The following is a 112979-nucleotide window of genomic DNA, read 5'->3' on the forward strand; positions in this document are numbered from 1 at the left end:
TCCTACTTCGCCGACACGCCGTTCCGCGTCTTCCAGGCGCCGTACGTCGGCGCCGTCGTGATGCCCGGCGGCGGGTCGCAGCCCCGCCGGGCGTTCGACGCCTGGCAGGACTGGGCCAAGTCCCGCGGTGCACGCGGGCTGGCCTACGTGACGATCGCCGAGGACGGCACGCTCGGCGGCCCGGTGGCCAAGAACATCTCCGACGCCGAGCGGGCCGGGCTGGTCGAGGCCGTCGGTGCCAAGCCGGGCGACTGCGTCTTCTTCGCCGCCGGGGCCCGGCGCTCATCCCAGGAGCTGCTCGGCGCCGCGCGCAACGAGATCGCCAAGCGCCTCGACCTGATCGAGCCCGGCACCTGGTCGTTCCTCTTCGTCGTCGACTTCCCGATGTTCGAGGAGACCGAGGACGGCGACTGGACGTTCATGCACCACCCCTTCACCTCGCCCACCCCCGAGTGGCGGGACCGGTTCGCCGAGGACAAGGGCGCGGCGCTGTCCGACGCCTACGACATGGTGATCAACGGCAACGAGGTCATGAGCGGGTCGGTGCGTATCCACGACGCCGAGCTGCAGGAGCGGGTGTTCGAGACCCTGGGGATGTCGCGCGAGGAGGCCCGCGAGCGGTTCGGGTTCTTCCTCGAGGCGTTCGCCTACGGCCCGCCGCCGCACGCCGGTGCCGCGCTGGGGTGGGACCGGCTGTCGGCGCTGCTGTCGGGGGTGGAGTCGATCCGCGAGGTCATCGCCTTCCCGAAGACCGGCGCCGGTTTCGACCCCCTGACCGGCGCGCCGACGCCGATCACCGAGGCGCAGCGCAAGGAGGCCGGCATCGACGCGAAGCCGGAGGAGCCGCCGCTGCCCGGTGAGCCCGGGGCGCCGGGGCCCTCCGACCCGACGAAGTAGGGCCCGGTGGTGGTTCCGGTCGTGGTGGACGAGGGGCGACCGGACGGGGCGCGCCGGCCGCTGGCCGGTTCGCAGCCGGGCCCCGGGCGCGGGTTCCCCGACCGGACCGCTGCCCCGGCCGTCTGGGTCGACGGTGGCGCCGGTCTGGCGATCACCACCTGGGGGAGCAGCAGCGTTCCGGGCGTGCCGGTCGACGTCGAGGTCGAGGGCGGCTGCCTCACCGTGTCCGTGGCGGTGCGCGAGGGCGGGGCCGGGGTGGTGAGCGCCGACCTCGCCGCCTACGTCACCGTCATCGAGACGCCGGCGGGACTCGACCCGCAGGGCTGGACGGTGCTCCGGATCCACGGCCGCGACCACGACCTGCCCCCGGTCGCGCCGCGCCACCGCCCCGTCTGACCCTCCGGCCCGCCGGCCCGGACCCGGTGGCCGGGCCCGACCCTGGGTAGGTTGCCCCGTATGCCGTTGCGTGCCCGCACCCTGCTCGGACCCGGCCCGTCGAACCCCTACCCGGAGGCGCAGGTCGCGCTGGCGCAGCCGCTGCTCGGCCACCTCGACCCGGAGTTCCTGCGGATCCTGGACGAGACATCCGACCGGCTGCGCCAGGTGTTCGGCACGGCGAACCGGCGCACGCTGCCGCTGTCGGCCACCGGGTCGGCGGGCATGGAGGCGGCGTTCGTCAACACCGTGGGGCCCGGAGACGTCGTCGTCGTCGCGGTGAACGGCCTGTTCGGGCAGCGGATGACCGACGTCGCCGCCCGCTGCGGCGCCGAGGTGATCGCGGTGGAGCACGAGTGGGGGCAGCCGGTCGACGCCGAGCGCGTGCTGGCCGCCCACCCGTCGCCGAAGCTCATCGCCGCCGTGCACGCCGAGACCTCCACGGGGGTGTGCTCCGACCTCCAGCCGCTGGCTGCCGGCAAGGGTGACGCGCTGCTGCTGGCCGACTGCGTCACCTCGCTCGGCGGCATCCCGGTGCAGCTCGACGAGTGGGGGGTGGACCTCGCCTACTCCGGGTCGCAGAAGTGCCTGGGCGTCGCGCCGGGGCTCGCGCCGTTCACGATCAACGACCGCGCGTGGGAGCGGCGGATCGAGAAGCCGCAGAGCTGGTACCTCGACCTGGGCATGCTCGGCGGGTACGCGGGCGAGGCGGCCGGGTCCGGTGGCCGCACGTACCACCACACCGCGCCGACCGGGATGGTCGTGTCGCTGCACGCGGGGCTCGGGCGCATCCTCGACGAGGGGCTGGACGCCGTCCACGCCCGGCACGCGGAGGCCGGGCGGCTGCTGCACGAGGGGCTGGCCGGGCTGGGCCTGGAGCTGTTCGCGGCGGAGGGCTCCCGGCTGCCGGAGCTGACCACGGTGAAGGTTCCCGACGGCGTGGACTCGGCCGCCGTCCGCCGCGAGCTGCTGGAGCGCTTCGACCTGGAGATCGGCGGGGGAGTGGGCGCGTACGCCTCGACGGTCTGGCGGATCGGCCTGATGGGCCCGAACGCGGCCCCCGCGAAGGTGGCGCTCGTGCTGTCGGCGCTGAAGGCGGTCCTCGGGCGCTAGGGTCCTGGGGCGTTCCGCAACCAGGAGGTGCCCGTGGCCCAGGTCGTCCCCGCGAACCGGGCCAGGCGGCGGTTGCCCTGGTGGGCGCTGGTCCCGCTCGCGGCCGCCGTCTGGTGGGTCGGCGGCTACCTGTCCTGGTTGCTCGACGGCCTGCGGATGGTGCCGGTCGGGGCCCGGACCGCGCTCCCGCTGCTGCCCTCGATGATCGGTGCCCTCGTGCTGGGGGCCCTGGTCGGGGGCGTGGCCGCGGGGCTGCTCGCCCGGGCCGCGGAGCGCCGTGCGGCCGGGGTGCCGGCCACTGCGGCGGGGATGGCGCTGGCCGTCGGTCTCGCCCTGGTGAGCACCGCGTCGACGCTCCGGACGAACGCGCCGGACACGTTCGAGACGGACCCGGCGGTCGTCGGAGGCCTGAGCGTGGTCGTCGTGCTGGTCTCGGCGGCGGGCTGGGCGCTGGGCGCGCCGGCCGCCCTCGGTGCCGCCGGTGCTCGCCGGTGCCGCCTCCTGGTGGGTGTCGCAGGTCGTGCTCGCCCTCGTCGGTGTCGGCGGTGCGGGCTCCCTGGGGCGCCTCGGGTCGTGGCTGGGTGCCGCGCTGCTCGGAACGGCCCTGGTGGTGGTGGGTGCCCGGCCGGTCGCCCGGCTCGCGTGGTGGCCGGCCGTGGTGCTCCTCGCGTGGTTCGTCGCCCCGGCCCTGACCGCGGTGAGCTACCTCGAGCAGCTGCTGCGGCCAGGCGCCGGGTTGCCGGCCACGCTGCCCGACGCGCTCGACGCGGCCTGGCATGTGTTCGGCCTCGCGTCGCTGCCGGCGAACCGGGACCTGGTGCCGTGGCTGGCCGCCATCGCGGGAGCGGCGGCGGTGGCCGTCGTCCTCCCGCGGCCGCGACCGCCGGCCGGCTCGCGGGCCGATCAGCCGCAGGAGCTCTCTGCCCGGCCCGGCTGACGCCTCGCCGAGTGTGCGATTCGTGTCGCCGTCAGCGGCGTGTGGACGCGTGTCGGCGGCAGCAACTGCGCACTCGGGGCTCACCACTGGGCGCCACGGCTCCGCAGTGCGCCGGCTGCACGGTCGACGACGGTGTCCAGGCGGCCCAGGTGGCGGCCGGCGAACCGGAGGACCAGCCACCCGCCGGCTGCCATGAGCGAGTACCGGTCGATGTCGCGGCCGAACTGCTCGCGTTCGGCGTGCTGCCGGCCTTCGTACTCCAGCGCCACCCTCCAGCGCTCCCACCCGAGGTCGGCGTGCGCCACCACGCGGCCCGCCCGGTCGAGGATGGGGACCTGCACGCGGGGGTGGGGGAGTCCGGCGCTGACCAACGCATACCGGACCAGGCTCTCCGGGCGGGAGGCGGCGAACGGCGAGAGCAGCGGCGCCAGCTCCCGGGCGAGGACGATGCCCCGCGTGCCACCGGCCCGCTCGAGCCGGGCGGTGAGCGCCGCGGGGCGGAGGTGGCCCGCGTGCATCAGCGCGTCACCGACCGCGACCACTTCGCCAGGAGGCAGCGCCGCGACGAGGTCGAGCCAGGTCTGGGCGCCGCTGGTCACCGGGATGCCGCGGTGCCGCACCACGTCGGCGGCTTCGAGTCGGCGTACGTGCGTGCGGATGCGCTCCCGTCTGGGTCGTGTCGACCCGGGCGGCACGCTGACAGACAGGGGCCACTCGTGCGGCACGGGTGCGCCGAGCAGGCCGGCAGCGGTCCGGTGGGAGAACGTCACGTCGGGTGGCAGCACCGGTAGGGCCGCCGCGCAGGCCGTTCGGAGCGACAGCGGTACGGCCCGGGAGACGTAGGCGCCGCGAGTCACCCGCACGCCGTCGTCCCGGAGCTGCGCGCGGGTCAGCCCGGCGGCCAGCGCCTGGCCCCGGGTGTAGGCCGGGGGGAGCTCGGTCCGGTCCACCGGCGGAGCGTCGGGCGTGGTGCGCCCGTCGCGATCGTCGCGGCGCCATCCGTGGACGGCGCCCAGCCTGTGGACGGCGCCGAGTGCGTGGTCCTGGTCGCCGCCGCCGGAGTGTCGGCGCGTGTCGGCGGCAGCAACTGCGCACTCGGCGGTCGGGATACCGCCGGCCGGCCCGTCAGGCGGCGTTCAGGCGGGCGAGCTGGTCAGGGGAGAGGGTGAGGTCGGCGGCGGCCGCGGAGTCGACGATCGTCGCCGCCCGGGACGCCCCCGGGATGGGGACGACGGCCTCGCTCTGCGCCAGGTGCCAGGCCAGCGTCACCTGGTAGACCGACACCCCGAGCTCCCGGGCCACCTCCGCGAACGCCGGTGCCGACGAGCCGAGGGAGGCCGCGGCGCTCACCCCGCCGAACGGGCTCCACGGGAGGAACGCCAGCCCGTGCGCCGCGCAGTGCTCGAGCTCGCCGTGCGAGGAGCGGTAGCCCGGCGAGAACTGGTTCTGCACGCTCACCAGCGCGTCGCCCACGATCGACCGGGCGACGTCGATCTGCCCCACGTCGGCGTTGGAGATGCCGACCATCCGCACCAGCCCGTCGTCGGCGAGCTGTCGCAGCGCCCCCATCGACTCCTCCCACGGGGTCGCGGGATCGGGCCGGTGGAACTGGTACAGCCCGATGGCGTCGACCCCGAGCCGGCGCAGCGATGCCTCGCACGCCCGCCGCAGGTAGGCCGGCGACCCGTCGAGCTCCCAGTCGGTGCCGCGGCGGGTGTGCCCGCCCTTGGTCGCCACCAGGACGTCGCCGCCGCCGATGGAGCGCAGCGCCTCCGAGACCAGCTCCTCGTTGTGCCCGAACTCGGCCTCGTCGCGGGCGTAGGCGTCGGCGGTGTCGATCAGGGTCACGCCCGCGTCCAGGGCGGCGCGCACGACGCCGACCGCCTCCTCGCGGGAGGGCCGGTCCTGCTTGGTGGACAGGGGCATCGCCCCCAGCCCGATCGCGCTGACCGTCGCGTCCCCGATGCGTCGCTGCTGCATGGGAGCGTCGTGCCCCGCGGGTAGCGTCCTCACCCGTGAGTTCGCTGTTCGACCCCGCTCCCGAGGAGGACGGCGCGCCGGTCGTCGACCCGGGGGCGCCGCTGGCGGTGCGGATGCGCCCGCGCGCGCTCGACGAGGTGGTCGGGCAGCAGCACCTCCTGGGTGACCGCGCCCCGCTGCGCCGGCTGGTCGAGTCCGACGAGCCGATGTCGCTGGTGCTCTACGGCCCGCCCGGTACCGGCAAGACGACCCTGGCCCACGTGATCTCGCTGGCCACCAAGCGCCAGTTCGTGCAGCTGTCGGCCCTCGACTCGGGGGTGAAGGAGGTGCGGGCGGTCATCTCCAGCGCAAAGCGCGAGCTCACCTACGCCGGCCGGCGCACCGTGCTGTTCATCGACGAGGTGCACCGGTTCTCCAAGACCCAGCAGGACAGCCTGCTCTCCGCGGTCGAGGACCGGATCGTCAGCCTCATCGCCGCCACCACCGAGAACCCGTTCTTCTCCGTGGTCAGCCCGCTGCTGAGCCGCAGCCTCGTCCTGGCGCTGCAGCCGCTCACCGACGACGACGTCCGCGCGCTGCTGCACCGCGCGCTCACCAGCGAGCGCGGGCTGAACGGGGAGGTCACGCTCACCGACGAGGCGCAGGAGCACCTCGTCCGGATCGCCGGCGGCGACGGGCGCAAGGCGCTCACCGCGCTGGAGTCCGGCGCCGGGGCGGCGCGGGCCGTCGGCGCGACGGAGATCGACCTCGCCACCCTGGAGACGGCGGTGGCGCAGGCGGCGGTGCGCTACGACCGGCAGGGCGACATGCACTACGACGTCGCCAGCGCGTTGATCAAGTCGATCCGCGGCAGCGACGTGGACGCCGCGCTGCACTACCTGGCCCGCATGGTGGAGGCCGGGGAGGATCCGCGCTTCATCGCCCGCAGGCTGGTAATCAGCGCCAGCGAGGACATCGGCATGGCCGACCCGACGGCCCTGCAGGTCGCGGTGGCCGCGATGCAGGCGGTGCAGTTCATCGGCATGCCCGAGGGGCACTTCCCGCTGGCCCAGGCCGTCGTGCACCTGGCGACCGCCCCGAAGTCCAACGCGGTCACAGTGGCCATGGGCGAGTCGGTGGCCGACGTCCGCGCGGGCCTGGCCGGCCCGGTGCCGCCGGGGCTGCGCGACGCGCACTACGCGGGGGCCAAGAAGCTCGGCCACGGGAAGACCTACCAGTACCCGCACGACCACCCCGACGGGATCGTGCCGCAGCAGTACCCGCCCGACGCGCTCGTGGGCAGGGACTACTACCGCCCGACGAACCGCGGCGTGGAGGCGCGGCTGGCGGAACGGCTGGGCAAGCTGCGGGCGATCCTCCGCCGAACCCGCTGACGCTCCGGCGGGGGACGGACGGCGGGGCGGGCCCGCGACTAGTGTGGCGTGGCCGGAACGTCGCTTCCCGGCGCCGATTCCCCTCAGAACAGGAGCACGCGTGTCCGTAGGAGAGATCGCCGGGCTGATCGCAGCCGGGGCCCTGGTGCTGCTGGTGGTCCTGGTGGCCGTCCCGCTGCTCAAGCTCGGCCGGACGCTCGACGAGACCACCCTGACCATCCGCCAGGTCCGCGAGCAGAGCGCGCCGATCCTCGGCCAGGCCAGCACCACGGTCGCGCACGTGAACAGCAACCTGGAGCGGGTCGACGACATCACCGGCAACGCCGCCAACGTCTCCAGCAACGTCGCCGCGCTCACCAGCGTCGTCGCCGCCACCCTGGGCAGCCCGCTGATCAAGGTCGCCGCATTCAGCTACGGCGTGCGCAGCGCCGCGAAGAAGAAGCGGGAGGGCCAGGCCATCGCCGACGCCGCCCGTCGCGACAAGGAGGCGCGCCGCGCGCGCCGGGCCGCCCGGCGGGCCGCCTGATGCGCCGGCTGTTCTGGCTCGCCATGGGGATCACCATCGGGGCGCTCGTCGTCCGCAAGCTCTCCGCCGCGGCGGAGAAGATGACACCGGCGGGGATCGGGGCCTCCATCGCCGAGGGGCTGCGCGACCTCGCCGACGCGATCGGCGACTTCGGCGCCGACGTCCGCGAGGCGATGAGCGAGCGGGAGCTGGAGCTGCGTGCCGGCACCGGCCTGGACGCGCCCCTGCCCGACGCAGGTGACGCCGCGGCCCTGCGCCGCGGATCGCACGCCGCCGACCTCTGACCCCCCGGCCCGCCGCACCCGTGGCGGGCCCCGCAGAACTGAGTAGACGATGCAGACCGCCGAGATCCGCCGCCGCTTCCTGGAGCACTTCGCCCAGCGCGGGCACACCGTCGTGCCCAGCGCCTCGCTGGTGTCCCCCGACCCGTCGCTGCTGTTCACCGTCGCCGGCATGGTGCCGTTCATCCCGTACCTGACCGGCCGCGAACCCGCGCCGTTCCCGCGGGCCACCAGCGTGCAGAAGTGCGTGCGCACCCTCGACATCGAGGAGGTGGGCAAGACGACCCGCCACGGCACGTTCTTCCAGATGAACGGCAACTTCTCCTTCGGCGACTACTTCAAGGAGGGGGCGATCCAGCACGCCTGGGAGCTGATCACCGGGCGGCTGGAGGACGGCGGGCTGGGCTTCGACCCCGACCGGATCTGGGTGACCGTCTACCTCGACGACGACGAGGCTGCCGACGCCTGGCGCCGCATCGCCGGCCTCCCGGTCGAGCGGATCCAGCGGCTGGGGAAGAAGGACAACTACTGGCACACCGGGGCGGCCGGCCCCGGGGGCCCGTGCTCGGAGATCTACTTCGACCGCGGTCCGCAGTTCGGTCCCGACGGCGGCCCGCTGGTGGACACCGCCGGTGACCGGTTCCTGGAGATCTGGAACCTCGTCTTCATGCAGTACGAGCTCACCGACGTCCGTGGCAAGGAGGAGTTCACGGTCGTCGGCGAGCTGCCGAAGAAGAACATCGACACGGGGATGGGCCTGGAACGGGTCGCGTACCTGCTGCAGGGCGTCGACAACATGTACGAGATCGACGAGGTCGCCCCGGTGCTGCGCCGGGCCGCCGACCTCGCCGGGGTCACCTACGGCAAGGACGTCGACGCCGACGTCCGGCTGCGGGTGGTGGCCGACCACGTGCGCAGCGGGCTGATGCTGATCGGCGACGGCGTGACCCCGGGCAACGAGGGGCGCGGCTACATCCTGCGCCGGCTGCTGCGCCGCGCCGTGCGCTCCATGAAGCTGCTGGGCGTCGACGAGTCGACGCTGCCGGAGCTGCTCCCGGTGTCGAAGGACGCCATGCAGGCCAGCTACCCCGAGCTGGACACCGACTTCGCCCGCATCTCGTCGGTGGCCTACGCCGAGGAGGAGGCGTTCCGCCGCACCCTCACGTCGGGGACGGCGCTGTTCGACACCGCGGTCAAGCAGGCCAAGCAGGCCGGCGCCCCGACCCTCTCCGGCGAGCAGGCGTTCTCGCTGCACGACACCTACGGCTTCCCGATCGACGTCACCCTGGAGATGGCCGCCGAGCAGGGCGTGACCGTCGACGAGGAGGGCTTCCGGGCCCTGATGAAGGAGCAGCGCGACCGCGCCCGCGCCGACGCCCGGGCCAAGCGCACCGGCTCGGTCGACGTCCTGGCCTACCGCCGGCTGCTGGCCGAGCACGGGCCCACCGACTGGCGGGCCTACGAGACGCTGCGCACCGACTCGCGGGTGCTGGGCATCGTGGCCGAGGGCGACGACGAGGGCGAGCGGCCGGCCGGCCCCGGGGAGATCACCCGGGTGGTGCTGGACCGGACGCCGTTCTACGCGGAGTCCGGCGGCCAGGTGGCCGACGCCGGACTCCTCACCTGGGACGGCGGCCGGGCCGAGGTCATCGACGTCCAGCGCCCGGTGAAGGGTCTGGTCGCCCACCAGGTGCGGGTGCTCGAGGGCGAGCTCTCCCGTGGTGCGGAGCTCACCGCCGAGGTGGACCGGGAGTGGCGCCTGTCCGCCTGCCAGGCCCACTCGGGGACGCACGTGGTGCACGCGGCGCTGCGGCAGGTGCTCGGCCCGCAGGCCCTGCAGTCCGGCTCCTACAACCGGCCGGGCTACCTGCGGCTGGACTTCGCCTGGCAGGGCGCGCTGACCCAGCAGCAGCGCACCGACATCGAGGACGTCGCCAACGCCGCCGTCCGGGCCGACCACACGGTCACCGCCTCGTGGATGACGCTGCCGGAGGCGCAGGCGTTCGGCGCCCTGGCGCTGTTCGGCGAGACCTACGGCGAGCAGGTGCGCGTCGTGGAGATCGGCGGCCCGTGGTCGCGCGAGCTTTGCGGCGGCACACACGTGCGGGGGAGCGCGCAGATCGGCACCCTCGCCCTGACCGGTGAGTCGTCGGTGGGCTCGGGCTCCCGCCGGGTCGAGGCCGTCGTCGGGCTCGAGGGGTTCCGGTACCTCGCGCGCGAGCGCGACCTGGTGCGCCAGCTGGCGGACATCCTCAAGGCGCCGCAGGACGGCCTGGTGGAGCGGGTCAGCGGCATGGTCGCCCGGCTGCGCGACCTGGACCGCGAGCTGGCCGACCTGCGGGCGCAGCAGACCCTCGCCGCCGCCGGCGAGCTGGCCGCCTCGGCCCGCGACGTCGGAGGCGTCGCCGTCGTCACCGGGTCCCCGGCCGGCCTCGGCGGCGGCGATCTGCGCACGCTGGCCCTCGACGTCCGCGGGCGGCTGGGGTCCGACCGGCCGGCCGTCGTGCTGCTGGCATCGGAGTCCGGTGGCAAGGTAGCTCTGGTGGCCGCACTCAACCCGGCCGCGGTCTCGCAGGGGCTGTCGGCCAACGACGTCCTGAAGGCGGCCTCGGCCCCCGTCGGGGGCCGCGGTGGCGGCAAGTCCGACGTCGCCCAGGGAGGCGGAACCGATCCCGCGGGTATCCCCGCGGCGTTGCAGGCCGGCGAGCAGGCGGTCGCGGCCGTCACTGGGAGGTAGAGCATCGTGTCCGGATCCGAGCACAGCCCCGAGGACACCGGGCCGGTCGGCGGCCGGCGGCGGGAGCTGCCCGCCGTCCCGCCGGCGCGTCCGCGCCCGGCCACGGGGGAGCAGCCGACGCACCACCCGACCACCGAGATCGACCTGACCCAGGGGTTCCCGCCGGTCAAGCACGAGACCACGGAGATCGACCTGTCCGGTGGCTGGCCGCAGCACCTCAAGATCCCGCCGCGCCGCCCCGGCGCGCCGCGCGCCCGCGGCCGGGTCCTCGGCGTCGACGTCGGGACCGTCCGGGTGGGCCTGGCGCTGTCGGACGCCACGGGCACGCTCGCCAGCCCGCTGGAGACCCTCCGCCGGGCCAAGGACAAGGCAGACCTCGACCGGCTCGCCGCGCTGGTGGTGGAACACGAGGTGACAGAGGTGGTCGTGGGAGAGCCGGTGCACCTGTCGGGCGCGGCCGGTGTCTCCGCGCAGGATGCTGCCGATTACGCACAGGAACTGGCCGACCGCATCCCGGACGTGCCGGTGAACCTGATCGACGAGAGGCTCTCGACCGTGACCGCAGCCAGCCACCTCCGGGAGGGCGGCATCGACAGCCGTCGCCAGCGGGCGGTGATCGACCAGGCCGCGGCCGTGGTGATCCTGCAGCAGTACCTGGACAGCCGGAAGGCGCCCTCGTGACGGCGCCCGGCGGACGGCCGCCGCGGGGGAGGCACGCGTTCGACGACGGGACCGGTGGCATGCCGTTCCCGTTCCCGACCGGCTCCGGTTCCCCTGTCGGCGGCTTCCCGCCGGGCCGCACCGCGTACCCGCGGCACGCCGGCGACCAGACCGGGCCGCTGGGCGCGTCCGGCTGGGCGTCGCCGGGGTTCCCGATGACCTCCCGGCACGGGGACGGGGACGGGCACGGCTACGGCGCCCAGCACCCGTCCGCCCCGCTGCCGCCGCTGCCGACCGGTGCGTGGGGTCGGCTGCGGCCGCGCGAGGACGCCGTGGGCGACGACGCCACCGTCGCCGCGCCCCGGCTGTCCACCGGACCCGACGACACCCCGGACGAGACGCCGGCCGCACCCGGCCCCGCCTCGGCGGACGACCCGACCGGCGGGCTGGACGTGATCGGCGCGAACGTCGACGACGACCGGACGGGCTGGCAGGACGACGACGCCGCCCACGGGGCCAGCGCGGTCGACGGGGACCACCTCGACGACGGCGCCCTGCTGCACGACGACGAGATCCCGATCGCGCCCTACGACTCGCGCAGCGACCGGGACCGGCGGCGCCGGCGCCGCCGCCCGCTGGCGATCGCGCTGGTCGTCCTGGTGCTCGGCGGCATCGTCGCCGGCATCGTCGTCGGCGGCCAGCAGCTGTTCTCCATGCTCGACCCGGCCGCGCGCGACTACACCGGCACGGGCAGCGGCAGCGTGGACGTGCGGGTGCAGCAGGGGGACACGCTCACCGACATCGCCCGCACCCTGGCCGACGCCGACGTCATCGCCTCCACCGGGCCGTTCGTGAGCGCCGCCCAGGAGAACCCGGCGGCCACCTCGATCCAGCCCGGTGTGTACACCCTCCGGGAGCAGATGAGCGGCGAGGCCGCACTGGAGCTGCTGCTGGACCCGGCCTCCCGGCAGATCTCCCGCGTGACGGTGCCCGAGGGGTTCACGGTCGACCAGATCCTCGCCCGGCTCGCGGAGCAGACCGGCACACCGCTCGCGGAGCTGGAGGCGGCGGCCGATCCGGCGGCGTTGCCGCTGCCCGTGTACGCGGGTGGGCAGCTGGAGGGCTACCTCTTCCCGGCCACCTACGACTTCGAGCCCGGCACCACGCCGCAGCAGATGCTGCAGCGCATGGTCGAGACCTTCAACCAGACGGCCGCCCGGCTGCGGCTGGAGGAGCGGGCCGCCGCCCTCGGGCGGACCCCGGGCGAGATCGTGACGGTCGCCTCCATGGTCCAGTCGGAGACCCGGCTGGACGAGGAGCGGCCCGACGTCGCCCAGGTGATCTACAACCGGCTCGATGCCGGCATCGCGCTCGGCATCGACGCGACGCTGGCCTACGGGCTGGACAAGAGCGGCAACGAGCTCACCGTCACCGATCTCCAGACCGACAGCCCGTACAACACGCGCACGCGCCAGGGGCTGCCGCCCACCCCCATCAGCTCGCCGGGGGAGGCCAGCCTGGAGGCGGCGCTGGCCCCGAGCAGCGGCGACCTCCTGTACTACGTGCTCGAGTCGGAGGACGGGTCGCACTTCTTCACCAGCGACTACGCCGAGTTCCAGCAGGCCCGCCAGCGGTGTGCCGACGCCGGTCTCGGGTGCGGTGGCTGAGCGGCCGCAGCGGGCAGCGGTCCTCGGGCGGCCGGTCGGCCACTCGCTCTCGCCGCTGCTGCACCGCGCCGCCTACGCGGCGCTCGGGCTCGCCGACTGGTCCTACGACGCGCTCGACGTGGGCGCCGGGGACCTGCCCGACCTGCTGGCCGGGCTGGGCGAGGAGTGGCGCGGCTTCTCGGTGACCATGCCGTGCAAGCAGGCCGCGGTCGAGGTCGCCGACGAGGTGGAGCCGCTCCCGCGGCTGCTGGGCGCGGCGAACACCCTGGTCCGCACCGGGGCCGGCTGGCAGGCCGAGAACACCGACGTCACCGGCGTGGGCACCGCCCTGCAGGTGGCCGGGGTCGACCAGGTGGGGCACGCCGCGATCCTCGGCGCCGGCGGGACCGCGGCTGCCGCGGCGGTGGCGCTGGCCTCGCTGGGGGCCGACCGGGTCGACGTCGTCGTGCGCGAGCCCGCCCGCGCCGGTGAGGTGGTGCGGGTCCTCGACACCCTGGGCGTGCCCACGCGGGTGCTCCCCCTGGCCGGGGTGCGCGTCGAGGCCCCGGTCGTCGTCAGCACCGTTCCGGTCGACGGTCAGCCTGCCGTCGCCGCGTTGGAGTGGCGCGGAGGGCAGACGGTGCTCGACGTCCTCTACGCACCCTGGCCCACGCCGCTGGCCGAGCGCGTCTCCGCCGCCGGCGGCGCGGTGATCAGCGGGCTGGAGGTGCTGTTCTGGCAGGCCACCGTGCAGGTGGAGCTCATGACCGGCCGGCCGGCCCCCATCGGCGCGATGCGCGCGGCGCTCGACGCGCGCTGACCTCCCCGCCGTGGACGTCTCCCGCCCCGTCCTCGCCGGGGTCGCCGTGCTGGCCGGGCTCCTCGTCGGGCCGGCGCTGGCGCGCAGCACCGTCCGGCTGGCCACCCGCGACGACGCGGCGGCGCCGTCCGGCACCCGCACGGCGCTGACCGCTGCGCTGACCGCGGGCCTGCTCGCCGCCGCCATCCTGCTCGGGGGCGGCCGCCCGGCCGCCGCCGCGCTGGTGTGGGCCGCGGGCGCGGCGGTGGTGCTGGCCGGCGTCGACCTCGCCGCCCACCGGCTGCCCGACCGCGTCCTCCTCCCGGCGGCCGTCGTCTGCGGCGCGGCCCTGCTCGTCGACGCCGCCGTCCTCGGCACGTGGGGGGCGCTGGTCCGGGGCGTCGCGGCGGGGGCCGCCGCGCTGGCCGTCTCCGGTGCGGCACGGCTGGCTGCCCCGGCCGCCCTCGGTCTCGGTGACGTCAAGCTGCTCGGCCTGCTGGGGCTGGTGCTCGGGTGGGCCGGCTGGGGGGTGCTGCTCGCCGGGCTGTTCCTCGGCCTGGTCACCGGCGCCGCGGTGTCGGTGGTCCTGGTGGCCACCGGGCGGGCGGGGTGGCGCAGCACCGTGCCGTTCGGCCCGCCGCTGCTGGTCGGTGCCGTCCTGGCGCTGGCGGTCGGCGGCGTCCCAGCCCCCTGACGGCCACCCTTCCGGGGCCCGCCCGAGCCCGCGAGGGAAGGGGGGAAGGGTGGTCCTTCTAGAATTGCCGGCATGTTGCGCTGGCTGACCGCCGGTGAGTCGCACGGCCAGCAGCTCACCGCCATCCTCGAGGGGCTCCCGGCCGGGGTCGAGGTGGCGACCGCCGACCTCGACCTGCAGCTCGCCCGCCGCCGGCTCGGGCACGGGCGGGGCGCCCGCATGTCCTTCGAGCAGGACGTCGTCACCCTCACCGGCGGGGTGCGCCACGGCCGCACCCAGGGCGGCCCGATCGCGGTGCAGGTGGGCAACACCGAGTGGCCCAAGTGGCAGACGGTCATGTCCGCCGACCCGGTCGACCCCGAGATCCTCGCCGGCCAGGCGCGCAACGCGCCGCTCACCCGGCCCCGCCCCGGTCACGCCGACCTCGCCGGCATGCAGAAGTACGGCTTCGACGACGCCCGCCCGGTGCTGGAGCGCGCCAGCGCCCGCGAGACGGCCGCCCGGGTGGCGCTCGGCGCGATCGCCCAGGCGTTCCTGCGCCAGGCGCTCGGCGTCTCGGTGGTCAGCCACGTCGTCGGCATCGGCCCGGTCGTCGCGCCCGACGGCATCGTGCCCGGGCCCGACGACAACCCGCGTCTCGACGAGGACCCGGTGCGCTGCGCCGACCCGGGCACCAGCGCACGCATGACCGCCGAGATCGACGACGCCCGGAAGAACGGTGACACCCTCGGCGGGGTCATCGAGGTCGTCGTCCACGGGCTCCCGCCGGGCCTGGGCAGCCACGTGCACTGGGACCGCCGCCTGGACGCCCGGCTGGCCGCGGCGCTGATGGGCGTGCAGTCGGTCAAGGCCGTCGAGGTCGGCGACGGGCTGGAGACCGCCCGCCGCCGCGGCTCGGTCGCCCACGACGAGATCGTGCTCGCCGACGCGGACGCCGGCGCCGGCGTGCAGCGGGTGCAGCGGCTCACCGACCGGGCCGGTGGCATCGAGGGCGGGATGACCAACGGCGAGGTGCTGCGCGTGCGCGCCGCGATGAAGCCGATCAGCACCGTGCCGCGCGCGCTGCAGACCGTCGACGTCGCCACCGGGGAGGCCGCGGTCGCGATCAACCAGCGCAGCGACGCCTGCGCGGTGCCCCGCGGCAGCGTGGTGATGGAGGCGATGGTGGCGCTGGTGCTGGCCGACGCGGCGCTGGAGAAGTTCGGCGGGGACTCGGTGGCCGAGACCCGGCGCAACGCGCGGGCCTACCTCGACTCCCTGCCGTACCGGTGAGCGGGCCGGCCCTGGTCCTCGTCGGCCCGCCCGCGTCGGGGAAGACGACGGTCGGCACGGCCGTCGCCGATGCGCGGGGGCTGGCGTTCCGGGACACCGACCGCGACGTCGAGGAGGCGACCGGGTCGACCGTCGCCGACCTGTTCGTCCAGCACGGTGAACCGCACTTCCGCGCGCTGGAGGAGCAGGCGGTCGCGCGGGCGCTCGCCGACCACACCGGGGTGCTGGCGCTCGGCGGCGGGGCGGTGACCAGCGCCGCCACCCGCGAGCTGCTGGTCACCCACGGCAGCGCCGGCGGGGCCGTGGTCTGGCTCGACGTCGACGTCGCCTCCGCCGCGCGGCGCGTGGGGCTCTCCCGGGACCGGCCGCTGCTCGCGGTCAACCCGCGCGCCATGCTGCGCACCATGCTCGAACAGCGTGCGCCGCTCTACACGGAGGTGGCCACGCACCGGGTCGCCACCGCGGGGCGGTCGCCGGAGGAGGTCGTCGCCGAGGTGCTCGCCGTCCTGACCCCGGAGGAGGCCCGGTGAGCCGTCGCGTCGCGGTCGCGGGGGAGCAGCCCTACGAGGTCGTCATCGGTGCCGGCGCCCAGACCGAGCTGGCGCTCGTGCTGGCCGGCACGGCGAAGGTCGCCGTCGTCCACGCGCCACCGCTGGCCGCCGCGGCCGGCGCCGCGGTCGAGACGCTGCAGACCGCCGGTGTGGCCGCCGAGGCGGTCGTCGTCCCCGACGGCGAGGCCGCGAAGACCGCGCAGGTCGCCGCCGAGGTGTGGGAGGAGTTCGGCCGGCTCGGGCTGACCCGCTCCGACGCCGTCGTCGGGGTGGGTGGGGGCGCGGTCACCGACCTGGCCGGTTTCCTGGCCGCCACGTGGACCCGCGGCATCCGCGTCGTGCAGGTGCCCACCAGCCTGCTCGGCATGGTCGACGCGGCCGTGGGCGGCAAGACGGGCATCAACACCGCCGCCGGGAAGAACCTCGTCGGCGCCTTCCACCCGCCGGCCGCCGTGCTGGCCGACACCGACCTCCTGGCCGGGTTGCCCGAGGCGGAGTTCCGCGCCGGGCTGGCCGAGGTGGTCAAGTGCGGGTTCATCGCCGACGGCCGCATCCTCGAGCTGCTGGACGCCGATCCGACCGGCCGCCGGGACACCGAGGAGCTCATCGAGCGTGCGGTGCGGGTGAAGGCCGCGGCGGTGGGGGAGGACCTGCTCGACACCGGGGTGCGCGAGTTCCTCAACTACGGCCACACCCTCGGCCACGCGATCGAGCGGGTCGAGGACTTCGGCTGGCGGCACGGCGAGGCCGTCGCCGTCGGCCTCGTCTTCGCCGCCGAGCTGGCCGGGCAGGCGGGCCTCCTGACCCCGGCGGAGGTCGCGCGGCACCGCACGCTGATCGCGGCGATGGGGCTGCCGACCAGTTACGCCGGGGACTGGGCGCGCCTGCAGCAGGTGATGCGGGTGGACAAGAAGGCGCGAGGCGCGTCGCTGCGGTTCGTCGTCCTCGACGGGCTCGGCCATCCCAGGATCCTGACCGACCCGCAGCAGGCCTGGCTCGATGCGGCGTGGGCCGCAGTATCGGAGACGCCATGACCATCCAGGTGCTCAACGGCGCCAACCTCGGCCGGCTCGGCACGCGCGAGCCCGAGGTGTACGGCACGACGACCTACGCGCAGCTGGTCGAGCTGGTGGAGACCGCGGCGCGGGAGCTCGGCGTCGACGTGCTGGTGCGCCAGACCGACGACGAGGGCCAGCTGCTGCGCTGGATCCACGAGGCGACCGACGCCGGTGACCCCATCGTGGTGAACCCCGGCGGCTGGACGCACACCTCGGTGGTGCTGCACGACGCGCTGGCCGCGGTGGGCGCACCGGTGATCGAGGTGCACATCAGCAACATCCACCGCCGCGAGGAGTTCCGCCAGCACTCCTACGTCTCCCGGGTCGCCGACGGGGTGATCGCCGGGCTCGGCGTGCACGGCTACGTGCTGGCGCTGCAGTGGATGACCCTGCGAGGCGTGTCGTGAGCCGGGACACCGCGCGGGAGGCCGCCCGGCGTGACGCGCTGCGGACCGCCGCGGCCGGGCGCGGCCTGGACGCGGTGCTGGTCACCAACCTGCTCAACGTCCGGTACCTGACCGGCTTCACCGGCTCCAACGGCGCCCTGCTGCTGCGGGTGGACTTCGGGGACGTGTTCGGCACGGACGGGCGGTACACCACCCAGGCCGGCGCGCAGGTGCCCGACGTCGAGCTGCTCGTCGACCGGGCCACGGTGCCGGCCCTGGCCCGGGAGGCGGTGCGGCGCGGCGCGGGGCGGATCGGTTACGAGTCCCACGACCTCACCGTCGACGGGCTGCACGGCCTGGAGCGGGTGCTGGCGGACGCCGCCGCGGGTGGCACGGTCCCGGAGCTGGCCTCCGTGCGGCGGGCGGTCGAGGGGCAGCGGGCGATCAAGGACGACACCGAGGTCGAGTACCTGCGCCGCGCGTGCGCCGTCGCCGACCAGGCGCTGGCCGAGCTCGCCGCCGAGGGGTCGCTGCGGCCGGGCCGCACCGAGCTGGAGGTCGGCCGCGAGCTCGACGCGCGCATGCTGGCGCTCGGCGCCGAGGCGCCGTCGTTCGAGACGATCGTCGCCACCGGCGCCAACTCGGCGATCCCGCACCACCGCCCGGACTCGACCGTCCTGCGTGAGGGCGACTTCCTCAAGCTCGACTTCGGCGCCACCGTGGACGGCTACCACTCCGACATGACCCGCACCCTGGTGCTGGGCCACGCGGCCGACTGGCAGCGGGAGATCTACGAGCTCGTCGCCGCCGCCCAGGCCGCCGGCCGGGCCGCGCTGGCGGTGGGCGCCGACGTCGTCGCGGTGGACGCCGCCGCCCGCGACGTGATCGTCGCCGCGGGCCACGGGGAGCACTTCACCCACGGCCTCGGCCACGGGGTGGGGCTGGAGATCCACGAGGCGCCCGGCATCGGCCCCCAGGGCGCGGGTAGGCTTGCCGCCGGTATGGCCGTCACCGTGGAGCCAGGCGTGTACCTGCCCGGCCACGGCGGTGTCCGGATCGAGGACACCCTGATCGTCACCGACGACGCGCCCGAGTTGTTGACCCTCACGAGCAAGGAACTGCTGGTCCTCTAGATGGCTACCACCAACGACCTGAAGAACGGCATCGTCCTCAACCTGGACGGCCAGCTCTGGACCGTCACCGACTTCCAGCACGTCAAGCCCGGCAAGGGCGGGGCCTTCGTGCGCACGACGCTGAAGAACGTGCTGTCGGGCAAGGTCGTGGACAAGACCTTCAACGCCGGCACCAAGGTCGAGACGGCCAACGTGGACAAGCGGTCGATGACGTACCTGTACAAGGACGGCACCGACTTCGTCTTCATGGACGGCGACACGTTCGACCAGATCTACGTGCCGGCGGAGACGGTCGGCGGGGGCGCGGACTACCTGCTCGAGAACACCGAGGTCATCGTGGCGGTGCACGACGGCACCCCGCTGTACGTCGAGCTCCCCGTCACCATGGAGCTCGTCGTCGAGCACACCGACCCGGGGCTGCAGGGCGACCGCTCCACCGGCGGCACCAAGCCCGCCACGTTGGAGACCGGCGCGCAGATCCAGGTGCCGTTGTTCATCACGACCGGCGAGAAGCTGAAGGTCGACACCCGCGACGGCCGGTACCTCGGCCGCGTCAACTGAGCGCGGGCCAGACGCGTGGCTGCACGGTCCAAGGCCCGCAAGCGCGCCGTGGACGTCCTGTACGAGGCCGACGTCCGGGGGCGGGACCGGCTGGAGCTGCTCCGAGAGCGGGTCGCTGACGGCAACCCGCCGGTCCCGGAGCACACCATCCGGCTGGTCGAGGGCGTCGAGGAGCAGGGCGCGCGCATCGACGCGCTGATCGAGGCGCACACCTCCGGCTGGTCGCTGGAGCGGCTGCCCGACGTCGACCGCGCGATCCTGCGGATGGCCACCTTCGAGCTGCTCTGGGTCGACGACGTGCCCGACGCCGTCGTCATCGACGAGGCGGTGGAGCTGGCCAAGGCGCTCTCCACCGACGAGTCGCCGAAGTACGTGAACGGCGTCCTCGGCGCCATCCTCGCCGCCGAGGTCCCCACGGCCTAGCGAGGGCGCACGGCCGACGAGGTGGGCCCGGAGGGTCCGGCGAGGAGCGCGCGGACACACTCGTCGCCGGTCGGGAACGGCCATTGGCCGCGGTGTCGTCCGGAGGACGACGATGTCATTGCAGGTCGCGGCGGGCGAAGAGCCAGATGCCGGCGCCGAGGATCACCGTGGCGAACGCGCCGACGACCAGGCCGCCCTGCAGGTTCGTGACCAGGTAGGTCGGCGGTCCCTCGGGCCCGGTGCTCATGACGCTGTAGTCGACGACCGGGACGCCGCCGGGGACGACGAGGGCGACCGCGTTGGTCGACAGCAGCCAGCGCTCGAGCATGGGGTCGTAGATCCGCAGCGCGGTCTCGACGATCGCGAAGTAGACGAACCCGATGCCGAGCGCCGCCCCGGTGTTGCGCACCAGGTTGGCCAGCCCGAAGCCGATCAGCGCGACGAGGACGCCGAGCACGACCCCGCGCCCCTGCGCGGCCAGCAGCTCTCCCCAGAACCCTTCCGGCAGAGCCTGGTCGGTGCCCACGAAGGTCCGCAGGACCCAGGCCATGACCAGCCAGGCGACCTGGGCCGCCACGCCGATGACCAGCGCGGCCAGGACCAGGACGCCGATCTTCGTGCCGATGACCCGCAGCCGGTTCGGCACCCAGAACAGCAGCGCCACGATGGTCCGGGTGGACCACTCCGCGCCGATCCAGGTGGCGCCCACGAGGAAGGCGAGCACCGCGGCGGCGGCCGCGAAGCCGATCGCGCCGGGCTCCCCGAGCGCGCCGAGGTCGAAGGGGGCCTTGTCGAGGAAGTCCTCGACGCGCCAGGCGGAGGCATCCAGCGGTGGGCCGCAGAACTGGTCGACCGGCTCGCCGACGTTCTCGGCCTCGATCGCGCAGTCCGCGCGCCAGGCCTCCTCGCTGGCGATGATCTCGTCCATGCGCTCGCGGGCGGCGGCGTAGTCGGCGTCGGTCGGCTCGCCGAACTGGAGCAACCCGATGACGATCGCAGCCAGCCAGCCGAGGACGGCCAGCCCCAGCAGGACCTGGATGAACCGGCGGGCGGTGAACCGGTGCAGCTCAGCCCGGAACAGGCTGCCGCCCCGCCGGGCCGACGTCGGCTCGGGCGAGGCAGTTGGCTGCTCGGTCACTGCGCTCATGCCTGGCCCCCGGTGATGGCGAGGAACGCGCTCTCCAGGTCGGGGGTCACGCGGACCAGCTCCTCGACGTAGTGGCCGTGCTCGGCGAGCACGCGGGTGATCTCGCCGGTGGCGGGCGCGCCGTGCACCAGCACCTGGCCGTCGGGCGCGGGAGAGAGGCTGAACCCGGCGGCGCCGAGCACCGCGGCCGCGGCCGCCGGGTCGGGGACCGCCACGCGGACGTCGCCCGTGCCGGCCTGGGAGAGCACCGAGGCGACCGGTCCGGAGGCCACCCGCCGGCCGCGGGCCAGGATCGTCACGGAGTCGCACACCTGCTGGATCTCGGCGAGCAGGTGGGAGGAGACGAGCACCGTCGTGCGGCCGTCGGACCCCAGGCGTCGGATCAGCTCGCGGACGTCGCGGATGCCGGCGGGGTCCAGCCCGTTGCTCGGCTCGTCGAGGATCAGCAGCCGGGGCGCCTTGAGCAGCGCGGCGGCGATGCCGAGGCGCTGCTTCATGCCGAGTGAGTAGCCCTTGAACCGGTCGTCGGCCCGGTCGCGCAGGTCGACCAGCTCCAGGCACTCCTCGACGCGGGCCCGCGCGACGCCGGCGGTCTCGGCCAGCAGGCGCAGGTTGCGCCGGCCGGAGAAGCCGGGGAAGAACAGCGGTGTCTCGACCAGGGCGCCGACGTCGCCGATCACGCCGGACAGGCCGGCGGGCACCGGGCGGTCGAGCAGTTGCATGTCACCGGCGTCGACGCGCACCAGCCCGAGCAGCGCCCGGATCGACGTCGTCTTGCCCGAGCCGTTCGGGCCGAGCAGGCCGTGGACGCCGCCGGTGTCGACGGTCATGTCCAGCCCGTCGAGCGCCTTGTGCGGCTGCCCGCCCTTCCCGCGGTAGGTCTTGGTGACCCCCGCCATCTGCACCGCCGGCATGCGGCCTCCCTGCTCGTCCGGGCCGGGCACCCGGCTGGCAGCACAGTGGCACACGTGGTGCTGCGGGAACAGTGTCCCGACCTGCGTGTCGAGACCGGGCCGGGCCGTAAACGACGAGGGCCCCCGCCGATCGGCGGGGGCCTTCGTGACTCGCTGGGTGGAGCCGGTCGTCAGCGGGGTGCGCGCCGGCGGTCGCCCCAGGCGGACTCGTCGACGTCCTCCTCGAGGTCGTCGTCGCCACCGGAGCTGACGATGCCCTCCATGCCGGGGGAGAGCACCCCCCACTCGATGAGCCGGGAGGTGAGCTCGTCGGGGCTCATGTCGTAGATGATGGCCAGCGACTTCAGGTCCTCGGCGCGGATCGAGAGGACCTTGCCGTTGTAGTCGTGCCGCTGGGCCTGGATGGTCGAGGCGTAGCGGGCCAGCGGGCCGGCCTCGTCCGCGGGCAGGGAGCCCAGCGACTCCAGGTTCAGGACGATCTTGTTCGTCGAGGTGACCGCGGAGCTGGGCCGCGGGTCGGGCAGCAGCTCGGAGACCGGGACGCCGTAGAAGACGGCGAGCTCGGAGAGGCGCTGCACGGTCACGGCGCGGTCCCCGCGCTCGTAGGAGCCGACCACGACCGCCTTCCAGCGGCCGTGCGACTTGTCCTCCACACCCTGCAGGGAGAGGCCCTGCTGGTTGCGGATCGCGCGAAGCCGGGCGCCGAGGGCCCGTGAGTAGTCGGTGCTCATCGCTGTCTGCTCACTGTCCGTCGTCTCGGATCGAGGTTGTTCGTCACGCAGCGTACGTGCGAAGCGGGGATCACAACAGGCGGGTGGACGCGAAAGCGCAGGTTGGTGCCGGGGCAGGCGCTGCCCCGGGCGCCGCGCCGGGCGACCACCCCGGGCGCAGGGCCGGGCACCGGGCCGGGCGCCGGCGGGACGCGAGCGGACGTGCAGTACCGTCGACCGCGGTCCGACCACTCCTTTAACGACCCGTCCAGTGAGGCGGGGAAGGAGGCCTCATGGCCCGCTCACCCGAGCCTGCCCGCAGCCCGTCTCCCGGCAGCGCCCCCGGCACCCTGCTCTCCTCCGCCGACGTCGCCCGCGTCGTCGACCGCATGGCCCACCAGCTCATCGAGCGGGCGGCGAGCCTCCGGGCCGACGACGGCGCCGACCACGCCGACGGCGGGCTCTCCGACCTGGTCCTCGTCGGCATCCCGACCCGCGGGGCCCCGCTCGCCCGCCGCCTCGGCGCGCGCATCGAGGCGTTCACCGGCACCGCGGTGGACGTCGGCACCGCCGACATCACCCTGTACCGCGACGACCTGCGGCTGCGCGGCGTCCGGGCCCTCGAGCCCACCGTGCTCCCGGACGCCGGCATCGACGGCCGGCTCGTCGTCCTCGTCGACGACGTGCTCTTCTCCGGGCGCTCGGTCCGGGCGGCGCTCGACGCGCTGCGCGACCTGGGCCGCCCGCGCGGCGTCCAGCTGGCGGTGCTGGTCGACCGCGGGCACCGCGAGCTGCCGATCCGGGCCGACTTCGTCGGCAAGAACGTGCCGACCGCACGCAGCCAGCAGGTCAAGGTGCACCTGCAGGAGGTCGACGGCATCGACGAGGTTCTGCTGACCGAGGGGGAGGGCGCGTGAAGCGGCACCTGCTGGAGGCCGCGGACCTCGACCGGGACGACGCGACGCTGGTGCTGGACACCGCGGCCCAGATCGACGCGGCCCTGGCCGGCCGCGAGGTGAAGAAGCTCCCGACGCTGCGCGGGCGCACGGTGGTCAACCTCTTCTACGAGGACTCCACCCGGACCCGGATCAGCTTCGAGCTCGCCGCCAAGCGCCTCTCCGCCGACGTCATCAACTTCTCGGCCAAGGGCAGCAGCGTCTCCAAGGGGGAGAGCCTCAAGGACACCGCGCTCACCCTGGAGGCGATGGGCGCCGACGCCGTCGTCGTCCGGCACTCGGCCTCCGGTGCGCCGCACCGGCTGGCGAACTGGGTGCGCGGCAGCGTGGTCAACGCCGGCGACGGCACCCACGAGCACCCCACCCAGGCGCTGCTGGACGCCTACACGATCCGGCAGCGGCTGGGGCGGCTCGACGGCGTCCGCGTGACGATCGTCGGCGACGTCCTGCACAGCCGGGTGGCCCGCTCCAACGTGGGGCTGCTGCACACGCTGGGAGCGCAGGTCACGCTGGTCGCGCCGCCGACGCTGCTGCCGGTGGGCGTGGGCAGCTGGCCGGCGGAGGTGGGCTACGACCTCGACGCCGTGCTCCCCAAGAGCGACGTGGTGATGATGCTGCGGGTCCAGGCCGAGCGGATGAACGCCTCGTTCTTCCCCAGCGCCCGCGAGTACAGCCGCCGCTACGGCCTCGACGCGCCGCGGATGGCCGCGCTGCCCGACGAGGCGATCGTCATGCACCCCGGCCCGATGAACCGCGGCATGGAGATCGCCGCCGAGGTGGCCGACTCCGTCCGCTCCACGATCGTCGAGCAGGTCGCCAACGGGGTCTCCACCCGCATGGCCGTGCTCTACCTGCTGCTCGGAGGGAACACGTGAGCACCTACCTGATCACGGGGGCCAGGCCGCTGGGCGGCGACCCTGCCGACATCCTGGTGACCGACGGCCGGATCGCCGCGGTCGGCGCGTCGCTCGACGTCCCCGGCGCCGAGGTGGTCGAGGCCGCCGGTCTGATCGCGCTGCCCGGCCTGGTCGACCTGCACACCCACCTGCGCGAGCCCGGCCGGGAGGACGCCGAGACCGTGGAGACCGGCAGCCGCGCCGCCGCGCTCGGCGGGTTCACCGCAGTGCACGCGATGGCCAACACCGATCCGGTCGCCGACACCGCCGGCGTCGTCGAGCAGGTGTGGCGGCTGGGGCAGGAGGCCGGGCTCGTGGACGTCGTCCCGGTCGGCGCCGTCACGGTCGGGCTGGCGGGGGAGCGGCTGGCCGAGCTCGGCGCGATGGCCGACTCCGCCGCCCGGGTGCGGGTGTTCTCCGACGACGGGCACTGCGTCGCCGACCCGGCGCTCATGCGGCGGGCGCTGGAGTACGTGAAGGCGTTCGACGGTGTGGTCGCCCAGCACGCGGAGGAGCCGCGGCTGACCGCCGGCGCGCAGATGCACGAGGGCGACCGCTCGGCCCGGCTCGGCCTGACCGGCTGGCCGGCCGCCGCGGAGGAGGCGATCATCGCCCGCGACGTGCTGCTGGCCGAGCACGTCGGCGCGCGGCTGCACGTCTGCCACGTCTCGACCGCCGGGTCGGTGGAGATCCTGCGCTGGGCGAAGTCCCGCGGCGTGCAGGTGACCGCCGAGGTCACGCCGCACCACCTGCTGCTCACCGACGCCTGCGCCGAGTCCTACGACCCGGTCTTCAAGGTCAACCCGCCGCTGCGCACCGACGCCGACGTCGAGGCACTCCGGGCGGGCCTGGCCGACGGCACCATCGACGCCGTCGGCACCGACCACGCCCCGCACGCGGTGGAGGACAAGGAGAGCGAGTGGGCGCAGGCCCGGCCCGGCATGCTCGGGCTGGAGCAGGCGCTCTCGGTGGTGATCGAGACGATGGTCGAGCCCGGTCGCCTGGACTGGGCCGGCGTCGCCGACCGCATGTCGGTCCGGCCCGCCGCCATCGGCCGCCTCGGTGAGCACGGCCGGCCGATCGCCCCCGGCGAGCCGGCCAACCTGGTGCTCGTCGACCCGGCCGCCCGCGCGGTGGTCGACCCCGCGGCGCTGGCCAGCCGCAGCCGCAACAGCCCCTATGCCGGCCGGGAACTCCCCGGCCGGGTGGTCGCGACGTTCCTGCGGGGGACGCCGACCGTTCTGGACGGAAAGGCAGTCAAGTGACAGAAGCGCTCCTCGTGCTCGAGGACGGGCGCACGTTCCGGGGCGAGGCCTACGGAGCGACGGGGACGACGGTCGGCGAGGCGGTGTTCGCCACCGGCATGACCGGCTACCAGGAGACGCTGACCGACCCCAGCTACGCGGGCCAGATCGTCGCAATGACCGCCCCGCACATCGGCAACACCGGGGTCAACGGCGAGGACGACGAGAGCAGCCGCATGTGGGTGGCCGGCTTCGTCGTGCGCGACCCCGCCCGCCGCCCGGCCAACTGGCGGGCCACCGGCACCCTCGACGACGAGCTGGTCGCGCAGGGGGTCGTGGGCATCAGCGGGATCGACACCCGCGCGCTCACCCGCCACCTGCGCGAGCGCGGCGCGATGCGCGCCGGCATCAGCACCGAGCTGACCGCCGAGGAGCTGCTGGCCCGCGTCACCGCGGCCGAGGGCATGACCGGCGCCGACCTCGCACCGACGGTGAGCACCGGCGAGCCCTACGTCGTCCCGGCGGTGGGGGAGAAGCGGTTCACCATCGCCGCGCTCGACCTGGGAATCAAGACGGCGACCCCGCGGCACCTGGCGGCGCTCGGCGTCGAGACCCACGTACTGCCCTCGACGGCGACCGCCGAGGAGCTGCTCGCGGCCGGCCCGGACGGGGTGTTCCTCTCCAACGGCCCCGGCGACCCGGCCGCCGCCGACTACGCCGTGGAAGCGGTGCGCGGGGTGCTCGACGCCCGCCGGCCGCTGTTCGGGATCTGCTTCGGCAACCAGATCCTCGGCCGCGCGCTGGGCCTGGGCACCTACAAGCTGCGCTTCGGGCACCGCGGGCTCAACCAGCCGGTGCTCGACCGGGTCAGCGGGACCGTCCGGGTGACCAGCCACAACCACGGGTTCGCCGTGGACGCCCCGCTGGACCGGCCCACCGACACCCCCTACGGGCAGGTCGAGGTCAGCCACGTGGGCCTCAACGACGACGTCGTCGAGGGCCTGCGGCTGCTCGAGACGCCGGCCTTCAGCGTGCAGTTCCACCCGGAGTCGGCGGCCGGCCCGCACGACGCCGCACCCCTGTTCCAGCGCTTCGTCGACCTCATGCAGTCCGCCCGCGACGGCGAGGCCCGCGCCGGCGGGCCGGCACCGCAGGTCCAGTCCAGCACGGGGGAGAAGAACTGATGCCCAAGCGCACCGACATCGAGCACGTGCTGGTGATCGGCTCGGGGCCGATCCTGATCGGGCAGGCCGCGGAGTTCGACTACTCCGGCACCCAGGCCTGCCGGGTGCTCCGGGCCGAGGGGCTGCGGGTCAGCCTGGTGAACAGCAACCCGGCGACGATCATGACCGACCCGGAGATCGCCGACGCCACCTACATCGAGCCGCTGACGCCGGAGTTCGTCGAGAAGGTCATCGCCAAGGAGCGGCCCGACGCGCTCCTGGCCACCCTCGGCGGCCAGACCGCGCTCAACATCGCCATCGGCCTGTACGAGAACGGCGTGCTGGAGAAGTACGGCGTCCGGCTCATCGGGGCCGACGTCGCCGCGATCAACCGCGGTGAGGACCGGCAGCTGTTCAAGGACATCGTCCGCTCGATCGGCGCCGATGCCCCGCGGTCGCGGGTCTGCGGCACCGTCGAGGAGGCGCTGGAGACCGCCGAGGAGGTCGGCTACCCGGTCGTCATCCGGCCGAGCTTCACCATGGGCGGCCTCGGCTCGGGCTTCGCCACCGACGAGCCGATGCTGCGCCGCATGGCCGCCCACGGGCTGGCCGACTCCCCGGTGCACACGGTGCTGATCGAGGAGTCGGTGCTGGGCTGGAAGGAGTACGAGCTGGAGCTGATGCGCGACCGCAGCGACAACGTGGTCGTCATCTGCTCGATCGAGAACATCGACGCGATGGGCGTGCACACCGGCGACTCGGTGACCGTCGCCCCGGCGATGACCCTCACCGACGTCGAGTACCAACGGATGCGCGACGTCGGCATCGCGGTGCTGCGCGAGGTCGGCGTCGACACCGGCGGCTGCAACATCCAGTTCGCCGTCAACCCGGCCGACGGCCGGATGGTCGCCATCGAGATGAACCCGCGGGTCTCCCGCTCCAGCGCGCTGGCGTCCAAGGCGACCGGCTTCCCGATCGCGAAGATCGCGGCGAAGCTCGCCATCGGCTACACGCTCGACGAGATCACCAACGACATCACCGGCGTCACCCCGGCGGCGTTCGAGCCGACGCTGGACTACGTCGTGGTGAAGATCCCGCGGTTCGCCTTCGAGAAGTTCCCCGGCGCCGACCCCCGGCTGACCACGACGATGAAGAGCGTCGGCGAGGTCATGGCGATGGGGCGGAACTTCCCGGAGGCGCTGGGCAAGGCGATGCGCTCCACCGAGACGAAGGTGGCCGGCTTCTGGACGGGGACGCCGGATCCCCGTTCGGCCGAGGAGCTGCTGGAGGTCCTGCGCACCCCGGTCGACGGCCGGCTCTACACCGCGGAGCGGGCGCTGGCCGCCGGTGCGACGGTCGAGCAGGTCGCCGAGGCCAGCGGGTTCGATCCGTGGTTCGTCGACCAGATCGTGCTGGTGCAGGAGGTGGCGGCCGAGGTCCGCGACGCACCGGCCCTGACGCCGCAGCTGCTCCGGCGGGCCAAGCGGCACGGCCTCTCCGACCGGCAGATCGCCGCGCTGCGGCCGGAGCTCGCCGGCGAGGACGGCGTCCGGGTGCTGCGCTGGCGGCTGGGCGTGCGGCCGGTCTACAAGACCGTGGACACCTGCGCCGCGGAGTTCGCCGCCCGCACGCCGTACCACTACTCGTCCTACGACGAGGAGACCGAGGTGCAGCCGCGGGAGAAGCCGGCGGTGCTGATCCTCGGCTCGGGCCCCAACCGGATCGGGCAGGGCATCGAGTTCGACTACTCGTGCGTGCACGCGGTCATGGCGCTGCAGGACGCCGGCTACGAGGCGGTGATGGTCAACTGCAACCCGGAGACCGTCTCCACCGACTACGACACCGCCGACCGGCTGTACTTCGAACCGCTGACGTTCGAGGACGTCCTCGAGGTGGTCGAGGCCGAGCGCGCGGCCGGCCCGGTGGCCGGGGTCATCTGCACCCTCGGCGGGCAGACCCCGCTGGGGCTGGCGCAGCGGCTCAAGGACGCCGGGGTGCCGGTGCTGGGCACGTCGCCGGAGGCGATCGACGACGCCGAGCACCGCGGGGCGTTCTCCCGGGTGCTGGCCGACACCGGCCTGCTCGCCCCGAAGCACGGCACGGCGACGACGTTCGCCGAGGCGCACGAGGTCGCCTCCGGCATCGGGTACCCGGTGCTGGTGCGACCCTCCTACGTGCTGGGCGGGCGCGGCATGGAGATCGTGTACGACGACGCCACGCTCGAGGCGTACATCGCCAAGGCCACCGAGGTCAGCGCCGACCACCCGGTGCTGGTCGACCGGTTCCTGGAGGACGCGGTCGAGATCGACGTCGACGCGCTCTACGACGGCACCGACCTCTACCTGGGCGGGGTCATGGAGCACATCGAGGAGGCCGGCATCCACTCCGGTGACTCGGCCTGCGCCCTGCCGCCGATCACCCTCGGCTCCGCGGACCTGCTGAAGATCCGCGCGGCGACAGGGAAGCTGGCCGAGCGGATCGGCGTCCGCGGGCTGATGAACGTCCAGTACGCGATCAAGGACGACATCCTCTACGTCATCGAGGCCAACCCGCGGGCCAGCCGCACGGTGCCCTTCGTCTCCAAGGCGACGGCGGTGCAGCTGGCCAAGGCGGCCGCGCGGATCGCCGTCGGCGAGTCCATCGCCGACCTGCGCGCCGCCGGCGTGCTCCCGGCCACCGGCGACGGCACCGACCTGCCCGACGACGCGCCGATCGCAGTCAAGGAGGCGGTGCTGCCCTTCCACCGTTTCCGCACCGTCGAGGGGTTCGGGGTGGACACCGTGCTGTCCCCGGAGATGAAGTCCACCGGCGAGGTCATGGGCCTGGACGCGCAGTTCGGAACGGCGTTCGCCAAGTCGCAGGCCGCCGCCTACGGCTCGCTGCCGACCGAGGGCACGGTGTTCGTGTCGCTGGCCAACCGGGACAAGCGCTCCGCGGTCTTCCCGATCAAGCGGCTGGCCGACCTGGGCTTCCGCCTGCTGGCCACCACCGGCACGGCGCAGGTGCTGCGCCGCCACGGGGTGGCCGCCGAGGTGGTCGGCAAGTTCAGCGAGGGCCCGGGCAACATCGTGGAGCTCATCCAGGCCGGCGACGTCGACCTGGTGTTCAACACGCCGTTCGGTGCGCCGGGCAACAGCGGCCCCCGCCTGGACGGCTACGAGATCCGCACGGCCGCGGTGAGCGCCGGCATCCCGTGCATCACGACGGTGCAGGGCATGGCGGCCGCGGTCCAGGGCATCGAGGCGCTGCGGCAGGGCGGCATCGGCGTGCGCAGCCTGCAGGAGGTGCACGCGGCGCTGGCCGGCGGCACGCACGGCGGGCCGAGCAGCTTCGCCGGGACGGGGGCGTGACGACGCCGTCGCCGGGTGCGGTCCAGGGGCTGCGCGACGACCTCGTCGCGCGCGGCCTCCTGGAGGGGCTGCCGGCGGCGTTCGCCGCGGGGGTCACCCGGTTCGGGCGGCCCCCGCGGCCGGAGCTCGACGCGCTGACCGGCGCGGCCACCGACCTGGCCGCCCGGCTGGCCTCCGGGGCGGCCGGCGAGGACGACCTGCCGCTGTTGACCCGGGTGCTCTTCTTCGCCCGGCAGCCCGAGCTGCTGGCCGCCCACGGGCTGCCCACGCCGGCGTACGACGTCCTCGGGTCCTTCCGGGAGAACCTCGACCGGCCGCTCGGCCCGCGGCTGCCCGAGCGGCCGACGGCAGGCGGCCGGCGCTGGCAGCTGCTGGGGCGCACCGTGGGCTTCCCGATCGGCGTGCCCGCCTGCGTGCTCAACGGCAGCGAGGCGTGGGTGCGGCACAACGCGGCCAACGGCTGGAACGTGCTGACCTACAAGACCGTCCGCGGCCGCGCCCACCCGCCCAACGAGCAGCCGAACTGGGTGTTCGCCGCCCGGGAGACCGCCGGCCTCCCGCCGGGAGCGGACGCCGACGTGGTCGCCGACCCCTGGGACTGGGTCGCGCCGGGCTCGCCGGCGGTCAGCAGCGTCAACTCCTTCGGCGTCCCCTCCCCGGCGCCGGAGGAGTGGATGCCCGACCTGGCGCGCGCCGTCGACGCGGTCGGCGACGAGCAGCTGCTGCTGGTGAGCGTCATGGGGGAGGGGAACGGGCTCGACCTGGTCGAGGACTTCGCCCGGACCGCACGCCTGGCGCAGGAGGCCGGGGCGTCGGTCGTCGAGCTGAACCTGTCGTGCCCGAACACGCTGTCGGCCTCCGGGAGCGGCGTGAAGCCGCCGCTGTGCCTGGACCCCGACGCGACCGTCGCCGTGGTGGAGGCGGTGCGCCGGGCGCTGGACGACCGCACCGGGCTGGTGGCGAAGCTGTCCTGGCTCGACGAGGCCCGGCTCGCGGCCCTGGTGCCGCGGCTCGCCCCGCTGGTCGACGGCATCGCCGGGATCAACACGCTGCAGAGCCGGGTGCGCCGCAGCGACGGCAGGCCCACCTTCCCCGGCCGCGAGCTGGCCGGGCTCTCGGGCATCGCGGTCCGCGACTCCGCGCTGGACTTCACCCGGCGGCTCGTCGCGCTGCGGGAGGCCGGCGGGGTGCCCTTCGACGTCCTCGCCATGGGCGGGGTCACCGACCCGGCGTCCTTCGAGGCGATCTTCACCGCCGGCGCCGACGCGGTGCAGTCCGCGGCCGGCGCGTTCGCCGACCCGTTCCTCGCCCAGCGGTGCGTCGCCACCCTGGGCGAGACCCTGCCCCGAGCCGTGGAGGCCCCGTGACCGACCCCTTCGGGCAGCGCCTGTCGGCCGCCGTCGCCGAGCGCGGCCCGCTCTGCGTCGGCATCGACCCGCACGAGCAGCTGCTGCTCGACTGGGGGGTGGGGAACTCGCTGGACGGGCTCCGCCGCTTCACCGACGCGGTGGTCGAGGCGCTCGCCGGCACGGTGTCCGTGCTGAAGCCGCAGCTGGCCTTCTACGAGCGCTTCGGCTCCCGGGGGATCGCGGTGCTGGAGGAGGCGGTCACCGCCAGCCGTGCTGCCGGCGCCCTGGTGCTGCTCGACGCCAAGCGCGGCGACATCGGCTCGACGATGGCCGCCTACGCCGACTACCTGAGCGACCGCCACCCGCTGCAGGTCGACGCGATGACCGTCAGCCCCTACCTCGGGCCGGAGTCGCTGGCGCCCGCGGTCGCCACGGCGAGCGCCGCCGGCGGCGGGCTGTTCGTCCTCGCCCGCACGTCCAACCCCGACGCGGCCGCCCTGCAGCACGCCGTGGTGGGGGAGCGGTCGGTCGCCCAGGTCGTCGTCGACACCGTCCGCGGCTGGAACGTCTCCGGCGGGACGGCGGACAGCGGATTCGGCCCGGCCCTGGGGTCCTTCGGCGTCGTCGTCGGCGCCACGCTCGAGCAGCTCGACGTGGACCTCGACGGGCTCGGCGGGCCGATCCTGGCGCCCGGCCTCGGCGCCCAGGGGGGCACAGCGGCCGACCTGCGCCGGCTCTTCGGCGCCGGGCGCGCCGCCGTGCCGACGGTCTCCCGCGACGTGCTCGGCGCCGGTCCGGACCCGGCCGCACTGCGCGCCGCCGCGGAGCGCTGGACAGAGGCGCTGGCCGCGTGAGGCGGGTGCGGCCGTGGGCCTCCGTCGGGTGAACGCCCTGCTCCCGGCCGCCTCGACCGCGCAGCGGTCCGCCTATCCTCGGCGATCGTGACCACGACCCCGACCAGCGTGGCGGACGCCGTCGCCCGCGCGGAGGAGGTGGCGCGGACCGTCGCGCTGCCCCTGGTAGAGCGGACCGACTCCGGGGTCTGGCCGGCCGAAGCGGTGCGCGCGCTGCAGGCCGCCGGGCTGGGTGGGCTGGCCGCGCCCCGGTCGGTGGGCGGCTCCGGGCTGGGCCTGCGCGGGGTGGAGGCGGTCTGCGAGGCGCTGGGCCGGGTGTGCGCGTCGACGGCGCTGTGCTTCGGCATGCACTGCGTGGCCACCGCCGTGCTGTCGGCCAAGCACACCGACCGGCAGCGGAGCGAGTTCCTCGACGCGATCGTGGCCGGTGAGCACCTCACCACCCTGGCCCTGTCCGAGCCGGGCACCGGAGCCCAGTTCTGGTTGCCGCAGACCCGGATGACCCGGGACGGCGAGGGCCTGCTGGTCGCGGGGGAGAAGTCGTTCGTGACCAACGGGGGCAGGGCCGACTCCTACGTCGTGAGCACCGTGGCGGCCGACCCCGGGGCCCCGGTGGGCGAGTTCTCCTGCGTCCTGGTGCCGGCGGACGCCGAGGGCGTGGCCTGGGGGCACGAGTGGACCGGCATCGGGATGCGCGGCAACTCCTCCCGGGGCATGCGGCTCGACGACGTCCGGCTGGCCCCCCAGCACCTGCTCGGCACCGAGGGCGACCAGATCTGGTACGTCTTCGAGGTCGTGGCGCCGTACTTCCTGATGGCCATGGCGGGCACCTACGTCGGCGTGGCCCAGGCGTCGCTCGACGAGGCCACCGCGCACCTGTCCCGCCGGGCGCACGCGCACACCGGCCGCCGGCTGGCGGGCGAGCCGCTGCTGCAGCACCGGCTCGGCGTCCTCTGGGCGCAGGTGGAGCGCACCCGCCGGCTGGTCCACTGGGCGGCCGAGGAGGCCGACGCCGGCGGACCCGCGGCGCTGCCGGGCCTGACGTCGGCGAAGGCCGAGGTGGCCCGGTGCGCCGTCGACGTGACCAACGAGGCCATGACCCTGGTCGGTGGCATCGGCTACCGGGACCGGTCCCCGCTGGAGCGTCACCTGCGCGACGCCCGGGCGGCCGACGTGATGAGCCCGACGACCGACATCCTGCGCACCTGGACCGGCCGGGCGGCGCTCGGCCTGCCGCTGCTGGGCGAGTGACCGGCCCCCCGGACGGCGCGGGCCGCTGGGTCCTGGTCGAGCCCTCCACCACCGACGTCGAGCTGCTCCGGGCGCTGCCCGGCATGGACCACGTCGCCCCCGGGGAGCTGGAGGTCCGCCTCGTCGACCCGCCCGAACCGGTCGACCTGGTGGTGATCGGCTCGCTGGCCGCCGCTCCGGTGGCGCTGGTGCAGCGCGCGCACCGGCTGGCGCCCGGGGCGGCCGTGGCCGTGCTGTCGACCACCCCGACGACGCTGCGGCGCGAGACGTCGTACGCCCCGGGGGTGCCGCTCGAGCTGCTGGTCGCTTCGCCCGGCGAGCCGGACCTGCCCGAGCGCCTGCGCGCCATCCGCCGGGCGGCCGTCGACCGGCGCCGGCACAGCGCCGTGCTGGCCGCAGTGGCCCGCCGGGCGGCCGGTGCGATCGAGGACGCCCCGCGCGGCCCGGCGGAGGTGGGCGGGGTGCTCGAGCACGCCCCCATCGCGGTGCTCGTCGTGGACCCCGCCGGGGCGCTGGTGGGCTGGAACCGCCGTGCCGAGGTCCTGTTCGAGCTCGTCCGCACGCCCACCGGCCGGCCGGTGGACACCGTGCTCCCGGGCGCCGCCGCCTTCCTGGCGCCGGTCCTCGCCGGGGCAACCTCGGGCAGCGAGCTCCCGGAGGCGACCCCGACGGCGGCCCACGTCCTCGTCGGCGGCCGCGTGGACGTGGAGCTGACCGCGGTCCGCAGCCAGACCGACGACGGCCGGCCCGTGGCGCTCCTCCTGGCGGTCGACGTGACCGCCCGTCGGGAGGCGGAGCGGGAGCGGGACCGGCTCGCCGGTCAGGTCAGCCTGCTCGCGCGGGTCTCGGAGTCGCTCGCCGGCTCCCTGGACGTCTCCGAATCGATCGCCCGGCTGGCCGAGGCGGTGGTCCCCGCGATGGCGGACTGGGCGAGCGTCCAGGTGCGCGAGGAGCACGACCGGCTCGCCGCCCACGTCGTCCGGCAGCGCGACCCGGCGCTGGCGCCCGTGGCCCGCCGGATCGAGGCGCTCGTGGCCGCGCGGGGTACGGGGAGCGGGCTCGGCCGGCGGGCGGCGGCCGGGGAGGCGGTCCTGCTGCCGGTCGTCGACGCCGGCACCCTGGTCGAGGAAGTGCCCGACGTCGAGCTGCGCGGTCTCGTGGAGCGCCTGGGTACGGCGAGCGCGCTGGCGGTGCCGGTGCCCGGGCGGTCCGGCATCCTGGGCTCGCTGCTGCTGGCCCGCGGGGCCGGTGCCGCGCCCTTCGGGGAGCGCGACCTGTCCCTGGCGAGGGAGATCGGCCGGCGGGCGGGCATCGCGCTCGACAACGCCCGGCTCTACGCCGGCCAGCGGCACCTGGCCACCGAGCTGCAGAACAGCCTGCTCACCGCCCCGCCGGACCTGCCCTTCGCCCGCGTCGCGGTGCGCTACGTCGCCGCGGCGCGGGAGGCCCAGGTGGGTGGCGACTGGTACGACGCCTTCCGCCGGCGCACCGGCGACCTGACGGTGGTCATCGGCGACGTCGTGGGACACGACACGCGGGCAGCGGCGGCCATGGGCCAGCTGCGGTCGCTCGTGCGCGGCATCGCCTACACCACCGCGGGCGCGCCCGACCAGGTGCTGACCGCGGTCGACGAGGCCGCCGAGGGGCTGGAGCTCGCGACGATGGCGACGGCGATCCTCGCCGAGCTGTCGCCGACGGGTGCCGGTGGCGGGGGCGGCGCACGGCTGCGCTGGTCCAACGCCGGGCACCCCCCACCGGTCCTCCTCGAACCCGACGGCACCGCCCGGCTGCTCACGTACCGCGCCGGGCGACCCGATCTGCTGCTGGGCGTCGACCCGGCCGCGCACCGGCGCACCGAGGAGACGACCCTGCCGCCCGGGTCGACACTCCTGCTGTTCACCGACGGTCTCGTCGAGGACCGCGGGCACACGCTCGACGACGGACTGGAGCTGCTGCTCGCGACCGTCGGCCACCACGCCGGGGAGGAGCTGGAGGACCTGTGCGATGCCGTCCTCGCGCGGATGGTGCCCCGCGGTGGTCAGGACGACGTGGCCATCGTCGCCGTCCAGCCGGGCCCCTGAGCAGCGCCGCATCCCTGCCGGGCGTGTCGTGTCGTCGGCGTGTCGGGGGCGGGCGCGCCACCTGCGCCGGGAGCCGCCCCGGCGAAACCAGACCGTCCGGATACCGGGGCTGACCAGGCATGATCACACCGAGTGACCCAATGGGCGGCTATCGTGCGGACCCGGGGTCGTACGGCTCCGCGACCGCCCTGCTCGTTCGTGCGTGACCAGCGGATTTGCCGGGAACCAACGCGACGGTGAGGCTCGCAGCGGGGGCGCGGTGCGTCCCCGCGAACCGAACGACCGCCGGCCGGAGCACGGTCGACGAACGAGACGATTGGGTTGCACCATGCCCCTGCCTGACCTGTCCCCGGAACAGCGGGCCGCCGCTCTCGAGAAGGCGGCCGCCGCCCGCAAGGCGCGCGCCGAGCTGCGCGAGCGACTCAAGAGCAAGGGCGCCACGGTCGGCGACGTCCTCAAGCAGGGCGAGACCGACGAAGTGATCGGCAAGATGCGGGTCTCCGCCGTCCTGGAATCCCTGCCCGGGGTCGGCAAGGCCCGGGCTGCGAAGATCATGGAACGCCTGGAGATCTCCCCCACGCGACGCGTGCGGGGGCTGGGCGCCAACCAGCGGCGGGCGCTGGAGGCCGAGTTCGGCGGCGAGAAGGTCGACGCCGAGCAGGTTCCCGCTGACGGCTCCGTCTGAGGAGGGGCCGCCGGCACCGCCGACGACCCCGGGCGAGGACGACGAGTGGCTGCAGCGACACCGGCACGGCTGACCGTGCTCTCCGGACCCTCCGGGGTCGGCAAGGGCACCGTGATAGCCGAGGTCCGGCGGCGGCACCCCGACGTGTGGGTGTCGGTGTCGGCCACCACTCGTCGTCCCCGGCCGGGTGAGGTCGACGGCGTGCACTACCACTTCGTCTCCGACGCGGAGTTCGACCGGCTGATCGCCGAGGACGGGCTGCTGGAGTGGGCCGAGTACGCGGGCAACCGCTACGGCACCCCGGTGGCGCCGGTCCGGGCCCAGCTGGCCACCGGGCGGCCGGCGTTGCTGGAGATCGAGCTGCAGGGTGCCCGGCAGGTGCGGGCGCGGGCGCCGGAGGCGCAGCTGGTCTTCCTGGCCCCGCCGTCCTGGGCCGAGCTGGTCAGCCGGCTGGCCGGCCGGGGGTCGGAGCCGGTCGCCGTGCAGGAGCGGCGGCTGGCGATCGCGCAGGCCGAGCTCGACTCGTCCGGGGAGTTCGACGTGGTGGTCGTCAACGACGACGTGTCCCGCGCCGCGGACGAGTTGGTAGGCTTGCTGACTGCGCCGTCACCCGGTCTCGTTCCGGGCAGCGGCGCCCACGAGTGAGCCCGCCGGTCAGCCGGCCCGCCCGCTCCCACGAAAACGATCGAGGAGACCCGTCCGACCGTGTCCGGAGTCGCACCCGCCCCCGAGGGCATCACCAACCCGCCGATCGACGAGCTGCTCGAGCGCACCAGCAGCAAGTACGGCCTGGTCATCTTCGCCGCCAAGCGCGCGCGCCAGATCAACGCCTACTACAGCCAGCTCTCCGAGGGCCTGCTGGAGTACGTCGGCCCGCTGGTCGACACCGCGCCGCAGGAGAAGCCGCTGTCGATCGCCCTCCGCGAGATCAACGAGGGGCTCCTGGCGCACACCGCCGGCGAGAACTGAGGCAGGATCTCGCCCGCCCGCCTGGGTGGGCACCCCAGAACTGATGAGAACGCACCCGGCAGGCGCTGCCGGGTGCGTTCTCGTGTCGGGAGGATGACCGCGTGAGTCGGATCGTGCTGGGTGTCAGCGGTGGCGTCGCCGCCTACAAGTCCGCGCTGCTGCTGCGCGCCCTCACCGAGGCCGGGCACGACGTGCGCGTCGTCCCCACCCCCGGCGCGCTGCACTTCGTCGGCGCCGCCACGTTCGAGGCGCTGTCGGGCAACCCGGTCACCACCGACGTCTGGTCCGACGTCCCCGAGGTGGCGCACGTGCGGATCGGGCAGACCGCCGACCTCGTCGTCGTCGCCCCGGCCACCGCCGACCTGCTGGCCCGCGCCGCGGCGGGGCGGGCGGACGACCTCCTGACCGCGACCCTGCTCACCGCGCACTGCCCGGTGGTGTTCGTCCCGGCCATGCACACCGAGATGTGGCTGCACCCCGCCACGCAGGACAACGTGGCCACGCTGCGCCGCCGCGGCGCGGTGGTCCTGCCGCCCGCCGTCGGCCGGCTCACCGGACCCGACTCCGGCCCCGGCCGGCTGCCCGAGCCCGCCGACATCGCCGCGCTGGCCGCGGTCGTGCTCGACGGGGGCGCCGACGCGCTGCCGCAGGACCTCGCCGGCCGCCGGGTCGTCATCAGCGCCGGCGGCACCCGCGAGCCCCTGGACCCGGTGCGCTACCTGGGCAACCGGTCGTCGGGCAAGCAGGGCTGGGCCCTGGCGCGGGTCGCCGCGGCCCGCGGCGCGGAGGTCGTCCTGGTGGCCGCCAACGTGGAGCTGCCCGCCCCCTTCGGCGTCCGCGTGGTGCCGGTCGGGACGGCCGAGGAGCTACGGACGGCGATGCACGCCGAGGCTGCGGATGCCGACGTGGTCGTGATGAGCGCCGCGGTCGCCGACTTCCGGCCGGCCGGCGTCGCCGCCACCAAGCTCAAGAAGGACGCGGCCAGCGAGCCGAGCGCCGTCGAGCTCGTCCGGAACCCCGACGTCCTGGCCGAGCTGGTCGCCGAACGCGCGCCGGGCCGGCTCGTGGTCGGCTTCGCCGCCGAGACCGGTGACGACGACGGCGACGTGCTCACCCACGCCCGCGCGAAGCTCGCCCGCAAGGGCTGCGACCTGCTCGTGGTCAACGACGTGTCGGCCGGCCAGGTCTTCGGCCGGTCCGAGAACGCCGTCGTGGTGCTCGCGGCCGACGGTTCCGCGACCGAGGTGCCGCGGGGCAGCAAGGACGCCGTGGCCGCCGGCATCTGGACCGTGGCGGCAGCCCGGCTGACGGGCCGCTGACCCGTCCGGTGGGCCCAGCACGGCCCGGAGCTCGCCCTGGGGGCCCATCGCGGCCCGGCGACGAGGCTCAGCCCACGAACCAGGGAGCGGCCCCCAGGGCGAGGTAGCAGACCGGGACCAGCGCTGTCGGCACGAGCGCGTTCCAGCGACGCCGGACCTGCTGCGCCCCGTCGCCCGCAGCGGGGGGCAGCGGTGAGGTGACCAGGTCGTCGGTCGCCAGCTCCCGGTACTCGAGCCAGGCCAGGACCACGACCACGCCGAACAACCCGACGGCCACCACGGCCGCCGGCACGGGCAGGACCGACGACGTCACGAACCGGCCGGACACCGCCGAGCCCAGCGAGGCCAGCACGACGAGGGCAACCACGGCGGGGCCGACCACCCACGTGTGGGTGATCAGCGGACGGACCAGTCGGGGGACGGCCAGCACCACGAGCAGGACCAGGGCGAGGCAGCCGACCTGGACGCCGTTCCAGGTCAGGACGCCACCCTCGGCCCAGGTCCGCGTGGCTGCCGTGCCCACGATCAGGGCGACGGCCTGCGCCGCGCCCAGCGCCGCGACCGTCCAGACCCCGGACACCCGCTCGGGCGAGCTCTCCGTGTCGATCTGCCGGGCGTAGGACGTCGGATCGCCGAACGCTTCGGCTGGCGTCTCGCCGCTCTCCGCGCAGTGCCGCTCCACCTCCGCCAGGCGTTCCCCGATCACCGGACCGGGGACGTCGCGCAGCCGCAGCTCGAGCACGAACGCGCCGCACCACTCCTGCTGAGCGAGGACGAAGGGACGCTGCCAGACCTCCTGGTGCGGCTCCTGGACGCGCGGGGTCTCGTTCACGATCTGCTCCTCGGGGTGATGGCGTCGGCGGCCGACAGGTGGTCGGTGACCCGGGCGGAGAAGCTCTGCCACCGGTCCTGGCCGTGCTCGAGCTCGCGGCGCCCGGCGTCGGTGAGCGTGAAGTACTTGCGTTCCGGCCCCCCGTCTCCCGTCCGCCAGGCCACGGTGACCAGCGAGTTCTTCTCCAGCCGGGCCAGCAGTGGGTACAGCGTGCCGCCCTTGACGTCCCCGAAACCGGCGGCCGCCAGCTCGCTGGCGATGGCGTAGCCGTAGGTCGGTCCGTCGGCCATGACGCGCAGCACGCACAGTTCCAGGACCCCGCGCAGCCACTCACTGGGCTGGGCGGGGCCGGTCATGACTCGATAGTGCCTCTACTCAGACGCTCTGTCTAGACACCGTGCCGGGCGCGTTCTCCCGCCACCGCGCGTTCCCGTGCCCGACCCCACCCGTCCACGGGCGGGGCCGTCGGCACGTACGGTCGGGTCCAGGTCCTCCGCCCACTCGCCATGAGCGGCGGGCCCAGGCCCCGCCCCCGGTGGTTTCACGCGACCGGGGCGGGGCCGCCTCCTCGGCGGGGTCCGGCGCGGACCGGGTCGGGCTCCCGCACGGACGCGGGCGCACTGCGGCGCGGAGGCGCCGGCGCCGAGGCCCTGGCACGGGTCCACCCGCGCCGAGGGGCGCCCGGTCTCGCCCGGGTAACGTCCCTCCACGAGTCGTGGCACCGAGCGGCTCGCCGAATCGTGTCCCGCGACCCAGGAGTACCGACATGCCACGCCGTCTCTTCACGTCCGAGTCGGTGACCGAGGGCCACCCGGACAAGATCGCCGACCAGATCAGCGACTCGATCCTGGACGCGATGCTGGCGCAGGACCCGCGCAGCAGGGTCGCCGTCGAGACCCTCATCACCACCGGCCAGGTGCACATCGCCGGTGAGGTCACCACCGCCGGCTACGTCGACATCCCGGCCATCGTCCGCGAGACGGTCCTCCGCATCGGCTACGACTCCTCCCGCAAGGGCTTCGACGGCGCGTCGTGCGGCGTCAGCGTGTCGATCGGCGCCCAGTCGCCGGACATCGCCCAGGGTGTCGACACCGGGTACGAGTCGCGCACGGGTGGCAGCTCCGAGGACGACGCGATCGAGCGCCAGGGCGCCGGTGACCAGGGCCTGATGTTCGGCTACGCCACCGACGAGACCCCCGAGCTGATGCCGCTGCCGATCGCGCTGGCCCACCGGCTCTCCCGTCGGCTGTCCGCGGTGCGCAAGGACGGCTCGGTGCCCTACCTGCGGCCCGACGGCAAGACCCAGGTCACCGTCGTCTACGAGGACGACCGGCCGGTGGCGGTCGACACCGTGGTCGTCTCCTCGCAGCACGCCGAGGACATCTCGATCGAGACGCTGCTGACCCCCGACATCGAGGAGCTCGTCGTCGAGCCGGAGCTGGCCGCCCTCGGCCTGCCCACCACCGGCCACCGGCTGCTGGTGAACCCGACCGGCAAGTTCGTCATCGGCGGCCCGATGGGCGACGCCGGCCTGACCGGCCGCAAGATCATCGTCGACACCTACGGCGGCATGGCCCGCCACGGCGGCGGCGCCTTCTCCGGCAAGGACCCGTCGAAGGTGGACCGCTCGGCGGCCTACGCGATGCGCTGGGTGGCGAAGAACGTCGTCGCCGCCGGGCTCGCCCGCCGCTGCGAGGTGCAGGTCGCCTACGCCATCGGCGCCGCGCACCCGGTCGGCCTGTTCGTCGACACGCACGGCACCGGCACGGTCGCCGACGAGGTGCTGGAGAAGGCGATCACCTCGGTGTTCGATCTGCGCCCCGGCGCCATCGTCCGCGACCTGGACCTGCTGCGCCCCATCTACGGGCCGACCGCCGCCTACGGCCACTTCGGCCGCACCGACCTGGACCTGCCGTGGGAGCGGCTGGACCGCGTCGAGGCGCTGCGCTCGGCCGTGGGGGCCTGAGGCCCGAGCCCGCCCCCCGGCCCCGCCCGCCCGCCGCGGGGCCGGGGGAGGAGCGCGGTCCTGTCGGTGGGGCCGGGGACACTGGTCCGGTGCAGGTCGCCCGGGTCGTCGTCGACGTCCCGCTGGCCCACCTGGACCGGCCGTTCGACTACGCGGTCCCGGAGAAGTACGCCGACACGGTGCGGCCCGGCTGCCGGGTGCGGGTCCGGTTCCACGGCCGGCTGGTCGACGGCGTGGTGTGGGAGCTGGCGGGCACCACCGAGTTCGCGGGTCGGTTGCAGCCGCTGTCGCACGTGCCCTCCGGGGAGCCGGTGCTCACCCCGCAGGTCGCCCGCCTGGTCCGCGCCGTCGCCGACCGGTACGCGGGCACCGCCAGCGACGTGCTGCGCCTGGCCCTGCCGCCGCGCCGGGGGGCCGCCGAGAAGCGCCCCTCGCCCACCCCCGAGGAGCTGCCCGCCCCGCCGGATGCGGTCGGCTTCGCCCGGTACCAGGCCGGCCCCGCGCTGCTGGGTGCCCTGGCCGAGGGGCGCCCGGCGCGCGCCGTCTGGACGGCGCTGCCCGGTGAGGACTGGCCCACCCGGATGGTCGAGCTCTGCCGCGCCGCGCTGTCGGGCCGACGCGGCGCCCTGGTCGTCGTGCCCGACGGCAAGGACCTGGACCGGCTGACGGCGGCGGCGGAGCGGCTGCTGCCGGAGCACTCGTTCACGGTGCTGCGGGCCGACGACGCGCCGGAGAAGCGCTACCGCCGCTTCCTCGCGGCCTCCCGCGGCGCCGCCCAGGTGGTGCTGGGCACCCGGGCGGCGATGTTCGCCCCCGTCCGCGACCTCGGTCTGGTGGTCGTGTGGGACGACGGCGACGACCTGCACTCCGAGGAGCGTGCCCCCTACCCGCACGCCCGCGACGTGCTGGTGCAGCGGGCCTGGCTGGACTCCTGCGCCGCGGTCGTCGCGGGGACCTCGCGCACCGCCGAGGCCGCGCTGCTGGTGGAGTCCGGCTGGGCGCACGAGCTGGTCGCCGACCGCGCGGTGCTGCGCGCCGCGGCTCCCCGGGTGCAGGCGCTCGGGGACGACTTCGAGCTGGCGCGCGACGCAGCGGCCCGCACCGCCCGGCTGCCCTCGCTGGCCTACGACGCGGCGCGCAGGGCGCTGGCCGCCGGCGCCCCGGTGCTGGTGCAGGTGCCCCGCCGCGGCTACGTCCCGTCGCTGTCCTGCGCGCGCTGCCGGGCGCCGGCACGGTGCGCCCACTGCGCCGGTCCGCTGGGCATCTCCCCGCGGCCGGGCCCCGGCGGCACCCGGATCCCGGCCTGCCGCTGGTGCGCCCGCCCGGCCGCCACCTTCGACTGCCCGCACTGCCACGGCACGAAGCTGCGGGCCGCGGTGGTGGGGGAGTCGCGCACCGCCGAGGAGCTCGCGCGGGCGTTCGCGGGCACGACCGTGCGCACCTCCGGCAGCACCTCGGGCGTGCTCGCCACGGTGCCGGCCGGTCCGGCGCTGGTCGTGGCCACGCCCGGCGCCGAACCGGTGGCCCAGGACGGCTACGGCGCCGCGCTGCTGCTGGACTCGTGGGCGTTGCTCGGCCGGGCCGATCTGCGGGCGGGGGAGGAGACGCTGCGCCGCTGGATGAACGCCGCGGCGCTGGTGCGCCCGGCGCCGGCGGGCGGGCAGGTCGTCGTCGCCGCCGACGCCGCCCATCCGGTCGTGCAGGCGCTGGTGCGCTGGGACCCGGCGTGGCTGGCCGAACGCGAGCTCGCCGACCGCCGCGAGCTGGGCTTCCCCCCGGTGACCCGCATGGCATCGCTGTCCGCCTCGCCCGCGGCCCTCGCCGAGTTCCTCGCGGCGCTGCGGCTGCCCGAGGACGCCGACCTGCTGGGGCCCGTCCCCGAACGTCCCCGGCCCGGGCAGGAGGGCGAGCGGGAGCGCTACCTGGTGCGGGTGCCCCGCAGCTCCGGGGCGGCGCTGGCCTCCGCGCTGGCCGAGGTGCAGGGCGTCCGCAGCGCGAAGAAGGTGCCCGAGCACGTCCGCGTCCACCTGGACCCGCTCGACCTGGTGTGAGGTGCTGGGGACCGTCCTGGAGTAGTCCGGCGGCCCTACGACGTCGCCGTGCCCACCTTCCCGACGACGGCGCTGCACGTGGCCGCCGCCGTCCGGGCCGCGCTGGCCGAGGACCGTGCCGGGCTCCCGCCTACGATCGTCGGGTGAGCGTCACCCCCATCCGGTTGTTCGGCGACCCGGTGCTGCACCGGCCGGCCGCGCCGGTCGTCGACTTCGACGCCGAGCTCCGGCAGCTCGTCACCGACCTGACCGAGACCATGCAGGCGGCCGGGGGTGCCGGGCTCGCGGCGCCGCAGATCGGCGTCGGGCTGCGCGTGTTCACCTGGTACGTCGACGGCGAGGTGGGTCACCTGGTCAACCCGGACGTCGCTGCCGTGGGCGAGGAGGTGCAGGACGGCCCCGAGGGCTGCCTGTCCATCCCCGACCTGCGCTACGACTGCCGCCGGCACCTGCACGTGGTCGCCTCCGGCTGGAACATGCACGGCGACCCGGTGCGCGTCGAGGGCTCGGAGCTGCTGGCCCGGGCCATCCAGCACGAGACCGACCACCTCGACGGCGTCCTGTTCGTCGACCGGCTGTCCGAGGTCGACCGCGCCGCCGCGCTCGCCGAGATCCAGGCCGCCGAGTGGGCCGGCTACGGCAGCTACCTCCCCGTCGTGAAGGTGAGTCCGCACTGAAGCTCCTGTTCGCCGGCACCCCGGCACCCGCCGTCCCGTCCCTGGAGGCGCTGCTCGCCTCCGACCACGAGGTCGTCGCCGTCCTCACCCGCCCGGACGCCCGCTCGGGGCGAGGCCGCAAGGTCAGCCGCTCGCCGGTCGCCGAGCGGGCCGATGCCGCCGGCGTCCCGGTGCTCCAGCCACGGACCCCCCGGGACCCGGAGTTCCTCGAGCAGCTCGTGGAGCTCGGCGTCGACTGTGTGCCCGTCGTCGCCTACGGCGCCCTCGTGCCCCAGGCGGCGCTCGACGTGCCGCGGCACGGCTGGGTCAACCTGCACTTCTCGCTGCTCCCCGCGTGGCGGGGCGCCGCGCCGGTGCAGCACGCGATCATGGCCGGCGACGAGGTGACCGGGGCATCGACGTTCCTCCTGGAGGCGGGGCTGGACACCGGCCCGGTGTACGGCACCCTCACCGAGACGATCAGGCCGCGGGACACCGCCGGTGACCTGCTCGAGCGCCTGGCGGTCAGCGGCGCGGAGCTGCTCCTGGCGACCCTCGACGGCATCGCCGCCGGAGCACTGGAGGCCCGTCCGCAGCCGGCCGACGGCGTCAGCCTGGCCCCGAAGGTCGAGACCGCGGACGCCCGGGTCGACTGGGCGCTGCCCGCGCACGTGGTGGACCGGCGGATCCGGGGGGTGACGCCGGCGCCCGGTGCCTGGACGACGTGGCGCGGCGAGCGGCTGCGGCTCGGGCCCGTCACGCCGCTGCCCGACGGAGCCGCACTGGATCCCGGCGAGGTGCATGCCGAGGGCCGGGAGGTGCTCGTGGGTACCGGGAGCGGCCCGGTGCGGCTGGGCGACGTGCAGCCGGCGGGCAAGCGGATGTTCCCGGCGGCCGACTGGGCCCGCGGCGCCCGGCCGGCCCCCGGCGAGCGGCTGGGCGGCGAGTGACCCGCCCGGCGCGCGGCGGCGGTCAGGGGCGACGGCGGCACCCGGCCACCCGCCGCCCGGTGCTGGACGGCGCCCGGCTGACCGCCTACGACGTCCTGGACGCCGTCTCCTCGCGGAAGGCGTTCGCCAACCTGCTGCTGCCGCAGCTGCTGCGCGAGCGGCAGCTCGACCCGCGGGACGCCGGCTTCGCCACCCAGCTGGCCTACGGGACGCTGCGCGCGCAGGGGACGCTCGATGCGATCCTCTCCGGCCTCGTCTCCCGCCCGCTGGGCGAGCTGGACCCGCGGGTGCTGGACCTGCTCCGGCTGGGCGCCTACCAGCTGGTCGACCTCCGGGTGCCCTCGCACGCGGCCGTGGACACCACCGTCGACCTCACCCGGGCGATCGTGGGCGCGGGCGCCTCCGGGCTGGTCAACGCCGTGCTGCGGAAGGTCGCCGCGGGCGGTGATCGGGCCGCGTGGTTGGCGAGGCTGGCCCCCGAGGGCGACGAGCGACTGGCGCTGACGACCGACCACCCGCGGTGGATCGTCGACGCCTGGCGGGACGCGCTCGGCGACGAGGCGGAGCTGGAGCAGGCGCTGCTGGCCGACGACGCCGCCCCGGAGGTGCACCTGGTCGCCCGGCGCATGGCGCGGGAGGACCTCGCCGAGGAGTCCGGCGGCGAGCCGGGGCCGTGGTCGCCGTACGCGGTACGGCTGGGCGGGGGAGACCCCGGCCGCCTGGCGTCGGTGCGCTCGGGCCGCGCCGCGGTGCAGGACGAGGGCAGCCAGCTGGCCGCGCTGCTGCTCACCCGGGCACCGAGCGAGGGGCCGGAGAGCGCCTGGCTGGACATGTGCGCCGGGCCGGGCGGCAAGGCCGGGCTGCTCGCCGTCACCCGGCCGGAGGGCGTGCGGCTCACCGCGGCCGACCGCGCCCCGCACCGGGCCGAGCTGGTGCGCCAGGCGCTCTCCGGCGAGGACGACGTCGAGGTGGTGGCCGCCGACGGCCGCGAGCCGCCGTGGGCGCCGGGGAGCTTCGACCGGGTGCTGCTGGACGCGCCCTGCACCGGGCTCGGCGCGCTGCGCCGCCGGCCGGAGGTCCGCTGGCGGCGGACACCGGAGGACGTCCCGTCGCTGGTGGAGCTGCAGACCGAGTTGCTCGCCGCCGCGCTGGCGTCGGTGCGCCCGGGCGGCGTGCTGGCCTACGTGACGTGCTCGCCGCACACCGAGGAGACGGTGGCCGTCGTCGACACCGCCGCCGCCCGGGACGACGTCGAGGTGCTGCCGGTGGCGCCGCTGTTCCCCGAGATCCCCGGCATCGCACGCGGCGACTACGCGCAGCTGTGGCCGCACCGGCACGGCACGGACGCCATGTTCATGGCGCTGCTCCGCCGGACGCGCTGACGCCGGTGGCGCTAGGTTCCGGCGCGTGCCCTGGTTGCCGGAGACCTTCACCCACCCCCTGCGTGCCGAGCTGCCCACGGGGGAGCACCTGCGCCCGATGGGGGCGGCGGACACCGAGATCGACCACCCGGCGGTCATGGGATCGCGGGAGCGGCTGTGGTCGATCTACGGCGAGGCGTGGGGCTGGCCCCCGGCGCACATGACGGTCGAGGCCGATCGCGAGGACCTCGCGCACCACGAGCGCGAGATCGCCGCGCACGAGAGCTTTCTCTACGGGGTCTTCCCCGAGGACGAGGCCGAGCTGCTCGGCTGTGTCTACATCGACCCGCCCACCAAGACCGGCGACGTCGGGGCCGAGGTGTCGTGGTGGGTCGTCGACCGGCTCGTGGGCAGCGACGTCGAGCGCGCGCTGGACGAGTTCGTGCCCCGGTGGCTGGCCGAGGAGTGGCCGCTGCCCGCCCCTGCCCGGCTCGTCGGCCGGGACCTCACCTGGGCGGAGTGGAACGCGCTCCCTGCCCGCGACTGACGGCGGCCGGCGCCCGCGGCGGGGCCTCAGAAGGGTGGTGGGTCCTCCGCCGGTGGTGGCGGTGGTGGTTGCGGTGGTGCGGTGAGGACGCGATAGCCGGGTGGTCGGCTGGTGCGGCTGACCCCGGTGGGGGTGATGACGGTGAGGACGCCGTCGTCGCTGAGCGTGTGGGTCCAGCCGGGGGCGAAGGTCTTGAGCCGGTGGTGGTGGCGGCACAGGCAGCACAGGTTCTCGCAGGCCGTGGCGCCGCCGTCGGCGTGCGGGATGACGTGGTCGAGGTCGGCCCAGCCGGCGGGCACGGTGCAGCCGGGGTGCCGGCAGGTGCGATCCCGCGTTGCGAGGAAGCGTTGCTGGGCGGCCGAGGGCCGGTAGCGGTCGATCGGCCCGGGAACGCCGAGCAGCGGGCAGCCGCAGGACCGGTCGGGGTCTTTGGGGTCGGCGGGGTGGTCGGCGCAGCCGCGGGTGGCCAGCTTCTCCAGCTCGGCGCGGCCGGTGACCGCCCGCAGCTTGCCGGTGGCGTCGGTGAGCGCGATCTGCAGGCTGCCGGCGGGTGGGGCCTGCACGCCTGCGGCATCCAGGGCGGCGAGTAGTTCGCGCAGGTGGGCGGCGGTGATCGGCTCCCCGTCCACCTCCCCCACCGGCGCGGGCGTGCCGGGCCGGGTGAACGCGGCCGGCAGTGATGCACCAGAGGCGAGGAAACCCGCCGGGGTCAGCGCGGACAGCGGCGCCACCACCGTCAGGTGCGCGGTCACCGATGGCTGCTGCTGCCAGGGGCGCAGCAGCAGATCGGTGAGGGCTCCGGTGCGCAGCATGCCGATCGGCCGAGCATCGCCGGCGTCCTTCGCCGCCCGGGCGTGGGCATCGACCGCCTGGCGGCAGGCCCGGGCCTCGGGATGGGGCAGCAGGGCGCGCAGCTCGCTCATCCCGTCCCCGACCGGGCGCACCGTCACATCCGCTGCCCGCTGCCGGGCCCGTCGGCGGCGGTCGGCCGCGGCGGCGTCGCGGGCGATCAGCTCGGCGCGCACCGCCTCCCGCAGCTTCCCCACCCCCAACTCGGTGGCGGTGGGCAGGACGGCGGTCTCCATGGCGGCGATCACGCCCGGGTCGGTGTCCCGCCCGGTCGCAGCGACCTCGGCGGCCATCGCCCGGGCACGGGGCCAGTCCAACCGCCCCAGCCGCAGCCGTGTGTACGTCGCGGGCAGCAGCGTGGTGAGCACCTCGGCGTGCTCCAGCTGCGTCACCGCCGCCGTGCGGCTGCAGTTCTGCACCGCGGCCAGCTCATCGGGCACGAACTCACTGACCTCTGGCGGCCCCACGGTGCCAGCGCGCTCGCCGCCGGGCAGCGGATCGGCCGGAGCCGGGCGCGCCGCGGCCAGATCCATCACCAGCTCCACCCGCAACGCCGCCAACTGCGCCTCCGCGGCCACGATCTGACCCAGCAGCTCCGCCGCCTCCGCCGCACCCCGCCGGGCCGGCAACCACGCGCTCAACGGTTCACCCAACCGCGGCAACGGATCAGGGTCGGCCAGCTCCCACTCCGACGGCGAGCTCACCGGCATCACGGTCACCCCGACCGCGAACCCGACCACCGACATACCCGCAGGTTAGGACGGGGGTACGACAGTTTCAGCAGGTCGACGCCGCGCGCGGGTCGACCGGTCAGCCCGGCGACCAGCCCCGCCAGCAGCCCGATCACCGGGCCGTTCGGTTGTGGCGCCGGGTGGCCCCACGGGGAGGCCACCCGGCCGACCGTCAGAAGGGGAACTGCCGCCGGGTGTGCTGGACGCTGATCCAGTGGTCGGTGGTGAACTCCTCGATCGCCCACTCACCGCCGAACCGGCCGAGCCCCGAGTCCTTCTCGCCGCCGAACGCGGTGTTGTTCTCGTCGTTGAGCGGGGAGTCGTTGACGTGGGTCATGCCCGCCTCCACCTGCAGCGCGAAGTTGACGCCGCGCAGGGTGTCCCGGGTGAAGACGGCGCTGGAGAGCCCGTACTCGGTGTCGTTGGCGATCGCCAGCGCGTCGGCCTCGTCGCGGGCGCGGATGATCGTCGCGACCGGGCCGAAGACCTCCTGCCGGGCGGTGGCGACGTCGTTCGTCCCCAGCAGCACGTGCGGCGGCAGCACCGAGCCGATCGGCCCGGTCGGGTCGCCGCCGAGCAGCTGGTCGGCGCCGTCCTCGCGCGCCTGGGCGACCTTCTCCTGGATCCCCTCGAGCTGCTTGCCGTTGATGATCGGGCCGATCACGGTGTCGCCCTCGCGGGGGTCGCCGGCCTTGAGCCCGCGCACCCGCTCCACGTAGCGGTCGACGAACTCGTCGTGCACCGCGGCGTCCACCACGATCCGGTTGGTGATCATGCACACCTGGCCCTGGTGGAAGAACTTGCCGAACACGGCGGCGTCGACGGCGTATTCCAGGTCGGCGTCGTCGAGCACCACCAGCGGGCCGTTGCCGCCCAGCTCGAGCGAGAGCTTCTTCAACCCCGCCTTCTCGGCGATGCCCTTGCCCACCGGGGTGGACCCGGTGAAGGAGACGACGCGCGGCGTGGGGTGGCTGACGATCGCGTCCCCGATGTCGCGCCCGGCGCCGATGACGACCGACAGCAGCCCCGGCGGCAGCCCGGCCTCCTCGTAGACCTTGGCCAGCAGGAGGCCGCCGGTCACCGGGGTGTCGCCGGCCGGCTTGAGGACGACGGCGTTCCCGAGCGCCAGGGCGGGCGCGACCGAGCGGTTGGACAGGTGCATCGGGACGTTCCAGGGGCTGATCACGGCCACCACGCCCACCGGGCGGCGGTAGACCCGGCTCTCCTTGCCCTCGATGTCGGCCGGCAGGATCCGGCCCTCCATCCGGTACGGGTAGGACGACGCCTCGTGGAAGTCCCGCAGGGTGATCGCGAACTCGAACTCGGCGGCCGGTGCCGCGGCCCCGCTCTCGCGGATGTGCCAGTCGACGATCTCGTCCTTGCGCGCCTCCATGATCCGGGCGGCGCGGCGCATCACGTCGGCGCGGTCGCTGGGCAGCCGGGCCGCCCACTCGCGCTGCGCCTGCTTGGCGGTCGCGTACGCCTCGTCGAGATCCTCGGCGTTCGCCAGCGGGATCTCGGTCAGCGTCTCGCCGGTGTAGGGATCGGTGTCGGTGGCGGTCTTCCCGGCGCGCCCGGCGCGCCAGGTGCCGCCGATCGGCATGCGGTCGAAGCCGTCGTAGCGCTCGGGGGCGGTGGTGTCGGAAGCCATGGATCTGGCCCTACCCGGTCGTGTGCGACGGACACGTGGCGGTGGGCCGGCCGGTCAGCTGCGGGCAGGTCCGGGCGGGTCGGCGAGCCAGCGACGGCCGGCCCGGGCCTGGGTGGTGCTGTCCACCAGGAGGACCACGCCCGCGATCGTCACCAGGACGGCGCCCGGGACCGTGGTCCCGAGCTCATCCCAGTCGCCCAGGACCACGTGGATGCCGATGATGGCCGGGACGCCTACCCGGGCGAAGAACCGCTGGCGCGCCATCCGGTCCGCCACGTGGTCGGCTCGCGCTCGCCGGCCCGGCCCCGGGTCCCTGTGGTGGACGACGGCGTATTCGGCCAGCAGGCGCTCCTGCTGCCGTTGCCGGCCGCGCTCGGTCCCCAGGAGACCCCATCCCAGGAGCGCCAGGACGAGGGCACCAGCGGCTACGGCGGTCCACGTGCCCGTGGACCAGCTCGCCGGCTCCAGCCGCAGCAGAGCGAAGCCGACCGCGAAGGGCGGCAGGCCACCCGCGAGCATGCGGAGCTCGTGCCGGGCCCGCTCGCGCACCGCCGCGGCGGCATCCTCGGCCGGCAGGGGCCGGGTCCGCGCGGTGGACGCGCCGGACCGGCTGGTCCCGGTCGCCTGCGCCGGACCGTGGAACGGTTGCCCGGTCACCGCCCGGTCACCGCCCGGCGACGGGGCCGGCGAGCAGCACCGGCACGGGGGAGTGGTGGGTGACGTGCTCGGCGACGCTGCCGAGCATGCGGTGGGACAGGCCGCGGCCCCGCCGGCCCACGACGACGACGTCGGCGTCCTCCTGGCCGGCCACCTCCAGCAGCGCCGAGCCCGGCCGGCCGCTCACCAGCTCGACGACCGGCCTGGCCCCGGAGAACCAGGTGGTCCGCTCCTCCAGCAGGCCGCGGCACCGGTCCCGCTCGGTGCGGTCGGCGAACTCGACGACGTCGGGATCGACCGCCATCACGAGCACCACCCGGGTGCCGTCGCCGGAGAAGAGCTGTGCCGCGTCCCGCAGCGACCGGTCGGACTCCGCGGACCCGTCGACGCCCACGACGACCGTCACCGCGCCGTCGGCCCGCGCGGACTCGGCGTCCGCGAGCGGTGTCCGCTCGACCACCCGGTGCTCGCGCCGCCCGCGCTCGATCGCCACCGGCACGAACAGCGGCCCGAGGACGGCGCCGAGGAAGTACCACTGGGGATCGCGGTAACCCCGGCGGCCGAGGAAGAGGGCGGCACCACAACCCACGGCTATCCAGACGACGAGGACGAGGACGACGAGGGCGGGTGTCGGCATGGTGCTCCTCCCGTGCAAGCGGGCCACGGCGTTCGCGCCCCTACGTGGCTGACGACCGGCGGAGGGATCGGGTTCCGGCACGTGGCCGCCACCTAGACTCGGCGGACGTGCCCCGGCAACCGTTGATCGCGCCCAGCCTGCTGTCCGCGGACTTCGCCCGCCTGGCCGACGAGGTGGCGCGCGTGGCCGACGCGGACTGGCTGCACGTCGACGTCATGGACGCGCACTTCGTGCCGAACCTGACCCTGGGGCTCCCGGTCGTCCAGGCGATCGAGCGGGTCAGCCCCGTGCCCCTGGACTGCCACCTCATGATCGAGCACCCCGAGCGCTGGGCGCCGGGGTACGCCGAGGCCGGGGCGCGCAACGTCACCGTGCACGCGGAGGCCTGCACCGATCCGCGGGCGGTGGCCCGGGACCTGCGCGCCGCGGGCGCGCTGGCCGGGCTGGCGATCAAGCCGGGCACGCCCCTGGAGGACTACCTCGACGTCCTCGCCGACTTCGACACCCTGCTGGTCATGAGCGTGGAGCCCGGCTTCGGCGGGCAGTCGTTCATCGCCGACGTGCTGCCCAAGGTGCGGCGGGCCCGGGAGCTCGTGGACGCCGGCGAGCTGACCCTCCTCGTGGAGATCGACGGCGGCATCAACGCCGACACCATCGAGCAGGCCGCCGAGGCAGGGGTGGACATGTTCGTCGCCGGGTCGGCGGTCTACGGCGCCGACGACCCCGGGAAGGCGATCGCCGCGCTGCGCGCGCAGGCCGCCGCGGCGATGCCCGGGTGAGCGCCTCCCTGGCCGAACTGCGCGGGATGGCCCGCGCCCGGGAGCTCGGCGTCGCGGTCCTCGGCACGACGAGCCCCAACCCCGCGGTGGGCGCGGTGGTCCTGGCCGCCGACGGCAGCGTCGTGGGGGAGGGGGCCACCGCCCCGCCCGGCGGTCCGCACGCCGAGGTGCGCGCCCTGGCCCAGGCCGGTGAGCGGGCCCGCGGCGGCACCGCCGTCGTCACGCTGGAGCCGTGCGCGCACACCGGGCGCACCGGTCCGTGCGCCGATGCGCTGCTGGCCGCCGGCATCGCGCGGGTCGTCGTCGCCGTGCCCGAGCCGACCGAGCTGGCCGGTGGGGGCGCGGAACGGCTGCGCGCCGCCGGGGTCGAGGTGGTCGTCGGTGTCGAGCGGGACGCGGCCGAGCGCGGGGCGCTCGCCGGGTGGCTGACCGGGGTCCGCGAACAGCGGCCGTACGTGATCTGGAAGGTGGCGGCCACGCTGGACGGTCGCGTCGCCGCGGCCGACGGCAGCAGCCGCTGGATCACCGGGCCCGAGGCGCGGGCCGAGGTGCACCGGCTGCGGGCCGGCTGCGACGCCGTCGTCGTCGGTTCCGGCACCGCCCTCACCGACGACCCGCAGCTCACCGTGCGCGACGAGGACGGCCGGGACGCCGACCGGCAACCGCTCCGGGTGGTCGTCGACCGCCGGGACCGGCTGCCGGCCTCGGCCCGGGTGCTCGACGACGCCGCGCCCACGCTGGTCAGTCGCGCCGGGAGCCCGGCCGAGCTGCTCGCCGAGCTGTTCGCCCGCGACGTCCGCCGGGTGCTGCTCGAGGGCGGCCCGACGCTCGCTGCCGCGTTCCTGCGGGCGGGCCTGGTCGACGAGGCCGTCGTGCACCTCGCGCCGAAGCTGCTGGGCGCCGGTCCCTCGCTCGTCGGCGACCTGGGAATCACCGGGATCGGCGCGGCGCTGTCCTACTCGGTCGCCGACGTCCTCCCGTTGGGTGGGGACGTGCAGATCCGGCTGTACCCCACCGGGCACACTGAGGGCGGCACCCGCACCGGCGGGACCGGCACGGACGGAGGGAGCTGAGGTGTTCACCGGCATCGTCGAGGAGGTGGGCACCCTGGCCCGGCGCGAGGACCAGGGCGACTCCGCCGTCCTCAGCATCCGCGCCCGCACCGTCCTGACCGACGTCTCGCTGGGCGACTCCATCGCCGTCAACGGCGTCTGCCTCACCGTCACCGGCGTCCAGCCGAGCGTGGACGGCGCCGGTGTGTGGACCACCGACGTGATGGCCGAGACGCTGCGCCGAAGCAGCCTGGACGCCGTCGCCGAGGGCGCACCGGTCAACCTGGAGCGCGCCGTCGCGCCGCACACCCGCCTGGGCGGGCACATCGTGCAGGGCCACGTCGACGGCGTGGGCCAGATCCTGTCCCGCACGCCGGCGGAGCACTGGGAGGTCGTGCGCATCGGCCTGCCCACCGGGCTCGCCCGCTACGTCGTCGAGAAGGGCTCCATCGCCGTCGACGGCGTCTCGCTGACCGTCAGCGCGGTCAGCGCAGCGACCGACGCCGAACCCTGGTTCGAGGTCAGCCTCATCCCCACCACTCTCCGCGAGACCACGCTCGGCGCGCGCGCCCCGGGGGAGCCCGTCAACCTGGAGGTCGACGTGATCGCCAAGTACGTGGAACGTCTGCTGGGGGCCCGCGCATGAACGAGCCCCGCACCCGGCTGGACTCCATCGAGTCGGCCATCGCCGCCATCAAGGACGGCCGGCCCGTGGTCGTCGTCGACGACGAGGACCGCGAGAACGAGGGCGACCTCATCTTCGCCGCGGAGCTCGCCACCCCGGAGCTGGTGGCGTTCATGGTCCGCTACACCTCCGGCTACATCTGCGTGGCCGTGACCGAGGCCGACGCCGACCGGCTGGACCTGCCGCCCATGCACCGGGTGAACCAGGACCGCCTCGGTACCGCCTACACGGTCACCGTCGACGCCCGGGAGGGCGTCACCACCGGCATCTCCGCCGCCGACCGCGCGCACACCATCCGCACCCTCGCCGCCGCGGAGACCACCTCGGCCGACCTCGCCCGGCCCGGCCACGTCGTGCCGCTGCGGGCCCGCGACGGTGGTGTGCTGCGGCGCCCCGGGCACACCGAGGCCGCCGTCGACCTCGCGCTGCTGGCCGGGCTGCGCCCGTCCGGCGTGCTCTGCGAGATCGTCAGCGAGAAGGACCCGATCGGCATGGCCCGCAGCGAGGAGCTGCGGCTGTTCGCCGACGAGCACGACCTGTGCATGATCTCGATCGCCGACCTGATCGCCTACCGCAAGCGGTTCGACAAGCTGGTCGAGCGGGTGGCCGAGGCGATCGTGCCGCTGGCCCCCGGCACGTTCACCGCCGTCGGCTACTCGAGCTCCTACGACGAGCGCGAGCACGTGGCCTTCGTCTACGGGGACATCGGCGACGGCGAGGACGTGCTGGTGCGGGTGCACTCCGAGTGCCTCACCGGCGACGTCTTCGGCTCGCTGCGCTGCGACTGCGGGCCCCAGCTGCAGGCCGCGCTCGCCGCCGTCGCCCAGGAGGGCCGCGGCATCGTGCTCTACATCCGCGGGCACGAGGGCCGGGGAATCGGCCTGCTGCACAAGCTGCAGGCCTACCAGCTGCAGGACATGGGGGTCGACACCGTCGACGCCAACCTCGACCTCGGGCTGCCCGCCGACGCGCGCGACTACGGCACCGGCGCGCAGATCCTCGTCGACCTGGGCGTGCACACCATGCGGTTGCTGACCAACAACCCGGCGAAGCGCGCCGGCCTGGAGGGCTACGGCCTGCGGGTGCTCGGCCGGGTGCCGCTGCCCAGCCACGTCACCGCGGAGAACCTCGGGTACCTGCGCACCAAGCGCGACCGGATGGGCCACCTGCTCGACATCATCGAGCCCGAGACCGAGTCCGGTCCGGCCGACGCCCCGGGCGCCACGACGGTGCCGGGCACCGACGTGCCCCTCGGCCAGGACGAGCAGCCGGCATGAGCGGCAGCGGAGCGCCGCAGGCGACCCCGGTCGACGCGGCCGGGCTGACGCTGGGCATCGTCGCCACCACGTGGCACGCCGAGATCACCGGGACGCTCCTGGACCGTGCCGTCGCCGCCGCCGAGGCCTGCGGGGTTCCCGCGCCGACCGTCGTCCGCGTGCCGGGCGCGGTGGAGCTGCCCGTCGTGGCGCAGGCCCTGGCCGAGCGCCACGACGCCGTCGTCGCGCTCGGCGTCGTCGTGCGCGGGGGGACGCCCCACTTCGAGTACGTCTGCGATGCCGTGACCGCGGGGCTCACCCGCGTCGCCCTCGACGCCGGCAAGCCGGTGGGCAACGGCGTCCTCACCACCAACGACGAGCAGCAGGCCCGCGACCGGTCCGGCCTGCCCGGCTCGGCCGAGGACAAGGGCTGGGAGGCCACCCTCGCCGCGCTGCAGACCGCGCTCGTGCTCCGCGAGCTGCGGACGCCGCAGCGGCAGACCGGGTTCTCCGCGACCCCCGCCCGTCAGGAGGCACGGTCGTGAAGACCTTCGACAGCCTGTTCGCCGAGCTCTCCGCCAAGGTGGCCGCCGGGGATGCTGCCTCCGGCACCGTCGCCGCGGTGCGGGACGGCGTGCACGCAGCCGGCAAGAAGGTCGTGGAGGAGGCCGCCGAGTCCTGGATGGCGGCCGAGCACGAGGGTGCCGACCGCACCGCCGAGGAGATCAGCCAGCTGCTCTACCGGGTGCAGGTGCTCATGCTGGCGCGGGGCCTCACGCTCGACGACGTCTACACCCACCTCTGATCCACCCCGAGACACAGGAGATCGAAAGTGCTGCGCGTCGCCGTGCCGAACAAGGGTGTGCTGAGCGAGCCGGCGGCGGAGATGCTCGCCGAGAGCGGCTACCGCCAGCGGCGCAGCACCAAGGACCTCGCCGTCTACGACCCCGACAGCGACACCGAGTTCTTCTACCTGCGCCCGCGCGACATCGCGGTGTACGTGGCCGCCGGCACGCTCGACGTGGGCATCACGGGCCGGGACATGCTGCTGGAGACCGCCCCGGCCGATGGTGAGGGCCCGAGCGCGGTGGAGGACATGCCGCTGGGCTTCGGCCGCTCCTCGTTCCGGTTCGCGACCCCCGTGGAGTCGGCGATCCAGCAGGTCGAGCAGCTGGCCGGCAAGCGGATCGCCACCGCCTACCCGGTGCTCCTGCGGCGCTACCTGGACGAGCAGGGGCTCAAGGCCGACGTGGTGAAGCTCGACGGCGCGGTGGAGACCGCCTGCCGGCTGGGCGTCGCGGACGCGGTCTGCGACGTGGTGGAGACCGGGACGACGCTGCGCGCCGCCGGGCTGCACATCATCGGGGAGCCCGTGCTCAGCAGCGAGGCCATCCTCGTGCGCCGTGAAGGGTCCGAGGAGATCCCCGCGGTGGCGCAGCTGCGCCGTCGGCTCCGCGGCGTGCTGGTCGCGCGGCAGTACGTGATGCTCGACTACGACTGCCCCAACGAGCTGCTCGACCGCGCCACCGCGGTCACCCCGGGCATCGAGGGGCCGACGGTCAGCCCGCTGCAGACCCCGGGCTGGTCGGCGGTGCGGGCCATGATCGCCCGCACCGAGACCAACCGGGTGATGGACGAGCTGTGGGAGCTCGGTGCCCGGGCGATCCTCGTCACCAGCATCCACGCCTCCCGGATCTGACGGACCCGCCGCTCGGGGCCTCCTGGCGAGCAGCCGGGCGCCGGCTGCGGTGGAACCCGAGGGCGGCGTCGCTCGTCTGCACCGGCATGCGACGCCTGCTGCTGCTCGCCCTCCTCGCCTCCGCGCTCGTGCTCGGCGCCTGCGCCACGGGGCGGGGCGACGGGGACGCGTCGTCGACCGGTGACGGGCGCGACGCGACCGGCGGTGGCCCGTCGGGCATCGCGCAGGCGGCGAACGACCTGCGGATCGTGGTCGACCGCGGGGACGGGACGCCGCCGGAGACCTGGACGCTGACCTGCGCCGGCGTCGCGGAGGGCACCCACCCGCGGGCGGAGGAGGCCTGCGCCCGTCTCGAGGACATGGCCGAGCCGTTCGCGCCGCTGCCGGACGACCGGGTCTGCACCGAGCAGTACGGCGGTCCGCAGACGGCCCGCATCACCGGGCGCTGGAACGGCGCGCCGGTCGACCTGGAGCTGTCCCGCGTCGACGGCTGCCGCATCGCGCAGTGGGACGCCCTGGGTCCCGTCCTGCCCGTACCGGTGGGGGAGGCGGCGACGCCGCTCGGCTGACGCCGGTCAGCGGACGCGCGCGGTGCGATCCACCAGGTCGATGGCGGTGCACAGACCCAGTGCCATGGCCCGGCCGCTGGTGGCCCCGGTGGCCAGCAGGCGGCCGATCGCCGGCCCGAGCGGGCGCTCGCCGACCAGCCCGCGGAGCACGGCGGCGTACTCACCGCTGACCTGCCCCGCTGCCGCGTGCCGCAGGAGCGCGCGGGACAGCTCGGTGGTGCGGCCACCGGCCAGCGAGCACACGCCCGCGGCGAAGCGCTCCGCTGCCGGGTGCCCGAGGAGCACCAGGCCCGCGATCGTCCCGGCCACGACGTCGTCACCGGCCGGCGTCAGCCCGGGGCCGAGGCCGATGAGCCGGGTGGCGGTGCGCAGCGCGGCCTCGAGGTCGGCGCGACGCACCGCGCCGCGCAGGGCGGCCAGCGGGCCGCCGGGCCCCGTGGGCAGCCCGGGCAGGGTGAAGGCGCTGTGCGGGACGCCCTCGCCGTAGAGGGCGGTGCGCAGCTGCCGGACCCCCTCGGGCAGGAGCGCGGGCCGTCCACCGGGCAGCCGCGGCCGCGGGTCCCACCAGGCCGACGCGCTGACCGCGAGGTCCCCGACGACGATCCGCCCGGCCCCCACCTCGGCGGGGGCGCCCGCCGGGAGCCCGGTCAGCGGGCGCCCGTTGCTCGGGCGGAAGAGGACGCAGCCCAGCGGCAGCCGGGCCGCATCGCTGGTCAGGACGCCGACGACCTCACCGAGGCCGCGCTCACCGGCCACCTGCACGTAGAGGGCGGCGGGGAGGCTCAGCAGCACGCGCGCCGGGCGGACGGGGCCGCGCAGCACGTCGGCGACGGCGGTGCTCGCCGCGGCGGGCACCGCCGACGGCGCCGCCGTCGGCAGGGTGCGGGCGGCTCGCGCCGACTCCCGGGGCAGGGGGATCGTCGGGACGCCGGCGCGACCCCGCCCGGCGAGGTGTCCGCTCGAGCCGCTCCGGACCTCGGTGTCGTCGATCGCGCGCATGGGCCGCCCTCCACCCCTCGGGACGACGGAGGCCGGTGGATCGGCGCTCCGCCCCTCGGTCCACCGGCCGCGAGGAGGGTGCACACGCCCCTGCACGGAGCGCCTACGATCCAGCGAGCAGGTGGAACGAGGTCGAACCTAAGCGGCGCGTCGCACGCCCTCTTATGGCGGATGTCGCCAAGAATGGATGGCGGCGTCCGGGGACACCTGACAGGCCGCTGCCGTGTGGCACCCTGGACGACGACTGGAAGGGGATGCCTTGTGACACAGAGTGATTCGTCACTCCTGGCGTCTACTCGCGGTAGTGGAACCACCCCGTTCCGTCGCAACTGGTCGGTCGACGAGTCGCCCCGGGCCGAGCGGCGCGGCGAGCGCGCGAGCTGGCAGCAGCGGATGGGCCTGACCGTGGAGGAGGCGCTGGACCTCCCCGTCCTCGCGGGGAGCACCGTGACCAGCGGCTCGGCCGGGCTCGGCCGGGTGATCCGCCACATGGTCGTCGACGACCCTGCGGAGCCGCTGGCCGCCGCGGGCCCCGACGTGCTCGTCGTCCTCGGCGCCCGCCTCCCTCCCGCCGACCCGGCCAGCTGCCGGGCGCTGGTCGAGCGGCTCGAGGCCGCCGGCACCGCGGCGCTGGCCTACCGGCGCGTCGACGGGCCACCGCCGCTGCCCGCCGAGGTCCTGGCCGAGTCGGAGCGCCGCGGTCTCCCGGTGCTCGCGCTGCCGCCGACGGCACGGCTCGACGAGGTCGTCTCCGGCGTGCTGGGCGCCGTCGTCGCCAAGCAGGGGCAGGCCCTCGCCCTGTCCTCGCGCATGGACGACGAGTTCACCGAGGTGGCGCTCACCGGTGGCGGCCTGGCCGAGGTGACCCAGCGCCTCGCCGTGATGCTCGAGGGCGCCGCGGTGCTGGGCCTCGGCCCGGACCGGGAGGTCGTCACCAGCGCCGGCCCCGCCGACGACGTCGCCGAGATCAGCGACTGGCTGTGGCTCCTCGACGCCGCCGCCGACGACGAGCTGGCCGCCATGGCGCCGTCGCTGCGGCTCTCCGGGGTCCGCGCGGACCAGACGGTGGTCACGCCGGCCGACCTGAACGCGGACCTCTCACCCGCCGACGGCATCCTGCTCGTGCCCGGGCACCACGAGCTGCCCGGCGGGATCGGCGAGTACGCGGTGGCGCCGATCATGGCGGGCGACCAGCGGCACGGCTGGCTCGTCGCCGTCCACCGGACCGGCGCGATGATGCTGGGCGCCGGCGGCGTGCTGGAGCGGGCCGCGGTCATCGCCGCGCTGTCGGTGATCCGGCTGCAGGCGGTCCACTCGGTGGAGCTGCGTTTCCAGGGGGACCTGGTCCGCCGGCTGGTGGGGGGCGCGGTGGGCCACACCGAGCGGACGCTGGCCTACACCCGCTCGTTCGGCTGGCGGCTGGACGGACCGGTCGCGGTGCTGGTGACCGCCACCGAGACCGTGGCCGACGCGGCGGCCGACCCCACCCGCGCCCTCGACGTCCTGGACCGGCTGGCCGACGGCTGGCGCGCCGCGTTGGAGTCGGAGGTGGCCGGCGCGGCCGTCGCGGGGCTGGCCACGGAGATCGTGACGCTGCTGCCCCTGGACGGGCGCACGCCGGAGGAGCTGTCGGCACTGGTCTCCGCCGTGACCTCTCGGGTCAACGGGCGGCTGCGCCGGGTGGGCCGGTTGCTGGGCACCGGCATCGGCCGGCCGGCCGGATCGCTCTCGGAGCTGGCCGAGGTGCACCGGCAGGCGCAGCGCGCGCTCGGTGTCGGGCAGGAGATCCACGGCGCGTCGTCGGTCGTCCACTTCGACCAGCTCGGGGTGTTCCGGCTGCTGTCGCTGATCCCCGACAGCACCGAGCTGCGTTCCTACGTCGACGAGGTGCTCGGCCCGCTGGCCGACGCCGTCGACGCCGATGCCGCCGACCTCCGGGAGACCCTGCGGGTGCTGCTGGAGACGAACCTGAACGTCGCGGAGTCCGCCCGGCGGCTGCACTTCCACTACAACACGATGCGCTACCGGATCGGGAAGCTGGAACGGATGCTCGGGCCGTTCACCACCGACCCGACGCTGCGGCTGAACCTCCTGCTGGCGCTGCACGCCGCCCGCATGCGCGGCCTGGACCAGCCGGCGCGCCCGCCGCTGGACGGCGGCCTCGGCCCGCTCGACGACGGGTTCGACGCCCTCCTCTGAGGACCGCGCTGCGCGGCCGACGTGCGCCGCCGGGTGCTGCGTGGGAAGGATGTCCGCATGACCCAGGTCGATCGTCCCCTCGCCGGCACGGTGGCCCTCGTGACGGGGGCGTCCTCGGGGATCGGCGAGGCCACGGCGGTCGCCCTGGCCGGGGCCGGGGCTGCCGTCGCCCTCGGAGCGCGGCGGAGCGACCGGGTCGAGGCGCTCGCCGGTCGGCTGCGCGGCGGCGGGACGGCGGTGCTGCCGCTGGCCCTGGACGTCACCGACGAGCGGGCGTGCGCCGATGCCGTCGCGCGCACCCGGTCGGAACTGGGCGGCCTCGACGTCCTGGTGAACAACGCCGGCGTCATGCTCCTGGGCACGATCGCCGGGGCCGACACCGAGGACTGGCGCCGGATGATCGACACCAACGTCATGGGCGTGCTCTACATGACCCACGCGGCCCTCGACGGGATGCTCGAGCAGGGGTCGGGCGACATCGTGAACATCTCCAGCGTCGCCGGGCGGCAGGCCCGCAAGGGCGCCGGGGTGTACAACGCCAGCAAGTGGGCGGTGAACGCCTTCAGCGAGTCGCTGCGCCAGGAGGTCACCGGCCGCGGGGTGCGGATCGGCTGGTCGAGCCCGGCGCGGTCAGCACCGAGCTCACCGACCACATCACCCAGCCCGCGGCGAAGGCCGCCTCGGTGCAGATGTACTCGAGCATGCGGGCGCTGCACGCCGAGGACATCGCCCGCGCCGTCCTCTACCTGGTGACCCAGCCGCCGCACGTCGCGGTCAACGAAGTGCTCGTCCGCCCCACCGACCAGGAGAGGTGAGAAAGGACCCCGTCCTCCCCACCGCTCGCAGGCTCGCGGCGGTGCCCTGGACGGGGCCGTTAGTCGCGGAAGACCTCGATGTCGGCGCCCATCTCGACCAGCCGCTCGTAGAGCTGCTCGTACCCACGGGCGATGATGTCGACGTTGCGCAGCACCGACGTGCCCTTGGCCGCCAGCATCGCCAGCAGTATGCAGACCGCCGGGCGCAGCGCGGGCGGGCAGACGACCTCCGCGGCCCGCCAGCGGGTCGGGCCGGTGACCAGCACCCGGTGCGGGTCCAGCAGGCGGACGTCGGCGCCCAGCCGGGTGAGGTCGGAGAGGTGGATCGCCCGGTTGTCGTAGACCCAGTCGTGGATCAGCGTCGACCCCTGCGCCTGGGCGGCGATCACCGCGAAGAACGGCAGGTTGTCGATGTTGAGCCCCGGGAACGGCATCGGGTGCACCTTGTCCAGCGGCGCCCGCAGCTCCGACGGGTGGATGGTGATGTCGGCCAGCCGGGTGTGCCCGTTGTCGGCGAGGTACTCGGCGGAGAGCTCGTAGCGCAGCCCCATCTCGGCGAGCACCGCGAGCTCCACCTCGAGGAAGTCCACCGGGGCCCGGGTGACGGTCAGCTCCGAGCCCGTGACGATCCCGGCGGTCAGCAGGCTCATCGCCTCCACCGGGTCCTCGCTGATCGTGTAGTCGACGTCGGCGTCGAGCACGGGGCGTCCGCGCACCACCAGCGTCGTCGTCCCCAGGCCCGTCACCTCGACGCCGAGCAGCTGCAGGTACAGGCACAGGTCCTGGACCATGTAGTTGGAGCTCGCGTTGCGGATGGTGGTGGTGCCGTCGGTGCGGGCCGCGGCCAGGAGCGCGTTCTCGGTGACGGTGTCCCCCCGCTCGGTGAGCACGATCGTCCGATCCGCGGCGGCCGGTCCCTCCACCGTGGCCTGGTACTCACCGGCGTGCGCCTCGACGGCCAGCCCGAACGGCCGGAGGGCGATCATGTGCGGCTGCACGGTCCGCGTCCCCAGGTCGCAGCCGCCGGCGTAGGGCAGCCGGAACGCGCCGGCCCGGTGCAGCAGCGGGCCCAGGAACATGATGATGCTGCGGGTCCGCCGGGCCGCGTCGGCGTCGATGCCGTCGAGGTCGAGCTCGTCGGGGACGACGAGGGTGAGGTCGTGCCCCTGCTCGTCCCAGGTCGCGGAGACGCCGATGGACCGCAGCACGTCGAGGATGCGCTCGACCTCCACGATGCGGGACACGTTGCGCAGGGTCGTGCGCCCCCGGTTCAGCAGCGCCGCGCAGAGCAGGGCGACGGCGGCGTTCTTGGAGGACTTCACCGCCACCCGGCCGCGGAGGGGGCGCCCACCGGTCACCCGCAGGTGTGCCGGCCCGGCGGGACCCAGCCGGATGAGCTCGCTGTCGAGCGCGGCGGAGAGGCGGCCCAGGAACTCCAGCGTGAGGTTCTGGCTGCCCTGCTCGATGCGGGCGACCGCGCTCTGGCTGGTGCCCAGCCGTTCGGCCAGCTGTTGCTGGGTGAGGCCCCGGTGGCGGCGGGCGTCGCGGACGAGCGCCCCGATGCGCCGCATCGCTTCGTCGGCAGGCAGGTCGGTGAGCGTCACCGGGACACGATATCTCGTATCTGAGATGTCGGCCGCTCCGTGCGCAGACGTGGCGCCTCCGGGGAGACTGCACCCGTGGACGTACTGGTCACCGGCGGCACGGGCCGCCTGGGGCGGCACCTGGTGCCGCAGCTGCGGGACGCCGGGCACCAGGTGCGGCAGATGTCGCGCCGGGGCGCCGGCCCGGGAGGGGTGCGGGGTGACCTCGCCACCGGGCGGGACCTGGCGCACGCGGTGGCGCGGGCGGAGGTGGTGGTGCACGCGGCGAGCGCCCCCCGGGGCGACCCCTGGGAGGTCGACGTCGCCGGCACCCGACGGCTGGTCGAGGCGGTCGACCGGTCCCGGCCGCCGCACCTCGTGTACGTCTCCATCGTCGGGGTGGACCGGGTTCCCCTGAGCTACTACCGGGCCAAGTACGCCGCCGAACAGGTGCTGCTGGCCTCGGGCCTGCCGGTCACGCTGGTCCGCATCACCCAGTTCCACGGCTTCGTCGACGAACTGCTGGGCACGGCGCGCCGCGGGCCGCTGCTGCCGGTGCCCATGGGCTGGCGGGTGCAGCCGGTGGACGTCACCGACGCCGCGGCGCACCTGGTGGAGCGTGTGAGCGCCCCGCCGTCCGGCGGCGTGGTGGAGCTCGGCGGACCCGAGGAGCACTCGGTGGCCGACCTCGCGCGGACCTGGGCAGAGGTGCGCGCTCCGGGGGCGCGGGTCATCGCGACCCCCGTTCCGGGCCGGCTCGGCACGGCGCTGCGCGACGGCGCGGCGCTGCCCACCCGCGGTGCGCGTGGCCGGCGCACGTGGGCCGAGCACCTGCGGGGCTGAGGACCGCAGCGTTCCTGCCGGTTCCCGGCGGCCGGGTGCCAGTCACGTGCCGCGGCCGGAAACCGCCGGACCGGGTCGGCAGCCGGCCCTAGGTTCTGCGGACGTGACCACTCCCGCTGCTCCGGACGGGCGAACGCTGCTCGCCGTCGTCGTCACCGTGCTCGCCTGGGCATCGGCCTTCGTGGGCATCCGCGCGGTCGGCCAGGACCTGTCGCCCGGCGCGCTGGCCCTCGGCCGGCTGCTGATCGGCGGGATCGTGCTGGGCCTGCTCGTCGCCCGCCGCGGCTGGGTGCGCCCCACGCCCGGTGAGTGGCGGTTGCTGGCCGTCTGCGGGATCGGCTGGTTCGCCGTCTACAACCTGGCGCTGAACGCCGCGGAGCGGCACCTGGACGCTGGCACGACGGCGATGCTGGTCAACATCGGGCCGATCCTCATCGCCGTGCTCGCCGGCTTCTGGCTCGGGGAGGGCTTCCCGCGCTGGCTGGTCGTCGGCATCACCGTCGCCTTCGGTGGCGTGGTGCTGATCGGCGTCGGGACCCGCGGCGCGGACGCCGATCTGGTCGGCGTCGCGCTGTGCGTGGTCGCGGCGGTCACCTACGCGGTGGGCGTGGTGGCCCAGAAGCCGCTGCTGCGGCGGCTGCCCGGGCTGCAGGTCACGTTCACGGCGTGCGCGATCGGCGCGGTCGCCTGCCTGCCCTGGGCCGGCGCCCTGGTGACCGATGTCGGCCGCGCGCCCGCGGGCTCGGTCGCCGGGATGGTGTACCTCGGTGTCGTCCCGACGGCGCTGGCCTTCAGCACCTGGGCCTACGCGCTGGCGCGGATGGACGCCGGTCGCCTCGGGGTCACCACGTACCTGGTGCCCCCGCTGGTCGTCCTGCTCAGCTGGCTGCTGCTGGGGGAGGCGCCCCCGCTGCTGGCGGTGGCCGGCGGTGCGGTGTGCCTGGCCGGCGTGGCGGTGTCCCGGCGGCGGACCCGGCCCGCGCTGGTCCCCGCGGCCGGCGCTCCTCCGGCACCGGCCGGAGCGGCCGGTCAGCGGTAGGCGGACCGATCGACGACCGGGTGTGCGGACGGCTGCGGCCATGGGGTTGGCACGCACCGGGGCCACCGCCGGTGGTCCTCCGTGGAGACCGGCCGGGGGTTCGTGGTGGAGGAGCAGGACTAGGCGCAGGTGGTGGCGGCTGCCACGCGGGCGCCGTCGATCCACAACACGCAGCCGTGGCGGTTCGTCTGGTTCGAGCCGGCCGGCTGAACCCCGGCCGCTCAGCCGCGCCGGTGGGGAGGCGCCCACGGGTCCTCCGGGTCGGCGTCCTCCCCGTCGCCGGACGTCTCCCCGTCGGCGCCGCTCGTCGCGCCGGTCCGCTGGTCGCGGCCGGCGGCGGCCTCCAGGGCCTCGTCGCGTGCCCGCGCCTGCTCCGCCCGCCGCGCCTGCTCCTGCGCCCGTGCCGCATGCAGGGACGACTCCGCGGGCGCGACGTCGCCGCGCCGGCCGAGCCAGCACAGCCCCAGCCCGGTGAGGGCCAGGGCGATCGGCAGCGGGTACGCCGCGGCGCGCTCGACGCCCCCTTCCCCGAGGTACCGGGTGACGCCGGTCAGGAAGAAGGCGGTCGCGGCGGTGGCCAGGATGCCCAGCAGCACCACGGTCGTGCCGAGTGCCTCCGACAGGGGGCGCACGGCGTAGGCCAGGGCGATCAGCCCGAGGGCGCCGCCGACCAGGTGCAGGACCGCCCCGAGCGCGTGCAGCGTGCCGTTGCCGTCGGTGGGGAAGACGCCCACGAGCAGCACACCGGCGGCGGAGGCGCCGAGCAGCACGGCCATCGCACGGGCGGCCCCGCCACGCAGCGCGGGAAGCAGCAGCAGGGCCCCGCCCAGGATGAGGGCGGCCTGCACGACGAACGAGGCGTTCATCAGCTGCCGGCCGGCGGAGTCGGCGGCGCCCAGGGCGCTGATCACGTCCTCCGTGCGGGAGTAGGGCCCGGCGTAGCGGGCCTGGGTCACCGCCTCCGCCACGAAGAACTGCAGGGTCAGCACCCACGCGAGGGCACCCCAGCGGAGGCGGTGGGCAGTCACGGCAGCCATGATCCCAGCTGGTCGCGGGGAATCCGGTCGAGGACGGCGGACAGCTGCGCGCTCGACAGCCACGACGGGTTGCTGCCGGCCGGCATGCGCAGCACCTCGGCGTCCGCGAAGGCCGGATCGACCCGCAGCCCGGCGCGGTCCACCGGCGTGTCGAGGCGGAGCAGGCGGACCGGCAGCACCGGCCCGTCCGCGGTCTCGTGGACCGGGGCGGTGACCCGGCCGACGGCGTGGACGCCGGCCGCGGCGCGCCCGCTCACCCACAGGACCACCGGCTGCCCGGCCGCGACGAGGTCGAGGCGGTAGCTCCGGCGCACGCAGCGCGCCAGGTCGCGGGTGGTACCGGGCAGCCAGGCCGCGTCGACGGACGCCGGCGGCCGGGTGCTCTTGAGCAGCCAGCAGGCGACGTCGCCGGCGCGCAGCCGCGCCGGCGTCGCCGGCCGGGCCGACCGCTCGGTCAGTCGGTGGCCGAGTGGACGTCGGCGCCCGCGGGGTCGGCGTCGTCGGAGCCGACGGCCTGCCGCTCCTTCTCGGTGCGGTACTCCAGCACCTCGTCGGCCGGGTGCGGGTCCTTCGCGTGTTGCGTGCGGTCCCGGGTCGGGTGCTCCTCCGGCGTGATGACGTCGTCGAGGGTGGGGCGGTCATGGGGATCGGTCATCGTGACGTCCTCCGGTCTGTCGGGATGCGGTCGGCAGGAGCCATAGCCCCCACCCGCGCCCGCTAACCGGGACGGAGCTCACCGCGGCTCGAGTCGGGCGGCCGGCAGCCACGCCTCGACCAGTGCGGGCCCGTGCGGACCGGCAACGGCGTAGGTCACCCGGCCGTGCCAGCCGCCGCCACGCTGCTGCCACTCCACCAGCAGCCCGGGCCACGTGCCGGGCGCCTCCGGGGGGTCGTGCACCCAGCAGTGCCGGCCGGCCTCCGCCTGCCCGTCCAGCCGGGGGGCGCCCGCACGGGCGGGCCGAGGTGCCGCGGCCCCCTGGGCCAGTGCACCGGAACGGGCCGCCCGGTCGCTGAGCGAACGCCCGGAGCGGCCTGGGTGCATGCCGCCGGCCATGGCAGCAGTCTCGCACGTCGGTCGAACATGCGTTCGACGGGCCGCGCCGGGTGGTGCCGGCGATTCCGGGTGAACAGTTCGTGCCAGTGGGGAGTGGCGAGCGTCACCGGATCCGGTGGTGGTCCGACCTGTCCCGGAGGGCGTATGCGACCTCGGTCGTGGCGCCCATCCCATTGCAGTGCGCATATCTCCGATGACGCCGGGTAGTTACGGCGCCCGGGGGGTGGATCGCGTCGGCGCCGACGTCACCCGTTCGTCACCGAGTGGTCACAACCGCTTCCTACGGTTCCGGCGTCCACCCGCACTCTGGAAGGAACCTGCGTGCCTGATCCAGCCGGCACTCCACCGCAGCGACGCACCGCCGGTGCGATCGCCCGCCGTGCCTGCCTCGGTACCGCCGCCGCGTCCGTCGCGGTCGTCGGCATGCCCGCCGTCGCCCACGCGGCGCCCACGGCCCCCGTCATCTCCGAGATCCACTACGACAACGACGGCGCTGACACCGGCGAGTTCGTCGAGGTCCACCTGCCTCCCGGCGGGAGCTCCGCGGACCTCTCGGTCGTGCTCTACAACGGCAACGACCGCGCCCCGTACGGGACCATCGACCTCGGGGACGTGACCGCGCCCGCGGACGCCCCCGCCGTGGTGGCCGTCGACGCGCCGGGGCTGCAGAACGGCGCGCCGGACGGCCTGGCCCTCCTCGACGGGAGCACCGTCGTCGAGTTCCTCTCCTACGAGGGGAGCTTCGTCGCCACCTCCGGTCCGGCCGCCGGGATGGTGAGCAGCGACATCGGAGTGGCGGAGGGCAGCAGCACGCCGGCCGGGTGGTCGCTCTCCCGGAACCTCGACACGGACGAGTGGACGGGCCCGTCCCCGTCCACCCGCGGGGTCGTCAACGGTGCCGGGCCGGAGGAGCCCGAGGAGCCTGGCGACGCCTGCGGGGTCACGCCCACGCACGAGATCGGCGCCGTGCAGGGCGAGGGGGACGCCACCCCGCTCGCCGGCCAGCAGGTCACCGTGCGGGGCGTCGTCGTCGGCGACCTGCCGGGCATGTCCGGCTTCTTCCTGCAGGACGCCGACGGGGACGGGGACGACGCCACGTCCGACGGCATCTTCGTGTTCAGCCCGCTGGAGGTCGACCTCGGCGACACCGTCGCCGTGACCGGCCCGGCGGAGGAGTACTTCGCGCAGACCCAGATCGGCGACGGCAACACCGCCGAGGTGTGTGCCGAGGGGACCGCCGCGGACCTGCCGCCGGCGGCGCCGCTCGACCTGCCCGCCGACGAGGCCGCCCGCGAGCGCCTCGAGGGGATGCTCGTCGAGCCGGTCGACCAGCTCACGGTCAGCGAGGTCTACGACCTCACCCGCTTCGGTGACCTGACCCTGTCCGAGGGCGGTCTGCTGGTGCAGCCGACGGAGCTCGCGCGCCCCGGTGAGGCGGCCGAGGCGATCGCCGAGGAGAACGCGCTGCGCCGCATCGTGCTCGACGACGCCGTCGGCGGGCGGGTCACGCCCGAGACGGCGCCCTACCTGACGCCGGAGACCCCCGTGCGGGTGGGCGACCCGGTCCAGTTCACCGAGCCGCTGGTCCTGGGCTACGGCTTCGACTACTGGCGGCTGTTCCCGGCCGACGGAACGGCCGAAGGGGTCTTCGCCCCGCAGAACACCCGGCCGGAGTCGCCCGACGAGGTCGGCGGTGACATCCAGGTCGGCGCCTTCAACGTGCTGAACTACTTCCTGACCTTCGGCGACAGCAGCACCGCTCGCGGCGCCGAGACCGCCGAGGCCTTCGAGCTGCAGGCCGCCAAGATCGTCGCCGCCATCAACGAGATGGACGCGGACGTCCTGGCCCTCATGGAGATCGAGGACACCGCCTCCACCGGCTACGGCGACGGCACGCCGGACCAGGCGGTCGCCGACCTGGTGTCCCGGCTGAACGAGGACGCCGGCACCGACAAGTGGGCGTTCACGGCGTTCCCGGACGAGCTCCTGGCCGTCGATCGCGACGTCATCCGCAACGCGATCATCTACCAGCCCGCCTCCGTGTCGCCGGTGGGCGAGCCGGTCGGGCTGGTCGACGAGGAGAACTTCGACAACGCCCGCGAGCCCCTCGCGCAGACGTTCGAGGCCGAGGGCGACGCGTTCACCGTCATCGCCAACCACTTCAAGTCCAAGGGCAGCGGGGAGGGGGCCAATGCGGACCAGGGCGACGGGCAGGGTGCCTCGAACCCGGACCGCATCGGCCAGGCGGAGGCGCTGGCCGGCTTCGTCGAGAGCCTGCGGGAGACCACCGGCGACGACGACGTGATGGTGCTCGGTGACCTCAACGCCTACTCCCAGGAGGACCCGATCCAGGTGCTCCGGGAGGCCGGGCTGACCGACCTGGGCACCCAGTTCGACGAGGGCCGCTACAGCTACGTCTTCGACGACATGTCCGGCTCGCTGGACCACGCCATGGCCACCGACAGCCTGACGGCCAAGGTGACCGACGTCGCTCACTGGAACATCAACTCGGTGGAGTCGTTCGCCTACCAGTACGACGGCGCGCCTGCGCTCTACGCGGCGGACGAGTTCCGGTCCAGCGACCACGACCCGATCCTGGTCGGGCTCGACCTGGGCGGTCCGGGCGAGCCCGGACCGGGGGTCGGCGACCCGACCGGGGAGGCCAGTGGCAACAGCTGGGTGCACCCGCAGGACCAGGTCGCCTACATCGCCGGTCACTTCCGGAACACCGACAGCGTGCCGGTGCAGGCGCGGCTGCTCACCGACTACGGCCAGTCGGAGGCGCAGACGGTGGCTCCCGGCGCCGCGGCGTACTTCACCGTGAACACACAGCTGGCCGAGCTGCCGGCGGGCACCGCCACGATCCGCGTCTACAAGAACGTGGACGGGCAGGGCTACCAGTCGCTGTTCCCGATTTCCTACCCGGGGCAGACCGCCGGGGGTGGCGACGAGGACGGCGTCACGGAGCTGCAGCTGCTGGGGATCAACGACTTCCACGGCCGGCTGGGCGAGGCGGTCGCTCTCGCGGGCACGATCGAGGAGCAGCGGGCCCGGGAGGACGTCGACGCGACGCTGCTGCTGTCCTCCGGTGACAACATCGGCGCCTCGCCGTTCGTCTCCTCCGTCCAGCAGGACGTGCCGACCCTCGAGGTGCTGAACGAGATGGGGCTGCAGGCCTCGGCGGTCGGCAACCACGAGTTCGACCGCGGGTTCGACGACCTGACCGGCCGGGTCGGCGTCGACGGGGAGAGCGGCCTGGCTGGCTTCCCCTACCTCGGCGCCAACGTCTACGGCGAGGACGGGGCCCCGGCGCTGCCGGAGTACGCGCTGCTCGACGCCGACGGCGTGACGGTCGGTGTGATCGGTGTCGTCACCGAGGAGACCCGCTCGCTGGTCTCGCCGGCGGGTATTGAGGGCATCACCTTCGGTGACCCGGTCGAGGCGACCAACCGCGTCGTCGAGGAGCTCACCGACGGGTCCGGGGACGAGGCGGACGTGCTCGTCCTGGTGGCCCACGAGGGCGCTCCGGGCAGCGACTCCCTGGAGGAGCAGCTCGCCGCCGACACCGCGTTCGCCGCGATCGTCACCGGCGTCGACGCCGAGGTGGACGCGATCTTCACCGGTCACACCCACCAGAGCTACGCGTGGGAGGCGCCGGTCCCCGGCGGCGAGGGCACCCGACCGGTGATCCAGACCGGGTCCTACGGGGACGCGCTCGGGCGCATCGCGCTGACCTACGAGGAGTCGACCGACGAGGTCACCGCCTTCACGGTCGAGAACCTGCCGCTCACCGAGCGGCCGGCCGAGGAGCTCGTCGCCGCGTACCCGAGCGTCGCCGAGGTCGCCGAGATCGTGGCGGCGGCGGAGGCATACGCCGACGAGGTGGGTAGCCAGGTGGTCGGGCAGGTGACGGGCGACATCACCCGGGCCTTCACCGACGACGGGACCGAGGACCGCGGGTCGTACTCGGCCCTCGGCGGGCTGGTGGCCGATACCTACGTCTACGGGACCGAGCTCAGCGCGATCGAGCCGGCCGACCTCGGCCTGGTGAACCCGGGTGGCCTGCGGGCCGACCTGCTGTACGAGGAGGACGGTGAGATCACCCTGGCCGAGGCCAACGCGGTCACGCCGTTCGCCAACGACCTGGTCGTCGTCTCGCTGACCGGTGCCCAGCTGGTGCAGGTACTCGAGCAGCAGTGGCAGCCCGCCGGTGCCTCCCGGCCGTTCCTGGCGCTGGGCACGTCGGAGGAGCTCACCTGGTCCTACGACCCGGAGGCGCCCGCTGGTGCGCGGATCATCGTCGACAGCATCCACATCTCCGGTGAGCCGATCGACCTCGGCGCGACCTACCGGGTGGCGACGAACAGCTTCCTGGCCTCCGGCGGTGACAACTTCACCGTCTTCGCCGAGGGCGTCACGGAGGGGACGGGTCTGATCGACTTCGACTCCTTCCAGGCGTACCTGGAGGACAACTCGCCGCTGAGCCCGGAGGACTACACCGGCCGGGTCAGCCTCGGTGAGGCGGAGGAGCCGGGTGCGCCCGCCGCAGAGGTGACCGTGTCGGACACCACCGTCACCGCACGTGACCGGGTCACGGTGTCGATCACCGGCTTCGCGGCGCACGAGCGGGTCGTCCTGTCCCTGGGTGGTGCCCGCCTGGGCGCCCTGCGGACCGACGCCGACGGGGCGGGCGCGGCGCTGGTGCGCATCCCGCAGCGGGTTCCGGCCGGTGCGGGCGAGATCGTCGCGACGGCCCCCAGGTCGGGCGTGACCGCCACGGTGCAGGTCGAGGTGACCGAGCTGGTCCGCAGCCGCGCCGGCGGCTGAGCCCGGGGCCGGCCGGCCGCCGAGGTCGGCCGGCCCCGTTCCTGCACGACGGCTGGAGGCCGGCCCCCATGAGGGGCCGGCCTCCGGCTGTCGGTGCCCCGGGCCTGGTGGCTCAGTCCGCGTGGGCGGGCGCCACACCGGCTCGCAGGGTCCGGGCGACCGTCTGCAGCAGGGGGTGGCCCGGCAGGTCCTCGACGAGCACGGGCAGCGGCAGCGACCAGTTGGGACGGTCGTCGGCGCCGGGCATGTTCGGCCGGCGCTGCTCCCCGACGGCGTCGTCCAGCGTCGAGGACAGCAGCAACGACGGCGCCGTCGCCAGCAGTGCGTGCGCCTGCTCCACCGCCTGCTCGACCGTGGCGTCGTCGGAGAGCCCCGGGAGGTGCGCCAGCAGCGACTGCCGGCCGCGCTCCAGCTCCTCCTCGGTGCCCGTGCCGTGCTCCCGCTGCTCGTCGACGTCGGCCTCGGTCCACAGCCCCGCCACGGTGGGCAGGTCGTGGGTGGTGATCGCCGCCATGGCCTCGGCCGGCCATTCCGCGGGGGCGTCGTCCTCGAACCACAGCAGCCGGTAGGACAGCACCCCGTGCTCGGCCATCGCCTCGCGGACCCCGTCCTCGACGGTGCCGAGGTCCTCACCCACCACCAGCGCCTGGGCGCGGTGGCTCTCGAGGGCGACGATGTTCAGCAGGTCCTCGGCCGGATAGCGGACGTAGGCGCCGTCCGCCGCGCTCCCGTCGGCCGGCACCCACCACAGCCGGAACAGGCCCATGACGTGGTCGATCCGCAGGCCACCGGCACCGGCCATGGTGGCCCGGATCGACTGGATGAACGGTTCGTAGTCGGCGTCGCGGAGCCGCCAGGGGATCAGCGGCGGGGAGCCCCAGTCCTGGCCGGCCGAGTTGAACGCGTCCGGCGGCGCGCCGACGCTGACCCCGTCGGCCAGCACCTCCTGCCACGTCCATGCGTCCGCGCCGCCGCCGGCGAAGCCGATCGGCAGGTCCTGGATGACGGTCATGCCCTCGGCGGCGGCGGTGAACTGCAGCTCCAGCGCCCACTGCAGCCAGGCGTGGAAGGCCACGACGGCGCCGTGCCGCTCGGCGTAGGCCGCGACGGCCGGGCCGTCCGGGCGCCGCAGCTCCTCGGGCCAGGCGTGCCAGTCGGCGCCGTGCTCCTCGGTGATCGCCGCCCACGTCGCCCAGTCCTGCAGCGTCCGCCCGCGCTCCTCCCGCCAGCGGGCGAAGGCCTCCCCGCCGCCGTGGGCGAAGAAGATCCGCATGAGCACCTCGCGCTTGCGCGCCCAGATCGCGTCGCGGTCGATCAGCGGCCCCTCGGACAGCGCGCGGCCGGCGTCGGCCTCGAGGTCGACCGCGTCGGCCCCGGGCACCTCGTCCACCCGCAGGTAGATCGGGTTGCGGAACCGGCGGGTGGCCGGCAGGTAGGGGCTGGCCTCCTGCTGCGCGATGGGGGCGACGGCGTGCAGCGGGTTGATCAGCAGGAACCCTGCCCCCTGCTCGTCGGCCATCTGCCGGAGGGCCCGCAGGTCGCCGAGGTCGCCGATGCCCCAGCTGTCCCGGCCGCGGGCGGCGTACAGCTGCACCGCCCAGCCCCACGCGCGGTCCTCGGGCAGCCAGCAGCGTCCGGGCGACACGATCAGCCGGCGCCGGCGGCCCTCCGGGGACTGCAGCCAGTGGTAGCCCAGCGGGAAGTCCTCCGGCAGCTCGCCGTCGATGTGCCGGACCTCGCCGTCCTCGCAGACGACGTCGGCCTCGTCCACCTCGAGCGCATCCCCGGGCCGGGCGACGATCGGCGCCCGGTCCTCCAGGTCGGCCGGCGGCTCGCCGATGACGGCGCGCAGCTGCTCGATCGTCTCCTGGGCTACCTGGTGCTCCTCGTCCAGCGCGTCCAGCCAGCTCGCATCGATGCCCCAGTCGTCTGTGGTCGGCTTCGTCGTCACCCCGCGATCCTCGCCGGGTGCGCCCCGGCTCGCAGTCCGGACCGGCGTGGCGCCGCTCTCGTCCGGCGCCGGCTCGTGATCGACCCCGACGCGTCCCACGTGGCCGCGCCGTCGGGACTCGGGTAGGCATCGGGCCATGCCGGTGATCGGGTTCCACAACTCCCACGAGCAGGTGCACCCCGCCGCGTTGCTGGACGCCGTCCGGCACGCCGAGGAGGTCGGGTTCACCGCCGCGATGTGCTCGGACCACCTCACCCCCTGGAACCCGCGGCAGGGCGAGTCGGGGTTCGCGTGGTCGTGGCTGGGGGCGGCGATGGCGACGACGTCGCTGCCGTTCGGCGCCGTGAACGCGCCCGGGCAGCGCTACCACCCGGTGATCGTGGCCCAGGCGATCGCCACCCTGGGCGCGATGTTCCCGGGGCGCTTCTGGGTCGCCCTGGGCAGCGGCGAGGCGATGAACGAGCACGTCACCGGCGACGCCTGGCCGCGCAAGTCGGTGCGGGACGCCCGGCTGCTGGAGTGCGTGGCGGTCATCCGGGCGCTGCTCGCGGGGGAGGAGGTCAGCCACGACGGGCTGGTCACCGTCGACCGGGCCAGGATCCACACGCTGCCCGAGCAGTCTCCGGCGCTGATCGCCCCGGCCGTCAGCGTGGCCACCGCACGCAACGGCGCGGCATGGGCCGATGGGCTGGTGACCATCAACCAGCCGCACGACAAGCTCCGCGAGGTGGTGGCCGCCTACCGCGACGCCGGCGGGCGCGGCACGCTGGCCCTGCAGGTGCACCTGTCCTGGGACCCCGACCCCGACCGGGCCCTGGCGATCGCGCACGACCAGTGGCGCAGCAACGTCTTCCCGCCGCCGCTGTGCTGGGACCTCGACAGCCCGGAGGCCTTCGAGCAGGCCAGCGCGCACGTGCGGCCGGGCGACGTCATCGGACCGGTCCGGGTATCGGCCGACCTGGGGCAGCACACCGCCTGGCTGCAGGAGTACCTGGAGCTCGGTTTCGACGCGGTGTACCTGCACCACGTCGGCAAGGAGCAGCGGCCGTTCCTGGATGCGTTCGGCGAGCACGTGCTGCCGCAGCTCGGGGTCACCGCCCCCGGCCCCGTCGAGGCGGTGCAGGCGTGAGGATCACCGACACCAGCGACCTGTGGTGGAAGAACGCCGTCGTCTACTGCCTCGACGTCGAGACCTACCTGGACTGGGACGGCGACGGCTGCGGCGACTTCGCGGGCCTCGCCCAGCGGATCGACCACCTGGCCGACCTCGGCGTCACCTGCCTGTGGCTGATGCCCTTCTACCCCACCGCCGAGCGCGACGACGGCTACGACATCACCGACTTCTACGGCGTCGACCCGCGGCTGGGCACCCACGGCGACCTGGTCGAGGTGATCCGGACGGCGAACGACCGCGGCATCCGGGTGATCGCCGACCTGGTGGTGAACCACACCTCCATCCACCACCCGTGGTTCGAGTCGGCGCGCCGGAGCACCGACGCCCCGTTCCGCGACTTCTACGTGTGGCGCGCGGACGAGCCACCGGACACCAGCGACCAGGTGGTCTTCCCCGACCAGGAGGACAGCATCTGGACGCTCTCGGAGGAGACGGGGGAGTGGTACCTGCACCGCTTCTACAAGGAGCAGCCCGACCTGGACGTGACCAACCCGCGGGTCCGGGACGAGATCGCCAAGATCATGGGCTTCTGGCTCCAGCTGGGGCTCTCGGGGTTCCGCGTGGACGCGGTGCCGTACTTCCTGGAGACCCAGCACGCCGCCGCCGACGACCTGCCGCAGCCGCACGAGTACCTGCGGGCGCTGCGCCGGTTCCTCACCCGGCGGTCGGGGCCGGCGATCCTGCTCGGCGAGGTGAACCTGCCCTACGAGGAGCAGGTGACGTTCTTCGGCGGCCCGGACGGCGACGAGCTGACCATGCAGTTCGACTTCGTCGGCATGCAGGCGATGTACCTGTCCCTGGCGCGCTGTGACGCCGGCCCGCTCACCGAGGCCCTCCGGTCGCGGCCGTCGATCGCCTCGGACACCCAGTGGGCCACGTTCGTGCGCAACCACGACGAGCTGACCCTCGACAAGCTCTCCGAGGACGAGCGCGCGGAGGTCTTCGCCGCCTTCGGCCCGGACCCGCGGATGCAGCTCTACGGCCGCGGGCTGCGCCGGCGGCTGCCGCCGATGCTGGCCGGTGACCCGCGCCGGATCCGGCTGGTCTACAGCCTCATGTTCGCCCTGCCCGGCACCCCGGTGCTCTTCTACGGGGAGGAGATCGGCATGGGGGAGGAGCTCTCCGCCGACGGGCGGCAGTCGGTGCGGACGCCGATGCAGTGGGACGACGGGGTCAACGGCGGCTTCTCGACGGCCGGGCCCGACCGGCTGCCCGGACCCGTGGTCCGCGGCGGGTTCGCTCCCGAGTTCGTCAACGTCGCCGACCAGCGGCGCGACCCGGATTCGCTGCTGTCGTTCATGAAGCTGCTGATCCGCCGGTACCGGGAGTCGCCGGAGCTGGGCTGGGGGAGCTTCGAGCTGCTGGACCAGCCGCACGCGGCCGTGCTGGCGCACCGCTGCGCCTGGGACGACGGGGCGCTGATCGCCGTCCACAACCTGGGCGCCGAGCCGTGCACGGTCCCGCTGCGGTTGCCCGACCTCGGCGGTGCGGGGCTGCACGACCTGTTGCAGGAGGGTGCCACCCCGGTGGCCGACGACGGCGCGGTGGAGCTGGCGCTGGACGGCTACGGGCACCGCTGGCTGCGGGTGGCGCGGCAGGGGAGCCGCCGGCTGCTCTGAGCGCGGCGGTGGCCGACTGCACCCGGCCGGTCACGCGCTGACCTGCGTTCCCGTGCCCGGGGAGGGTGAGGGATGACCCACGCCGCGGCGGCGGGGTGTCCTGCGGCGTTCGCGGTGCACCTGTGCCTAGCGTGGCCCGTGAGGTGAGTGCGATGAGCGAACGAGACCAGACCATGTCCCTGCCCGAGCCGAGCGCCGACGGCGCCGGCGCCGGTGCCACCGCAGCGGGAGCCGCCGGGCCCGTCCCGCCGCTGCCCGACCCGACACCGGTCGACGACCCGGGAGGCACGCCCACGGTCGGGCACGCCACCGCACCGGTGAGCGTGCGACCGGCCCCCCGCAAGCCACGGCGCGGCCCGATGACCGTCATGGGCCCCTGGGCCCCGGTCGCCGGCGGCCTGCTCGGACTGTTCCTCGGCCTGGTCGTCGTGCTGCTGCTCGCCGGCTCGGCGGACGCCTTCGACGACCGGCTGGCGCTGGCGTTCGCCGTCGTCGGCCTCGGCCTGCTCGGCGCCGCCGGCGTCCTGCTCGCCGACGAGGTGCGGATCGTGCGCCAGCGCTCCCGGGAGGCCGGGGTGCGGCCGCAGTGGGTGGAGGCGACGGCGGGGCTGGTGAACGGGCTGACGCCCGCCCGGCTGCTGCTGCTGGTCAGCGCGTTCGTGCTGTTCCTCTCGGCCTACGTCGCCGGCTGACCGAGCCGGCGGGCGCCGGTCGTGGTCATGGCGCGGCCTGACCACGACCGGGCTGCACCCGCCGGGCGCGGGGCTCGTTCAGAGGTAGGCCTGGACGCCCAGGTGGACGGCGAGCCCCAGGCCGGCCAACGCGATGAGCCGGCGCAGCAGCGTCTGCGGTGCCCGGCGCACGACGCGCGGCCCCAGGCGCCCGCCGGCGAACAGCCCGAGGGCCAGCGGCAGCGCCGCGGTCCAGGCGACCGGGGCCAGCACCACGAACGCGACGGCGGCCACCGCGTTGGCCATGCCGAGCATGACGTTCTTCAGCGCGTTGCTGCGGGCCAGCCCCTCGCCGGTGCCGAGGAGGAACAGCGCGAGCAGCATGACGCCGGCGGCGGCGCCGAAGTACCCGCCGTACACGGCGACGGCGAAGGTGGCCACGGGCAGCCACCGCGGGTCGGGGGTCGCCGCCTGCGCGGCCATCCCCTCGACGGCGAGCTCGCGCGGCGAGCGCTGCAGGAGGAGGACGAGGGACGCCCCGGCGACCAGCCAGGGGACGATCCGCTCGAACGCCGCGGACGGGGTGAGCAGGAGCAGCGTGGCGCCGGCGGCGCCGCCCAGCACCGCCCCCACGGCCAGCCGCCCCACCCGTCGTCCCTGGCCGCGCAGCTCCGGCCCGGAGGCGCTGACCGACCCGGCGCTGTTCAGCACGAGCGCCACGGTGTTGGTGACATTGGCGGCGACCGGAGAGAGGCCGGTGGCCAGCAGCGCGGGGTAGCTCACCAGCGAGGCGAGCCCGGCGATGCTGCCGGTCAGCCCGGCCCCCACGCCGGCGGCCACGAGGAAGAGGAATTCGAGGACGCTCACCGGGAGACGAGCACCCCGATCGCCACCACGCCCAGGACGACGATCGCCGTCCGCAGCACCGGCTCGGGCAGTCGCCGTCCGTAGCGGGCGCCGACGTGCCCGCCGGCCAGCGAGCCGACGGCCAGCAGCCCGGCCGCCGACCAGACCACCCGGTCGGTGGCGACCACCACGTAGGCGCCGGCCGCCACCGAGTTCACCGTCAGGGTCAGCACGTTCTTGATCGCGTTGAGCCGCTGCAGGGGCTCCCGCAGCAGAAGGCCGAAGACGCCGATCTGGATCACGCCCTGGCTGGCGGCGAAGTAGCCGCCGTAGGTGCCGGTCAGGTAGGCGGTGCCGACGAGGGCCGCGTGCCGTCCCGGGCCGATGCGGGGAGTGCGTCGCTCGTCCGCCCCCCGCCGGGCCAGCCGGCGCCGGACCAGCGGGTGCGCGGCCACCAGGACGACGGCGAGCGCGATCAGCACCGGCACCACCGCCTCGAACGTCGCGGCGGGCAGGTGCAGCAGGAGGAAGGCGCCGGTGAGCCCGCCGAGGACGGAGGCGGGGATCAGCCGCAGCAGCAGGGGCCACTGCCCGCGCAGCTCACGCCGGTAGCCGATCGAGCCGGTCAGGTTGCCGGCGATCAGGCCCAGCGAGTTGCTGATCGTGGCCGGGACCGGGGGGATGCCCACCCCGACGAGCACCGGGAAGGAGACCAGCGTCCCGGAACCGATGACGGCGTTGATGCCACCGGCCGCGACGCCCGCCACCGCGACGGCCACCATCTCCCACGCGGTCATGCGGTCATCGCCGACGAGCCTGGCACGCCAGGACCCCGCCCGGGCGGGCAGGTGGGTGTGATCGTCGCCGCGCCGCGCCGCGCCGCGCCGCGCTACCGGTGCCCGTCGGCTCCTGAGGGGCAGGACCCCGGCCGGGGCCGGTAGACAGGGGCCATGGACACCACCGCCGATCTCGGCGAGCTCGCCCGGGCGGGTGATCTGCGCGCGCTGCACGAGGTGCTCGCCGAGCTGGACGTCCCCAGCACGGTCGACGAGCTGGAACGGGTCGATCCCACGACGCGGGCGGTGGTGTTCCGCCTGTTGCCCAAGGACCGCTCCCTGGCGGTGTTCGAGGACCTCGACCCCGCGCTCCAGCGGGAACTGCTGGACACGCTGCGGGAGGAGTCGACCCGGGAGCTGATCACGGGGCTGGACCCCGACGACCGGGCGAACCTCTTCGACGAGCTGCCGGCCACCGTCGCCGCGCGGCTGCTCTCCGGGCTCGATGCCCGGGAGAGCGCCATGACCACGGAGCTGCTCGGGTACCCACAGGAGTCCGCGGGCCGGCGCATGACCCCCGAGGTGGTCTCCGTCCCGGTGGGCAGCACGGTCGCCGATGCGCTGGCGATCGCCCGCAGCGAGGAGCCGCACGCCGAGACGATCTACACCCTGCCGGTGATCGGGGCGGGACGGTGCGTCGTCGGGGTGGTGTCCCTGCGCCGGCTGTTCGTCAGCGACCCCGACGCGCGGGTCGACGACGTGATGAGCGAGCCCGTGGTGGTGCGCACCGAGGACGACCAGGAGGTGGCCGCGCGGGTGCTGCGCGACCACGGGCTGGTCGCGGTGCCGGTGGTCGACCGGGAGGGCCGGCTGGTCGGGCTCTTCACCGTCGACGACGCCATGCGCGTGCTCGAGGCGGAGGAGAGCGAGGACATCGCCCGTGCCGGCGGTGCCGAACCGCTCGACCGGCCCTACCTCACGGCGGGCGTCGTGGGCCTGGCGCGCAGCCGGGTGGGCTGGCTGCTGGTGCTCATCGCCGCGGCCACGCTGACGGTCAACGTGCTCGACTACTTCGAGGACGTCCTCGCCGAGGTGGTGGCGCTGGCGCTGTTCGTCCCGCTGCTGATCGGCACCGGGGGGAACACCGGTGCCCAGGCGGCGACCACGGTCATCCGGGCCATGGCCGTCGGCGACGTGCGGTTCGGCGACCTGCCGCGCGTGGTGGGTCGCGAGATGGCCACCGGCGCGCTGCTGGGGGCGCTGCTCGGGCTCGTGGGCTTCGCGCCGGCCGCCTGGCTGGTGGGGGTGGAGATCGCCGTGGTGCTGTGCTCCGCGCTGCTGGTGGTCTGCACGCTCGCCACCACCGCCGGGGCCCTGACGCCGATGCTCGCCCGGCGGGTGGGGGTGGACCCGGCAGTCGTCAGCGCGCCGTTCATCACCACGTTCGTGGACGCGACCGGCCTGATCGTCTACTTCCTCATCGCCCGCGCGGTCCTCGGGATCTGACGGTCGCGGAGCGGCTCACGGCTTGACGGCGAGGACCGGACGGTCGGCGTCGAGGAGGATCCGCTGCGCGCTGCTGCCCATGAGCAGCTTGCCGACGGGGGAGCGCTTGCGCAGCCCGATCACGATCACCGACGCGTCCACCTCCCGCGCCACGCGCAGCACCTCGTCGGCCGCCTCGCCGTCGCGCATCCCCTGCCGGAGCTCGAGTGCGACACCGGCGCGTTCGGCCCGCTCGGTGATGTCGCGGACGGTGTCCTCGTCGGCGACCTCCACGCTGACCGGAGCGCCGCCGCGCGCGGAGTTGAGCACCAGCACTCCCTCGCCGCGGCGGGCCGCCTCGGCGATCCCTGCGTCGAGCGCAGCGCGCCCCTCCGGGGTGGGGACGAATCCGACGAGGACGGTCATGCGGGCTCCTTGGCGGGACGGGCGGGGGACGAGGAGCAGTGTCCCCGAGAGCCCGGGTGAGGAAACCGTGGAGAGCCCCGGCGACGGCGTCCTCCATTCCAGTGCTGCAGAGAAGCCCCGAGGATCGATACCTTGCGTGCATGGGCTTCACGTTGGAGCAGCTCCGCGGCTTCGTGGCCGTCGCTGACGAGCTGCACTTCGGCCGGGCCGCGGCCCGGCTCGCGATGACGCAGCCTCCGCTGAGCCGGCAGATCCAGAAGCTCGAGCGCGCGGTCGGCGCACAGCTGCTGGAGCGCGACAACCGGCGAGTCGCCCTGACGGCGGCGGGGCAGGTGTTCCTGACCGAGGCGCGGCGCCTGCTGGCGCTGGCGGACTCGGCGCCCGAGCTGGCCCGCCGGGTGTCGTCGGGGTCCAGCGGCGTCGTCCGGATCGGGTTCACGGCCGCCTCGACCTACGGCGTCCTGGGCGGTCTGCTCAACGAACTGGCGCGCGAGCTGCCCGACGTCGACGTCGACCTGGCCGAGATGGTGACGCGCGAGCAGGTGGCCGCGCTGCTCGACGAGGAGATCGATCTCGGCCTGGCCCGCCCGCCGTTCGACGCCGAGACCTTCCAGTCCCGCCTGCTGCACCGCGAGCCGATGCTCGTGGCCGCCCCCGCCGGACACCGGCTGCTGGAGCTCGGACGGCCGGCCACCGCCGCCGACCTCGCCACCGAGCCGGTGGTCATGCACTCGCCGACCCGGGCCCGGTACTTCTACGACCTCGTGGTGGGCGTCGTCCCGGTTGCCTCGGAGAACGCCGTGCACGTGGTGGGTCAGGTGCTCACGATGCTGTGGCTCGTGGCGGCCCGTCGCGGCATCGCCTTCGTCCCCGGCTCGGCCGCCCGGTTGCCTATCGACGGCGTCGGGTTCGTGCGGCTGGAGACGGCGGTGCCCGAGCCGGTGGAGCTGCACCTGCTGTGGGCGAAGCAGGCCAAGAACCCGGCGCTCCGGCGGGTGCTGGAGGTCCTCGAACGGCGAACCACCGGGTGACGGTGTCGGCCTGACCATGCCCTGAGGGCATCGAGCGATACGCAATCGCTCTTGGACACGCATCCATCCGCCTTCCTACCGTGATGCCGACCGCCGCCACCCGGTGCGCCGTAGCGCCCCCGGAGCGGACCCGCCGGACCCGAGGACCCACCCGTGACGCTGCTTGCCCCGGATGCTCTCGCCGACCGGCTGAAGTCCGGCCTGCTCTCCTTCCCGGTGACCCACTTCGACGCCGACCTGCAGTTCGACGAGCCCCGGTACCGGAAGCACCTGGCCTGGCAGGCGAACTTCGACGTGGCCGGCCTGTTCGCGGCCGGCGGCACCGGCGAGGGCTTCTCGCTGACCTCCGCGGAGCTGGACCGGGTCGTGCGTGTCGCCGTCGACGAGGTCGCCGGGCGGGTCCCCGTCATCGCCCCGGCGACCGGCGGGACGGCGGTGTCCGCGGCGCAGGCACGCGCGGCCGAGGCAGCCGGGGCATCCGGGCTGCTGCTGTTCCCGCCCTATCTGACCGAGGCCAGCCAGCGTGGCCTGGTCGAGCACATCAGCGCGGTGTGCCGGTCCACCGACCTGGGCGTCATCGTCTACAGCCGGGCCAACGCGGTGCTCAGCGACACCACGGTGGCCGAGGTGGCCGAACGCAACCCCAACCTGATCGGGCTCAAGGACGGCGTCGGGGACATCGAGCAGATGACGCGCACCTACGCGCGCGTCGGTGACCGGCTGATCTACATCGGCGGGCTGCCCACCGCCGAGACGTTCGCGCTGCCGCTCCTCCAGCTGGGCGTGACCACGTACTCCTCGGCGCTCTACAACTTCCTCCCGGAGTTCGCGCTCAGGTTCTACGCCGCCGTGTGCGCGCAGGACAGGGGCGCCGTGTACGGCATGCTCAACGACTTCGTGCTGCCCTACACCGAGATCCGCGACCGGGCCAAGGGCTATGCGGTCTCGATCGTGAAGGCCGGGCTGACCGCCGTCGGCCGGGACGGCGGCCGGGTGCGCCCGCCCCTGACCGACCTGACCGAGGCGGAGCTGGCCGAGCTGACGGCCCTGGTCTCCAAGGTCTCCTGAGCCCGCACCTGCCTCGACGCGCCCCGCTGAACCCCGCACCCCCGAGGAGCACCCCATGGACGTCGTCAGCATCGACCCCCGAACCGGCGAGGCCGCCGAGGTCGTCGCCCAGGAGACCACCACCGAGGAGGTCGACCGCCTCTGCGCCGCGGCGCTGGCCGCCGCGCCCGCCCTCGACGAGCTCGGCCGGGCAGGCCGTGCCGCCCTGCTGCGCGCCCTCGCCGACGCCCTGGAGGGGCGCCGGGAGGGCGTCGTGGCCGTCGCCGACCGCGAGACGGCGCTGGGCACCACCCGGCTGAACGGCGAGCTGACCCGGACCTGCTACCAGCTCCGGCTGTTCGCCGAGGTGCTCGAGGAGGGCAGCTACCTCGAGGCGGCCATCGACCACGCGGGTGACACCCCGATGGGCCCGCGGCCGGACCTCCGCCGGATGCTCGTGCCGATCGGTCCGGTGGCCGTGTTCGGCGCGAGCAACTTCCCGCTCGCCTTCTCGGTGCCCGGCGGTGACACCGCGTCGGCGCTGGCCGCCGGCTGCCCCGTCGTCGTCAAGGCGCACGGCTCCCACCCGGCGACGTCGCAGCTGGTGTTCGAGGTGCTCGCCGAGGCCGCCGGCAAGGCCGGAGCGCCCGAGGGCACCCTCGGCATCGTGCACGGGCTGCAGGCCGGGGCCGACCTCGTCGCCCACCCGGCGATCCGCGCGGTCGGCTTCACCGGCTCGGTCAACGGCGGGCGCGCGCTGCTGGAGATCATCGAGCGGCGTCCCGACCCGGTGCCGTTCTTCGGCGAGCTGTCCAGCCTCAACCCGCTGGTCGTCACCCCGCAGGCCGCCGTCGAGCGCGGCGAGACCATCGGCCGCGAGCTGGTCGGCTCCTTCACGCTCGGCGGCGGCCAGTTCTGCACCAAGCCCGGGCTGGCCTTCGTGCCGGCCGGCCCCGAGGGCGACCGGGTCGTCGACGCGATGGCCGAGGCGGTCCGCTCGGCGCCGGCACCGGTGCTGCTCAACGAGGGCATCGCCGCCGCATACGGCCGCATCTCCGACGGCCTGGCCGCCGCACCGGGCGTCGAGGAGGTGGCCCGGGGCGAGCAGGCCCCGGACGAGGGTTTCCGCGCCGTCCCCCGGCTGCTCACCACCGCCGCCGCCGACCTGCCGGAGGAGGTCACCGAGGAGTGCTTCGGACCGGTGAGCGTCGTCGCCCGCTACGACGGCGAGGACGAGCTGTTCGCCGCCTTCGCCGCTCTTCCCTCGTCCCTGACCGCCACGGTGCTGCGCGGTGACGGCGAGACCGAACTGCCGCTCGCCGTCTCGCAGCAGCTGCGCACGCTGGCCGGCCGGATCGTCTACGACGCCTACCCGACCGGCGTCGCCGTCTCCTGGGCCCAGCACCACGGCGGGCCGTGGCCGTCGACCAACTCCCAGCACACCTCGGTGGGGACGACGGCGATCCGCCGGTTCCTGCGGCCGGTCACCTGGCAGGGCGCCCCCGCCGAGGTGCTGCCGGAGGAGCTGACCGACGGCTACCAGGGCATCCCGCGGCGGGTCGACGGGAAGCTGCAGCTGCCCCGGGGCTGAGCGGGTCGCCGCCGATCAGTCGTGCGCGGTGACGCAGATCCACCGCTTCAGTCCTTGCGGCCGGCGTCCACGAGCCGGATGACGGCTGCGCCCTCCTCGTCGGAGGCCGCGAGGTCGACCTCGACGTCGAAGCCCCAGTCGTGGTTGCCCTCGGGGTCGTCGACGATCTGCCGCACGTGCCAGACGTCCGGGCGCTTGTCCCAGATCAGCAGCGCGGGACCGCGGGCGTCCGCGCCGGTGTTCACCTCGCCGTGCTCGGCGAAGTAGGCCTGCACCACCTCGCCCCAGCGCTCGGCGTCCCAGCCCGAGCCGGCGTCCAGCTCGCCCAGGTCGTACCAGCGGCGGCGGGCCCACAGCTCGACGCGGCGGAACAGCGCGTTGCGGACCATCGCGGTGAACGCCCGCTCGTTGCCGGTCAGCGGGCGCGGCCGGGCGGGGACGGCGACCTCCGCCACCGGCCCCTGGTCGGCATCGGTGAGCGCCTCCCACTCGTCCAGCAGCGAGGAGTCGACCTGGCGCACCAGCTCGCCGAGCCACTCGACGAGGTCGGTGACCTCCTCGGTGCGCGCCGCGGCCGGCACCCCCGAGCGCAGCGCCTTGAACGCGTCGGAGAGGTAGCGCAGCACCGCCCCCTCGGCGCGGGTCAGCCCGTAGGTGTTCACGAACTCCCGGAAGGTGAACGCCCGCTCCCACATCTCCCGGACCACCGACTTCGGCGACAGCGCACCGTCGGCGGCCCACGGGTTGGACTGCCGGTAGACCTCGAAGGCGTGCCCGAGCAGCTCCTCCAGCGGCTTGGGATAGCTGATCTCCTCGAGCAGCTCCATCCGCTCGTCGTACTCGATGCCCTCGGCCTTCATCTGCGCGACCGCCTCGCCCTTGGCCTTGTTGAGCTGGGCGGCGAGGATCTGGCGCGGGTCGTCGAGCGTGGCCTCGATGACGCTGACGACGTCGAGCGCGTAGGAGTCCGAGTCGGGGTCGAGCAGGTCGATGGCGGCCAGCGCGAATGTGGACAGCGGCTGGTTGAGCGCGAAGTCCGGCGGCAGGTCCAGCGTCAGGTCGTAGCGGCGGCCGTCGGGCTCCGGCTCGGGCAGCCGCTCCAGGACGCCGGCCTGCAGCAGGGAGCGGGCGATGCCGATCGCGTCGCGGATCAGCTTCAGCTGCTTCTTGCGCGGCTCGTGGTTCTCGGTGAGCAGCCGGCGCATCGCGGTGAACGGGTCACCCGGCCGGTCGACGACGTCGAGGATCATCGCCGTCGTCACCCGCATGTGGCTGGTCAGCTTCTCGGGTTCCCCCTCGACCAGCCGGTTCATCGTCGACTCGCTCCACGGCACCATGCCGTCGGGGACCTTCTTGCGCACCAGCTTGCGGCGCTTCTTCGGGTCGTCGGCCACCTTGGCGAACTGCTTGAGGTTCTCCACCTCGTGCTCGGGCGCCTGGACGACGACGGTGCCCGCGGTGTCGTAGCCCGCGCGGCCGGCCCGGCCGGCGATCTGGTGGAACTCGCGCACCTGCAGCAGCCGGGTGCGGGTGCCGTCGTACTTCGACAGCGCGCTGAAGACGACGGTGCGGATCGGCACGTTGATGCCGACGCCCAGGGTGTCGGTGCCGCAGATGACCTTGAGCAGCCCGGCCTGGGCGAGCTGCTCGACCAGCCGCCGGTACTTGGGCAGCATCCCGGCGTGGTGGACGCCGATGCCGTGGCGGACCAGCCGCGACAGCGTCGTCCCGAAGGCCGACGAGAACCGGAAGCCGCCGATCATCTCGGCGATCGCCGCCTTCTCCTCCTTGCTGCAGACGTTGACGCTCATGAGCGCCTGTGCGCGCTCCAGCGCCGAGGCCTGGGTGAAGTGGACGACGTAGACCGGCGCCTGCTGGGTGTCGAGCAGCTCCTGGATCGTCTCGTGCATCGGCGTCGTCGCGTAGTAGTGGTGCAGCGGCACCGGGCGCACGGCGTTGGCCACCAGCGCGGTCGGTCGGCCGGTGCGCCGCGTCAGGTCCTCGCGCAGGAAGGTGACGTCGCCCAGGGTGGCGCTCATCAGGAGGAACTGCGCCTTCGGCAGCTCCAGCAGGGGGACCTGCCAGGCCCAGCCGCGGTCGGGGTCGCCGTAGAAGTGGAACTCGTCCATGACCACCAGGCCGATGTCCGCCTCCGCGCCCTCGCGCAGCGCGATGTTGGCCAGGACCTCGGCGGTGCAGGCGATGATCGGGGCATCCCGGTTGACCGCCGCGTCGCCGGTGAGCATGCCGACGTTCTGCGCGCCGAAGATGCCGCAGAGCGCGAAGAACTTCTCGCTGACCAGCGCCTTGATCGGTGCGGTGTAGTAGCTGCGCCGGCCGGCGGCCAGCGCGGCGTACTGCGCGCCGGTGGCGACCAGCGACTTGCCGGAGCCGGTCGGGGTGGCGAGGACGACGTTGGCGCCGCTCACCAGCTCGATCAGCGCCTCCTCCTGGGCCGGGTACAGCGGCGTGCCGCCGGCCTCGGCCCAGGCGGCGAAGGCCGCGAACAGCTCGTCGGGATCGCCGCCCCTCGCGCGCAGCGCGGAGAGGTCGGCGGGGTCGTCGAGCAGCGGGGGAGCGGCGGTCGTGGTCATCAGGGCTACCAGCGTGCCCGACGACCTGCTGCTTCCGCTGAGCCAGGTCCGGTAGGGCGTTCGTGCCCGAGAGACGGTAACGATCCGGTAACGACGAGTGTGGCGATGTGTGGGGTGCGTCGTAATCGGAGAGGAAGGTGAACAACAGGTAAACGGAAGGTGGCTGGGACCATGCGTGAACGTTTCTGCCCGGAGTGCCGGTGGACCGTGGTGACCGACCCCGCGGGCCGGCGTCGGCTCGAGATGCGCTGGGTGCCGCTCGGCGCCACGGCCAACCAGGCCCCGGTGGCGCGCGCGGCGTGACGGAGGGCCGCGTCCTCCCCGGGACGTGGCGGAGCGAGACACCCGACCCGGGCGGTAGGAGGGGTGCACAACGACGTGCGCCTCTCCCACCGCCCGGGTCGTGTGCTGTGCAGCCGACACCCGCCGGTTCCGCGGGGTTCCGCCGGGGTAGCGCGCGGAGCAGGAGGTGCGGGCCGCAGGGGCCCGCGCCCGCTGCCAGTCGCTCCGGAGGACCGTCATGTCATCACCCCGTCCCGAGACCCAGCCCGCCCAGCAGCAGAGCGTTCCGGGCACGCTCGGGGAGATGGACCCGAAGCCGGACCACGGCGAGGAGAGCTACCACGGTTCCGGAAGGCTCACCGGCAAGGCCGCGGTCATCACCGGTGGGGACAGCGGCATCGGCCGCGCCGTCGCCATCGCCTTCGCCCGCGAGGGCGCCGACGTCCTGATCTCCTACCTCAACGAGCACGAGGACGCGCAGGACACCGCGAAGTACGTGGAGCAGGCCGGCCGGAAGTGCGTGCTCGTGCCCGGCGACATCTCCGACCGGGCGCACTGCAAGACGATCATCCCGAAGGCCGTCGAGGAGTTCGGCCGGGTCGACATCCTGGTCAACAACGCCGCCTTCCAGATGAGCCACGACTCGCTGGAGGAGATCTCCGACGAGGAGTGGGACTTCACCGTCGCCACGAACCTCTCGGCGATGTTCACCCTGACCAAGGACGCCATCCCGCACATGCAGCCGGGTGCCTCGATCATCAACTCGTCGTCGGTGAACTCGGACAACCCGAGCCCCAACCTCATCGCCTACGCCATGACCAAGGCCGGCATCGCGAACTTCACCGCCAGCCTCGCGCAGCTGTACGCAGAGAAGGGCATCCGGGCCAACAGCGTCGCCCCCGGCCCGGTCTGGACGCCGCTGATCCCCTCGACGATGCCCGAGGAGAAGGTCGACAGCTTCGGCCAGCAGGTGCCGCTGGGCCGCCCCGCGCAGCCGGCCGAGCTGGCGCCCGTCTACGTGATGCTGGCCAGCGACGAGGCCTCCTACGTCTCCGGCGCGCGGATCGCCGTCACCGGCGGCAAGCCCATCCTCTGAGAAAGGCCCCCGGTGCCCCCACCGCTCGTAGGCTCGCGGCGGGACCTTGCACCGGGGCCGCTCCGTCACGTCGTCGCGGCGGCGATCCGTTCGATGTCGGCCGGGCGGACGCGGCAGCAGCCGCCGACCAGCCGGGCGCCCGCGGCCTGCCACTCCGCGAGGGCATGCCCGGGGATCCCCGGCGTCCCGGTCCACGACCGGGACGCCGGGTCCCAGCTCTCACCGCTGTTCGGGTAGGCGACCAGTGGCTTGCCGGCCGGCGCCGCGGCGCGCAGGGCCGCTGGCAGCGCCGACGGCGCGGTGCAGTTGACGCCGACGGCGACCACCTCGTCGACGCTCGCGGCCATCGCGTACACGTCGGCCGCCCGCTCGCCGCGGCGGGTGCGGGCGACGCCATCGTCGTCCACCACGGTGGTCAGCGACAGCCACATCGGCACACCCAGCGCCTGCGCCTCCAGCAGCAGGGCCTCCACCTCGGCGGCGGCCGGCACCGTCTCGCAGGCCAGCACGTCCGCGCCCGCGTCGGCCAGCAGCGCCATCCGCGGCCGGTGGAACTCCCGCAGCCGCTCGACACCCACCTCGGAGACGTAACCGCCGGTGTACTCGGAGCCGTCGGCGAGCATCGCCCCGTACGGGCCGACCGAGCCGGCCACCCACCCCGGCCCCTGGCCCTCCCGGGCCAGCGCCACCGACGACGCGATCAGCCGGCGCGCCTCGGTCGCGCCCACGCCGGCGGCGGCGAATCCCGCCACGGTGGCCTGGTAGCTGGCCGTCGTGGCCACCTGGGCACCCGCGGCCGCGAACGCCGCGTGCGCGGCCACGATCGCCGCCGGGTCGTCGCGCAGCAGCCGCGCCGACCACAGCGCCGAGGAGACGTCGTGACCGCGCGCCTCCAGCTCGGTGGACAGGCCCCCGTCGAGGACGACGGGTCCGGCGGCGAGCGCATCGGCCAACGGAGGCATGCCGTCGATCATCCCGCGGTACAGGGCTGTCCATGGTGTTCATCTGGAGCAGCGGCTGGGGTCCTCGTCGGCGGCGTCCCCGGTACGGGGGCGGTTACCGCGGGCACTACGCGGGCCACTACCGCCGCGGGTACGGACCGCCGCCCGGCTACGGCTACGGCCGGCGCAACGACTCGTGCCTGCGCGATCTCCTGTTCCTCAACACCGGCTGCTGCCTGGCCAACGCCGTCGGGTGCGGCATGGACCTGCTGCTGGTCGCACCGCGTTCGCTGCCGGCGATCCGGGAGGGCCGGCAGGGCAGCGGCGCGGCGGCCCACCTGATCGCCGCCGTCCGCTACTACCAGCGGGAAATCAGCCCGAAGCGCCGGCCGTGCTGCCACTTCACCCCGACGTGCTCGGCCTACGCGATCGCGGCGCTCGAGACCCACGGCGCGCTGCGCGGCTCCTGGCTGACCCTCCGCCGCCTCGTGCGCTGCCGCCCCGGTGCGGCTGCCGGTGCCGATCCGGTGCCCGCCTGACCCCTCGCCGGGGTCAGCCCCAGGGGTGATCGCCTACGGTGCGGCGGTGACCCCCGGGGACGGCGCGACGGCGGGTTCCGCGACGTGGCGCGACGCCGCGTGGCGGGCCGCCGCCCTGGACTGGGCTGCGGCTCGGCTGGTACGCGCGGGGCTCGAGCCGGACGGCCCGCCGGAGCAGCCGCACGTGCGGGCCTGGTCCACGGCCTTCCGCATCCCGGTGCGGGGCGGGGACGCGGTGTGGCTGAAGGCGGTCGGGCCCGGGTCCGCCCAGGAGCCGGTGCTGGCCGAAGCGCTCGGGCGCTGGGCGCCGCAGTGGGTGCTGCCGCCGATCGCGGTGGATCGGGAACGACGGCTGGTGCTCCTGCCCGACGGCGGGCCGACGCTCCGCGGGACGGGCTCGACCGAGCCCGCCGCGTGGGCGGCGATGCTCGCCGACCACGGCCGCCTGCAGGTCGAGGTCGCGGAGCACGCCGAGGAGCTGGTGGGCCTGGGCGTGCCCGACCACCGGCCGGAACGCCTGCCCGAGCTGGTGGAGGACCTGCTGGCCGACGACGAGGCGCAGCGGCCCGGCCGCCCCGACGGCCTCGCCGCCGACGCCCGCGCCCGCGTGCTGGCCCGCCTCGGCGAGTACGCGGGCGCGTGCCGGGAGCTCGCCGACGGCGGCCTCCCGGCCACCGTGCAGCACGACGACCTGCACGACGGGAACGTGTTCGTCCGCGACGGCCGCCACCGCTTCTTCGACTGGGGCGACGCCTCGGTGGCCCACCCGTTCCTCGTCCTGCTGGTCGCCCTGCGGTTCGCCGGCCGCGTGCTCCGGTTGCCCGATGGCGACCCGGCGCTGCGCCGGCTGCGCGACGCCTACCTCGACCAGTGGCTCGACTTCGGCGCGGCCGAGGACCTGCGGCGGCAGTGCGATCTGGCGCTCCACGTCGCCCCGCTGCAGCGCGCGCTCACCTGGCGCCGGATCCTGCGCGGCGTGCACCCGGCCGAACGCGCCGAGTGGGCCGGCCAGGTGGCCGGCTGGACCGCCGAGCAGCTGGAGCGGGGACCGCTGCCGCCCGGTCGCTGACCCCGTCGGCCAGACTGGTGCGGTGCCCCTGACCGACGACCCCTCCGGTGACCTCGCCGTCACCGGGTCCCTCGTCGTGCCCGCGGCCGCCCTGTCGTGGCGGTTCTCCCGGTCATCGGGCCCCGGCGGACAGGGCGTGAACACCGCCGACTCGCGGGTGGAGCTCTCGGTCTCGCCCCTGGACCTCCCGGGCCTCAGCGACCACCAGCGGGCACGGCTGGCGTCACGGCTCGGGACCCGGCTGGTCGACGGCGTGCTGACGGTCGTCGCCAGCGAGCACCGGCAGCAGCTGCGCAACCGGCAGGCCGCCCGCGAGCGCCTGGCGGCCGTCCTGCGTGCCGCACTGGCCCCGCCGGCTCCGGCCCGGCGGCGCACCAAGCCCACCCGTGGCTCGAAGGAGCGGCGGATCGAGGCGAAGAAGCAGCGCGGCCAGCTGAAGAAGCAGCGCCGCAACTGGGACTGACGGTCGGACGTTCCCGCGGGAACGTCCCCGCACCGGCCGGTCAGCTCAGCCGCTGCTGCAGGTGCACCGTGACCTCCTCGCCCGCCTGGCTCTTGCCGATGGCCGAGCAGATCGCCGCGCGCAGGGGCAGCCAGTGCGGGCCGGTGCCCGACGGCATGAGGGTGGCCGCGAAGGCGTACCCGTCGGCGGTGCCGGTCACCTTCACCGCCCGACGGGTGCCCAGGAGCTCCGCGGAGTCCGGCACGACCAGGTACGTCGGGAAGGCGCCGTCCTTCTCGATGGGCGCGGTGAAGGTGAGGTCCAGCGTGGTGGAAGGGTTCATGCCTCCGTAGACCGGAGCGGAACCGGTAACTCATCGCGGCGCCGCAGCAGGTACGCCCGCTCGCGGTCGTTCCGGACCAGCCGGAGGGCGGCGTCGTAGGTGACCCGCGCGTCGGCGGTGCGGCCGAGGCGGCGCAGGAGCTCGGCGCGGACGGCGGGCAGGAGGTGGTCGTGGGGGAGCTCCAGCCGGTCCACCAGCGCCAGCCCGGCGGCCGGCCCCTCGACCTCGGCGACGACGACGGCGCGGTTCAGCGCGACGACCGGGCCCGGCGCGAACGCCAGCAACTGGTCGTACAGCGTCAGGACCTGCCGCCAGTCGGTGTCGGACGCCGTCGGCGCGTCGCTGTGGACGGCGGCGATCGCGGCCTGCAGCTGGTACGGGCCCGGGCGATCGCGCCGCAGGCACTGCCGCACCAGCGTCTGGCCCTCGCCGATCAGCTGCCGGTCCCACCGCGACCGGTCCTGCTCGGCCAGCGGCACGAGGTCGCCGTCGGCCGTGCTGCGGGCAGGTCGCCGCGACTCGGTGAGCAGCATCAGCGCCAGCAGGCCGGTGACCTCGGGCTCGTCCGGCATCAGCTCGGCCAGGAGGCGGCCGAGCCGGATCGCCTCCGCGCACAGGTCCGGGCGCACGAGCCGGTCCCCGGACGTGGCGGTGTGCCCCTCGGTGAAGACCAGGTGGACGACGGCGAGCACGGCCGGCAGCCGATCGGGCAGCTCCGCCTCCCGCGGCACCCGGTACGGGATCCGGGCCGTGCGGATCTTGGCCTTCGCGCGCACGAGGCGCTGGGCCATGGTGGCCTCGGGCACGAGGAACGCCGCCGCGATCTCGGTGGTGGTGAGGCCGCCGAGCAGCCGGAGGGTGAGCGCCACCCGGGCCGGTGTGGCCAGCGCCGGGTGGCAGCAGGTGAAGATCAGGCGCAGCCGGTCGTCGTGCACGGGTCCCTCCTCGACGGGCTCCGGGGCGCCGCCGAGCAGCGCGGCCTGCAAGTACCGGTCGGTGCGCACGGATTCCCGCCGCCAGCGGTCGATCGCCCGGCGGCGGGCGGTCGTGACGATCCAGCCGGCCGGGCTCGGCGGGATCCCCTCGACCGGCCACCGGGCGAGGGCGGTGAGGAAGGCCTCCTGGACCGCCTCCTCGGCGGCGTCGACGTCGCCGAGGAGGCGGATCAGGACGGCGACCGCCCGGCCGTGGTGCGCGCGGAACACCCGCTCGACCTCGGCGACGGCGTCGTCCACGGGCGTCAGAAGGTCTGCGCGACGGGCCGGACCTCGACCGGCAGGCCGCCGAGGACACGGGCCAGCTTGCCGGCCCAGCCGAGGGCCTGGTCCAGGTCGTCGGCCTCGATCACGTCGAACCCGCCGATGAACTCCTTGGCCTCGGCGTAGGGGCCGTCGGTGACGAGCACGTCGGCGCCCTCGGCGCGGACGACGGTCGACGCCTCCGGCTGGTGCAGCGCAGCGGCGAAGACCCAGGCGCCTGCCGCCTGCATCTCCGCGTTGAGCGCCGCCAGCTGCTCCATCACCGGCGCCAGCTCCTCCGGCGGGGGGACCTCGCCGACCGGCTGGATGATGCTCAGCAGGTACTGGGCCATGGTTGCCTCCTGGGGTTCGGCGCCGGTCCGGTGCCGGTCGCTCACCCCCTGTACGAGCGGGGACCGGCCGGATCGACACCTTCGCGCGGAAATCTCCGCACGGCCAGGACCGGCGCCGCGCCCGCCGCGTCAGCCGGCGAGGACGGCGGCCATCACCCGCCGGGCCCGTCGGCCCTCAGGCACCGGCAGCAGCGGGTGCACGTGCACCAGGCCCTCCTCCTCGTGGTGGTCGACCGGCACTCCGGCCGCGCGGGCGCGGTCGACCAGCAGCCGGGTGTCCGGGCTGGTGATGTCGCGGGTACCGCTGAAGACGGTCAGCGGACCGAGCCCGGCCAGCTCCCCGAACAGCGGGCTGACCAGCGGATCGGTGAGCGGGAGGTCGCCGCGCCAGAGCTCGATCGCCGCCCGGGTGCCGGGGCGGGCCAGCCAGGGGTCCTGCGGCTCGACGAGGTCGATCTCGGGGTTGGCCAGGGTCAGGTCCAGCGCGGGGGAGACGAGCACGGTCCGGTGCAGCGGTGGCACGCCTCGGTCGCGCAGGAGCTGGGCGGCGGACAGTGCGATCTGACCGCCGGCCGAATCGCCCACCGCGGTGACCTGCCCGGCGCCGTACCGGTCGACCAGCGCGCCGACGAGGTCGGCCACCTGGGGCACCACCGTCGCCGCCGTCCCCACCGGCGCCAGCGGGTAGACGGGCACGGTGATCGCGGCGCCGCTGCGGGCGGCGAGCCGGGCGACCAGGCGCCAGTGCAACGGGTGGATCTGGTTCACCCAGGCACCGCCGTGCACGTAGACGGCGGCACGGTCCGGCATCCGGGTGCGGGGGAGGACGCGGTAGACCGGCCAGCCGGTCGCGTGGCCGACGTCCACCGCGATCTCGACCGGGCCGAGCCCCCGTGGCGGTCCGTACGGCGCCGGGCGCAGCATGCGCTCCTGGACGCCGCGCAGCATGAGCTCCGGGCGCTCGAACTCCCGCCGGAAGCGGAGCAGGCGGAGCAGCGGGGGGAGCAGGCGGCTGGCAGGGCTGGGCACGGGGCCTCCGGGGTCGGCAGGTCGGGGGCGTCCGGGCTCCGGACGGCGGTCAGCTCAGCGAGAGCGGCTCGCGGACGAGGACCCACAACGGCAGCTCGTCGTCGGTGGTGCGGGTGGTCTCGGTGACCTGGAAGCCGAACCCGCGGAAGAACCGCACGTTCGCCCACCCGAACACCGCGGCCGCGGCGGGCGTCCGCTCGGCGTCGCAGCGCACCAGCACCGGCGCCAGCACGGCAGCGGCCAGGCCGCGCCGGCGGGCGGAGGGCCGGACACCGAGGTGCCGCAGCCGCCAGTGCGGCCGGTCGGGCAGCGCGGCGGTCACCAGGGCCTCGGTCTCGGCGACCACCCGGGCGCGGTCCCCGGAGAGGTAGGGGAGCTCACGCGCCAGGGCGGCGCGCACGTCGTCCGGCAGGGGCCGGGTGCCGGGCGCGCCGGCCGGCGGCTCCCAGACGGCGACGGCGTCGCGGTCCTCGGTGACCCAGGCGGTGCCGGCGGCGACGCCGCGGTGGGCGGCGTCGAGCTCGTGCAGCCGGGTGAGCCGCTGCATGCGGCCGTCGTCGGGCAGGGCCCAGCGGGTCCAGCGGGAGTCGGCCAGGGCGACGGTGAGGGTGGCGGCGATCGCCGGGACGTCGCGCTGCTCGGCCACCCGGACGTCGGGCCCCGGTTCGTCGGGGTCGTCGATCCGCCGGACGATCGGGCCAGAGGGCGTCACCCCCGAATCCCACCACGAGCCCGGCACGCGCACGGGGCCGCCCCGGTGGGACGGCCCCCGCTCGTGGCCCCCTGCAGGGTCCCGCCGCGAGCCTGCGAGTGGCGGGGGGCAGGGGGCCCTCTCAGAAGCCGGCGCGGTCGACCTTGCGGTGGTAGCGCTCGCCGAGCTTGCCGCCGAGGACGGCACCGACGAGGGTCAGCACCAGGACCGCGATCAGGGCGATGATGCCGCCGGTCGTGGCGGTGCCCTCGTCGATGGGGATGCGCGGCAGGTTCAGCTGCTGGAGCACGTTGTACTCGGAGCCGAAGAGCAATCCGGCCACGGCCAGCGCGAGGACGACGAGCAGGCCGATGACCCACACGGCGATGCCCTGGCGGGCCCCGTCGAAGCGCGCCATCCGGCCGGCGACGTAGCCGCCGGCCAGGTAGGCGAGGAAGAGGACGACCAGCAGGACGATGCCGCCGACGATGCCGATCGTGCTCGCCTGCTCGGTGGCCTCCTCGACCGACGGGACGCCCTCGGTGAGGCCGACGGCGACACCGGCGGCGCTGATCAGCGCGATCAGCAGGACGGCCAGCCCGTTGGCGGAGAGCCAGCCGAAGAAGGCAGCGCCCCACTTGATGCCGCCGTAGCGGGAGTGCTGGGCGTCCACGGCGTCACGGCCGGCACCCCGGGTGGGGTGCGCTCCGTCCGGGCGGATGCCGGCGTCGTCGCCGTGCGCGGAAGCTGGGGTGGACATGCAGGGGACTCCTCGGACGAGGGAACGGCGGGCGGGATCGCCGGCCGGTGGTGCGGGGTCCGGCGGCGACGGCGGGCTCGGGGCCGCGCCGACGCCGCCGGACTGCGGGCCGGGGTCAGCGGCGGGGGCCGTCGGTGTCCTCGACGTCCAGCTCCACCTGCTCCTTGCGGACCTCTCCGGTGACCGTCTCCTGCTCGGTGACGGTCTGGGTGTCCAGGCGCACGCGCTCGACCGGCACGGCCTCCTTCGCCACGACCGGGCGCTCGGCGTGCAGCACGACCTCGTGCTCCTCCTCGGAGATGGTCGGGCCGTCGAGGGCGTCGCCGACGTTGGCGTCGGTGATGGGCTCGCGCTCGACGCGGATCTCCTCGCGCGACACCGGCACGGTCTGCGAGACGTTCTCCGAGACGACGTACTTGCGCAGCCGGGCGGAACCGGCCTCCACCCGCTGGGTCCCGACGTGCAGCCGCTCCTCCGAGCGGGTCATCGCGTCGTCGGTCGTGGGCCCGGAGGTGTCGTGACCGACGGCCCCGCGGGCGGTGTCGGTGTCGGTGCCGGTGGTGTCGGCGCGGGTGGTGTCGGTCCCGGCGGTGGCCAGGCCGTAGTACCGGTACAGCTCGGTCTCCTCCGCGGGGGACAGGTGCCCGTCGGCGTCGACGTTCGGGGCGTTCTTCACCTTGTCCTTGGCGTAGGGCACGCGCAGCTCCGTGCCGGAGATGTCGGCGTCGGCCAAGGGCACGAAGGTCTCCTTGGTGCCGAACATCCCGGTGCGGACGGTGGCCCACTCCGGGCGGCCGGTCTCGTCGTCGAGGTAGACCTCGCCGACGGTGCCCAGCTCGCCGTCGGGGCCGACGGCGGTGCTGCCGATGACGTCGCTGAGCTGGTGCTCGGTGATCATGCGCGGAACTCCTGGGGGGACGAGGGGGAGGGATGCCCCGGCCCGCCGCATCTCGCGCAGACGGGGACAGCCCCTCCGGTGCCCGTGCATTTACGACGTAAACGCATCTCGCGGCGCGGCGCGCGGTGCCCCCGGGATCAGGTGCGCGGGTCCCCGCGGCGAGGGGCGCGCCCCTCGGTCAGCACGGTCTCCAGGCGACCGAGCAGGTTCTCCAGCGCCTCTTCGAACTCGGCAGCCGACTCGTCGAGCGACAGCAGGGGCTCGAGGCGGACGACGGTCGGGTAGGCGTCCAGGTCCGTGCCGGCCGCGGCGTCGGGCACCCCCTCGGGCTGGTCCTCCGGGCTGATCTTCACCCCCTGCTGGGACACCTCCAGGAGGAGGTGTCCCAGCAGGAAACTGGAGTACGCCCGGTACGCCGCGACCGCGGCGGCCTCGGTGAAGCCGCTGTCGATCAGGGCGTCGAGGAAGGACTCGACCCAGCGGAGGCTGCGCAGCGGCGGCCGGACCCACGGGGCGGCGGGGGGACGCGTGGCGACCAGGGGGAAGACCTCCGGGTGGGCCAGGGCGATCCGCCGGACCCCGTGCGCCAGCCGCTGCAGGTAGTCCTGCCAGCCGTGGGAGGCGCTCAGGTGCACGTCCGGGTCGCCGTAGAGCTCGTCCACGACCGACTCCACGACCCCGTCGAGCAGCTGCTCGCGGCCGGGCACGTAGCGGTACAGCGCCATGGCTTCCACGCCGAGGTGGGCCCCGAGCCGGCGCATGGTCAGCGCGGCGAGGCCGTTGGCGTCGATGAACTCGATGGCCGCGCCGAGGATGCGGCGCCGGTCGAGCCCGGCGCGGCCGGCGCCGGGTGGAGCGGCCGGCACCGCTGCGGCTGCTCCACCACGGCCTTCGGGGCTGTCGGGGTCGGCGGCCGGGTCCGGCTCGGTCATCGGTCTCTCCCTCGGTCGGTGAGATCTGCCGGTGATCATGCTGGGTGGCGGCCGCACAGCGCCGGGCACCCTGGTGTGAGGCCGACGGAACCCAGCGTTGACGCCGAGGTCCACGAAGGGAAACGCCCGCCCCCGAGGCTGGTTCCCGTGCCCGCCTCCGTGTCTCCCGCCGCCGCGATCGAGGGCATGCGCACCTCCCGTACGACGAACACGCACTGCCCCTACTGCTCCCTGCAGTGCGGCATGGCCGTCACTGCCGGCGACCGCCCGGCCACGCTGGTCCCGCTGGACTTCCCGACGAACCGCGGTGGTCTCTGCTCCAAGGGCTGGTCGTCGACCGAGCTGCTCGACCACCCCGAGCGGCTCACCCGCCCGCTGGTCCGCGCGGTGCCCGGCGACCGCACCAGCCCGCTGGTGGAGTCGAGCTGGGACGAGGCGCTGGAGCGGGTGGTCGCCGCGATCGAGCGCACCCAGGGCGAGCACGGGCGCGACGCCGTCGGCTGCTTCGGCGGGGGATCACTGACCAACGAGCAGGCCTACCAGTTCGGCAAGTTCGCCCGGATCGCGCTGCGCACCAGTGCGATCGACTACAACGGCCGGTTCTGCATGTCCTCGGCGGCGGGCGCGGCCAACCGCGCGTTCGGCATCGACCGCGGGCTGCCCTTCCCGCTGTCGGACATCGCCGAGGCCGACGTCGTCGTCCTCGTGGGCAGCAACCCGGCCGACACCATGCCGCCGGCCATGCAGTGGTTCGACGCCGGCCGCGAGCGGGGCGCGCAGCACGTCGTCGTCGACCCCCGGCGGACGGCCACCGCCCGGAACGCCGCCCTGCACCTGCAGCCCCTGCCCGGCACCGACCTGGCGCTGGCCAACGGGCTGCTGCACATCGCGATCGCCGAGGGGCTGGTCGACGAGGAGTACGTCGCCGCCCGCACCACCGGGTTCGAGGACGTGCGGGCCGGCGTCGGTGCGTACTGGCCCGATCGGGTGGAGCGGCTCACCGGCGTGCCCGTTCCCGACCAGCGGCGCACCGTCTTCGCCCTGGCCCGGGCGGAGAAGGCGATGATCCTCACCGCGCGAGGTGCCGAGCAGCACCGCAACGGCACCGACACCGCGCAGGCGTGGATCAACCTGGCCCTGGCCCTGGGCCTGCCGGGCCGGCCGGGCAGCGGCTGGGGCACCATCACCGGCCAGGGCAACGGGCAGGGCGGCCGCGAGCACGGGCAGAAGGCCGACCAGCTGCCCGGCTACCGCTCGCTCGCCGACCCCGCCGCCCGCGCGCACGTCGCCGCCGTCTGGGGCGTCGACCCCGACGACCTTCCGCAGCCGGGGAGGTCGGCGTTCGAGCTGCTCGACGCGCTCGGCAGCGACGGCGGCGTGCGCACCCTGCTGGTGCTGGCCAGCAACGTCGCGGTCAGCGCGCCCGACGCGCGCCGGGTCATCAGCCGGCTCGGCGACCTGGACTTCCTCGCCGTCAGCGACTTCTTCCTCTCCGAGACCGCGGAGCTGGCCGACGTCGTCCTGCCCAGCGCCATGTGGGCGGAGGAGGCCGGGACGATGACGAACGTCGAGGGCCGGGTCATCCGGCGCCGCCGGGCACTCGACCCGCCCGACGGCGTCCGCGACGACCTCCAGCTGCTCGCCGAGCTGGCCGGCCGCCTCGGGGTCGGCGAGAAGTTCAGCGGCGACCCGGAGACGGTGTTCGAGGAGCTGCGCCGCGCGAGCGCCGGGGGAGCGGCCGACTACGCGGGCATCAGCTACCGGCGCATCGACGAGGAGCGCGGCGTCTTCTGGCCCTGCCCCGCCCCGGAGCACCCCGGCACGCCACGGTTGTTCACCGAGCGGTTCGCCACCCCCGACGGCCGGGCCCGGTTCCTCCGGGTCGAGCACGCCGACGCCCACGAACTCCCCGACGCCGACCACCCCTACGTGCTCACCACCGGCCGGGTCCTGGCCCAGTACCAGTCGGGCACCCAGACCCGCCGCACGCGCAGCCTCCAGCTGGTCGCGCCGAGCCCGCGGGCGGAGCTGCACCCCGACCTCGCCCGCCGGCTCGGCATCGCGCAGGACGACGTCGTGGAGCTCACCACCCGCCGCGGCCGCGCACGGTTCCACGCCCAGGTCACCGACACGATCCGGCCGGACGTCGTCTTCGTGCCGTTCCACTGGGCCGGCGCGAACGCCCTCACCGACGCCGATGCGCTCGACCCGACGTCGAAGATGCCGCCCTTCAAGGTCTGCGCCGTCGCCGTCGCCCGCGTCGCCGGTCCCGAGGAGCAGATCCCGCCCCCGCCCGCGGCCACCCAGCCCCGACCGGCCGGCCACCGGCCCGCCCCCGCGCCCGTTCCGCACCCGCCGTCCCGCTCGACGACGTCCCGCTCCGCGACGATCAGGAGAACCCCCGTGAAGAGCACCCCCCGCTTCCTGCAAGGCGTCTTCCCGATCACCGGCGAGGGGCTGGCCAAGCCCGGCCCCGTCGACCCGGCGCTGCGCTACACCGTGCCCCCCGGATGCAGCGCCCAGACCCTGTACTTCCGCGGCGGGAACGCGACCACCGAGCTGGTCTACGTGCTGCTGGTGCGCGACGGCGAGCCGATGCGCTGGTTCCCGATCGGGGCGAAGGCCGACACCCACGTGCCGCTGCGCGTCGTCGAGGACCTGGTGGGCGGCTCCGTCGTCGAGCTGCACGCGGCGGCCCCCGAGGGCGTCACGGGCGAGATCGTGGTCGACCTGGGACTGGTGGAGGTCTGAGATGACGACGATCCTGGGCGCGCGCCTCACCGCCGCCACGACGCTGCACCTGGACGACGACCCCGATCCCCGCGGCCGGCTGGTCGTGGTGGGCAACGGCATGGCCGGTGCCCGCTTCGTCGAGGAGGTGCTCGAGCGCGGCGGCGGCGAGCAGTTCCGCATCACCGTCTTCGGCGACGAGCCGCACGGCAACTACAACCGGATCATGCTCTCGCCGGTGCTGGCCGGGGAGTCGCACGAGGACGACATCGTCCTCAACTCCCACGACTGGTACGCCGACAACGGCGTCGACCTGCGCGCCGGCGTCCGGGTCGAGCGGATCGACACCGCGGCCAAGCAGGTGCACGCCGCCGACGGCAGCGTCACGCCCTACGACCACCTGGTCCTGGCCACCGGCAGCTACTCCTTCATCCCTCCGATGGCCGGCGTGCGGACCGACGACGGCGCCCTGCTGCCCGGCGTGTACGGCTTCCGCACCATCGACGAGACCCGGGCCATGCTCGAGGCCACCGGCCGCTGCCGGCGCGCCGTGGTCATGGGCGGCGGGCTGCTCGGCCTGGAGGCGGCGCGGGCGCTCCAGGGCCACGGCCTGCAGGTCGAGCTCGTGCACGCCATGCCGTGGCTGATGAACGCCCAGCTCGACGCCGAGGCCGGCGCGATCCTCAAGAAGAGCGTCGAGTCCCTCGGCATCACCGTGCACCTCGACGTCCTGGCCACCGAGGTGCTCGGGAACGGGCACGTGGAGGGGGTGCTGCTGAAGGACGGCCGGCGGCTGGACTGCGACCTGCTCGTGGTCGCCGCGGGCGTGCGGCCGCACGCAGACATCGCGCTGCGCTCCGGGCTGGAGGTGGAGCGCGGCATCGTCGTCGACGACCAGCTGCGCACCGACGACCCCGATGTCTACGCCATCGGTGAGTGCGCCCAGCACCGCGGTGAGGTCTACGGTCTCGTCGCGCCGGCCTGGGAGCACGCGAAGGTGCTGGCCGACGTGCTCACCGGCACGGACCCCGGCGCCGAGTACCACGGCAGCCGGACCGCCACGAAGCTCAAGGTCGCCGGCGTCGACGTCGCCGTGATGGGGATCAGCACCCCCGAGCGGGACGACGACGAGTTCCTGGTCATCTCCGAGCCCAAGCGCGGCGTGCACCTGTCGGTGGTGATCCGCGACGACAAGCTGGTCGGCGCGACGCTGCTGGGTGACACCCGCAAGGTCGCCTTCCTCACCCAGGCGTTCGACCGGGGTGCCCCGCTGCCGGAGGAGCGGATCCGGTTGCTGGTCGACCTCTCCGACGGGGTGGAGGAGGTGGGCGTCGCCGACATGCCGCACGACAGCCAGGTGTGCAACTGCAACGGCGTCACCAAGGGCGACATCTGCGGTGCGGTCAGCGGTGGCTGCGGCAGCGTCGGCGAGGTCATGGACCGCACCCGCGCCGGCAAGGGCTGCGGCTCGTGCAAGTCGCTGGTGAAGCAGATCGTCGAGTGGGCCGCCGACGGCGACCTCGCCGAGGACCCCGCGGCGTCCTGGTACGTGCCGGGCGTCCCCATGCCCAAGCCCGAGCTGATGCGGGCCATCCGGGAGCACGACCTGCGGAGCGTGTCCGCGGTCTTCGCGACGCTCGCGCCCGGCGGGAAGGAGGACGCGAAGTCGAAGATGGGGCTCACCTCGCTGCTGAAGATGATCTGGGGCCACGACTTCGTCCCCGAGAAGGACGGCGAGTTCATCAACGACCGGGTGCACGCCAACATCCAGCGCGACGGCACCTTCTCGGTCGTCCCGCAGATGAAGGGCGGGGTCACCACACCTGCGCAGCTGCGCAAGATCGCCGACGTCGCCGAGAAGTACGAGGTGCCCATGGTCAAGGTGACCGGCGGCCAGCGGATCGACCTGCTCGGTGTCCGCAAGGAGGACCTGCCGGCGATGTGGGCCGACCTGGGCATGCCCAGCGGCTACGCGTACGGCAAGAGCTTCCGCACGGTCAAGACGTGCGTGGGCAGCGACTTCTGCCGCTTCGGGCTCGGCGACTCGACGCAACTGGGGATCGACCTGGAGACGCGATTCCAGGGCATCGAGAGCCCGGCGAAGATGAAGCTCGCCGTCGTCGGGTGCCCGCGGAACTGCGCCGAGGCCTACGTGAAGGACGTCGGGGTCGTGGCCATCGGCAACGGGAAGTGGGAGGTCTACGTCGGCGGCGCCGCCGGGGCCACCATCCGCAAGGGCGACCTGCTGGCCACGGTCGGCTCCCCGGAGGAGGTCATCACCCTGGCCGGGCGCTTCATGCAGTACTACCGGGAGAACGCCAACTGGCTCGAGCGGACCTACGACTTCGTGCCGAGGATCGGGCTGGAGAAGATCAAGGCCGTGCTGCTCGAGGACAGCGAGGGAATCGTCGCCGACCTCGACGCGAACATGCAGAAGTCGGTCGACGCCTACACCGATCCCTGGGGGCAGGACGGCAGGGAACCGGCCACGCCCGGGCAGTTCCGCCCGTCGCTCCCGCTGATCCCGCTGCCGAAGGTGCCGGTCCGATGAGCCTGAGCAGCCCCGCCGCCGCCCGGCTCGACCACACGCGCGAGCCGGCCCGCCCGACCACGCCCGGCACGGAAACCGGCAGCCCTGCCACGGGCGTCAGCACGCCCGGGCCGGCCGCGCCGATCCAGGGTCGCGAGCACGTGGTGGGCCGGGTGGCCGACATCCCGTTCGGCGAAGGCCGGGCGTTCGTCGCCGGCGGTGTGCAGGTGGCGGTCTTCCGGCTGCGCGACGGCTCGCTGCACGCCACCCAGGCGGCCTGCCCGCACGCCGGCGGACCGCTCGCCGACGGGCAGACCGACGTCGACGTGCTGGTCTGCCCGCTGCACCTGTTCGCCTACCGCTGGTACGACGGCGCCTCGACGTCGGGAGCCGCACCGATCCGCGTCCACCCCGTGCGCGAGCAGGACGGCAACGTGGTCGTCACCGTGTGAGCTCAGCGGACGCCGCAGGGCGGGCGCGGACGTGCATGCGTTCGCCCTGGGGGCCGAAGAGGGTGAGCGCCTCGGCCGGCTCGGGGAACGGGTTGGAGAAGGCGTGCGGTACGCGGGTGTCGAACTCGACGACCTCCCCGGGCTCCAGCACGAAGTCGCGGGGGCCGAGCCGCAGCCTGATGCGTCCGGAGAGCACGTAGAGCCACTCGTAGCCGTCGTGCACCTTCTGCTCGGTGTTGTCGGCGTGCCAGCGCGGCGGCATGACCTGCTTGTAGGCCTGCAGCCCACCGGTCTGCCGGGTCAACGGCACCATCGTCGCGCCCGCGTGCTGGATGGGGCGCCCGTGCACCCGCGGATCGGCCGGGGCCGGCACGTCCACCAGGGCGTCGAGGGCCACGCCGTACGCGCGCGCCAGGGGGAGCAGCAGCTCCAGGGTGGGCCGGCGGCCGCCCGACTCCAGCCGCGACAGCGTGCTCACCGAGATGCCGGTGTCCTCGGCGACCTCGGCCAGCGTCCGGCCGTGCTCGCTGCGCAGCGCGCGCAGCCGTGGGCCTACGTTCTGCAGCACGTCGTCGTCCGTCATGGCGTGCAGTTTGCCATCGCAGCAAGCTTCGTTGCCACAGGGACTCACTCCGGTCCAGAGTGGCGGGCATGGACGAGCGATACGACGTGGTGGTCATCGGAGGCGGCGCGGCAGGGCTGAGCGGAGCGCTCACCCTGGCCCGCGCCCGGCGCAGCGTGCTGGTCGTGGACGCGGGGGAGCCCCGTAACGCACCGGCCGGGCACGTGCACAACTACCTCGGCCGGGAGGGCACCCCGCCGGCCGAGCTGTACGCGGTCGGTCGCGGGGAGGTGGAGGGCTACGGCGGGGAGATCGTCTCCGGCCGCGTCGTCTCGGTCCGCCGCGAGGACGACCGGTTCGCCCTCGATCTGGAGGGCGGCGCGGGGGCGCGCGCCCGGCGGGTGCTGCTGGCCACCGGGCTGACCGACGACCTGCCGGAGATCCCCGGGGTGGCCGAGCGGTGGGGGAGCACGGTGCTGCACTGCCCCTACTGCCACGGCTGGGAGGTGCGCGACCGCGCGGTCGGCATCCTCAGCACCGGCCCCATGGGCGCCTACGCGGCGAACCTGTGGCGGCAGTGGACAGAAGACGTCACCCTCTTCGTGCACACCGGCGCGGAGCCGACGGACCAAGAGCTCGAGCGGCTGGCGGCCCGCGGCGTCCGGATCGTGCGGGGCGAGGTCGCTGGTCTGGAGGGGGCAGCGGACGTGCGGCTCGCCTCCGGGGAGGTCGTCGAGCGCGACGCCGTCGTCGTCGCGCCGCGCTTCGTCGCCAACGCCGAGCTGGTCGCCGACCTGGGGGCCGTGCCGGTGCCGATGGAGATGCACGGAACGGTGCTGGGCACCCACCTGCCCGCCGACCCGACCGGGCGCACCGACGTGCCCGGCGTGTGGGTGGCGGGCAACGCCGGCGACCTGAGCGCGCAGGTGATCGTCGCGGCGGCGCAGGGGCTGCGGGCCGGCGCGATGATCAACGCGGACCTGATCGAGGAGGACACCGCGGCTGCGGTGGCCGCGAAGCGGAGCGTGGCCGCATGAGCGCCGTCGACCGGGAGTCCTACGACGAGCTGTACCGCTCGGCGCCGGCGGTGTGGAGCGGTCGCCCCAACCGGCAGCTCGTGGTCGAGGCGGCCGGGCTGGCGCCCGGGACCGCGCTGGACGCCGGCAGCGGCGAGGGCGGCGACGCCCTCTGGCTCGCCGAGCGGGGCTGGCGGGTGACGGCGGTCGACTTCTCGCCCGTCGCGCTGGAGCGCGGCGGTAAGGCTGCCCGCGCCCGCGGCCTGGACGGCCGGATCGAGTGGCTGCACGCCGACCTGGACGGGTGGGCACCGCCGGAGCGCCGGTTCGACCTGGTGACGGCGCACTACCTGCACGCGAGCTGGACCGACCGGGAGGGCGTGTTCCGACGCCTCGCGGCCGCCGTCGCGCCGGGCGGCACCCTCCTGGTCGTCGGCCACCTCCATGGTCAGGGGTGGGGTCACGGGCACACCCACACGCACGACCCCGGCGTGCTCTACACGGCCGAGGACGTCGCGGCGGCGCTCGACCCGGTGGAGTGGGCGGACGTCGTCACCGAGACCCGGGACCGGGACCCCGGGGCGGCGGAGCGGACCGGCAACCCCGTTCCGGACACGGTGCTCGTCGCGCGACGGCGAGGCTAGTGCGCTCCCGGTGCCCGTCCGCGGGATGCCGCTCCAGCCGCCGCCACCGCTGCCGGCTGCCGCCGCCGGCGCAGGTCGCCCCCCGCCCGGCGGTGACGCGCCTCCTCGGCCAGCTGGCGCGCGGCGATCAGCGCGGCGCTCTCCGGTCGCTGGTCGTGCTTCCCGGGCATCGCGGCCTCCCTTCCGTCCCTCTGCCCTGTAGACGCGTCAGAGGAGTGGAACGGACCACCGGATCCGGTAACGAATCGGCAACGATGCGCCGCGGTTCAGCTGCGGGGCAGGCCCAGCTCGGCGAGGGCGGCGGCCACGGCTTCCTCGCGCAGCACCTCCAGCACGAGCAGCCGGTGCACCAGCACACCCCGACGGGTCAGCCGCAGGTCGGCCATCCGCAGCCGGGGCAGCGCCGCACCGCCGGGACGCGGCCGGGCGGGCGGCGGGTCGAGGAGGCCGGCGCGCTGCAGGTCGGCCACGTCCTCCCGCGCGCCCCACGCCACCCATCCCCGGGGGTCGTCGTCCAGCGGCGTCATGGGCAGCGGCACCCGATCCCGCCGGCCGACGGCGGCGAGCAGCGCGAGCTGCCGCCAGCCCAGCGTCCCGATCAGCCGCAGCGCGCGGCCGACGAGCTCGGCGTCGATGTCGGGGGAGACGGCGACCTCGGCCAGGAGGTAGCCAAGGTGGCGCACCCGCCGCTCGTCGGTGGACGAGCGGGCGGCGAGCAGGACGGCCTCGGCCAGCTCGTCGGCGACCGGGCGGTTGCCCGGGCGGGCGGTGAAGAAGCCGTCGGTCCGCATCGCCCGGCCGGAGCGGTGCACGGTCACCGCGTGCTCCACCGCGAACGCCAGCGCGGCACCGGCCCGCACCCGTTCCCGCGCTCCGGAGACGCCGGCGGCGTCCTCCGCGGTCGTGCGCAGCACAGCGGCGAACCGGTCGTCCACCTGCACCCGCGCCGCCGCGGGCTCGAAGACGACCGTCGCCGCTGCCCCGCTCATCGACCCGGCGACGGGGCTCCCGGCCTCGATGAGGGCGCGCCCGGTGCTGGTCTCCTCGGCTGCGGTCACCCGGCGATCTTCGTCGCTGCGGCGGTGTCGCTGCACCCCGGGACGGGGCGGGCTCACCCGCTGGGGCCACGGCCCACCGCCGGGCCCGGCCCCGGAGGGCGGACCCGGCGGTGCGCAGGCTCGTTCGTCAGACGCCGGCGCGCTGCATCAGCGTGCCGCGCCGGAGGTAGACGAACCAGGTCACCGCGACGCAGACGACGTAGAAGCCGCAGAAGCTGAGCAGAGCCGTCTCGACGCCGCCGGTGGCGCCGTAGGACTCCGAGACCACCCGGGGGATGAAGACGGCGCCCAGCGCGCCCACCGCGGAGATGATGCCGACCGCGGCGGCGGTGTCGCGCCGGGCGCGGTAGAGGACCTCCGCCGGGCTGTCGCCGGGGTACCCGGCGGCCGCCTCGGCCCGGTAGATGATCGGGATCATCCGGTAGGTCGAGCCGTTGGTCATGCCGACGACGGCGAAGAGCACGAGGAAGCTGGCGAGGAAGCCGCCGAAGCTCCCGGCGCGCAGGAACGCGATCGCCGCGCCGATGGCCACCGCCTGCCCGACGAAGGTGACGACGGTGATCCGCGCCCCGCCCACCCGGTCGGCGAGCCAGCCGCCGAACGGCCGCGACAGCGAGCCGACGAGCGGGCCGAGGAAGGCGTAGCGGTAGGTGTCGGCGGCGAACTCGTTGGCCAGCACCAGGGGGAAGGCGCCGGAGAAGCCGATGAACGAGCCGAACGCGCCGATGTACAGGAACGACATCACCCAGGTCTGCTTCCGGCGTGCGATCGCCGCCTGGTCGGCGACGTTCGCCTTCGCGCCGGACAGGTTGTTCATGCCGAACCACGCGCCGGCGACCGCCAGCAGGATGAACGGCACCCAGATCAGCGCGACGTTCTGCACGTACCGGGCCTCACCGCCGTCGGTCGTCCCGGTGCTGCCGCCCACGACGGCGAGCGCGCCGAGGGTGACCGCCAGCGGGCCCACGAGCTGGATGATCGCGACGCCGATGTTGCCGCCGGCGGCGTTGAGCCCGAGCGCGAAGCCCTTCTCCTTGTCCGGGTAGAAGAAGGAGATGTTCGCCATCGACGAGGCGAAGTTCCCCCCGCCGAAGCCGCAGGTGATGGCCGTGAGCACCCAGAACCAGTACGGCTGCCCGGTGGTCGCGGCGATCGTGAGGAGGGTGACCGGGACGAAGAGCAGGGCGGCGCTGACCACGGTCCAGTTCCGGCCGCCGACCAGCGCCGGCATGAAGGTGTAGGGCACCCGCATGATCGCGCCCACCAGGCCGGCGGTGGCGACCAGCCAGAACAGCTGGTCGCTGGTGAACCCGTAGCCGATCGAGGCCAGCACCGCGGTGGCGACGCTGAACATCTGCCAGACGCTGAACCCGATGTTCTCGGCGAGCACCGACCACGCCAGGTTGCGCCGGGCCACCGGGCGGCCCTGCGGCGAGGCCCAGAAGCGCGGGTCCTCCGGGTCGTAGTCGTCGATCCAGCGGGGGCCGCGCCGGGCCGCGGCGGGAGGGGCGGAGGCCGGTGCGGCCAGCTCGCCGGTGGGGCGGGCGGTGGGGGTGGTGGTCATGGGCGCATCCCTCGGTTCCCCGGCCGCCCGACGGGCGGCTCCTCGTGGCGTCCGACGCTAGGAACCGGCCGTTTCCGCGTGGCCGCGCTCGTGTGACCTCTCGGGAACGACCCCCTCACCGCGCCGATCGCGCGGTGTGAGCACGCGGCCGGCCGGGTGGTCGGTGGGCCGTGCCACCATCGCCGCATGGCGATCGAGGTGCGGCCGGCCGTCCGCTTCGCCGACGTGGCGACGATGGTCGGCCCGAAGCGGCCGGACGCGAACGTGTGCTGGTGCCTGAGCTACCGGCTCCCGACGTCGAAGGAGAACCGCGAGCTGGTCGGGCCCGCGCGCGGCGAGCGGGTGCGGCAGCTGGTGCGGGAGGACCCGCCACCGGGGGTGCTCGCCTACGACGACGGCGAGGTGGTGGGCTGGGCGGCGATCCACCCGCGCTCCGACACGAGCTTCGCCCGCAACCGCAGGATCCCGCGGATCGACGACCTCGACGTCTGGTCGCTGTGGTGCGTCCGGGTGCGCCCCGGCCAGCGGGGGAGGGGGCTGGCCCACCACCTCGTCGCGGGCGCCGTGGAGTTCGCCCGCGCGCACGGGGCCCCTGCGGTCGAGGCGTACCCCGTGGACAACGACGGGCAGCGGGTCGACCTCACCATGGCCTACGTGGGCACGCGCGCGCTGTTCGAGCGCGCCGGGTTCGTAAAGGCCGCCGACACCGGCTCCGTCGTCAACGGCTTCCCGCGCGTGCTGATGCGCCTCGACCTGCGCTGAGCCTGCGCCGGCGTCTCACACCCGCAGGCGGTAGCCGCGCTTGACGACGGTCTCCACCAGCGGCGCGCCGAGCGCCGCGCGCAGCCGGGTCACCGCCATCTCGACCGCGTGCCCGTCCCCGCCGCCGGGGAGCGCGGCCACCAGGTCGGCCCGGGGGAGGACGTGGCCGGGCCGGCGGGTCAGCTCCCGGAGCACCGCCAGGGGTCCCGGCGGCAGCTCGACCAGCTGCCCGTCGACGACGGCGGCGTGCCCGCGGACCTGCAGGGTGTGCGGCCCGACCTGCAGCACCGGGTCCCGCTCGGGGAGCCGGGCCACCACCTCGCGGGCCAGCGCCCCCAGGCGCGCGCGGGCCGGCTGGAAGGACGGGATCCCGGCCGCGTCCAGCGGCGCGGCGGTGACGGGGCCGACGGCGACCGCCTGCACGCGGTCGTTGAAGGCCGCCACCAGCGCTTCCCGGTGGCCGGTCTCGTCGGCCACCTGCAGCAGGCTCGCCGCCGCCGGCGCGCTGGTGAACGTGACGGCGTCGACCGCACCGGCGGCGATGCCGGCGACCAGGCGGCGGACCGGGGTGACGTCCTCGGGCGGCACCCAGCGGTACACCGGGACGGTGAGCACGTCCGCGCCGCTCTCCCGCAGGCCGGCGACCAGATCGGGCAGCGGATCACCGTGCAGCTGGACGGCGATCCGCCGCCCGGCCAGCGGACCCTCGGCCCCGGACAGCAGGTGTGCGAGCACCTCGGCGGACGACTCCGACTCCGGTGACCAGGCGTCGACCAGGCCGCCCCCGCGGATGGCTCCGCGCGCCTTGGGGCCGCGGGCCAGCACGCGCGAGCCCGACAGGTGCGCGACCAGGGGCAGGTCCCAGGCCTCGGCGGCCTCCAGCCAGCCGCGGAAGCCGACCCCGGTGGTCGCGATCACCAGGTCCACCGGGGCCGCCAGCACCCGGCGCGTCGCCGCGACCAGCTCCGTGTCGTCGGAGAGCGGGACGATGCGGATCGCCGGGGCGTAGACGACGCGGGCGCCGCGGCGGTCCAGCAGCGCCCCCAGCTCCTCCTTGCGGCGGGCGGCGGTCACCGCGACGGTGTAGCCGGCCAGCGGCAGCTCGGTCGGCTGTTCCCGGACGGTGTCGGTCACGTGTCCCCCTCGCGTGCGGTCGGTCTCCATGGTCGCCGTCCGGCGTTACCGATGTGTGTCGCGACCCGGCGCGCCCGGTGGGACGTGAGCCGGGTCACCGTCCGCCGTCGACCACCACGTCGGCCCGGGCGCGCGTGCCGTCGGCGGCGTAGTGAGCCGCCTCGGTCAGCTGCCAGCGCCGCCACTCGCCCGTGAGGTGGGCACCGTCGCGGGCCAGGCCCCGGGCCAGCCGGATCGATGGGTCGGCCTCCACCCAGATCCGCAGGCTCGCCCAGGGGTCGACCGGCCGTGACCCGCTGCCGCAGCCCTCGACGACCAGCACCGCCGGCACGGGCACCGGCGTCGGTCCGGTGGCGAAGCGCCCGGCCGCCCAGTCGTAGCGGTGGTAGCTGCCCGGCCGCCCCTCGGCCAGCGGCCGCAGCACGCCGGCGGACAGCCGCGCCGGAGCGCCGGTGAGCGTCCACCCCGCGTACAGGTCGTCCATGTGGACGGTGACGACGACCCCGGGGAGGACGGTGGCCAGCCGAGCGGCGAGGGTGGTCTTGCCCGAGCCGGCCGGGCCGTCCACGCAGACCAGCCGCGTGGCGGCCAGCCGGGGGGCGGTAGCGAGCACCCGGTCGGCCAGGGCGGCCGCGGTCAGCGCGGGCGCAGGGTCCACGTCGGCACCGCACCGCCGTCCCCGACGACCAGGCCCCGGCTGGCCAGCAGCCGCAGGTGGGCGTCGGTCTCGGTCACCGCGAAGATCCGCATCCGTCGCGCGTACTGGTCCCACGGCCGGGACCAGGTCAGGTGGGCGGCCAGGTCCCAGGGGGTGGCCCCGGGGTGCTCGGCGATCGCGGTGAGCAGCTCGGTCAGCCGCCGCTCGTGGTGGTCGGTGAGCGCGTCGGCGCGGTCGGCCAGGCCGCGGAACCGCCACTCGTGACCGGGCAGCACCTCGGACGGGTCGAGCTCCCGCACGGCGGCCAGCGAGCCGAGGTAGTCCCGCAGCGGGTCCGGGGAGCCGCCTCGGGTGCTGGAGATGTTCGGGCTGATGCGCGGCAGGACGTGGTCCCCGGAGAAGAACAGACCGGTGCGCTCCTCGGCGAAGCAGAGGTGGCCGGGGGTGTGACCCGGGGTGTGGACCGCACGCAGCGACCAGCCGGGGAAGGCGGCGCGGTCGCCGTCCTCCAGCAGCCGGTCGGGCACGGCCATGCGGGTGAAGCCGGAGAGGTTCTCCGCGCCTCCGACGTCCCCCACCGCCTCGTCCCGCGGAGCGCCCAGGCGCACGAGGAACTCGACCTCGTCGTCGACGGCCGCCTGCGCGTCGGTGGCGGTCAGCCGGCGGACCGCGTCGGCGTCGGCGGGGTGCATGGCGATCCAGGCGCCGCTGGCCTGCCGGACGCGGGCGGCGAGCCCCAGGTGGTCGAAGTGCAGGTGGGTGACGAGCACGCCCCGCACGTCCTCGATCGAGCCACCGAGGGAGGCGAGCCCCTCGGTCAGCGCCGACCAGCCGGCCTCGCTCTCCCACCCGGTGTCGACCAGACCCAGCCCGCCCCCGTCGAGGGCGAGGACGTAGACGTTCACGTAGCGCAGCGGGTTGTGCGGGATCGGCACCGGGACCGACCACAGGTCCCCGCGCAGCCGCTCGACCGGGGGCATGGCGCGGTCGTCCCACGCCGATCGTTGGGCGGTGCCGGTGATCTCCACGACGTCGCACTCTGCCAGCCGTCGCCGGCACCCGGGCTGACACCATGGGCTGGTGAGCGGTTCCCCGGATCCCCTGCCTGCTGTCTCGGTCGCCCCCCGCCGGCTGCGGCTCCTGCTGACCGCCGTCGCGGGGGTGGTCGTCCTGGTGGCCCTGCTGGTCGCGCTCGGCCTGCCCTCGACCCAGAACACGGTGGTGGACTACGGCCTGGACGACCAGGTGGCCATCGCCGGACTGGGCCTCGTCCTCGGTGCGGGGATCGTGTTCCTGGGCCGGTCGCGGGTCGACGCCGATGCCGCGGGCGTGCGCGTCCGCAACGTCGTCGTCCACCACGAGCTGCCGTGGACGGCGGTGCGGGCGGTCCGGTTCGAGCGGAAGTCGGCGTGGGGAGCGCTCCTCCTGGAGAACGGGGACGAGGTCTCCCTGCTCGCGCTGCAGGCCGCCGACGGGGAGCGGGCAGTCCGCGCTGTCGAGGGGCTGCGCGCCCTGCACGCCGCGGCCCGGGCGCAGGACCCGGTCCGGCCACCCCTCCTCTACGACGACTGAAAGAGGGCCCCGTCCTCCTCACCCCTCGCTCCGCTCGGGGCGAGCCTCGGGACGGGGCCGTTCCAGCACGTCGCCGGCTGGTCCGGCACGTCGCCGTAGGGGGGAATGACCGGGGGGCTCGGGACGCTGTAGCATGGGCGTGCCTCCCCGCTACATCGAGGCGCGCGAACCACCCGGCGGCCCTGCCCAGGGCCGCTGATCCAAGAGGAGCCCGCTCCCACCTGACGCCCTCCAGGCGCCCAGGTCCCGGATCGCGAGCACCGGCCACCGGTCGGTGATCGCGTGCGCACGACCTGCACGGGTCGTGGGCCACCGGCGAGTGGGCCCCGTGAGCAGACGCTCACGGGGCCTTCTGTCCGTCGGCGCCCGGATGGGCCAGCGACTCCTCCCACGCAGCAGCGTAAGGAGAGGCCATCACCGAGCCCCGCATCAACGACCGCATCCGTGTCCCCGAGGTCCGCCTGGTCGGCCCCGAGGGCGAGCAGGTCGGCATCGTGTCGATCGGCGAGGCGCTGCGCCTGGCACAGGACTCCGAGCTCGACCTGGTCGAGGTCGCACCCATGGCCCGGCCGCCCGTCGCCAAGCTCATGGACTACGGGAAGTTCAAGTACGAGTCCGCCCAGAAGGCCCGCGAGGCCCGGCGGAACCAGGCGCTCACCGTCATCAAGGAGATGCGGCTGCGCCTGAAGATCGACCCGCACGACTACGAGACCAAGAAGGGCCACGTCGAGCGCTTCCTCAAGGGCGGCGACAAGGTCAAGATCACCGTGATGTTCCGAGGCCGCGAGCAGTCGCGCCC

At 74.8% G+C, this 112979-nt stretch carries 110 protein-coding genes (2 of these 110 cut by a window edge); 72 read left to right on the forward strand and 38 right to left on the reverse strand.

The features are described from left to right. From aspS to ACI79K_RS07225, 4 genes are all read left to right on the forward strand, one after another. A protein-coding gene (gene aspS / locus ACI79K_RS07210) for an aspartate--tRNA ligase (RefSeq protein WP_456599346.1) crosses the window boundary here: on the forward strand, window positions 1–897 show its 3' portion. It extends 879 nt beyond the left edge of the window; the window shows 897 of its 1776 coding nt (coding positions 880–1776); its start codon lies beyond the left edge, outside the window; it ends in the stop codon at window positions 895–897. A gap of 6 nt (window positions 898–903) precedes the next feature. Further along, window positions 904–1293, forward strand: coding sequence for a hypothetical protein (locus tag ACI79K_RS07215; protein ID WP_456599347.1), 390 nt, complete (start codon window positions 904–906; stop codon window positions 1291–1293). A gap of 60 nt (window positions 1294–1353) precedes the next feature. Continuing rightward, window positions 1354–2445 carry a pyridoxal-phosphate-dependent aminotransferase family protein gene (locus ACI79K_RS07220; protein WP_456599348.1) on the forward strand — a complete coding sequence of 364 codons (1092 nt, stop codon included), beginning with the start codon at window positions 1354–1356 and terminating at the stop codon, window positions 2443–2445. A gap of 481 nt (window positions 2446–2926) precedes the next feature. Further along, window positions 2927–3382, forward strand: coding sequence for a hypothetical protein (locus ACI79K_RS07225; protein WP_456599349.1), 456 nt, complete (start codon window positions 2927–2929; stop codon window positions 3380–3382). 80 nt (window positions 3383–3462) lie between these two features. On the opposite strand, the gene ACI79K_RS07230 is transcribed toward ACI79K_RS07225, so the two are convergent. Next, window positions 3463–4332: an endonuclease domain-containing protein gene (locus ACI79K_RS07230; protein ID WP_456599350.1), complete on the reverse strand. Its 870-nt coding sequence runs from the start codon at window positions 4330–4332 to the stop codon at window positions 3463–3465. Between the two features lie 175 nt (window positions 4333–4507). Further along, a complete protein-coding gene (locus ACI79K_RS07235) occupies window positions 4508–5362 on the reverse strand; it encodes an aldo/keto reductase (protein WP_456599351.1) in 855 nt (284 codons plus the stop codon). Window positions 5363–5397: 35 nt separating this feature from the next. Here ACI79K_RS07235 and ACI79K_RS07240 point away from each other — a divergent pair, with 35 nt between their 5' ends. From ACI79K_RS07240 to nusB, 15 genes are all read left to right on the forward strand, one after another. Continuing rightward, window positions 5398–6735 (forward strand): replication-associated recombination protein A, encoded by a 1338-nt coding sequence (locus ACI79K_RS07240; protein ID WP_456599352.1) that lies wholly within the window; start codon window positions 5398–5400, stop codon window positions 6733–6735. A 100-nt stretch (window positions 6736–6835) separates the two neighbouring features. Then, complete coding sequence (locus ACI79K_RS07245) at window positions 6836–7261, forward strand: DUF948 domain-containing protein (RefSeq protein WP_456588646.1); 426 nt, start codon at window positions 6836–6838, stop codon at window positions 7259–7261. Next, on the forward strand, window positions 7261–7545 hold the full coding sequence (locus ACI79K_RS07250; RefSeq protein ID WP_456588647.1) for a hypothetical protein: 285 nt from the start codon (window positions 7261–7263) through the stop codon (window positions 7543–7545). Before ACI79K_RS07245 ends, ACI79K_RS07250 begins: the two co-directional genes overlap by 1 nt. 49 nt (window positions 7546–7594) lie before the next feature. After that, window positions 7595–10279 carry an alanine--tRNA ligase gene (gene alaS, locus ACI79K_RS07255; protein ID WP_456588648.1) on the forward strand — a complete coding sequence of 895 codons (2685 nt, stop codon included), beginning with the start codon at window positions 7595–7597 and terminating at the stop codon, window positions 10277–10279. 6 nt (window positions 10280–10285) lie between these two features. Continuing rightward, window positions 10286–10960: a Holliday junction resolvase RuvX gene (gene ruvX / locus ACI79K_RS07260; protein ID WP_456597736.1), complete on the forward strand. Its 675-nt coding sequence runs from the start codon at window positions 10286–10288 to the stop codon at window positions 10958–10960. A gap of 59 nt (window positions 10961–11019) precedes the next feature. Next, window positions 11020–12606, forward strand: coding sequence for an endolytic transglycosylase MltG (mltG, locus tag ACI79K_RS07265; RefSeq protein ID WP_456599353.1), 1587 nt, complete (start codon window positions 11020–11022; stop codon window positions 12604–12606). Continuing rightward, window positions 12599–13405, forward strand: coding sequence for a shikimate dehydrogenase (locus ACI79K_RS07270; protein ID WP_456599354.1), 807 nt, complete (start codon window positions 12599–12601; stop codon window positions 13403–13405). Before mltG ends, ACI79K_RS07270 begins: the two co-directional genes overlap by 8 nt. 10 nt (window positions 13406–13415) lie before the next feature. Then, on the forward strand, window positions 13416–14078 hold the full coding sequence (locus ACI79K_RS07275) for a prepilin peptidase (protein WP_456599355.1): 663 nt from the start codon (window positions 13416–13418) through the stop codon (window positions 14076–14078). A 72-nt stretch (window positions 14079–14150) separates the two neighbouring features. Next, window positions 14151–15350: a chorismate synthase gene (gene aroC / locus ACI79K_RS07280; RefSeq protein ID WP_456588653.1), complete on the forward strand. Its 1200-nt coding sequence runs from the start codon at window positions 14151–14153 to the stop codon at window positions 15348–15350. After that, complete coding sequence (locus tag ACI79K_RS07285; protein ID WP_456588654.1) at window positions 15347–15880, forward strand: shikimate kinase; 534 nt, start codon at window positions 15347–15349, stop codon at window positions 15878–15880. Before aroC ends, ACI79K_RS07285 begins: the two co-directional genes overlap by 4 nt. Next, window positions 15877–16935: a 3-dehydroquinate synthase gene (gene aroB / locus ACI79K_RS07290; RefSeq protein ID WP_456588655.1), complete on the forward strand. Its 1059-nt coding sequence runs from the start codon at window positions 15877–15879 to the stop codon at window positions 16933–16935. The genes ACI79K_RS07285 and aroB overlap by 4 nt, the downstream gene beginning before the upstream one ends. Next, entirely contained in the window at window positions 16932–17366 is a 435-nt protein-coding gene (gene aroQ / locus ACI79K_RS07295) for a type II 3-dehydroquinate dehydratase (RefSeq protein WP_456588656.1), read from the forward strand. Before aroB ends, aroQ begins: the two co-directional genes overlap by 4 nt. Beyond that, window positions 17363–18478, forward strand: a complete 1116-nt coding sequence (locus ACI79K_RS07300) for a M24 family metallopeptidase (protein WP_456599356.1) — start codon at window positions 17363–17365, stop codon at window positions 18476–18478. The genes aroQ and ACI79K_RS07300 overlap by 4 nt, the downstream gene beginning before the upstream one ends. Next, on the forward strand, window positions 18479–19039 hold the full coding sequence (efp, locus tag ACI79K_RS07305; protein WP_456597742.1) for an elongation factor P: 561 nt from the start codon (window positions 18479–18481) through the stop codon (window positions 19037–19039). It begins immediately after the preceding gene. Window positions 19040–19054: 15 nt separating this feature from the next. Continuing rightward, window positions 19055–19462, forward strand: coding sequence for a transcription antitermination factor NusB (nusB, locus tag ACI79K_RS07310; protein WP_456588659.1), 408 nt, complete (start codon window positions 19055–19057; stop codon window positions 19460–19462). Window positions 19463–19577: 115 nt separating this feature from the next. Here the strand turns inward: nusB and ACI79K_RS07315 are convergent, their stop codons facing one another. The 3 genes from ACI79K_RS07315 to bldD all read right to left on the reverse strand — a co-directional run bounded on the left by ACI79K_RS07315 (window position 19578) and on the right by bldD (window position 22254). After that, window positions 19578–20609: a hypothetical protein gene (locus ACI79K_RS07315; RefSeq protein ID WP_456588660.1), complete on the reverse strand. Its 1032-nt coding sequence runs from the start codon at window positions 20607–20609 to the stop codon at window positions 19578–19580. Then, a complete protein-coding gene (locus ACI79K_RS07320) occupies window positions 20606–21523 on the reverse strand; it encodes an ABC transporter ATP-binding protein (RefSeq protein ID WP_456599357.1) in 918 nt (305 codons plus the stop codon). Before ACI79K_RS07320 ends, ACI79K_RS07315 begins: the two co-directional genes overlap by 4 nt. A gap of 170 nt (window positions 21524–21693) precedes the next feature. Beyond that, window positions 21694–22254 carry a transcriptional regulator BldD gene (gene bldD, locus ACI79K_RS07325; RefSeq protein ID WP_456588662.1) on the reverse strand — a complete coding sequence of 187 codons (561 nt, stop codon included), beginning with the start codon at window positions 22252–22254 and terminating at the stop codon, window positions 21694–21696. Window positions 22255–22526: 272 nt separating this feature from the next. Here bldD and pyrR point away from each other — a divergent pair, with 272 nt between their 5' ends. The 13 genes from pyrR (at window position 22527) to coaBC (ending at window position 38350) form a co-directional block, all read left to right on the forward strand. Continuing rightward, window positions 22527–23150, forward strand: coding sequence for a bifunctional pyr operon transcriptional regulator/uracil phosphoribosyltransferase PyrR (pyrR, locus tag ACI79K_RS07330; RefSeq protein WP_456599358.1), 624 nt, complete (start codon window positions 22527–22529; stop codon window positions 23148–23150). After that, on the forward strand, window positions 23147–24064 hold the full coding sequence (locus ACI79K_RS07335) for an aspartate carbamoyltransferase catalytic subunit (RefSeq protein WP_456588664.1): 918 nt from the start codon (window positions 23147–23149) through the stop codon (window positions 24062–24064). Before pyrR ends, ACI79K_RS07335 begins: the two co-directional genes overlap by 4 nt. Continuing rightward, the gene (locus tag ACI79K_RS07340) at window positions 24061–25350 is read left to right on the forward strand and encodes a dihydroorotase (protein ID WP_456588665.1); all 1290 of its coding nucleotides are present in this window, start codon (window positions 24061–24063) and stop codon (window positions 25348–25350) included. The genes ACI79K_RS07335 and ACI79K_RS07340 overlap by 4 nt, the downstream gene beginning before the upstream one ends. Next, window positions 25347–26513: a glutamine-hydrolyzing carbamoyl-phosphate synthase small subunit gene (carA, locus tag ACI79K_RS07345; RefSeq protein WP_456588666.1), complete on the forward strand. Its 1167-nt coding sequence runs from the start codon at window positions 25347–25349 to the stop codon at window positions 26511–26513. The genes ACI79K_RS07340 and carA overlap by 4 nt, the downstream gene beginning before the upstream one ends. Further along, on the forward strand, window positions 26513–29842 hold the full coding sequence (gene carB, locus ACI79K_RS07350) for a carbamoyl-phosphate synthase large subunit (protein WP_456599359.1): 3330 nt from the start codon (window positions 26513–26515) through the stop codon (window positions 29840–29842). The genes carA and carB overlap by 1 nt, the downstream gene beginning before the upstream one ends. Next, complete coding sequence (locus ACI79K_RS07355; RefSeq protein ID WP_456599360.1) at window positions 29839–31209, forward strand: dihydroorotate oxidase; 1371 nt, start codon at window positions 29839–29841, stop codon at window positions 31207–31209. The genes carB and ACI79K_RS07355 overlap by 4 nt, the downstream gene beginning before the upstream one ends. Next, window positions 31206–32045, forward strand: coding sequence for an orotidine-5'-phosphate decarboxylase (gene pyrF / locus ACI79K_RS07360; RefSeq protein WP_456599361.1), 840 nt, complete (start codon window positions 31206–31208; stop codon window positions 32043–32045). The genes ACI79K_RS07355 and pyrF overlap by 4 nt, the downstream gene beginning before the upstream one ends. Window positions 32046–32132: 87 nt before the next feature. After that, window positions 32133–33296, forward strand: a complete 1164-nt coding sequence (locus ACI79K_RS07365; protein WP_456588670.1) for an acyl-CoA dehydrogenase family protein — start codon at window positions 32133–32135, stop codon at window positions 33294–33296. Further along, window positions 33293–35377, forward strand: a complete 2085-nt coding sequence (locus tag ACI79K_RS07370) for a SpoIIE family protein phosphatase (protein WP_456599362.1) — start codon at window positions 33293–33295, stop codon at window positions 35375–35377. The genes ACI79K_RS07365 and ACI79K_RS07370 overlap by 4 nt, the downstream gene beginning before the upstream one ends. 328 nt (window positions 35378–35705) lie before the next feature. Continuing rightward, complete coding sequence (gene mihF, locus ACI79K_RS07375; protein ID WP_456582244.1) at window positions 35706–36062, forward strand: integration host factor, actinobacterial type; 357 nt, start codon at window positions 35706–35708, stop codon at window positions 36060–36062. A gap of 45 nt (window positions 36063–36107) precedes the next feature. Further along, window positions 36108–36707 (forward strand): guanylate kinase, encoded by a 600-nt coding sequence (gene gmk, locus ACI79K_RS07380; RefSeq protein WP_456599363.1) that lies wholly within the window; start codon window positions 36108–36110, stop codon window positions 36705–36707. A 60-nt stretch (window positions 36708–36767) separates the two neighbouring features. Further along, on the forward strand, window positions 36768–37031 hold the full coding sequence (gene rpoZ / locus ACI79K_RS07385) for a DNA-directed RNA polymerase subunit omega (protein ID WP_014376157.1): 264 nt from the start codon (window positions 36768–36770) through the stop codon (window positions 37029–37031). A gap of 101 nt (window positions 37032–37132) precedes the next feature. Next, on the forward strand, window positions 37133–38350 hold the full coding sequence (coaBC, locus tag ACI79K_RS07390) for a bifunctional phosphopantothenoylcysteine decarboxylase/phosphopantothenate--cysteine ligase CoaBC (protein WP_456599364.1): 1218 nt from the start codon (window positions 37133–37135) through the stop codon (window positions 38348–38350). A gap of 67 nt (window positions 38351–38417) precedes the next feature. Here coaBC and ACI79K_RS07395 read toward each other — a convergent pair whose 3' ends face one another. Then, window positions 38418–39182, reverse strand: coding sequence for a hypothetical protein (locus ACI79K_RS07395; protein ID WP_456599365.1), 765 nt, complete (start codon window positions 39180–39182; stop codon window positions 38418–38420). Beyond that, a complete protein-coding gene (locus ACI79K_RS07400) occupies window positions 39179–39538 on the reverse strand; it encodes a PadR family transcriptional regulator (RefSeq protein WP_456599366.1) in 360 nt (119 codons plus the stop codon). Before ACI79K_RS07400 ends, ACI79K_RS07395 begins: the two co-directional genes overlap by 4 nt. A gap of 410 nt (window positions 39539–39948) precedes the next feature. On the opposite strand from ACI79K_RS07400, the gene metK reads away from it, so the two are divergent. The 6 genes from metK (at window position 39949) to ACI79K_RS07430 (ending at window position 46713) form a co-directional block, all read left to right on the forward strand. After that, window positions 39949–41148 (forward strand): methionine adenosyltransferase, encoded by a 1200-nt coding sequence (gene metK, locus ACI79K_RS07405; RefSeq protein ID WP_456588676.1) that lies wholly within the window; start codon window positions 39949–39951, stop codon window positions 41146–41148. Between the two features lie 89 nt (window positions 41149–41237). After that, on the forward strand, window positions 41238–43199 hold the full coding sequence (locus ACI79K_RS07410; protein ID WP_456599367.1) for a primosomal protein N': 1962 nt from the start codon (window positions 41238–41240) through the stop codon (window positions 43197–43199). 143 nt (window positions 43200–43342) lie between these two features. Continuing rightward, window positions 43343–43876, forward strand: coding sequence for a peptide deformylase (gene def, locus ACI79K_RS07415; protein ID WP_456597758.1), 534 nt, complete (start codon window positions 43343–43345; stop codon window positions 43874–43876). After that, window positions 43825–44805 (forward strand): methionyl-tRNA formyltransferase, encoded by a 981-nt coding sequence (gene fmt / locus ACI79K_RS07420; protein ID WP_456599368.1) that lies wholly within the window; start codon window positions 43825–43827, stop codon window positions 44803–44805. Before def ends, fmt begins: the two co-directional genes overlap by 52 nt. Further along, complete coding sequence (locus ACI79K_RS07425; protein WP_456599369.1) at window positions 44802–46187, forward strand: RsmB/NOP family class I SAM-dependent RNA methyltransferase; 1386 nt, start codon at window positions 44802–44804, stop codon at window positions 46185–46187. Before fmt ends, ACI79K_RS07425 begins: the two co-directional genes overlap by 4 nt. A gap of 25 nt (window positions 46188–46212) precedes the next feature. Further along, entirely contained in the window at window positions 46213–46713 is a 501-nt protein-coding gene (locus ACI79K_RS07430; protein ID WP_456599370.1) for a hypothetical protein, read from the forward strand. Window positions 46714–46739: 26 nt separating this feature from the next. Here the strand turns inward: ACI79K_RS07430 and ACI79K_RS07435 are convergent, their stop codons facing one another. The 4 genes from ACI79K_RS07435 to ACI79K_RS07450 form a co-directional block, all read right to left on the reverse strand. Then, entirely contained in the window at window positions 46740–48308 is a 1569-nt protein-coding gene (locus tag ACI79K_RS07435) for a DUF222 domain-containing protein (RefSeq protein WP_456599371.1), read from the reverse strand. Window positions 48309–48465: 157 nt separating this feature from the next. Continuing rightward, on the reverse strand, window positions 48466–49944 hold the full coding sequence (locus ACI79K_RS07440; protein WP_456599372.1) for an aldehyde dehydrogenase family protein: 1479 nt from the start codon (window positions 49942–49944) through the stop codon (window positions 48466–48468). 54 nt (window positions 49945–49998) lie between these two features. After that, window positions 49999–50601 carry a hypothetical protein gene (locus ACI79K_RS07445; protein WP_456599373.1) on the reverse strand — a complete coding sequence of 201 codons (603 nt, stop codon included), beginning with the start codon at window positions 50599–50601 and terminating at the stop codon, window positions 49999–50001. 7 nt (window positions 50602–50608) lie between these two features. Then, window positions 50609–51238 (reverse strand): universal stress protein, encoded by a 630-nt coding sequence (locus ACI79K_RS07450; RefSeq protein WP_456588686.1) that lies wholly within the window; start codon window positions 51236–51238, stop codon window positions 50609–50611. 107 nt (window positions 51239–51345) lie between these two features. Here ACI79K_RS07450 and rpe point away from each other — a divergent pair, with 107 nt between their 5' ends. From rpe to ACI79K_RS07490, 8 genes are all read left to right on the forward strand, one after another. Then, entirely contained in the window at window positions 51346–52017 is a 672-nt protein-coding gene (rpe, locus tag ACI79K_RS07455) for a ribulose-phosphate 3-epimerase (protein ID WP_456588687.1), read from the forward strand. Next, entirely contained in the window at window positions 52014–53090 is a 1077-nt protein-coding gene (gene ribD, locus ACI79K_RS07460; protein WP_456599374.1) for a bifunctional diaminohydroxyphosphoribosylaminopyrimidine deaminase/5-amino-6-(5-phosphoribosylamino)uracil reductase RibD, read from the forward strand. Before rpe ends, ribD begins: the two co-directional genes overlap by 4 nt. A gap of 1 nt (window position 53091) precedes the next feature. After that, window positions 53092–53715, forward strand: coding sequence for a riboflavin synthase (locus ACI79K_RS07465; RefSeq protein ID WP_456599375.1), 624 nt, complete (start codon window positions 53092–53094; stop codon window positions 53713–53715). Continuing rightward, on the forward strand, window positions 53712–55031 hold the full coding sequence (locus ACI79K_RS07470; RefSeq protein ID WP_456588690.1) for a bifunctional 3,4-dihydroxy-2-butanone-4-phosphate synthase/GTP cyclohydrolase II: 1320 nt from the start codon (window positions 53712–53714) through the stop codon (window positions 55029–55031). Before ACI79K_RS07465 ends, ACI79K_RS07470 begins: the two co-directional genes overlap by 4 nt. Next, the gene (gene ribH / locus ACI79K_RS07475) at window positions 55028–55555 is read left to right on the forward strand and encodes a 6,7-dimethyl-8-ribityllumazine synthase (RefSeq protein ID WP_456588691.1); all 528 of its coding nucleotides are present in this window, start codon (window positions 55028–55030) and stop codon (window positions 55553–55555) included. Before ACI79K_RS07470 ends, ribH begins: the two co-directional genes overlap by 4 nt. After that, window positions 55552–55815: a phosphoribosyl-ATP diphosphatase gene (locus ACI79K_RS07480; protein WP_456588692.1), complete on the forward strand. Its 264-nt coding sequence runs from the start codon at window positions 55552–55554 to the stop codon at window positions 55813–55815. The genes ribH and ACI79K_RS07480 overlap by 4 nt, the downstream gene beginning before the upstream one ends. 27 nt (window positions 55816–55842) lie before the next feature. Next, on the forward strand, window positions 55843–56709 hold the full coding sequence (gene hisG, locus ACI79K_RS07485) for an ATP phosphoribosyltransferase (RefSeq protein ID WP_456588693.1): 867 nt from the start codon (window positions 55843–55845) through the stop codon (window positions 56707–56709). A gap of 86 nt (window positions 56710–56795) precedes the next feature. After that, entirely contained in the window at window positions 56796–57278 is a 483-nt protein-coding gene (locus tag ACI79K_RS07490; RefSeq protein ID WP_456599376.1) for an SSI family serine proteinase inhibitor, read from the forward strand. 6 nt (window positions 57279–57284) lie between these two features. Here the strand turns inward: ACI79K_RS07490 and ACI79K_RS07495 are convergent, their stop codons facing one another. Next, a complete protein-coding gene (locus ACI79K_RS07495; RefSeq protein ID WP_456588695.1) occupies window positions 57285–58277 on the reverse strand; it encodes a DUF2877 domain-containing protein in 993 nt (330 codons plus the stop codon). 393 nt (window positions 58278–58670) lie between these two features. Here ACI79K_RS07495 and ACI79K_RS07500 point away from each other — a divergent pair, with 393 nt between their 5' ends. Further along, the gene (locus ACI79K_RS07500; protein WP_456588696.1) at window positions 58671–60476 is read left to right on the forward strand and encodes a PucR family transcriptional regulator; all 1806 of its coding nucleotides are present in this window, start codon (window positions 58671–58673) and stop codon (window positions 60474–60476) included. A 57-nt stretch (window positions 60477–60533) separates the two neighbouring features. Then, entirely contained in the window at window positions 60534–61229 is a 696-nt protein-coding gene (locus ACI79K_RS07505; RefSeq protein WP_456599377.1) for an SDR family NAD(P)-dependent oxidoreductase, read from the forward strand. A gap of 121 nt (window positions 61230–61350) precedes the next feature. Here ACI79K_RS07505 and ACI79K_RS07510 read toward each other — a convergent pair whose 3' ends face one another. Then, a complete protein-coding gene (locus tag ACI79K_RS07510) occupies window positions 61351–62895 on the reverse strand; it encodes a helix-turn-helix domain-containing protein (protein WP_456599378.1) in 1545 nt (514 codons plus the stop codon). Window positions 62896–62970: 75 nt separating this feature from the next. Between ACI79K_RS07510 and ACI79K_RS07515 the strand changes: the two genes are divergently transcribed. From ACI79K_RS07515 to ACI79K_RS07525, 3 genes are all read left to right on the forward strand, one after another. Next, window positions 62971–63717: an SDR family oxidoreductase gene (locus ACI79K_RS07515; RefSeq protein ID WP_456588699.1), complete on the forward strand. Its 747-nt coding sequence runs from the start codon at window positions 62971–62973 to the stop codon at window positions 63715–63717. 103 nt (window positions 63718–63820) lie between these two features. Continuing rightward, the gene (locus ACI79K_RS07520) at window positions 63821–64756 is read left to right on the forward strand and encodes a DMT family transporter (protein ID WP_456599379.1); all 936 of its coding nucleotides are present in this window, start codon (window positions 63821–63823) and stop codon (window positions 64754–64756) included. A gap of 132 nt (window positions 64757–64888) precedes the next feature. Continuing rightward, window positions 64889–64966 (forward strand): hypothetical protein, encoded by a 78-nt coding sequence (locus ACI79K_RS07525; protein WP_456599416.1) that lies wholly within the window; start codon window positions 64889–64891, stop codon window positions 64964–64966. Between the two features lie 11 nt (window positions 64967–64977). Here ACI79K_RS07525 and ACI79K_RS07530 read toward each other — a convergent pair whose 3' ends face one another. The 4 genes from ACI79K_RS07530 to ACI79K_RS07545 form a co-directional block, all read right to left on the reverse strand. Then, window positions 64978–65793, reverse strand: a complete 816-nt coding sequence (locus tag ACI79K_RS07530; protein WP_456599380.1) for a DUF998 domain-containing protein — start codon at window positions 65791–65793, stop codon at window positions 64978–64980. Beyond that, window positions 65781–66107: a hypothetical protein gene (locus tag ACI79K_RS07535; protein ID WP_456599381.1), complete on the reverse strand. Its 327-nt coding sequence runs from the start codon at window positions 66105–66107 to the stop codon at window positions 65781–65783. The genes ACI79K_RS07530 and ACI79K_RS07535 overlap by 13 nt, the downstream gene beginning before the upstream one ends. 140 nt (window positions 66108–66247) lie before the next feature. After that, window positions 66248–66448 carry a hypothetical protein gene (locus tag ACI79K_RS07540; RefSeq protein ID WP_456588704.1) on the reverse strand — a complete coding sequence of 67 codons (201 nt, stop codon included), beginning with the start codon at window positions 66446–66448 and terminating at the stop codon, window positions 66248–66250. Window positions 66449–66526: 78 nt separating this feature from the next. After that, complete coding sequence (locus ACI79K_RS07545) at window positions 66527–66847, reverse strand: hypothetical protein (RefSeq protein WP_456588705.1); 321 nt, start codon at window positions 66845–66847, stop codon at window positions 66527–66529. 321 nt (window positions 66848–67168) lie between these two features. On the opposite strand from ACI79K_RS07545, the gene ACI79K_RS07550 reads away from it, so the two are divergent. Further along, window positions 67169–71674, forward strand: coding sequence for an ExeM/NucH family extracellular endonuclease (locus tag ACI79K_RS07550; protein ID WP_456599382.1), 4506 nt, complete (start codon window positions 67169–67171; stop codon window positions 71672–71674). A gap of 112 nt (window positions 71675–71786) precedes the next feature. Here ACI79K_RS07550 and malQ read toward each other — a convergent pair whose 3' ends face one another. Continuing rightward, a complete protein-coding gene (gene malQ / locus ACI79K_RS07555; RefSeq protein WP_456588707.1) occupies window positions 71787–73625 on the reverse strand; it encodes a 4-alpha-glucanotransferase in 1839 nt (612 codons plus the stop codon). A gap of 136 nt (window positions 73626–73761) precedes the next feature. Here malQ and ACI79K_RS07560 point away from each other — a divergent pair, with 136 nt between their 5' ends. The 3 genes from ACI79K_RS07560 (at window position 73762) to ACI79K_RS07570 (ending at window position 77110) form a co-directional block, all read left to right on the forward strand. Then, the gene (locus ACI79K_RS07560) at window positions 73762–74754 is read left to right on the forward strand and encodes a TIGR03885 family FMN-dependent LLM class oxidoreductase (RefSeq protein WP_456588708.1); all 993 of its coding nucleotides are present in this window, start codon (window positions 73762–73764) and stop codon (window positions 74752–74754) included. After that, window positions 74751–76418: an alpha-amylase family protein gene (locus ACI79K_RS07565; RefSeq protein ID WP_456599383.1), complete on the forward strand. Its 1668-nt coding sequence runs from the start codon at window positions 74751–74753 to the stop codon at window positions 76416–76418. Before ACI79K_RS07560 ends, ACI79K_RS07565 begins: the two co-directional genes overlap by 4 nt. Before the next feature lie 152 nt (window positions 76419–76570). Beyond that, window positions 76571–77110 (forward strand): hypothetical protein, encoded by a 540-nt coding sequence (locus tag ACI79K_RS07570; RefSeq protein WP_456588710.1) that lies wholly within the window; start codon window positions 76571–76573, stop codon window positions 77108–77110. Window positions 77111–77188: 78 nt separating this feature from the next. On the opposite strand, the gene ACI79K_RS07575 is transcribed toward ACI79K_RS07570, so the two are convergent. Both ACI79K_RS07575 and ACI79K_RS07580 read right to left on the reverse strand, forming a co-directional pair. Continuing rightward, window positions 77189–77956, reverse strand: a complete 768-nt coding sequence (locus ACI79K_RS07575; protein ID WP_456588711.1) for a sulfite exporter TauE/SafE family protein — start codon at window positions 77954–77956, stop codon at window positions 77189–77191. Then, window positions 77953–78732, reverse strand: coding sequence for a sulfite exporter TauE/SafE family protein (locus ACI79K_RS07580; RefSeq protein ID WP_456588712.1), 780 nt, complete (start codon window positions 78730–78732; stop codon window positions 77953–77955). The genes ACI79K_RS07575 and ACI79K_RS07580 overlap by 4 nt, the downstream gene beginning before the upstream one ends. A 153-nt stretch (window positions 78733–78885) precedes the next feature. Here ACI79K_RS07580 and mgtE point away from each other — a divergent pair, with 153 nt between their 5' ends. Continuing rightward, on the forward strand, window positions 78886–80217 hold the full coding sequence (mgtE, locus tag ACI79K_RS07585) for a magnesium transporter (RefSeq protein ID WP_456588713.1): 1332 nt from the start codon (window positions 78886–78888) through the stop codon (window positions 80215–80217). Between the two features lie 15 nt (window positions 80218–80232). On the opposite strand, the gene ACI79K_RS07590 is transcribed toward mgtE, so the two are convergent. Then, window positions 80233–80622, reverse strand: a complete 390-nt coding sequence (locus ACI79K_RS07590) for a universal stress protein (RefSeq protein WP_456588714.1) — start codon at window positions 80620–80622, stop codon at window positions 80233–80235. Window positions 80623–80762: 140 nt separating this feature from the next. Between ACI79K_RS07590 and ACI79K_RS07595 the strand changes: the two genes are divergently transcribed. The 3 genes from ACI79K_RS07595 (at window position 80763) to ACI79K_RS07605 (ending at window position 84291) form a co-directional block, all read left to right on the forward strand. Next, complete coding sequence (locus tag ACI79K_RS07595; protein ID WP_456599384.1) at window positions 80763–81653, forward strand: LysR substrate-binding domain-containing protein; 891 nt, start codon at window positions 80763–80765, stop codon at window positions 81651–81653. Between the two features lie 153 nt (window positions 81654–81806). Then, entirely contained in the window at window positions 81807–82721 is a 915-nt protein-coding gene (gene kdgD / locus ACI79K_RS07600; RefSeq protein WP_456599385.1) for a 5-dehydro-4-deoxyglucarate dehydratase, read from the forward strand. Window positions 82722–82776: 55 nt separating this feature from the next. Continuing rightward, the gene (locus ACI79K_RS07605; RefSeq protein WP_456599386.1) at window positions 82777–84291 is read left to right on the forward strand and encodes an aldehyde dehydrogenase (NADP(+)); all 1515 of its coding nucleotides are present in this window, start codon (window positions 82777–82779) and stop codon (window positions 84289–84291) included. Window positions 84292–84338: 47 nt separating this feature from the next. Here the strand turns inward: ACI79K_RS07605 and ACI79K_RS07610 are convergent, their stop codons facing one another. Further along, window positions 84339–86885 (reverse strand): DEAD/DEAH box helicase, encoded by a 2547-nt coding sequence (locus tag ACI79K_RS07610; RefSeq protein WP_456599387.1) that lies wholly within the window; start codon window positions 86883–86885, stop codon window positions 84339–84341. Window positions 86886–87056: 171 nt separating this feature from the next. Between ACI79K_RS07610 and ACI79K_RS07615 the strand changes: the two genes are divergently transcribed. Together ACI79K_RS07615 and ACI79K_RS07620 are read left to right on the forward strand one after the other, a co-directional pair. After that, window positions 87057–87188, forward strand: a complete 132-nt coding sequence (locus tag ACI79K_RS07615; RefSeq protein WP_456588719.1) for a hypothetical protein — start codon at window positions 87057–87059, stop codon at window positions 87186–87188. Window positions 87189–87405: 217 nt separating this feature from the next. Further along, the gene (locus ACI79K_RS07620) at window positions 87406–88263 is read left to right on the forward strand and encodes an SDR family oxidoreductase (protein WP_456597911.1); all 858 of its coding nucleotides are present in this window, start codon (window positions 87406–87408) and stop codon (window positions 88261–88263) included. 65 nt (window positions 88264–88328) lie between these two features. Here the strand turns inward: ACI79K_RS07620 and mmuM are convergent, their stop codons facing one another. Then, window positions 88329–89225 (reverse strand): homocysteine S-methyltransferase, encoded by an 897-nt coding sequence (mmuM, locus tag ACI79K_RS07625; RefSeq protein WP_456599388.1) that lies wholly within the window; start codon window positions 89223–89225, stop codon window positions 88329–88331. A 32-nt stretch (window positions 89226–89257) separates the two neighbouring features. Here mmuM and yidD point away from each other — a divergent pair, with 32 nt between their 5' ends. From yidD to arfB, 3 genes are read left to right on the forward strand one after another with little or no spacing between them, the layout of a single operon-like run. Next, complete coding sequence (yidD, locus tag ACI79K_RS07630; protein ID WP_456591288.1) at window positions 89258–89743, forward strand: membrane protein insertion efficiency factor YidD; 486 nt, start codon at window positions 89258–89260, stop codon at window positions 89741–89743. Between the two features lie 46 nt (window positions 89744–89789). Beyond that, window positions 89790–90812 (forward strand): phosphotransferase, encoded by a 1023-nt coding sequence (locus tag ACI79K_RS07635; protein ID WP_456599389.1) that lies wholly within the window; start codon window positions 89790–89792, stop codon window positions 90810–90812. A 22-nt stretch (window positions 90813–90834) separates the two neighbouring features. Beyond that, window positions 90835–91275, forward strand: a complete 441-nt coding sequence (arfB, locus tag ACI79K_RS07640; RefSeq protein WP_456597914.1) for an alternative ribosome rescue aminoacyl-tRNA hydrolase ArfB — start codon at window positions 90835–90837, stop codon at window positions 91273–91275. 40 nt (window positions 91276–91315) lie between these two features. Here the strand turns inward: arfB and ACI79K_RS07645 are convergent, their stop codons facing one another. From ACI79K_RS07645 to ACI79K_RS07680, 8 genes are all read right to left on the reverse strand, one after another. Further along, window positions 91316–91597 (reverse strand): DUF1905 domain-containing protein, encoded by a 282-nt coding sequence (locus ACI79K_RS07645; RefSeq protein ID WP_456591285.1) that lies wholly within the window; start codon window positions 91595–91597, stop codon window positions 91316–91318. Next, entirely contained in the window at window positions 91594–92832 is a 1239-nt protein-coding gene (locus ACI79K_RS07650) for an RNA polymerase sigma factor (RefSeq protein ID WP_456599390.1), read from the reverse strand. The genes ACI79K_RS07645 and ACI79K_RS07650 overlap by 4 nt, the downstream gene beginning before the upstream one ends. A 5-nt stretch (window positions 92833–92837) precedes the next feature. Continuing rightward, window positions 92838–93188, reverse strand: coding sequence for a YciI family protein (locus ACI79K_RS07655; RefSeq protein WP_456599391.1), 351 nt, complete (start codon window positions 93186–93188; stop codon window positions 92838–92840). A gap of 129 nt (window positions 93189–93317) precedes the next feature. Next, the gene (locus ACI79K_RS07660) at window positions 93318–94217 is read right to left on the reverse strand and encodes an alpha/beta hydrolase fold domain-containing protein (protein ID WP_456599392.1); all 900 of its coding nucleotides are present in this window, start codon (window positions 94215–94217) and stop codon (window positions 93318–93320) included. Between the two features lie 49 nt (window positions 94218–94266). Further along, the gene (locus ACI79K_RS07665) at window positions 94267–94929 is read right to left on the reverse strand and encodes an N-acetyltransferase (protein WP_456599393.1); all 663 of its coding nucleotides are present in this window, start codon (window positions 94927–94929) and stop codon (window positions 94267–94269) included. A 121-nt stretch (window positions 94930–95050) separates the two neighbouring features. Beyond that, a complete protein-coding gene (locus ACI79K_RS07670) occupies window positions 95051–95668 on the reverse strand; it encodes a hypothetical protein (protein WP_456591280.1) in 618 nt (205 codons plus the stop codon). A 115-nt stretch (window positions 95669–95783) separates the two neighbouring features. Next, window positions 95784–96566, reverse strand: coding sequence for a DUF2382 domain-containing protein (locus tag ACI79K_RS07675; RefSeq protein WP_456599394.1), 783 nt, complete (start codon window positions 96564–96566; stop codon window positions 95784–95786). A gap of 137 nt (window positions 96567–96703) precedes the next feature. Then, window positions 96704–97498: a TetR/AcrR family transcriptional regulator gene (locus tag ACI79K_RS07680; protein ID WP_456599395.1), complete on the reverse strand. Its 795-nt coding sequence runs from the start codon at window positions 97496–97498 to the stop codon at window positions 96704–96706. A gap of 147 nt (window positions 97499–97645) precedes the next feature. Between ACI79K_RS07680 and ACI79K_RS07685 the strand changes: the two genes are divergently transcribed. From ACI79K_RS07685 to ACI79K_RS07695, 3 genes are read left to right on the forward strand one after another with little or no spacing between them, the layout of a single operon-like run. Next, complete coding sequence (locus ACI79K_RS07685) at window positions 97646–100249, forward strand: molybdopterin oxidoreductase family protein (RefSeq protein WP_456599396.1); 2604 nt, start codon at window positions 97646–97648, stop codon at window positions 100247–100249. 1 nt (window position 100250) lies between these two features. Continuing rightward, entirely contained in the window at window positions 100251–102779 is a 2529-nt protein-coding gene (gene nirB / locus ACI79K_RS07690) for a nitrite reductase large subunit NirB (RefSeq protein ID WP_456599397.1), read from the forward strand. Further along, window positions 102776–103210 carry a Rieske (2Fe-2S) protein gene (locus tag ACI79K_RS07695; protein WP_456599398.1) on the forward strand — a complete coding sequence of 145 codons (435 nt, stop codon included), beginning with the start codon at window positions 102776–102778 and terminating at the stop codon, window positions 103208–103210. The genes nirB and ACI79K_RS07695 overlap by 4 nt, the downstream gene beginning before the upstream one ends. Here ACI79K_RS07695 and ACI79K_RS07700 read toward each other — a convergent pair. After that, the gene (locus ACI79K_RS07700) at window positions 103200–103793 is read right to left on the reverse strand and encodes a helix-turn-helix domain-containing protein (protein ID WP_456599399.1); all 594 of its coding nucleotides are present in this window, start codon (window positions 103791–103793) and stop codon (window positions 103200–103202) included. The genes ACI79K_RS07695 and ACI79K_RS07700 overlap by 11 nt on opposite strands. Window positions 103794–103861: 68 nt before the next feature. Here ACI79K_RS07700 and ACI79K_RS07705 point away from each other — a divergent pair, with 68 nt between their 5' ends. Further along, window positions 103862–104809, forward strand: coding sequence for an NAD(P)/FAD-dependent oxidoreductase (locus tag ACI79K_RS07705; protein WP_456599400.1), 948 nt, complete (start codon window positions 103862–103864; stop codon window positions 104807–104809). Next, window positions 104806–105432: a class I SAM-dependent methyltransferase gene (locus tag ACI79K_RS07710; RefSeq protein ID WP_456591049.1), complete on the forward strand. Its 627-nt coding sequence runs from the start codon at window positions 104806–104808 to the stop codon at window positions 105430–105432. Before ACI79K_RS07705 ends, ACI79K_RS07710 begins: the two co-directional genes overlap by 4 nt. On the opposite strand, the gene ACI79K_RS07715 is transcribed toward ACI79K_RS07710, so the two are convergent. The 3 genes from ACI79K_RS07715 to ACI79K_RS07725 all read right to left on the reverse strand — a co-directional run bounded on the left by ACI79K_RS07715 (window position 105429) and on the right by ACI79K_RS07725 (window position 108054). Then, entirely contained in the window at window positions 105429–105602 is a 174-nt protein-coding gene (locus ACI79K_RS07715) for a hypothetical protein (protein WP_456591048.1), read from the reverse strand. The two genes, ACI79K_RS07710 and ACI79K_RS07715, sit on opposite strands and share 4 nt — an antisense overlap. A 96-nt stretch (window positions 105603–105698) precedes the next feature. Then, entirely contained in the window at window positions 105699–106490 is a 792-nt protein-coding gene (locus ACI79K_RS07720) for a hypothetical protein (protein ID WP_456599401.1), read from the reverse strand. A gap of 127 nt (window positions 106491–106617) precedes the next feature. Continuing rightward, the gene (locus tag ACI79K_RS07725) at window positions 106618–108054 is read right to left on the reverse strand and encodes an MFS transporter (RefSeq protein ID WP_456591046.1); all 1437 of its coding nucleotides are present in this window, start codon (window positions 108052–108054) and stop codon (window positions 106618–106620) included. A gap of 186 nt (window positions 108055–108240) precedes the next feature. On the opposite strand from ACI79K_RS07725, the gene ACI79K_RS07730 reads away from it, so the two are divergent. Next, window positions 108241–108816 (forward strand): GNAT family N-acetyltransferase, encoded by a 576-nt coding sequence (locus ACI79K_RS07730; protein WP_456599402.1) that lies wholly within the window; start codon window positions 108241–108243, stop codon window positions 108814–108816. 15 nt (window positions 108817–108831) lie between these two features. On the opposite strand, the gene ACI79K_RS07735 is transcribed toward ACI79K_RS07730, so the two are convergent. The 3 genes from ACI79K_RS07735 to ACI79K_RS07745 form a co-directional block, all read right to left on the reverse strand. After that, window positions 108832–109950, reverse strand: a complete 1119-nt coding sequence (locus ACI79K_RS07735) for a uroporphyrinogen-III synthase (protein ID WP_456591044.1) — start codon at window positions 109948–109950, stop codon at window positions 108832–108834. A gap of 94 nt (window positions 109951–110044) precedes the next feature. Further along, window positions 110045–110608, reverse strand: a complete 564-nt coding sequence (locus ACI79K_RS07740; protein ID WP_456599403.1) for a uridine kinase family protein — start codon at window positions 110606–110608, stop codon at window positions 110045–110047. After that, window positions 110587–111636: an MBL fold metallo-hydrolase gene (locus tag ACI79K_RS07745; RefSeq protein ID WP_456599404.1), complete on the reverse strand. Its 1050-nt coding sequence runs from the start codon at window positions 111634–111636 to the stop codon at window positions 110587–110589. Before ACI79K_RS07745 ends, ACI79K_RS07740 begins: the two co-directional genes overlap by 22 nt. A gap of 52 nt (window positions 111637–111688) precedes the next feature. On the opposite strand from ACI79K_RS07745, the gene ACI79K_RS07750 reads away from it, so the two are divergent. Next, the gene (locus tag ACI79K_RS07750; protein ID WP_456591041.1) at window positions 111689–112180 is read left to right on the forward strand and encodes a PH domain-containing protein; all 492 of its coding nucleotides are present in this window, start codon (window positions 111689–111691) and stop codon (window positions 112178–112180) included. A 428-nt stretch (window positions 112181–112608) separates the two neighbouring features. Continuing rightward, window positions 112609–112979: the 5' portion of a translation initiation factor IF-3 gene (gene infC / locus ACI79K_RS07755; RefSeq protein ID WP_456597954.1), read on the forward strand. 190 nt of this gene lie beyond the right edge of the window; 371 of the gene's 561 nt are visible here — the first part of the coding sequence; the start codon lies at window positions 112609–112611; its stop codon lies off the right edge, out of view.

The organism is Blastococcus sp. SYSU DS0616, from assembly GCF_054051015.1.

Coding starts and splice junctions, on each gene's coding strand:
- mgtE (WP_456588713.1), top strand. CDS start 78,886: ATGGACACCACCGCCGATCTCGGCGAGCTCGCCCGGGCGGGTGATCTG.
- ACI79K_RS07700 (WP_456599399.1), bottom strand. CDS start 103,793: ATGACGGACGACGACGTGCTGCAGAACGTAGGCCCACGGCTGCGCGCG.
- mihF (WP_456582244.1), top strand. CDS start 35,706: ATGCCCCTGCCTGACCTGTCCCCGGAACAGCGGGCCGCCGCTCTCGAG.
- mltG (WP_456599353.1), top strand. CDS start 11,020: ATGCCGTTCCCGTTCCCGACCGGCTCCGGTTCCCCTGTCGGCGGCTTC.
- aroC (WP_456588653.1), top strand. CDS start 14,151: ATGTTGCGCTGGCTGACCGCCGGTGAGTCGCACGGCCAGCAGCTCACC.
- ACI79K_RS07315 (WP_456588660.1), bottom strand. CDS start 20,609: ATGAGCGCAGTGACCGAGCAGCCAACTGCCTCGCCCGAGCCGACGTCG.
- alaS (WP_456588648.1), top strand. CDS start 7,595: ATGCAGACCGCCGAGATCCGCCGCCGCTTCCTGGAGCACTTCGCCCAG.
- ACI79K_RS07320 (WP_456599357.1), bottom strand. CDS start 21,523: ATGCCGGCGGTGCAGATGGCGGGGGTCACCAAGACCTACCGCGGGAAG.
- ribH (WP_456588691.1), top strand. CDS start 55,028: ATGAGCGGCAGCGGAGCGCCGCAGGCGACCCCGGTCGACGCGGCCGGG.
- ACI79K_RS07400 (WP_456599366.1), bottom strand. CDS start 39,538: ATGACCGGCCCCGCCCAGCCCAGTGAGTGGCTGCGCGGGGTCCTGGAA.
- ACI79K_RS07235 (WP_456599351.1), bottom strand. CDS start 5,362: ATGCAGCAGCGACGCATCGGGGACGCGACGGTCAGCGCGATCGGGCTG.
- carB (WP_456599359.1), top strand. CDS start 26,513: ATGCCCAAGCGCACCGACATCGAGCACGTGCTGGTGATCGGCTCGGGG.
- nirB (WP_456599397.1), top strand. CDS start 100,251: ATGACGACGATCCTGGGCGCGCGCCTCACCGCCGCCACGACGCTGCAC.
- ACI79K_RS07530 (WP_456599380.1), bottom strand. CDS start 65,793: ATGGCTGCCGTGACTGCCCACCGCCTCCGCTGGGGTGCCCTCGCGTGG.
- pyrR (WP_456599358.1), top strand. CDS start 22,527: ATGGCCCGCTCACCCGAGCCTGCCCGCAGCCCGTCTCCCGGCAGCGCC.
- ACI79K_RS07495 (WP_456588695.1), bottom strand. CDS start 58,277: ATGCGCGCGATCGACGACACCGAGGTCCGGAGCGGCTCGAGCGGACAC.
- ACI79K_RS07605 (WP_456599386.1), top strand. CDS start 82,777: ATGGACGTCGTCAGCATCGACCCCCGAACCGGCGAGGCCGCCGAGGTC.
- ACI79K_RS07730 (WP_456599402.1), top strand. CDS start 108,241: ATGGCGATCGAGGTGCGGCCGGCCGTCCGCTTCGCCGACGTGGCGACG.
- ACI79K_RS07655 (WP_456599391.1), bottom strand. CDS start 93,188: ATGGCCCAGTACCTGCTGAGCATCATCCAGCCGGTCGGCGAGGTCCCC.
- ACI79K_RS07705 (WP_456599400.1), top strand. CDS start 103,862: ATGGACGAGCGATACGACGTGGTGGTCATCGGAGGCGGCGCGGCAGGG.
- efp (WP_456597742.1), top strand. CDS start 18,479: ATGGCTACCACCAACGACCTGAAGAACGGCATCGTCCTCAACCTGGAC.
- aroQ (WP_456588656.1), top strand. CDS start 16,932: ATGACCATCCAGGTGCTCAACGGCGCCAACCTCGGCCGGCTCGGCACG.
- ACI79K_RS07610 (WP_456599387.1), bottom strand. CDS start 86,885: ATGACCACGACCGCCGCTCCCCCGCTGCTCGACGACCCCGCCGACCTC.
- ACI79K_RS07595 (WP_456599384.1), top strand. CDS start 80,763: ATGGGCTTCACGTTGGAGCAGCTCCGCGGCTTCGTGGCCGTCGCTGAC.
- ACI79K_RS07645 (WP_456591285.1), bottom strand. CDS start 91,597: ATGAACCCTTCCACCACGCTGGACCTCACCTTCACCGCGCCCATCGAG.
- ACI79K_RS07220 (WP_456599348.1), top strand. CDS start 1,354: ATGCCGTTGCGTGCCCGCACCCTGCTCGGACCCGGCCCGTCGAACCCC.
- bldD (WP_456588662.1), bottom strand. CDS start 22,254: ATGAGCACCGACTACTCACGGGCCCTCGGCGCCCGGCTTCGCGCGATC.
- ACI79K_RS07710 (WP_456591049.1), top strand. CDS start 104,806: ATGAGCGCCGTCGACCGGGAGTCCTACGACGAGCTGTACCGCTCGGCG.
- ACI79K_RS07450 (WP_456588686.1), bottom strand. CDS start 51,238: ATGCCGACACCCGCCCTCGTCGTCCTCGTCCTCGTCGTCTGGATAGCC.
- ACI79K_RS07680 (WP_456599395.1), bottom strand. CDS start 97,498: ATGACCGAGCCGGACCCGGCCGCCGACCCCGACAGCCCCGAAGGCCGT.
- ACI79K_RS07435 (WP_456599371.1), bottom strand. CDS start 48,308: ATGTCGGTGGTCGGGTTCGCGGTCGGGGTGACCGTGATGCCGGTGAGC.
- ACI79K_RS07505 (WP_456599377.1), top strand. CDS start 60,534: ATGACCCAGGTCGATCGTCCCCTCGCCGGCACGGTGGCCCTCGTGACG.
- ACI79K_RS07490 (WP_456599376.1), top strand. CDS start 56,796: ATGCGACGCCTGCTGCTGCTCGCCCTCCTCGCCTCCGCGCTCGTGCTC.
- ACI79K_RS07470 (WP_456588690.1), top strand. CDS start 53,712: ATGAACGAGCCCCGCACCCGGCTGGACTCCATCGAGTCGGCCATCGCC.
- ACI79K_RS07620 (WP_456597911.1), top strand. CDS start 87,406: ATGTCATCACCCCGTCCCGAGACCCAGCCCGCCCAGCAGCAGAGCGTT.
- ACI79K_RS07670 (WP_456591280.1), bottom strand. CDS start 95,668: ATGTCCACCCCAGCTTCCGCGCACGGCGACGACGCCGGCATCCGCCCG.
- ACI79K_RS07500 (WP_456588696.1), top strand. CDS start 58,671: ATGGGCCTGACCGTGGAGGAGGCGCTGGACCTCCCCGTCCTCGCGGGG.
- ACI79K_RS07675 (WP_456599394.1), bottom strand. CDS start 96,566: ATGATCACCGAGCACCAGCTCAGCGACGTCATCGGCAGCACCGCCGTC.
- ACI79K_RS07540 (WP_456588704.1), bottom strand. CDS start 66,448: ATGACCGATCCCCATGACCGCCCCACCCTCGACGACGTCATCACGCCG.
- mmuM (WP_456599388.1), bottom strand. CDS start 89,225: ATGCCTCCGTTGGCCGATGCGCTCGCCGCCGGACCCGTCGTCCTCGAC.
- ACI79K_RS07440 (WP_456599372.1), bottom strand. CDS start 49,944: ATGGCTTCCGACACCACCGCCCCCGAGCGCTACGACGGCTTCGACCGC.
- ACI79K_RS07590 (WP_456588714.1), bottom strand. CDS start 80,622: ATGACCGTCCTCGTCGGATTCGTCCCCACCCCGGAGGGGCGCGCTGCG.
- ACI79K_RS07725 (WP_456591046.1), bottom strand. CDS start 108,054: ATGACCACCACCCCCACCGCCCGCCCCACCGGCGAGCTGGCCGCACCG.
- ACI79K_RS07615 (WP_456588719.1), top strand. CDS start 87,057: ATGCGTGAACGTTTCTGCCCGGAGTGCCGGTGGACCGTGGTGACCGAC.
- ACI79K_RS07570 (WP_456588710.1), top strand. CDS start 76,571: ATGAGCGAACGAGACCAGACCATGTCCCTGCCCGAGCCGAGCGCCGAC.
- ACI79K_RS07715 (WP_456591048.1), bottom strand. CDS start 105,602: ATGCCCGGGAAGCACGACCAGCGACCGGAGAGCGCCGCGCTGATCGCC.
- yidD (WP_456591288.1), top strand. CDS start 89,258: ATGGTGTTCATCTGGAGCAGCGGCTGGGGTCCTCGTCGGCGGCGTCCC.
- ACI79K_RS07695 (WP_456599398.1), top strand. CDS start 102,776: ATGAGCCTGAGCAGCCCCGCCGCCGCCCGGCTCGACCACACGCGCGAG.
- ACI79K_RS07545 (WP_456588705.1), bottom strand. CDS start 66,847: ATGGCCGGCGGCATGCACCCAGGCCGCTCCGGGCGTTCGCTCAGCGAC.
- ACI79K_RS07560 (WP_456588708.1), top strand. CDS start 73,762: ATGCCGGTGATCGGGTTCCACAACTCCCACGAGCAGGTGCACCCCGCC.
- ACI79K_RS07250 (WP_456588647.1), top strand. CDS start 7,261: ATGCGCCGGCTGTTCTGGCTCGCCATGGGGATCACCATCGGGGCGCTC.
- ACI79K_RS07580 (WP_456588712.1), bottom strand. CDS start 78,732: ATGACCGCGTGGGAGATGGTGGCCGTCGCGGTGGCGGGCGTCGCGGCC.
- metK (WP_456588676.1), top strand. CDS start 39,949: ATGCCACGCCGTCTCTTCACGTCCGAGTCGGTGACCGAGGGCCACCCG.